Genomic DNA, 115,343 nt, shown 5'->3' with positions numbered 1-115,343 from the left:
TTTAAACACACCGTCCATAGTTTCTAAACGAGTCCAGTCGATCTCAGAAATGTGAAGCAAACCATCTTTACCGGGCATGATCTCCACAAATGCACCAAACGGCATGATAGATTTCACTTTACCCTGATAAGTAGCACCGATTTCCGGCTTAGCAGCAATTGCATTGATACGGCCAACAGCAGCATCAATTGCAGCTTTATTATCAGCAAAGATCTCAACGATACCTTTGTTACCAACCTCTTCGATAGAGATAGATGCACCGGTTTCGCGTTGCATTTCCTGAATAATTTTACCGCCTGGTCCTATAACAGCACCAATGAATTCTTTATCAATGCTCAATGAAACGATACGTGGAGCATGGTCTTTGTAATCTTCACGAGGTGCAGAAATTGTTTTCTTCATCTCATTCAGGATATGCAAACGAGCCTCTTTAGCCTGATTTAAAGCGTTAGTTAACACTTCCCACTTCAAACCATTGATTTTCAGGTCCATCTGACAAGCAACTATACCTTTTTCAGTACCAGTTACTTTAAAGTCCATATCACCTAAATGATCCTCGTCACCAAGGATATCAGAAAGGATTGCATATTTACCAGTTTTCTCATCAGTGATCAATCCCATCGCAATACCCGATACCGGAGCTTTGATTTTGATACCAGCATCCATAAGCGCCAGTGTACCAGCACAAACAGTAGCCATTGATGAAGAACCGTTAGATTCCAGGATATCAGAAACGATACGGATCGTATATGGATTTTCTTCCAATCCTGGCAATACTTTCTTCAAAGAACGCATTGCTAAATTACCATGACCAATCTCACGACGGCCTGCACCTCTGTTAGGGCGAACCTCACCAGTAGAGAAACCAGGGAAATTGTAGTGCAATAAGAATTTATTGTATCCATTGATGAAAGCACCATCAATCATTTGCTCATCATCTTTAGAACCTAAAGTAACAGTAGTCAATGATTGGGTCTCACCACGTGTAAATACCGCCGAACCGTGAGCAGCAGGCAAATAACCTACTTCACTCCAGATTGGACGTACTGTACGTACATCACGACCATCTAAGCGAATTCCTTCATCCAAAACAAGGTTACGGATCGCATCGTATTGTACATCATGGAAATATTTTTTAGAAAGGAAGCCGGTTACATCATCGATATCTTCGCCCAAAGTAGCGATGAAATCCATTAAGATGGCACCAAAAGCATCACCACGCTCACCTTTGCTTGTATTGCTTTTTGCAATTGCATATACTTTATCGTAAGTAGCCGCATAAACCTGCTCTTTCAATTCAGGATTACTATCCTCATGAGAATAAGTACGTTTTACAGTTTTACCTACCAATTCAGCAAGCTCTTTCTGAGCCTGAACCTGAACCACGATTGCTTTGTGAGCAAATTCGATTGCTTCCACCATTTCGGTCTCAGAAATCTCATCACATTCACCTTCAACCATCACGATATCATTTTCAGTACCTGCTACTAAAAACTCCATATCAGCGCGTTCAAGATCGCTTACATAAGGATTGATTACAAATTTACCGTCAATTCTGGCAACACGTACTTCAGAAATAGGTCCGTTAAAAGGAATATCTGAAACCGCGATAGCAGCCGAAGCAGCTAAACCAGCTAAACAGTCAGGCATTATATTTTTATCAGAAGAGATCAAAGAGATCATCACCTGAGTATCAGAGTGATAATCTTCAGGGAACATCGGACGTAAAGCCCTGTCTACCAAACGTGAAATTAAAACTTCATAATCTGATAATCTTGCTTCACGGCGTAAGAACCCACCAGGGATACGGCCAGCGGCAGCATATTTCTCCTGATAATCTACCGATAAAGGTAAGAAATCAACACCAGCCTTAGCACCTACCGTAGAAACTACAGTTGCCAAAAGCATGGTATCACCCATTTTAACTACTACAGAACCATCAGCTTGTTTAGCCAATTTCCCTGTTTCAATTTCGATTGTTCTTCCATCGCCCAAGTCGAACGATTTTTTTATTACATTCATTTAAAAGTTGTTGTGGTGTGTTTTCCTCTTTTACACACCGGATTTATATATTGTGTATTTACTTTTCAAACTTAAACAAAACCCTTCAGATTTTATCTGTGAAATTAAAAAGCCATTCCCTAAAGAATGGCTTTCCTTGATATTATTACGATTATTTGCTGTCTTTAGCTCCGATAGGTTTGATAATGTCCCTTAGACCTAAATTTTTGATGATAGCACGATAACGCTCGATATCTTTTTTGTATAGGTAAGCCAAAATACCGCGGCGTTTACCTACTAATTTTTGTAGTGACAACTGAGTAGAGAAATCTTTACGATTTTTCTTCAAATGCTCTGTTAAGTGTGCAATGCGGTATGTGAATAACGCTACCTGACCTTCTGCAGAACCCGTGTTTGTTTCTACTTCGCCGTGTTTTTGAAAGATTTCGGCTTTCTTTTCTTTACTTAAATACATTCTTGAATGATACTAAAGTGTGTATAATTAATTAATTGGATGCAAAGATAGTGTAAGTTTCCTATTTTTGCAATACTTATGGAAAACACAGCGTACAGCATATTTGAAAGCGAATTAAAAATAAGACCTGATGACATAGACATGTTCAATCATGTCCACAACAGCAAATATTTCGACTACGTTCTTGCTGCACGTTACGACCAGATGGCAGAATTCTACAAAATGCCAATGGAGTCTTTTCTAAGCAGCGGTTTTGGCTGGGTGGTACGCACTGCGATGGTAGAATTTAAACGTCCGCTCGTACTTGGTGATGTCATTATTGTCAGAACCGGAATACTTACCATCAATGAAAAAGGATGCCGGGTCCAATTTGAGATCAAGAATAAACGTTCCGGAAAAGTAGCCTCAGATGGCTGGTTTGACTATGTCATGATTGACATCAGCACCGGAAAAGGCTGCAAAGTAAACGATGACATGATCATAGCTTACAGCATTTAGAAATACTATTTCTTTTTTCAGAAAAAGATTTATATTTGCCTACTAACCCAACCGCATTACGATGAAAGTATTTGCAGTCCGTTTGAGGTTCTAACAACCGAGGGCTCCACCTTCCCGCAAAAATTATGATGCAGCATTCTTTGCTGTACAACGGTTTATACTTTACTTTTTCATTTACTTATGTCAGAACAGAATACAGCTTCAATGGGTAAGCTATCTAGAATATTTGCACTTATAAAACAATCGCTTAAAGGCGAAGAACTCGATTTCACACAAGGAAGCATACGTAGGGCAGTGATATTACTGGCCATCCCGATGATGCTCGAAATGGCTATGGAATCCGTTTTTGCACTGGTAGATCTCTATTTCGTAGGGCATCTCCACAACAGCAGTCACGCCATCCAAACTGTAGGGTTAACCGAATCGGTACTCACCATTATTTATTCTCTTGCAATAGGAATGAGTATGGCCGCGACAGCCGTCGTTGCCAGGAGAATTGGAGAAAAAGACCCTATAGCCGCATCCAAAGCAGGCATGCAGGCTATTGTTGTGGCTGTCATTTTTAATATGGTCATCAGTATTGCTGGTTTTATTTACGCCAAAGAGATTCTATTGCTAATGGGTGCCTCTGCAGAAACAGCAGAACATGGCACAACTTTCATGCAGATCATGATGGGCGGAAGTACCATTATTGTACTTTTATTCCTGATCAATGGAATCTTCAGGGGTGCAGGTAATGCAGCCATAGCCATGAAAAGCTTATGGATAGCCAATATAGCCAACATCATTTTATGTCCGGTACTGATCAACGGCCTTGGCCCTATACCGGCATTTGGACTAACAGGCGCTGCAATGGCAACTTCAATAGGTCGCGGATTGGGCGTTTGTTACCAGGTTTATCATTTGATCAGCGGAAAGAGCCTGCTAAAAGTCAAACTGGCTTACTTCAGCCCACATTGGGAACAGATCAAGGCCTTGTTAAAAATTGCAACACCCGGAATTTTCCAGTTTGTGATCGCATCATGCAGCTGGATCTTCCTGGCCAAGCTTGTTGCCACTACAGGTGGCGATCACGGATCAGCAGGATACCAGACAGCGCTGAGACTGATGATGTTCTTTATGTTACCGGCCTGGGGAATGAGCAATGCCGCAGCTACGCTTGTGGGACAAAACCTCGGTGCAAAACACCTGGAAAGAGCCGAGCAATCGGTCATGAAGACCATTAAATACGTAGCGATTTATATGGCAACAGTAATGGCCATTACTTTCCTCTTATCCCGGTACTTCATTGCATTCTTCAGTAATGATCCGCTGATACAGGAAGTAGCTACCAAAGCGCTGCACATCATGAGCATAGGATATATATTATATGGTATAGGAATGGTACTCATGAGCACATTTAATGGTGCCGGAGATACATGGACACCCACCTGGGTCAATTTCTTTGGCTTCTGGTTGTTCCAGATTCCCCTGGCCTACTTACTGGCTAAATTCCTCGATATGGGACCAACCGGCGTATTCATTGCCATTCCTGTTGCCGAAACTGCAATTGCAGCGGCCAGTTACCTCCTCTTTAAACGGGGTAAATGGAAGACCATAAAAGTCTGATCATAAAAAGGAGCCTGACCAGGCTCCTTTTTTATATGTTCTCATCAGGCCGCTTTCTTTTCTGAAAGCTCAGGCACAAATCTCAATCCGGGCGTCAGCCAGTGTAACAGAAAAACGCGTGAATAACGGTAGTTTAGCGGAGCAAACAAAAATACACCGACTAATATAATCGCAACATAGATCCAAAGGTTTTCATAAGTAAGCGCAACGCCTAAAACATAAGCTGCAACACTGATACTAATCATTTCAGCCACATTCATAGCATAACTGATAAACATCGCTACATAGAAAAAACCCGGCTCTCTTTCAAACCGAAGATGGCAATAAGAACAGTATTCATTAGTGACCTGCCCTTTAAATGAAAACATCTTGCCTGAAAAAATAGGGCCTTTTCTGCATCTTGGACATTTACATTCAACTACAGCTTGTAATTTTGATGGAGTATTCATAAACATTCTATTGTTATAAAATCCCCTCTTGGATTTTATAACACAAAATTACGAAGGATCATTTTCAAATTTTATGATCCAGATCATACTTATAATTTAATGATCTTACCCCTATGTAGTTTGAATTCATTTTGATCAGAAAGCTTTTTTACCACACGGATGACAGTTTCCACCCTCAATCCACTCATATCGGCCAACTGCTGCCTTGTCACTTTCAGTTCCTGCCCGCTTTCCACTTCCTTCAAAAGGTATGTGATCAATGTCCTTACCCTGTGCTCAGCTTGTTCATTGGCCAGCTCTTCAAGCATCATCGCTTTATAAAACAGCCTGTTGCTTAAAGTTTTGATCAGTTTCATACTGAAGTCGCTGCGATCTTCCAAAAGCTTAAAGAAATCAGTCTTTCCTACCGGGATAATTTCCGAATCCTGAGTAGCAATGGTATAAGCGAGGTAAGGTTTATCCAGCAACAACGCCGGTTCTCCAAAATACTCATTGGTTTTAAAAATGCCCTGAATAAATTCTTTGCCTTCATTATTTACTGTCACCATTTTTACCTTACCGCTTTTTATAAAATAAACTGCCCTCGGATGTGCGTCAGGTTCGTAAATAACCTCCCCTTTTTTATAAGTGACCACTTTAAAATGATTGTCCAGTAAATATTTGATCGTCATAAGTTCAGCCGCACTTTTAAATTCATGTAATAATAACGCAAACCGGCATGATTTTCAAATCATATTTCATCAGCAAAGTAAAAAAACACCAAACAAACAGACGAAAAATACCTGTATACGGGTATTTCTTTTGATTGTGGGTTTTATATAACTTTGACGCAATTAAACGATAACTCAAAGTAAATTATGACAAAAAATTCTACTAAAACTTTTTTAATCTTAAGTCTGATGGCCATTTTAGGCTCAGCCAGTATTTCACAAGCTCAGGAAAAATCTGCAGACGGAATTGAAAACAGAAACCTTGTTAAATGGAACGTAGGTGCTTTATTATTGAAGAACTTTTCATTTCAGTATGAACGTGCGATCAGCAAAAAGATTTCCGTTGCCGGTGGCATCAGGTTTGCACCTAAATCAGGCGCACCTTTTAAATCCAAATTAGAAGACCTGATCGACGACCCTGAAACATGGGAAAGCATCAAAGATTTCAAGACTGGCAACTTTGCTTTCACTCCGGAAGTTAGGTTTTACCTTGGCAAACAGGTATTTCAAGGATTTTACGTAGCTCCTTTTGTGAGGTATTCTACTTATTCAGCAGAGGTTCCTTTTGGTTACGACACAGACAACGGTAGAGAAACCATTGAAATGAGTGGCGATGTTACTGCCCTTACCGCAGGTTTGTTATTTGGCGCACAATGGAAGCTGAGCAAACAAATTCATCTTGACTGGTGGATCTTAGGCCCTAACTACGGTACTTCTTCTGGTAACATTCTTGGCAAAAAAAGCTTAAACGATAATGAGCAGAGAGATTTACTTGACGCCCTGGAAGACCTTGATGACCTTCCATTGGTAAAAACAAAATATACTGTAGACGGCAATGGCGCAAAAGTAGATTTTGATGGCCCATGGGCTGGTGTAAGAGCTGGCTTAAGCGTTGGTTTCAGGTTCTAAACCTTTATGCTTTAAACATAAAAAAGGAGCATTGCAAAATCGCAATGCTCCTTTTTTATATCACAAACCAGTACACCTACCCTATCGTTTCTCTGATAAGCTTCGTATAAAAGTCATTTAGTTTCATGTCCATTGCTGCTACCTGCTGTGGAATAAAGCTGGTCGCCGTTTGTCCCGGAATTGTATTGATCTCAATAAAGTAGAAATCACCTTCATCCCCACTCAGGATAAAATCGATCCGCACCACACCACGACAGTTTAGTTTCACATAAACCGCTTCTGCTATTTTAGCCACTTTTTCACGCGTTTCCGCCCGTATAGGAGCAGGTGTAGTTTCTGTAGCTACCCCTGGAGTATACTTGGCTTCAAAATCAAAAAACTCCTTGGCAGTTTCCACTTCAGTGATCGGCAATACTGTTACTTTTCCATCCAGTTTCACCACTCCCACCGTAAACTCTCTTCCAGATATAAATTCTTCAATCAGGATCTGACTATCTTCATTAAAAGCCTTGTCTATCGCAGCCTGAAGGTCATCAGCATGGTTCACTTTACTCATTCCGATGCTGCTTCCTCCATTGTTGGGCTTTACAAAGTAAGGTACCTTAAGGTCCTTCTTTAGCTGATCAGTACTGTATGGAATGCTATTGAATATTTGCGCAGACTTGGCCACATGAAGATTTGCTATATCCTGCACTATTGCTTTCGTATACCCCTTATTCATGGTAATTGCGGATGTAAGGGCATCGCAGGTCGTGTATGGCAAGTTCAGCATATCAAAATACCCCTGCAATTTACCATCCTCACCAGGCGAACCATGAATGGCTATAAATACACCATCAAACTTTATTTTTTTCCCATTGAGGGTCAAAGAAAAATCATTCCTGTCCACTTCTATTTTCACAGAATCCGCTGGCTCATAAAACCAGCCCTGCTGTGTAAGCATGATCTTATACACATCAAATTTATCTGGGTCTAAGTTCTGAGCTATTGTTGCCGCACTTTTAACCGACACTACCCATTCTCCAGTGGTTCCTCCAGTTAGTAATGCTATTGTTTTTTTCATCTTTTTCTTCTTTTAATTTCTAATATAAAGCGTTTCACTACCCTCTCCTGTAACCTCTGCTCAGCATACATAAACACCCGTCATGCCGGCGAAGGCCGGTATCCCGCAGTAGAAAAGCTAACTTGGCGGCACTACACGCTGAAATAAGTTTGCTTCGCAGCTTCTCGGAGGTCAGAATGACGATCGCCAGAGCAAAACAATCATTCGAGACACCAGTACCTAAGTACGTTCAAAAATATAAATTACTTAGTTCAGATGTTATTTTAATTCTGATAAAATATATTTTTAATCTAAATTTGGGCGATATACCTAGAGAACAGAAAAAAGCAATGGGCAAATTCATATCATATCTAAAAACAAAATCTTTCAGAAACAATTTATTAGCCGCTGCGATCACTGTTGCTGTACTCTTGTTTATTGCATTCTTTAGCCTGAGGTATTATACCAAACATGGCCAGGGACTAAATGTACCGGCCCTAAAAGGGATGTCATTCACACAGGCAGTGAGCAAGCTGGAAGATCTGGGTTTAAGGTACGAGGTAGATTCTGTTTATATAATGGATTCTCCTCCGGGAACAGTGATCGACCAGGATCCTAATGCTAATACCTTTGTAAAAGACAACAGGACCATCTACCTGACCGTAAGTATGAATACCGCTCCGGATGTGAAATTCCCTGATGTCGAGTTGAAATCACTGAGACAGGCGCAGGCGATCATAGAAAGTTTTGGCTTAAAGCTTGGCGATACCACTTACAAACCTGACATCAGCAGAGATGTGGTATTGATGGCTTCATTTGGTGGCCAGCCTATAAAATCAGGTCAACTAGTCCGTAAAGGATCCAGGATAGACTTCCTGCTTGGAGATGGCAAGGGCAATGAAGAAGTGGACATCCCATCATTAATTGGGCTGACCAAAGACGAGGCTTTGTTTGCTTTAAGAAACGGCGCCATGCTGAATCTGGGCACAGTCACTTACGAAGGCACCATTACCGATACTGCAAATGCCGTTGTTGTAAAACAGGACCCTTTCGTCACAGACTCAGTAACCAAAGTAAAACAGGGAACACCGGTTAACATTACTTTATCTAACAAAAAATAATCTACACAATCATTCCAGATAAAATTATCATGATCCCAAACGAAGAAAAGAAAGGCTTAAAACCAGTTACAAAAGCAATACTGGCCATACTACTTGTTGTGTTGGTTATAGGTGGCTATTATGGTTTAAAATTTTATAAGGTTTATTTTGCGCCCAATATCACTGGTAATGAAAAATATCTTTACGTGAGAACAGGTTATACACTTGATGATGTATTTAAGGAACTTAAACATAAGGATATCCTGACCGACGTTGGATCTTTCAGCCAGGCCGCCGCCAAGATGGAACTGGCAAGGTCATTAAAACCCGGTCGTTACAAAGTATCCAAAGGAATGAACAACCGCAGTCTGATCAATATGTTGAAAGCGGGTAATCAGGATCCTGTGAAACTAAAATTCCAAAACATCAGAAAGAAAGAAAATTTTGCAGGTTATCTGTCCAGAAACCTCGAACCGGATTCCCTGGCTTTTATTAGTCTGCTGGATTCTGCATCACTGATTGAAAAATATGGGTTCAACAAAGACAACATCTATACTTTGTTCATTCCCAATACTTACGAAATGTACTGGAATATTACTCCTGCTGAGTTCTTCGACAAAATGCATGCTGAGTACGATAAGTTCTGGAATGCAGAACGCAAACAAAAGGCTGCTGCACTAAACCTTAGTCCTGTTCAGGTTGCTATCCTGGCTTCTATTGTCGATTCTGAAGCACTATACGATAAGGAAATGCCCATTATAGCCGGTCTGTACCTGAACCGCCTCAATAAAGGAATCTTGTTACAGGCAGATCCTACGGTGATTTATGCAAATGATGATTTCACGGTAAAACGTGTAACCAATGCCCTACTACAGGTTCAGTCGAGGTATAATACCTATAAATACGCTGGTCTTCCTCCGGGACCGATCATGATGCCTAGCATCAATGCCATTGATGCCGTACTAAACAGAGACCAGAACAATTACATTTATATGTGTGCCAAGGAGGATTTCTCCGGCTATCACAATTTTGCGGTTACAGTGCAGGAGCATGAAAAAAATGCAAAGAAATACAGGGACGCACTGAACAAACGTAACATCTATAAATAAACATGTATACACACAGCTGCAAAATAAGGGTTAGGTACGGCGAAACGGATCAAATGGGTTATGTATATTACGGCAACTATGCGGAATATTATGAAGTAGGCCGTGTAGAGATGCTGAGAAGTTTAGGCATGGATTATGTTGGTATGGAAAACAGCGGAGTAATGATGCCTGTTTTGGAGCTAAACTGTAAATACATCAAACCGGCATTATACGACCAGGAACTGACCATTAAAACAACCATAGAAAACCTGCCGGGTGTACGGATTCATTTCAAATACGAAGTGTTTAATCCGGCTGAAGAGCTGATCAATATTGGTTCCACTACATTGGTATTTGTAGACATGGAAAAGAACAAGCCTTGCCAGCCTCCGCAAAACTTTATGGACAGACTAAAAGTACATTTTAACTAAATGGGATAATGGAGTGGGTACATAGACAGCTTTTGAGGATCAGGCTTTATTCGATGTTTATTGACTGGACAAAAGTTTGTGTTTTACCAGGCTTTAGTCCCCTGCCAATATATACCGTCGCTTCATTCTTTTTTAAGGAAATAGGCAAAGATTCTCTGGTAAATAAAGCTTCGTCACTTGCCTATAACTTCATGCTGGCTATATTCCCTGCCATCATCTTCCTATTCACACTGATCCCATTTATACCAAAACGGATCGGGTTTCAGGATCAGCTGATGAAGCTGATCATACTGATATTGCCTGCAGATGCTTATCAAGCTTTTAGTGATACTTTGGAGGAGATTGTAAATAAACAAAACAGAGGATTACTATCATTTGGTTTTATATTATCTCTGTTTTTTGCAACCAATGGAATCCACAGCCTCATGATGGCCTTTAATAAATCTTCACTTATCATTGAGACCCGCAGCTGGTTTAAGCAAAGAATGATTGCCATATTGCTCACACTGATCATTGCATTATCGGTTATTGTATGTATTACAGCAATGTTTGTGGGTGAACTGGCCATCAACTATCTGGATACTGAACTGGACGTAGGCAGTGATAGCCTGACTAAGTTTGCCATCGATCTCACAAGGTGGTCATTGTTAGGTATCCTCTATTTTGTAACCATTTCCATACTCTACAAATATGGCCCTGCACACGCCAAAAAGTGGCGCTTTTTAAGCGCAGGTTCCTGGCTGGCTACCATCCTGGCCTTTTTTACAATCTGGGGCTTTTCGTTTTACATCAACAACTTCAGTGCTTACAATAAAGTATACGGATCCATCGGTACTTTGATCGTTATCATGATCTGGCTGTATCTTAATTCCTTGATTTTATTGGTAGGTTTTGAGCTAAATGCGAGTGTAGACCTGTCAAAACGTAGTGTAAAGATTATCAAACCCAACTTCAATATGTTTAAAAAAACGGCTCCAGCAGAGGATAAACTAGAGAAAAGATAAATTTTTCTTACTCAGTTTTAAGCCGTTATGAAGTTTTCATTAAATTATCTAAATCTAAATTTGCAGAATCATGCCGTATTCGTACTTTTGTCGCGGAGAGCTGGCAGAGTGGTCGAATGCGGCAGTCTTGAAAACTGTTGACTGTCATAGGTCCGGGGGTTCGAATCCCTCGCTCTCCGCTAAGTATAATACTCTAAAAATCACGTCATTCGTGGCGCGACCATTAGAGGGAGACATAAAAAGTTGATTTGGAACGCATAAAAAGCTAAGTTCGAATCTCGCCGTCTCCGCTGAATAACATTACAAGTGCCTGAAAAGCCTGCAAATTCAACATTTGCAGGCTTTTTTCTTTTGGATCAAACCACTTGAAACTACCAAAATTTACAAATTAGCCTATAAAAAAATCACGTCATTCGTGGCACCGCCATTTATGAAAAAAAAGACGTGATTTTTTCAGGTTAATCCGTTGATTTACAACCTGTTCATTCCATATTACATCTTGATAATCAAGAGCAGCATTTCGAATTTCAAACTTTAAAAATTCGTTATGATGGAGAAGAGTATTGGAGTGTTGTTTTTCCTGAAACAACCCAAAAATCAAAAGAAAGATAGCCTTCGTATGGTATATCTCAGAATTACTGTGAATGGAGATTCCAAAGAACTGTCTACAAAAAGACAATGGGACCCCAACAGGTGGAACCAGAAAGCGGGAAGAGCATCGACAAACCGGGAAGACGCCCGAACGTTAAACGTTCACTTAGACGCACTAACAACTCAGATACACCTTGCAGAGACCTATCTATTAAACAGGTCGAAGGAAATAACAGCCGAGGCGCTTAAGAATTATTTGCTAGGTCTATCCGAAGAAAAGAAAATGATTATGGAGATTTTTAAATCCCATAATGATCAAATGAGGACACTGATAGGCATTGATTATGCACCTGGAACTATGCAGCGCTTTCAAACTTCATTTGATCATACAAGAAATTTCATAAAATCATTTTATTGCAAAGATGATATTCCGCTTTCTGAATTAAACTTTGAATTTATCACGGAATATTTTTATTGGCTGAAGACGGTAAGGAAGTGCAATCAAAATACGGCGCTTAAATACCTGGGGAATTTCAAAAAAATTGTCATTGAATGCCTTTTAAAAGGATGGTTACAGCGAGATCCCTTTATTGGCTTTAAGCAAAAAAAGAAAGAAGTACACCGATCGCCATTAACGCTTGATGAATTAACCCGACTGACAAAGAAAAATTTTGAAACAGAAAGGTTGTCGATTGTCAAAGACGTTTTTCTTTTTTCATGTTATACCGGTTTGGCCTATGCAGATGTCAAGAAACTTCGTTACTCGGATTTATTTGCTGCTGATGACGGTGAGATGTGGATTGGCACTTTTAGGCAGAAAACAAAATCTTCGGTTCGGGTTCCCTTGCTTCCGGAAGCACTGGAGATAATTGAAAAGCACAAAACTCACCCTATTTGTTTAAATGGAGGATTTGTCCTACCAGTGTTTTCTAATCAAAAAGTGAATGAGTATTTGAAAGAAATTGCTGCTGTTTGTGGAATAAGATCAGTCGAGGTACTTGATTTTCACAGAGCCCGGTACACATTTGCAACCACTATTACTCTTAGTAATGGTGTTCCAATAGAGACTGTATCAAGAATGCTCGGTCATAGTAACATTCGTCAAACGCAGCACTATGCAAAGATCCTGGACACGAAAGTTAGTCAGGATATGCGGCTGCTCAAATCCAAACGCGCCCAGAATCAAGAAATGTAAAACAAAAAAGGAGGAGCAACAGACTCCTCCTTTTTTGTTAACTATTGTGCTAAAATCAATCTTACAAAACTGCGTACCCCAGGATGATATGAAGGACGATATTCAATATAACCGAAGACTTCAAGGTCCTTCAAATATTTGTGATAGGTTACTATACTTTTTATTCTTGAATGCGCCATTACCCTCCTCCGGGATATATATATAGCATGACTAAGATTTCTATCTGCGAGTTGAACAAATGCGAAGACCATTGCAATATGCCAAACCGTTATCCGGGAATCAACACACAATATCTTCAAATATTCTTTCAACAAGTAAGCATCTATATTCATGAGCCCCTCCCTTTGTTAAAGAGCGCATCAATGTCCTCCTGACAATAAAACCATGAACCTTTGATCTTTTTTCCTTTCAGAATGCCTGCTACTCTATAGTTCTGCAGAGTGCTGGCGCAAATTTCCAGCCTCGCCTTAACCACATGGCCTTTAACCCATTTTTTTTGTTCTGTAATCTCCTCCTTGATTTGGCTTGTTAATAATTGCTTGATGTCGTTAAGCAGTTGCATCCTAAACATCCTTAAATCGTCTTTCGTCACACATTCCATACGCACTTTGTTTTTTAGCAGGACAAATAGAACCTGCTTTTTTTTCTATGATTATAAGATGGACTATATCTCAGGTATCCCTGCTCATGAAGGTCTTTGATGCAGCGATGGTAGGTTGCCAGCCCTAAAATTTTTGATGCCTCCATTACCTCATAACTTCTCAACAACACAGGATTAGAATCCGTGTCAGCTGCCATCTGGACAAGTGCGCAAAACACACTGATGTGACTGGCACCGATTCTTGGGTCGCTTAGGATTTTCTGAAAGAAATCTTTAAGCAGGCTAAGCTGCTCTATGCTTTTTTCCATGGCTTCTGTTTCTTCTGCTATTCCTGTTTTCTGGTTTGCTCTGATCTTCTTTTACCGATCGAGTATTTTCATTCAGCTTTTTTGACGATTGTTGAGTTGTGTCTGGGGCAGATTCGATTTTTTGAAGTGCTCCCGATGAAATTTTAATCAAATCATCAATACTTACCTTCCCTCCCTGCGGGGTGACGATAGTGATTTCATTGGACTGTGGGTTAGCCCTAAGTGAATAATGAGTATCATTACCCCCATACCCTACAACAATTTGCATACGCTCACCTAGCATTAACCCTTCTTTTACCCGCATTTTTTCTTCATCGTTTATTGGAAGCCTGTCAATTAGCCTGGTCATTTGCTGGTCATACTCCTTACCAAATTCCTTTACTCTATAGCTGCCGTTATGATTACGGTCGTTCAGATCGAACTGAATCCAGTTGAAGTCCGAATCGTCCTTACGGATGGCGCGTCCATCTAAAAGATTAAAAGCCTGATGGGAAGACAGCAACTCGTCCTTTCCAATTAAAAAATTGTGTTTCTTTTCATCTTCAGGTCTTCGTTCATTGATCAGTTTTGCTTTAATATTAGAAAGCTGGACCAGATCATCTGTACTTCGGGAAAACGACAACTGATACTCCATTCTTTGCGTTGGAGAGACGTAGTGTGCTATCGGTACGTCGAAATTGGTAAGTCCCTTTGCCACTTTTTCCATTAATGTAGGAATCGCCTGTCCAAAGCCTGCATCTTTAAGCTGACGAGTGATTTCATTTACATTGCTGGTATTTTGACTATTTTCCTTCTTATTCGCCTTCCTCTTTACGTAGGCCATAATGAGGTTTCTGATCGTCCTTAGGAGGCCATTTGGATATACCTGCTTAGTTAGTTTCTGCCGCTCTAATTCCAAAATTTTGAAGGTGAGGCGTTCCTCTTCGTTTAAGCCTTTGGCAAATTTTGTCCGTACAGTTTCCATATGACTAAGCTTATCCAATAAGAAGGGCCGCTGGTCTTCCAGGCCCTTAGGGAAGAGCTTTTTTAAACGCTCTTCCCTTTGTTTCCACATACGCCAATAATCTGCTACTTTATTGTTTTCTTCCATCACCGACCGGTTAGCTTATTGCTTCACACCCTTTTTCCTGCTTCTTCTTTTTCCTGTAACATCATCGTTCCCCGCGCTGGCAGATTGTTGTTGGTTACGCTTTGCTCCCTGTTCAATCTTTTTTTCGGATTCTTTATTGTCAGCTACGGGGGATTGATTCGTATTAGAGACATCACTGGTTTTGACCGATACAGATTTATCTTTCGTTAAATCCTGCCCGCCAGCTTCGGTCTTAACCTCCAGGCTGGCTTTTTCGATGTAGGCTTTCCAGTCATTCGGCCTGACATTATACTTACTGAATACAGAATAGGATTCTGCTTTCAGGTTAGTGCCTATAAACATTTCCACTTCAACGCCATTATCGGCGACCATTTGCACAGATTGCCTGTTCCCCTTGTGAATAGAGTCTACTATTTTGTCAAGTACCCCATCTTTATCGATGTCTTTGATCGGAAGACTTGCAATCTGGTCTTTGATGTCAAAGTACGGTTCCTTTTCAACCAGATAATTGCCATGCTTATCGGTTTTTTTAAAGTCGAGGTGAGTCCATGCTTTATAATGTTCGCCATCTTTAGTCAGGTAATCCTTTAACACTGGCCGGCCTTTAAGAAGGTTGTATGCTTCTTTCATAGTGATAGTACTGTTAATCCATTCCTTGGGCTCCATCCCATCCTTTTGAGAGATTACTTTTTCCGGGCGCCTCACGTAGAATAATTGTTTTACCGGATCAGCTCCCTCACGCTCCACAGACACTGAATAGGTATTAAAAAAATAGTTTCCTTTATCAGATAGTGCAAAATTTCTGACCACATTGGCCGTATCCGAGCCGTAATCTATTTTAAGCGGATATTCAAACCGTTCTTTTCCCTGGGCCATCAGCTCCCGGAGCTTTGCCGGATCTTCTTCTCCAAACCCTGTATTGAACAATTGTTTGTCCAGATACGCTGCATTTTTCTCATTCACATCTTCCATAACTCACATGCTTTATTTGTTTCTAATTTATTGTTGTTGACTAATCTACTTTTACGGCGTTCATAATGGTTGCATTCCCGATCTGGATGGTCATATTCCGGCCACCACCGTCTTCCATCATTTCAATTTCCAGGCGTTTTTTATCAGGTATGGTAAATTTGGAAACGGCAATCACCACTGTCTTTTCAGAATTTTCACTGATCCGCTTTACGTCACCATGGACATACAAGGGAGTGACTTCAATCTCCTGGGAAGCTGTTCTCTTGCTCCGCTTGGTATCCCTGAGATATAGCTTTAGTGATTTTACATCGTAACTGATAACGGAGCGGTTTTGTAAGTACAATTGCAGGTAGAACACATCGCCATTGATATAAAGCCCTTTTAAGTCCAGGAACACTTCATTATTGTCGCCCCTTTTATTTTTTATGACCCGCTGGTTATTGATTACTTTCTCTGCATTTTTTTTGATCCTGTCAGTTGTGGCATCTTCGGAGAATACCGCTACAGCATTTGCCCTGATCTGCGGGTTTTCCGCCTTGATATTGAGTTTTAATGGACTTAGCGTATAATTGAGCAGGTAGGAGAAAAAACTGCCGTCCACCGTAACAACCGTTAAGTTGGTTTCATCGAAACTACGTTTGGCAGCTTTAATCTGCAGTAAATTTTCAACACCCAATGCCTTTTGCGCAATTACATCTGAGCTACCTATGTCTGCACTTTTAATAGCATAGGGAAAGATCAGGTTAGTAGTTTTATTGTGGGTAATAGTCAACCTGGATGGCTGTACATCCGTTTCCTTCTGCTCCTGGGCAAAAGCATTTAAATTCAATATCATGGCAAGCATTCCAATCCATACAGCACATTTTCTTTTCATCTCTGGAATTTTATTTGGTTCAATTATTCACTTTATTATTTTTGGTTGTCATCTCTCAGGAGGACAATATGCCCGGAGTTCACTGTGACGCTTATGAGCTTTACTTTTTTACTTAGAAAGCTTTTGGCAGCTTGTATGCCAACACTGGCAGCCTGCATGCCGATAGAAGGGTCAAGCGTGCTTAGACCTACGCTTTGCAGTCCCTGATCTGCTGAAGTTTTGGCAACATCACGGCTGATAGCTCCGGGAATATAAATACCCTCGATGCCATTTACATCACACACCGTTAATTCGACCGGGTAAACCGATTTGCGATAGGTAACCTTGCCTATATGAACTTCCAAACGTTCACCACTTAGTGTGGCCGTTCCATAGATGAATTCTCCATTGGGTATCATTACGCCATTAATAAAAATGGAATTCACTAGCTGCAGCTTGATCAAAGCGCCGGAAACAACCGTCTGTTTCCCGAACACAATAGCCATTATCGTATTCTGACTGTCTCCGGAAGACATAGAACCTGAGCCGATCGAGTGAAAGCCGTTTATCGGCGCAGCTGATCTATCTTGTTTTTTTCTTTTAGAGTCCTGCTCCGTTTCTAACAATGTAATAGGTGCATCGCTTTGGTTGGTGGTCACCGCAAACACCTGTCCTTTCTTTAAAGCAGATTGCTGCTTTAATTGGTCACGTACCCGTTGTGGGTTCTGAATATCCAGTATTTTATCCAACATGCCGTTGAGCTGGTTCATCTCCTGGTCTGGTTCGGCCGGACGATTCATCATTTGCATCATTTGCTCCAACCGTGCGACTTCAGAATTTTCTGGGCTATGCGCAGGTCCACGACCAGTAGGCACATTTGAAGCTGTGGAGGTTTTTTGTTCCTGGTTGATGGTACGGTTAAGCTGGTCCAGCCTTTCATAAACCTTTCTTTCGTTGAATGCCGTAGCGTTGAATTGAGCACCCTCGGTTGGCAAGATATCTTCACTTTTATAACCAAGAGAAGACAAGGATGTGCTGTCGTTACCCCCCACAGTCTGTTGATAAGGGTCATTATCCATCTCCCCTTTAATCTTTGCGGAATCAGTTTCCGCCTGATCATAATAGCTCAGCTTGTCCGCCGGGTCTTCCTTCAGCCTGGCATCGGGAAGCGTAGTGTTTAAACCTATGCTCATATTCGATCCGGCCTCCGCTTTTTCAACCGCTCCACCACCCAATGCCCAAAATAAAAGTGTTATAAAGGGAATGATTAATGCTGGAACAACAAGTAAGAATTTAAGCTTACGATTCTTCATTTGACTTTGTTCGTTATTCATTTTTGTTCTTGTTTAAATCAGTGATTTAATTTCCATCCTTCGGCGTTTTCATATTTGTCGTATCCTTTGGTGTCCTTTCAATTAAGCCAGGTCTGACGCCAGGAAGACGCTCCAAAACTTTATTCAGATTCGCTGTATCGTTGAGGCTATCCCTGTATATTTTAAATTGTCGCAGTTCCAAAAGCTGCTGATCAGAAACATCTTTTGCTTTTCTTTCCGGAATAATCAGGCGAGGTTGATGCAACGAACCAGTGTTTAAAATCAGAGGATCACTACGAGAAAAAATGCCTGTTAAAGGCTTGATTAATATGAACAGCGTTATTCCAGTAAATAATACCAGGATTAATATTTGCGTTCTTCGGGAAAACCCTGCTGTCATTTTGTTCATGTATGCTGCCCATCTTGTTTGAATAGTTGAGATCAGGCATGCAACAGCCTTAGAAATACTGCCTTTACTGTCTGTGCCCACCTTTTTGGAATGCCCTTTATTTTTTAAAAATTTAACCATGATGCTCGTTTATCGTTGTTTATTTTTTTACGTCTATATCCCTGTTTTCAACAGTTGCCCAATCCTGGATAAGAAAGCCGTGGGGGTTATTATCACTACGGCTAACATTACGCAACGTTCCCTGCGTAACCAGTGACCTTAACACGGTGCTTGTTGACCGGGCTATTTTTTGAGTGGCATAACACCTGAACAGGTAAGGATACTCCTCGGTCTGAAGCGTAACGCTGTCAACATGTATTTGCTGGCTGATATTGCTGCTAATGATGCCAGAGTAATAACCGCTTTCTTTCAGATTATCGTAGGCTCGCTTTGCGGTTCCATCTGCCAGGTATAATGCTTCAGTAATGTTAGAAATGATCACTTTTTCATCCGGGTCAAGAGAAAAGAAGTGTTCGTGAAAAGACTTGATGTGATCTTTCGCCTCTACAACCAGATTGTCTTTACGATTGGAAGCCATCGCTTTTACTACCGCCCCGTTTAAAAGAATAAGGACTTTGTTCTCTGCTTTATCGATGCGCTTTTCACAACGGTAAATGCAAAAGCAAATGGTAATCACATTGCAGATCATAAATAACAAGCAGAAGGTTCTGTACTGCCGAAAGGCAGTGTCTATATTTTTAGTTGCTGTGAACATATCCGATCATTTAAACGTTACCGGAGAGTTTATCGCCCATATATCCACTTCCCGACTGCTTGTCCTTCCCGTAATACCCTTCACTGACCTGTCCTGGAATATGCGAGATATTACCGATTGCATCCATCGATCTTGATCCGAAAGCACCGGCACCTCCGGTTGCTATACCTCCGGCTCCCGAAGTCATACTTGTTATCTTTTGTTGCAGGCCGCCACCACCACCGGCGTTGACAATACTGTTGGCTACACTTGGAACGGTCGTGTATCCAACAATGGCTATCAACATGAAGACCATGTAAGCAATATCATTGGAGCTGAAAAAAGTATCTCCTGCAGTATTGATCTGGCTGAGATCCAGTTTGAGCATCTGCTCCTGGATCTTTCCAATGATTGCGCCGAATATATTTGCTACCGGCAACCACAAAAAAATATTGATGTATTTCGCAATCCATGCCGTCAGCGTGTGTTGAAACCCATCAAATACTGCAATGCCGAAAGCGAGCGGACCAAGTATTGCCAGGACAATGAGCTGAAAAGTGCGCAGGGTATTGATGCATAATGCCGCAGCCTGGAAGACTATTTTTAGAATCTGGCTAAGTACCTCCTTAACCGCGTTCTGTGTATTGTATTTCCATTTAGACATAGAGAACCTGATATCATTGCCTATGCTTTCTAACATGCCTTCATTCGAAGGATCTTTATTGTCATGAGTATAGCGATACCATTGATCCCGATTGCCTTCATCATTATCTCCGACATACATTTCCCAGAGTGGTGTCTTCTTCAGCGCTTCTTCCTTTTCTTTTAGGAGTGCAGTAATTGCCTTATCGGAGCCTTCTACCATCTTAGCAGTACCTGTAACAGTGGGCATCATTACCCCATTGATCAGACTGATTACGGCCGGGAACATTATGATGCAGAATCCCAAGGCAAAAGGTCTGAATAGCGGATAGAAGTCAATCGGCTCTGAACTGGCGATATGCTTCCATACCCTTGAGGCGATATACCACAACGCTGCGAATCCGGCAATACTTCTGCCGACTGTGATCAGGTCTTTACACAACGGCATCATTTCCGTATAAAGCTGATCCAATACTGTCTGCAGGCCGCCGATATCATCTGCAACACCCCTTGCGAATAAACTCTGAGGCAATACCATCCCCACTACCGCTATAAAAGCGGCTCTTTTACACTTAGCCATAAATTGATTGTTATTTTATCCCGTAACTATTTTTTACACCCTGTATATCCCTTGATTCCTTTGCTTTTTGAAGTGCGAGTATGCTGGTCTTATTATTAAAGCTTCTTAAAAAAGAAAGCTTGTCCTGCATCTGACTATATATTTGGTCAATTGCCTTGAAACGCTCGTCATCACTCATCCTTAGCTGATTGGCCGTAAGGATCGTGGTGAGGTCTTCAATATTTCTTATGCCTTCCTTCAAAAGATTGCCATATACCTGGTCGATGTAATTGATCTCATCCAATGAGAAGCGCTGTCCATTTCTCACCTTCGTGAAATGTTCTTTGGATTCTTTAACCAGGGCAATCTGCCCGGCTATAATGTCAGCCACACGCTTGTACTTCCTTACGCCCGGTGATACTTGCAAAAGAGCGTCCAGGAAAGTTTTATGCAGGCTGAAATTTCCTTCAGACAGATCTTTAACGGTTGAGTATCCCTTTGACACCACTTCGTATCCTTTTTTCAAGTCGGATAATATCTGTTTGAATTGGGCGAGTTTTTCCACGTTAAGTAGCAGCTGTGCGGCTTCATCAGTTTGAGCGTTGCCAGCCAAGGCACAGCCAAGTACCATTATGACCATTAAAAATTGCCTTATCATATCTTTAATCTTTTATGTTGTTTATTATGCGGCTAACCTGAATATCTCTTAGCTCTTGTGCTTTCTGTTGATACAAACCCAGCGTTTGGTTGCTAAAATCCGTACAAAAGGCGTAATGGTCCAGCATCTGTTTGTAGATAAGGTCTATTCGACTAATGCGTTCGTCATCCTTCATCTCCAGCTTTCCGCTTGTCAGTACATCTACCAGCTCCTCCAGGCTTTGAAGTGATGCACTTGTCACCCTGTCAAAGACCTGGGTTATGTATCGTATTTCTTCCGGATTGAACAGGTCTTGCTTAAAAAGGGCTCTCCCATTTTCTTTCGCTTGCTTAACAATCGAAAGTTGTAAAGCCATGATGTCTGCCACTCTTGTATATCCTGCCACACGTGGGCTGACCTTTTTCAAAGAGTTGAAAAAGTTGCTGTGCAGGTTCAGCTCACCATCCTTTAAATCTCCAATCAGTCCCAATCCATCTTTAGCAATTTCATAGCCCTTTTGCAGGTAACCGGTATAGACTTTAAGCGCAGCAATCTGTTGTAACAGGTATTGCTTTTGGGTTTTTTTCTGATTAAACCACTCTCCCCAGGTCTGGGCTTGGCCTGAGCTCAATGACAAAGCAAAAATCAGGGTAAGTATCACTATTCTTAATTCTTTCATGGCTGTATGTTTAATATTTATCCTTTTTAAATTTTTTAACTCATTCCAGTCCGTACCATTTTTTTATTTCTTTGATTTCGTCAGCATCCTTTGCCCGGTGCAGGCTCAGCATCATATTCTGGTTACTAAAGCGGGTCAGGTCAGTTAAATTTTCATCTACTTTATCAGCAGCCGCATTGATAATTTCCAGGCGCTTGGCGTCTCCCATCGTAGTAGCGAATGCACTGATCACAAGACTGATCTGATCAATGTTTTCTACGCTCTGCGCCAGTATTCCTGAGTAGACGCCGGCCATGTAATCCAGTTCTTTCGCAGTAAACCGTTCATCTTTTTTAAGCAGGGCCCATACATGTTTGTATTCCTCCATCAACTGCGCCTGCTTCTGGATGATCTCCCTGATGCGCTGGTAGGAAGTGATCATAGATTTCACCTTAGCCAGTTCCTGGTAGTAATCCTGGTAAAGATTCTTCTGCTTTTCAACCCATCCGGTTATCTCGGTCAGCTTGAGTTTTGACATGGTATTTTCAAGTGTCTTCTGCGCATTCTGCATCCAGATCACCTTATTTTGTTGGCGCTGTATCTGAAGATCGATGGCCTTAATGACTTTCTTGACCCCGGCCTTGATCACGTCCAGAATGATTATTTGTGCCTCAGCCCGCCCGGCGGGCGCTATAATCAACAGTACCACGCAAGCCAATAAGGCCATTGATTTTTTTGTTCTCTTTCTCATATCCATTCTCCTTTTCAATTTTTGTTTTGTTTATCAGAGATAAGTGCAGTAATCCCTGCCTCTATGCTTCCCTCCTTTTCAGCCCATTCCATAACCTCCACCCGTTCCTTACCTTCGGTAGTAAAGGCGAAGTATTCCTCTTTGCATAGCTCGTTCCTATAGACCATCTGTATCTGCCCTCCAACATTGAAATAGATATCCCGGTCATCCTTGTTGGCAGATAACAGGAACGTTTTTCCTTTATCGGAAAGGCCGAGGGTTTCCTGAAGTTTATCGAACTTGTGCATGAACTTGCGCATGTCCAACAGGATCTTCACATCTGCATTATTAATAATGGCATCTTTGATGATTGGTGAGGATACCAAGTCATCAAGTTCCTGGGTAATGACCATTGGAATGCCGTTAAACTTGCGGATCGTCTTGAAAGCGTATTTTAGAAATTCAGCCATTCCTGTCTTTGCGATGGCTTTCCAGGCTTCATCAATACAGAGCACTTTACGCGTTCCTTTCAGTTTGCGCATCTTAGAAAGGAAGAGCTCTACAATGATCAACGTACAGACTGGAAAAAGTATGGGATGATCCTTGACCGAATCCATTTCTATGATAATGAACTGCTGATTCAATAAGTCAAGGTTCTCCCTTGCGTTCAGTAAATAATCAAATTCACCACCACTGTAATAAGGCCGAAGGACATACAGAAAATTATTCAGGTCAAAGTCCTTTTCCTTCACATGCTGGCTTTCCAATATCTTGCGATAATCCGTTCCCAGGTAATCATAAAAAGTATCAAAACAGGGAAATAATGTTCTGTTGATCCTCAGCAGATCATAGTAACCTTGCAGTGCATTAGACAATGCAACGTATTCACTACGATTGAATGCGTCTGAATCCTGTTTCCAGAGTGCCACCAGCAGTGACTTCATACTTTCCTTTTTTTCAGTATCCAGACTTTCGCCACCAGGCAGGTAAAAGGGATTAAAGCGAATAGGGTTCTGCTCTTCGTAGGTAAAGTAGTAACCTTTCAATAACTCACACAGACCTTTATAGCTTCCACCAATATCAACTACTACGCAATGGGCTCCCTGGGCATACAGGCTGTTGAGCATATGATTTACGAGCATCGATTTTCCTGAGCCGCTGCTGCCACAGACCAGCACTCCCATATTTGAGCTCACACCTTCCATGCGCGGCCGGTCGAAAAGATCGACATATACCGGCTTGGATGACAGACGGTCGCAAAATCTTATGCCCTGGTCAGGCTGTACACTTCGGGATGATCCTTCCAGGTTAAAAAAGCAGCTGGCCTGTTCTAAAAATGTGTCAAACGTATCATTCATGGGGAAGTCAGCCCCGTTGCCCGGAATACCACCCCAAAATATCTGGGCAGCACCGGCGGTTTCTTCCTTTGCAATGGCGTCCATCTGCGCAAGGGATGAGCTGACCATATTCTTGATATCCTTTAGCCTGATTTCATTTTCATCCCACACCAGCAGGTTGAAATGAGCCTTGACAGGTAAGCGCTGCTGACTGATGGTCTCATTCAAAAAGTCGTTGACCGCATCGCGGGAAATTGAATTCTCCCTGCTATAGGCGGACAGGGATTGCAGGCGAAGTTTCTTTCGCTCCAGCTTTTTAATGGCGTCCCGCTCATCGTCAATAAAGATGTATTGGCTATATAGGTGATTGCAATTCAACAACTGACCTGCATGGCTTGCAAAACCGATACTGAACTTTGTTTTATCGGTACTGTATTTGTCATAGGTGATCCTGCTTCCGCACAGCGAAGGAAGATCAGCAACGTCGGAAAGAGTAAACAACTGACACCGCTTATTACCCACCGAAATGCGGTCTTTAAAAACAAGGTCCTTAATCATCGGAGCTTCGTTTTCACTGCTGAGATTACAGTACCTTTCAATAACGCCTGCTTTCTTCCGTACACTGGCCAGTTCACGGTCAAAGACGCGCGTGAGCTTCACCAGTCCGCAATCTTCCAATACCTTTTTAAATTGACCGCAGCAGTCAAGGAAGTTTTGCAGTAGCTCGTCATTGAGCGTCTGCGCCGGAACAATAGTTCTCCGCAGTAGTGAAGAGAACATCGAACTTCCCGGCTTGCGGCCCTCAGGTTTTTTAGTAATATAGATATAACAGGAGTGACCTAAGAACGGCCGCCCTTCAAAATGTGCCTGCGAGGCCCGGAATAAATAATTATCCTGGCTGCTTTCCGCGGCACTGTAGGTTTCTGAAAAAAACCAGTCTTGTTTCTGAAATACAGTAAATCTGGGCAATAACCGTATCGCCTTGATCCAACTCTGATGAAAGACCTCATATTCCTCATCCGATAGGGTATAAATTTCAGGTAGCTCAACTTTGTAAGCAACTGTTATATCGCCCTGCTTTGATAATATGCAGTCATGCTCGACACTTAGTATCGGTAAAATATCTTTCAACCACTTTTCCATTTCTCACAATTATTTTATCTGACACAATTATTTCTATCTGCATTTCCTAATCCACGGCTACCGTCTGATGCCTTTTTTCTTTTTCACCTGCTTTAATTCACTGCTTTCGCCAGACGCTTCCTTAAATTGCTTAACCAGGTTGTTTTTATTGATGGTGGATAGCAGACGGATCTCGTCCCAGTCTGCGACCCTGGCCTGCATTTCCATTTTTGGAGGATGTCCCCTTAATATCCGTTGCATGGGTAGATCATGCATCCTCGCATAGCCTATCGGGTCTAAGCGCACTGGTACCGGTAGCTCTATCAGTATGAGATCGTTCGGCAAAGACGTGATGCTGCTGAAATCAATTTCACCCAGCTGATGGGTAATGGGATTATAAATGGCCAGGTAAGCACTTTCATCATCTTTCATTGCCCCTATGTGATCCAGTTCTGAAAAGAGAATTCCCTGTGTACTGAAGTCGTCTTTTGGCCGAACCGACCCCATGCGCAGATCGACATAGAATGGGTGGTCAACAATACTGATGACCGGGAGCATTCCTGCATTTAGTCTTTTGTGCAGCACATCCTGATCAATGATAATCTCAAAGTCAGTCTTACCTTCCATCTCCTGGATGCTCTTCCCATACTTTTTCGACATCCCCGCAGGATCGATCATTATAAGGGTAGGTATGTTTATTTGCAGGAAAGTTTCCTGCAAGAGTCCAGGCAGATTTTTTCCAACAGGGTCGTAATTGATCGTATAATGAGTGCCTGCATCGCGCATTTCGGCAAATGCAATTATATTTTCAGGATTTGCCTTTTCCCGTATTTCATCTTTCATCACGTCGACCACAAAAACGGTCCCTTCTAAAACCACTTCCGGCAATTCGTTTTCCATCATAAATTTTAGTTTTTATCGAATTTGAAAATATCCCTTGTGTTGTTTTTCACGACATCAGGTACTTGCTTTTTTGCCACCATCTTCATCATTCCATACTCACCGTATTTCTTGCTAAGTGCATTCACTTTTATAACCAGATAGGTGCCTCCGGTAACAATAATGCCAATGCAGATAAATGCGTTTACGCCGATGATATAAAGAATGGCATATACAATCAGCAAAGCCAGTAATCCAACAGCCATGTAGGCGATGTACTGCGCCTTCAGGCCGCGGAACTCAATACTGCGATTGATCCCTTTGTTTATCTGATATACACTGTTCGCCATTGCCTATCTTTTTATTTTACGGATTTTATGTTTAGCCTCATCTTTTGGACGGCTGTACTGGCCGTGCTTCAACTGATCCTGCATCAATCGGTGTTCTGTTTTTTTGCAATCTGCGCTTACCAGTCTTGGCTGCGGATATCTCCAGATAAGGTCAAGCATATTGCGTCCCTGACTGATCGCCACTCCAACAGGGTCCATTTGCTCAAGGGCAGGCAGGGTGACCAAAAACAGGTTTTGGCCATAACGAAAATCCAGATCGCTGACCGGATATGCGTTCCCTGTTGATTTCTCATATAGAAATTGAAGTGCACCACCCGACTCAACCTCATGGAAAATCCTGAAAGGAATCGTCTTCGACTGGATGCCGTAACGGGTGGAAAGCTCTCTCTGCTCAATATCGATGCTATAAATAACCCGGTCGATTTCAATCATCGCCGGATCGCCGAGCACACGTTTCATCAAAGGCGCCTCCTGGTCCCTGAGGGCCTGAAGTTCCTTTATGGTGATTTCCTCATCCTTTAATCCATAATTTGATAGTGTAGCCTTACGATCTACATCGATCAATAGTGGCAATATAACCATGACTACTCCTTTGGCATCTTCAAAGGGAACATGTACATACTGTTCCTTCGGATCGTACCAGAATTCGTATTGACCGTTCCTGAAATACATATGCTCATACGGGATACCCCAGCCCGGATCATCCTTTAAAACAAGACGCGCCCGTTCAAAATCTATATAGAAGACATCATTCTTCAGTATCACTTCATATTTTCCATTCTCTGACTTTTCCATAATTAAATTCTTATTGCCTTTCTATGTTGTTTTATTTCATTCTCATTATCTCCTGCGGAAAGTACCGGCTCCAGTTGTGATTCAGCCCCCTCGCCATCAAACAGCCCTGTTTCGGAAAGTTTGCGTTTCTGGATATTCAGGTTAATCTCGCGATCCAGTCGCTGGGAGTCCAGCTTTAACTGTTGTAACTCTGCATCCTTTGCAAACGGCTTATCTACCATCTTTGACAGATCGGCGACCATCCCTTCCTTGTCTGCAATCCTTGTTTGGTATTGTTCTTTAAGACTGCTAACACGGTCAATGGCATTCAGGAAGTACCGGGCGGCCAGTTTGGGGTTGTCCTCATTGGGCCTGCCTTCATTGATATTATAGCGGATGCCCGAATCAGGGCGCTCGGCAAATAATTTTTTATACTGGTAGTTTCCTCTTAATTGTGCAGCACTATGAAGCGCATCGCGGCTGATGAAAAGGTCGTACCCATATAGCGAACCAATCTTCTGGTGCAATTGTCCATCGGCGGGAATCCATGTGCGGTAGATATCAAGCAGATACCGGCCTACTAATTCCGGATCTGTTGCGCTGAATCCTACCAGTTGAATAGGATTGCTTTTAGTGCCATCGGGATTATACTGTAGCACCTTGATATAGTGTGCATCGTCGTTGCTCAACTTTTCAAGGGTAGCTTTCAAGACCGTTAGATCGCCCTCATTATTAGTTAATGCCAGCCGCAGGCGGACAAGCTCCTTGATGTGGCTATGTTTGAGCGACTCCAATACGGTAATCTTTTTATCCAGCTTTGCTTTTTCCAGCAGCGAAGTGTCGCCTGACAGGATCGCGATATATTCGGCATAATTCATCCCACTGTGTTCATCCATTGCCCCTTCATCCAGCGTTCTTACCTGCAACTCATTTTTCTTCATCTGGTTGACAAAAAGCTGCTTGTTCTTATTCAGCGTTAGCTTATAGGTATCCAGGGACTGTTCAGTGCCGTAGATGTAGCATTTCACCTTATTGTTATAAAGCTCTTTGGCAAGCCAATTGCCTTGCCTTGCACCCCGTCCGTTACGCTGGTCGAACTCGGAAGGTTTCCAGGGAATGTCCAAATGGTGAAGCGCTACGATGCGCTCCTGTACATTTAACCCCGTCCCGGCTTTTTCAGTGCTGCCAATCAGGATTCTTATTTCACCATTGTTCATCCGGCGGAACAGCTCCGGTTTGTCTTGCTGTCGCCAGTCATGTATGAAGGTGATCTGTGATTCTGGAATATTAAAGTCACCGGCCAGCTTTTCCTTTAGAGCGTCATAGACATTAAACGCATCCGGCTTGGGCGTTCCCAGGTCGGAAAAAATGATCTGCGTGCCTTTATGTACCTCTGTATCGCGGTAAATATCTGCTACTATCCGGGCGCAGCTGTTGACTTTATTATCAGGGTGATCGTTGTACCTGCTGCTGATCAGACGCATGTCTATGGCCATCTTCTTGGCATAATTGGTGGCGATCAGCATCTTGGCGTCTTCCTCGTCCTTATTCAGTGGAGGTCTACCGATTAATGTAGCGTCACCCGTTCTGGCAAAGGCCATAAGCCTTTGTATGTAGTCCAGTTGCTCCGGATTCGGCTTTAGGTTTACCAGCAGTTCATCTATATCCGGCTTATCCAGCCCGATGCCTGTGGCCGTCTTATAATCTGCAATCTGGTTGTAAAAAGCGGCCAGCTCCGGCACTTTAATAAACATCCGATAACGCTCTTTGGCAATAATCTCATTGGTAACAGAGAACTCAAAATCAGTAGACTTGCGGGCGAACACCGCCGCCCATGCGTCGAAGTTCTCAATCTCTTGCCGGGCCATTTCTCTGGGCTTGAGATACTTAAACAGCAGATAGAGCTCGGTTAGGCTGTTAGAGATCGGTGTTCCAGTCAGGAAGGTAACGCAAAGGTCAGCATTGAACCTTTCCTGTAAAGTTCGCACCGCAAACAGCATGTTCAACGCCTTCTGACTACCGGCGCTATTGCCGAGTCCCGCCACTCTGGAATGGCGTGTTGTGAAGGTCAGGTTCTTGAATTTATGCGCCTCGTCTACAAACAGGTGATCGACGCCTGTCTGCTCAAAAGTTATCCCCTGATCACGCCGGTCGTCTAATTTCCGCTGAACTTCTTTCAGCTTGTTTTCCACGTTAACCTTCCGGATTTCCAGACCCTTTAACGCAGCTTTACTGTCTGCTTTATCTTCAATCATTTTCAATGTAGCAGCATCACGCTCAATATTGTCTAATTCCTGCTGAAGAATACTATATTGTATCTTGGGTGACTGTGGTATTTTTTCAAACTGGTCGTGCGTTAAGATGATGACATCCCAGTTGTTATTTTTGATTTCATGCAGGATACGTGTACGCTTTTTGGGGCTGAAGTCCTCAGGTCCCGGCGCCAGGATTCTCGCCTTCGGATAAGCCAGGCGATAGGCTTCCGCGATCTGCATGACATTGGCTTTCAACGCCAGAATCATAGGTTTGTTGATCAGTCCAAGCCTTTTCATTTCCTGGGACGCCAGGATCATGATCATCGTTTTTCCCAATCCAACTTCGTGATCGATCAGCGCACCCCGGTCCTGCATGATCCGCCATGTGGCATTTCGCTGAGAGTCATAGATATCTTTGATATTACCACTCAGCACCAGACCCGGAAATGTCAGGTGTGAGCCATCGTATTCCCGCAGGCGGTAGCAGTTAAAAGCGTCATTGTAGATATCCTCCAATACTGCTTTGTCGGCAGCCGGCAATTCCTGGAGCCAGCTTAAAAAACCAGCCCTGATCGATTCTATTTTTTCATGGGCCTGCTGGGTGGCCTCATTATCCGCTACCCGGACCTTATCCCCATCGATTGTCACCTCACGGGTAAAAAATGGAGCTGTATTTTTCAGCGCATGTTCCAGTAACGTATAGCCATACATGTTTTTACCGCTTTTGGGACGTATGGCATACTCCTGTGTTACTTTGGCATTGTTCTTATTTACACTGACATTGAACGTGTCAATGGAACGCAGATAGTATACCGAAGCAGGAGTATCAAACAACTCAGTTGCATAGCGGCTATAATACTCCTGCGGTATCCAGCGTTCACCCAGGTTGAAATCAAGAATTTCAAAAGGTATCCTTTCAGGTTGAATGTGAAGCAAGCCTGCATGGCTGCGCCTGATCTGTGCATTGTCCGGATCATTCTCCAGTAAGGTTGCGACCTGCTTTAGTTTCAATACTACATTGCCGCTAAGAAATGCGTCCACAGTTTCCCATTCATCTTTTATTGGATTCAGGTAAATCTTTTCTCCGAGCAGTTCAATGATTTCAGATTCATCTTTTTTGAGCAGGGTAGCGATATAAGGCAATTCGATCCTGCCTTTCATGTTCAGGCAATAAGCCAGCGCTTCTAAAGGCTCGTCACTTACAAAAGCAAACTCAGGTTTGCTGAGGTTGATATGAAAGATGTCAGATTTAACATAGCTTTCCCCGGCTCTTTTTTCCAGCGAGGCCAGCATAATGCGTCCCCAGGATTGGTCCGCCATCAACCGCCTTATATTCTCTTTCGAATTAAGCTGACCATAACCGTCCACCAGTCGTTCATACGCTTCATTCAGCCTAAGGCGAAGCACGGTCTGATCTCCGGCATCCGGTGAGCCGGATTCCAGCCTGTAAAGTTCCTGGTACTGATCCCGCACATTGACATAAAGCTGATAGAATTGAGCATTGGCAGTGTCTGCTAAGGGGACAAATTCTGCTTTATTTAGTTTTAGATTTACGGCGGTTAATAGTCCTGCTTTTTCATCATGGATCACCAATGTGCCGTCGTTATAAAACGGCTTTATGGCTATAAATGCTTTCTGTAACGGAAGACCGAGGTTAAAGTGCTGCTCAAAAGTCTGGTCGCCTGTATAAATGAATTGATGATCGTAGCTATTTAATAGAGCAGATATTCTTTTGAGCTCCTGGCTCAATGCCAGGCCATTTAGCCAGCGGGCAGGGGCGTGTAACTCCGATACATTTGAAAATAGCCGGTACTGATAGAAGTTGTTCTTTTTTGCTTTGGCAGCGATGAGCACCAGGCAATCATGCTCAGTAGGTGTCAGCGCCTTAATTGTTGAAATGATCTTTGCCGTCTGGGCATGCACTATCTGCCGGTCAATGTCACCCATATAAGCGGAGGCATTGTTAGCTGTGTCCACAGCTACGGTATCAAACAATCCCAGCTGCACCGGTATGTCAGTCTCTTTCGCCAGGGGAACGGGCAGGAAATGGAGCTTGCGCCCCGGCTTTTCAACTATTTCCTGTGATTTGAGGGTAGGAAACACCTTTGCATCAAACCGCTTGTAAAAATCTACACTCAGGCGCTCCTGCAGTTGTTGTGCGAATTGTTTCGGTGTTCCTTTAAAGGCAACCTGCTCGGTAGGGGCGCCGTATTGATCACGCCCCGCTGAAGCAGTCCCGATATAGTGCTGCTTTGAATCGTGTTGTGAAAGTGCCTTATTGACGCTGTAAGTGCCAAATTCGTTCTCCTGTTGTACCGTTTCCAGCAGTTGTCTTTCAAAAGTGCTTAATTCTTTGCCGGTTCTTTTTTGTACGATGAGCAGGTGACTCGGCGCCAGTGTCCCCCCGGTATCCTGCATCAGGTTATCCGGCATGACTGCCAGGCTGATGTAATCGGCAAAGCTGAACAGGTATCTGCGGGCCTCGATATTAGATGGGCTGTTTAGAAATCCATCCGTGGTAAGGAAAGCCATCACTCCGCCTTCGGCAAGCTTATCCAGCGATTTGGCAAAGAAATAGTTATGTATCCTGCCGGTCAGCTCTGAGCTAAAGCCAGGATCATAGACGGTAAAGTTGCCAAAAGGCATGTTGCCGGCAACAAGGTCATATTTGCCATTTTCGATATCACTGGTCTGCTCGAAAGCTGTAATCTGTACATCAATCAGGTGTTGCTGCTGGCTTGCGATTGCCTTTAATACCATGCCGGACAGGATGTCCTTTTCCACTGCTGTTATGAGGGTGGCAGAAGGGAAGTGCCGGGCGGCTTCGGTAACGAAGATACCTGCACCAGCGCTGGGCTCATAGATGGCTGCGGGCTCGATGCCATTTTCCTTAAGAATCGCATATAAGGTATCGGGAATGACCTGGGGTGTATAAAAGGCAGATAGTACGCTATTTTTTATCGAGCGTTTAACCACCCTGTATTCTTCGGGCGAAACATTATCGGCGAGCAATGCATACAACTGCGTAAAACCATCGTGCAGTTCCAGGTCAGTTGCTGTGGCCCCATTTTGCTTCCAGTCGCTATATGAACCTTCCTCAAACAAAGTAGCTTTGATGCCTCCGAACCCGGAATATAGCTTCAGCGCGTCCAGCTCGTCTTCACCAAGCAACTCGCCGGGCTTTACGCGGAAAGCAATCCTGAGTGCGGCAATATTTTGCGCAAGTTTATGTTTAGCATTGTAAGCCATCTCTTCACCTTTTCTGTCAGCACTGTTCTTAAATGTCTAATTCAGGTAATCATGCACTTTGCCGATGATCGCATACTTCAAAAACCGGTTGTCTTCGTTTTCTTCATTAAACTCAAAGGATTCAAAAACCTCTTTACAGTGAGCTGTAAGGTTGATACATTCATAGGTAAGTACGCCGGCCTCACTGAAGCGTTCGTATTCTGATGAAAACTCCGTTTCCAGCACTTCTTTAATGTAATTGAAGCGGGACGGACGAAGCTCGGCAGTCATCTCATTCAGCGCCAGCTCTTCGATGATGTAAAGCGGTTTGCCTTCGGTTAATAATTGGCTTACCAGTGACATAACTGAATGCAGCTTGTCCTCCAGATAAGTAGTTATCCCGTAATCAGTCCTTAATGTTTCGGTCAGATCAGGGTTATTGACCGTAATAAAGGCGAGCAGTTTTTCTTTGAGCACGCTATGCATAGCTTCATCATTTTCCATTATCCAATCCTCCTTCCTTTTTTTTGAACTTTTCTTTTTCGTTGCTCAACGCCTAATGTGATCAGCTTCAGAATAGGCGACTGATCGCCATAATAATCCGCCCGATGCCCCTGACGCAAAGCCAGGCCGATAGGGTCCAGCTTGCTGAGGGGGGGAACCATTACCAGTCGCACATGTTCAGGCACATATACACCCTGGCTGGTATCACCCAGGTAAAAACTCTTAGATCGGGTATCATAATAAAAATGATGAAACCCATATTCCTCTCTGGTTGCCCCCAATCCAAGCCTGTTGGCCTGGTTGCCTACTTCCCGCAATTCGTGGTGCCTGATATCTACATAGAAGCTTGTCCCTTCTATCTCGCACAGCGGCAGTTCACGGGGCTGTTCTGCTTTGTCATGCCCCTCAAACGGATAACCCATAAACTCCTTCATCAGACGTTGAAAAAGGATTTAATGACCGTTGCAACTACCACCAGGAATACACAGCTGCCAAACCAGGCAGCGGCCACCTTTGATGTATCCTGGTCCCCGCCACTCCATTTTTGATACACTTTCACGGCCCCGATCAGACCTAAGATCGCACCTACCGCATACATCAGCTTGGTGCCGGAATCAAAATAGCCTCGCACCATCGTATTGGCTGATTCTATTCCTGCCTTTCCATCCTGAGCTTTTGCGTAGACCACACAAACGGCCAGCATTAATGTGGCCCCCACTTTTTTTAGATTCACTCTCACTTTTTCCATTCTTCACATATTTAAAAATATTTCGTTCCTCATTTTCCGGTAGTTCCCCCGTCCATATCGGACGGGGGCCGGAACGGCCGATGGGCGCCTCTGCTCACGTCCTCACCTTTTCACCTTACCCACCAGACCTTTTCTTTTTTCATTGTCCCTTCCGGGGTCATCCCTCAATCAAGAGGGATGACTGGAAGGGCACCGGCAACCTCACAACCCCAACAAACCAAAACCAATCTCACCGGTGCCGGTGTATTACTAGCGGGGCAACGTTCTCCACGCCGCATTCAATTCATCTTCCCGGAACGTCACCCCGCAATTATCTTTAGCCATATCTATAAGGGTTGCATTCAGGACATCCTGGTAAGCGGCCAGGCGCAACCCGCCATGGCTGATCAGTCTTTCTTTCAGTTGCACAAGCAACTCTTCTTTGCTGATCCCTTTTGCCGCTTCCAGTATGCACTCCTTCAGTTCCTCAACTGCTGCCTCGTAGTCCGCAAACGCATCGTCCTCTTCAGCATCGTTATCCGGATCGTCTAAAGGTTTTCCAGTCCATTTCTTTATGGCCAGTTTCTTTACCTTATCTTTATAGAACACGCCTCCCAGGATCAGGTAATAGGCTCCGGTCAATACCGCTAACGCCCCCAGGTAATCGCTCCATGAAATTTTGCTCAGCATCGTTTTCCTCTCTTTTCACGGTGAACCATTTCCCCGCCGTTGACAATACAAATGTGGGGCTGGCAGAAAGCGATTTTTGTGTAGTTGGTATTTCTGAATAAAGATTTTCCGTAAGAATTTTTGCACCAATTGGAGACTGCTGAAAATAACCGGATGCTATTTTTCAGTAGGTTTTAGATTGAATTAAATGGATACATTCTTTGAAAAGCGGTGTTACCGGACTGTATTCTGAATAGGATAGAATACGCAAATTCAGAATGGTTAAGGAGAAAATATATAATTGAAATAAGGATGGCAATGTTTAATGTTCTGATAGTTCGAGCCAAACTAAAAAATGTAGCAAAAAAAGAGGCTGTCTCAAAAGTCATTCTTTTGAAGATATAGCAGAATAAAATAAATAATGCTCATTCGAATCAAAACGAATGAGCATTATCTTTTACTGAAATAAGATCAATTTTTTGACTTTTGAGACAGCCTCGTGAGTATTGGAGGAACTGGCCACCAGGGATCATTCAACGTCCATCCCAATGGTCGATGTATTTTTTTAAAGAGACGGGAAGGGAGTCCAGATATTCTGTAGGCGAAATCATTTTCCTGAGTCGTATGTTCTGATTAAATACAGTAGGCCAATTGCCCAGATCAATGCTAAACATGTACTCCAAAACGGCAATGATCTGTTTAATGGTAGCCTGTCCATTATTCAGGCTGGCTTTGCAAAACAAACCGTAGCCCAATTCGATAAGCGCTGACTTTGGATCTGTCCATTTAAGCAAACTCAGCTCGACTGGTTCTCCAATCACATTGTCTATGCTTATAAAGGCATGGTTTAGATATTTCAGCAACCGTTCATATGCCTTAAAGCGGGCCAGCTTACAACTGATCGGGGTACAAAAGCGGTCATCGATCTCTAAGGCATCTTCATCAATAAAGGCCGGTGGCATCTTGCGCAGAAAATATTCCTTGTCATTGTTTATTTTCCGTGTCTGGTAGTAGTTAAACACGTCTTTATTCCTTTCATGGAATTTATCGATACCATTCAATTCCTTGGTATAGAATTCACGGAGATTTGCCTTATTGCCAAATGGTTTGTTGCTCTCTATATTGTAGATCTCATGATGATAAATCAGCTCACTCTGAAAGACCGGCTTTATGTCTTTAAAAAAACGGACTTCTTCTTCTTCATCTTTAAAGGCATAGTCAATAATAAATTCTTTTAGTTTTTTCAAAATTCCCTGGACGCTGTAGTAGGATTGTTCTGCTTTGATCAATACGTTGTCTGCGTCCGCGCTCACTTTTTTGAGAGAGCCGTTCATCTCCTCCTGTAGTGTTAAAATAAATTGTTCCATTTCCATCTTCGTTTTCATGTTCAAAATTGAGTTCGGGCAATAGCTGGCCAGCGCTGCCTGATGGCAAATGTGGCAAGCAAAAAGTGGATTTACGCAGCCTAGAACTGGATATTACTCTGAAGTAGAGTAAATACTACTTTAAGTAAATGACCGATTGATGAAGTGTGGGTTCACCTACTAGACATGCAAATGAAGCATCCCAGTATTTGTTGAATTTCTGAGTTTAAATAGCACACTATTAAGGTCGTATCAGCATTTGCAATACAAAAGTAGGACTTGTGGATAGAGTACGCCTGGGCAAAATGCGGCGTTTTTTCGACGTTAGTATCTTTTTATGATATCAAAGTTGACTAGGAATGGTGTCTCTTGTTGCGTATCCGACTCAGTGTTTTTCTGGTAATTCCCAGATAACTGGCGAGTGCCGTGTTGGGCAGGAATTGTAGGAGGTGAGGATATAGCATTTCTAAGTTGGAGATTTTTCCCTCAGTAGAATATTGCTGCCATTTGGTTCTTTTTACGATAAGTTGTAATTGCAGTTCAGTAAAACGGTACGCCATTTTGAAAAAATCCTGGTGACTTTCCAGCAAATAGTCAAATTGGTCCTGTTTTAACGCCACAAAGGTGCTTTCCTGCAAAGCCACCAACTTTTCATCACTTGCCTGACGGTCATACCAGCTATCCACAGCGACAACTGGATCACCCGCCCCCATAAACCATACGATCTTTTCTTCTGCTTCCATGATGAAGTTGGAGCTAACCAAACCATGGGTACAGAAAAGCATGTAATTACAGGTTTCACCATATTCCAAGATCACTTCCTTGGCGCGGTAGCGTATGACGACGCTGTGTTCTAAAATATATTGCTTAGTCTCATTGGTTAAAGAATATACCTTATCAAAACCTGCAAAGAGCTGCTGGTAATTCTTTTCAATAATTTCTTCTGAAAGCTTGCGCCTCTTGTTTGGAAGTCTCATTTATAGCCCATTTTATCATTGAAGAATACGGGTTATAGAAAATGATAAAATGAAATTACGAAATAGAACTTATTTCCACCGCTTCCCTAGCGACAACCCGGCATACAAAGCAATGCTCCAGGGATAAGCTTTCTGATCGGCCATGATCTCCATTGACTTTGTTTGAAAGGAAACGTTACAGCCTAATGTAACTGTTTTGATAAAGCTTTTGTTCCTGATAGGTTCTATCGCAACAGCGGCATCAACATAAGCACCTGGAATGTATTTCATCTCCCCCAGCCCCTGCTTCCATTTAGCGGCGCCGAGGATTCTGGTTGCATTTAAGAATTGGTCGTGATTGGCTTCTGAGTATTTTTCTTCCTGCACATAAGCATGCTCATCCGGGTTGAAGTCTATATAGATCAGCTTCAGGTAATAAGGTTTCAGCATGGCCAGACTAAACCCTGCCTGGCATCGCAGACTCACAGATAAGTTGCCTTCCAGCACACCCGGCAGCACCAGGTATTCACGACCATAGCCCAGCTGTACCTGATAGGCATTATTGATCTTGCCGAAAATAAAAGGTGTGGCATTACCAAGCTCCGGATAGCCTTTGTTCTGCCTTACCTGTTTGATCTGCTTCTCATGCTTGATCTCTGAAAAAGACAATTGATAAAAACGATTCTGGGTCTTACTGATCCGTTGTTGATAATAGAGCAGGCCGGTATAGCCGGTACTGTTCAGCCGGACACCCAGCGCTATACCTCGTTTATAGTTGGAATCGAGCCCCCAGGTTTGGAGATGGTTCTTAAACTTTTTAATCTTCGTTGCTGTATTGTTTACCGTCTTCCGGCCTTTTGCAGCTACTTTATTGGCACCGTTCCAGACGTTATTGTTTTGTGCTTTGCAACAGAAAACAGTGCCTAAGGACAGCAGTAAGATCAGTGTATATCGGATGAATAACGGCATCAGTTGAGGGGTTTAAGGAGCGAAAGATACCATACCGGCTTGCCACCAGCACCCGGCCAGCCCATATCGAAGCGCAATGGATAGCCGGCCAGTGTGGTCCGTGCGCTCAGCCCGTAAGCAGCCTGCCAGCCTTTTTCCTTTGTGCTGTATAAGGCGTGTCCACCAGCTTTTGCTACATCGGTAAACAGACCGGGTTGCAGATTATTGATGGCAGATAAAGGCGTTTCGATGGGTATCAATGTCTGGAATAAGGGGAAGTAAACATCCAGGTTCAGGAGCGCATAGCTGCTGCCATAGATACTGTTCTGAAAATAGCCCCTTAGCGGGGTCACCAGCGTCTGGAAGGCATAAGGAGCCGCCTGCGGAAAATGTACATTGCTGTCTACCCTCGGTGTGATATTGTTGTCCACCCCGCCCAGGTTATACAATACCCGGTGATCGCCACCGCTGTAGCCTGCCTGCAGTTGTGCTACCAGTGTGATATAGCGGTATACTGGCAAGTGATAAGCGGCTTTCATGCTCAGCCCTGCCAATGCTTTCTGCTGTTGGGTAAAGCCTTTAAATCCATCAATAGCTAATTTACCGCTAAACCCTTTATATAACAGCGGTAAAGAAGGCTGCAAACGGTCATATTGATACGACAGGGTAAAAAGCCCCCATAGACTCTTAAAGGCCGGGAAATAAAGGCTGTATTTTTCGGTGGCAGGGAAGATGGTTTTATCCTGCCGGGCAGCCAGTTGTAAGCGTACTGCTGAAAAATGGGAAAGCGGGTATTCCAGGGATAGCTCATAGTAATTTGTCTTTGCCCTGGCTACGTTGGGATATAACCTGCCGTTTTCATCTACCCAGTTGCGCTGCGGATCGGGCTTCAGGTCTTCTGATTTCCGGTAATAGGCCAGCCCCCAATCCAGCAACTTAGCTGTGTTGCGGTACTTTACAAAAAAGTCGGAACCATCAGAACCGGCAGGCAGTCGAAATGCAATATTGATATGATGGTTTTCAAACAGATCGGAAAATCCACCTTGTGCCATTCCACCTATCTGCGGGAAGCGGAAGGAGCCCTGGTAAGCCTCGTAGGGCTGGTACCTGTTTATAAAGTAATCGTTATTGACTTTGGCAGTAAAGTAGGCGCTGTACAACTGCAGGACATAGGGTGATGCTTTCTTGGGATCATAGCGCAGGGCATTGTGGATACTATCCTGACGTTTTGCAGACTGCTCTTTGGCATTGGCTGTGTTGAAGACGCCATCGAGAAAGGAGGGTTCTGTATTAGCTACAGCTTTAAGGATGGAATCTTCTTTCGCTCTGATTGCTGCAGCTTGCTGATAATCCAGCAGCCAAGGTGAGGGTTGATTTGCTGTCGAATCCAGCATCCAGCTGTCAAGATCCTGACGGGTAATAAACAGCCTATCTCTGATACACCGACTGATCAGCACGTCTTTACCATCGACAGTAAACTGTGCCGGTTGAAACAAGGGGCCAACTATAGGCTGGTCATACAGATCTGCAAATTGTCGTCTTCCGTTCTGTGTTGTTGTCGCAATGATACGTCCCTCTGAAAACACCTGCGGAAACTGCCAGCGGACATCATTGCTTTCTTGGTCAACGGTCACGAATGACACTTGCTTTTCTTTCAGACTGAAGATACCCTGCCAGCATATACTATCCTCTTTTTTATTGGTTAGCGGCCGGTTAGACACAAAATAGATTACCTTATACTTTTCATTGATGGCAGGTGCTGCATCATCAAACTGGTCGTTGGTTAATAGAGTATATTTTTCTTTAAACGGGTTATAGCTTACAATGTCCGATTGTCCTTTATTCCAGGCTGCCAGCAGGAAGTTGTTATTATCCTGCATTATCACGCTGCTGGTGCCGTCTAATCCCTTCATTGGGTATTTATCCCGTAAGTTCCCGCTTATGCCATAGCGCCTGACAGTGATATGACCTTTGTCGGGCTGCGTCACCAATAACTCATCACCGGCTTTCGACCAACTGACGAGCGGATAATCATCGCCAGCATGATCATTGATCCAGGGAGGAAGTTGATAGCTGCTGATCTTATAGTGGCGCTTGCCTGGCACATCATAGACATACACCGTCCGTTGGTGCCAGGTTGCCAATACATATGCAACAGCTGTTTGCTTTGGGCTGATAAGCGTATGCAATACCCGGCCCTTTTTGTGCGCCAGGGACAGCCAGGCATTTGATGAAGTATCGGTTGATACCGGCAGTAGCCGCTGCCGGTAGAATTGCAGGCATTCATCCAGCAGATGTGGCATCTCTTCTTTGGTTACCAGCCGTAATACACGCGGCAACGGTTTTCGTTTCCGGAGCTGGAGAAACAGTTGGGTAGGTGCTTGCCGGAAATATTTTATAGTTAGAAAGTAGCAGAAAGCCTGTCCTGCCAGCGCAGGATTATTGGCTATGACGGCATCCCAATGTTGTAAGGACGTATCTCGTAACAATGCCAATACTTCATCTTCCCGTTCTACTGGCCACTGATGCGCGAAGTAACAGATCATCCCTTCCTTCATCCAATATGGCACCAGGCCTTTAGTGCTGCCGGTTAGCTGCGTTTCAAGGCCTTCGTTTAAGGTGCTTTCCCAGGTGGCTCTTGCCAGCCCTTCGTATAATTGGTGCTTCAGGCCTTCTCTATTGCCCTGATATGCCAGTAGCAGACGATTGCCTTTCGTGATGAAGGTGGGCAGGGTTTTATCTCCTGGTTCAAAGCTGCCTATATTGGATTCGTAGACTTGGTCGGGGGATGGATAAATAATAATATTGGGTACGGATGAAATGCTGCTGCCCATTCTACGACGCAACAGTTCTGTTGCATCTGGCGCTTCTGCGGATATCTGGGCGCAAAGACTATCATAACCTTCCGGGAAATAAATATGAAAGGCAGACGTATGGAATGCCTGCCAATGATGGCTATTTGCTGAATACTGAAACCTGTTATACGACTGTACTTCCTGCGCGGATACTGGGAGTACAGTCGTATATATTATAAGGACGAGGATTGATGCTGACTTCCGAAAAATAGACATTCCTCTGAATTTTAAGGATTGGGATTGACTAATAATATGGGAATATAGTATCAGTTTAGAATTGTTCCGGCCCCCATTAAAGGCCCTCAATATAATCACCAAGAAGTTTAGGGAGATCCTCCCATTGATCATCATAATAAATGTCGTCAAGATCATTCAGTTCCTCTTCCCTGCCAGCTACATCAATTTGCTTGGCAAGAAGCTTTTCTCTGAAAATATCCATAGGTTCGTCGACCCAATTAAATATATGATAAGCCTTTTCTAATAACTCCGCAGTTTTTGTTGCCTTTATCAGCGATAAGGTGTCAATGGTCTCTATTGCAAACTGACCATAACCATTCGAGAAGTATTGGTGGTGCCCACCATTAAATACCTGGTTGTGATAAATCACAACCAGGTATACTGTTTTTGATTTTTCAGGCAGTCCTACAACATAGTTGTACCATCTATCGCTTATTTCAGAAAGCCATTCCGATTTAATTCCCTTACCAACTTCCAAATAGATTGCCTCTATATTTTCTAATGTGTTCATAGATTATTATATAAATGCTGCTGGCTACATTATTTTATTCACTTGTATTAGCTCCATTAGGGGATTTTAGCTAATGATTCCAGGTCTATAACTAGAAAAATGATAGCAATAAATTTAATGTTGCATACAGGAAATATAATCCATTGTTTCAATTAAAAATCTCCTGATTCCCAATTCGACCAATGGCTATTTGGTGGTTGGGTTGGATTATATAGGTCCTTATCTCCCGTAACGAGAACTTTTGCAATTAGCTGGTAAAGTTCTTGTGCGCTTGGCAATAGGTTTTTTTCTATTCCAGTATAATGAAACTTATCAATGGTTAATATTTCCGGTAAATCTTTGGGAAGATGCGCTCTGATTTCATTTTTAGTAGCAAAAAGAATATTCGGATTCGTCTCATTTATATACCTGATCAAGTCACCGTAACTAATCAACATTCTTGGGTTATCAACTTCGCTAATATGAATACCTAATTCTTTGTACTTTGTTACGTCATGAATAATTTCGATGTTTTGACCATGTACATTAACGGTGTGAGCCTTTGCACTTATAAGGTCGAGTTGTTCCATTTCATCACCCTCTTTATTTCTTATTCGTTTGTTTTCTTCCCGGCTTATTAAATCCAGTGTTACTAAGTTGGAGATATATGTATGGTCTCCGCTTTTGCTAATATCATAATCTATACAATTGCCCAAATAAGTGAGCGTAATGCCGCAATAATCTGCGTTATAGAAATATCCATTAGTCTCAAACACGATCGCCCATCTTTTTTTATCACTATACAAGTGGATTTTACTTCCTGCCACGATACAAGTTGGCGCTTCTAGGTCAAAGAAGAAATTATAGATAATATCGCTGTAATTCATACTGGGAAAATCATTATCTGGTTTCCGCAAAAATGAATTATCAAGTTTTTTTAAAATTTCAGATTCGGTAAGTTTTATCATATTCGGGCACTAATTTGAGCTAGTTTGAGAAGTCAAGATGATTTAAGATGCATAGATAACCAACGAGAAATATAATCTCCTGTTTCAATCAATATTCACCCGATTCCCAATTAGACCAATGATTATTGGGTGATAGAGTAGGCTTATACATACCTTTATCTTTAGTAACAAGAACTTTTGCGATTAATTGATAAAGTTCCTGTACGCTTGGAAGTAAGTTTTTCTCTATTCCACTAAAATGAAACTTATCAAGGGTTAATATTTGTGGTAAATCCTTTGGTAATAGGGTAGCTATTTCAGAAGGGGTGGCGCTTATCAAGGAAGGGTTTGTTTCATTTATGAATCTTGTAAATTCACTATATCCAATCAAATTTCTTGGATTATCCCAATCTCTTAACTGGATTTTCAACGACGTATACTTACTTCTATCCTTTTCAAAAGGAATGACATAGCCATGAACCGTTACTTCATTAACATCTTCGTTTATTAAGTCAACTTGTTCAATTTCACTTCCAATTTTGTTTCGAATTCTTTGATACTCTTCCGGAGTTACTAATTCGAATGTTGCGACATTTGAGATATAGGTATGCTCTGGATATTTTTCGACTTTATAATTTATACAATTACCAACATATACTAAGTCGCTCTCTACCCTTGATCCAGATGGGTTGTATCCATTCGTTTCAAAAACGATCGCCCAACGTTTAGCATCTGCAAATAAGTGAATCTTACTACCTGCAATTTCGCAAACAGGATTTTCAAGATCAAAAAAGAAATTATACTTGGTTGCACCTGGGATATCTGAGACTGGAAAATCATAATCAGGTTTCCTAAGAAACGTATTATCCAATTTATCGAGAATGTCTTTTTCAGTAAAAGTCATGTTTCTTTATTGTTAGGACTTGGCTCTAAATATGAGCCAAGTCCTGTGATGTAGTGTCAGGCTGGGAAAATGATAGCAATAAATCTATTACTGCCTATTTAGATTCTTTCGCAATTCACGGTAAAAAGACTTCCAATTATCCTTGCCTGAAGGATTTCTCATAACGCTAAATAAATCTCCCATCAAATCTCTCTTATGGTCGTCAACTTTTAAATAAGGGTACAAACAAGCATTATAGGTTTCATATTGTTGTTTCATTTCAATGGAACAATTATAATCTTTAACCAATGTCCACATCATTAATATTGAGAAACTCAATACTAACCTTTGTCTTTCCACCATCGATATTTTGTAATTACCAACAGCTTCATACACTTCGCTATGTATTTGCTCAAACCATTCTAAATTAAAAGTATCAGGAACTTTGACCTTACTATACATTTCAATTTCAGCTTTGAAATGGCCTATATTGTTGACCATTTTAAGAAGATACGGGTATTCTAGTTCAAGATAAGTTTTGGCACTGTCAGGAATTGGAAAATAATCAGCCTCTTTCATCTTGTTAAAAGATTCTAAATTATCATATACAAAACAAGGATGATTATCTTTTAGATGGGCTGACCCCGCAGGCATTAAAACTAACTCGCCATTTGAAAGTTCATAAACAATACCCATATGACTCTTTATTCCCAAATTACTAAAGTCTTGTACCTCTTTCCCATGTTTAGCTAAGTAGTCATCGGCTTCAAGTTGTGTAATTATCCTATAATCTTCTTTCATTTAAAATTCATGTATTAAAAAATGGAAATGCATAAATAAATATCACATTTCAATGAAATAAACAAAGAGGAGTATACTGGCACTTTCTTTTATCAATACCCAGCAAGGCTAATGATTCATAAAATTTAATGAAATATTTATTGATTTAGTCACATTTCTTCAATTTTAAAGTACACCCTGCATATCCTATCAATAAATTCTTTCCATCAAACATCCATTCATCTCTTGAAGGATACCAAATTTTTGTTTTAGTATTCTGTATTTTATAATCTACTTGTACATGATAAATGATTGAAGAACGCATTTCCATTCTACTTTGAGTTTCATTAAAGGTATCCCACAAGCCACTATCCACATCCACCTTTTCAATAGTGAATTTCGGGTTAGCGAATGGCTCTTCAAAATAGCTAATACCGTTATTGGATATGCAAATTTTGCTGGTTTTGATATTTTTCAATTCTTTTTTTGTCAATGAATAGATTTTACCTTCTTTATATAATACTACTCGCCAACAACCAGCAATCATTTTTTGAAATGTATTATGATCAAATTTTTTTGTTGTCTTTTGCTGGGCAAATAAATTGAATGATAAAAAACAAAAAGCTGATGTTAGAATATAATTTTTCATTATTTTATTTTAAAAGTCTCGGGTGTAATTGCTATTAAACCATATCTGAAGCTCATCCGTACGTCGGTTTATAAGACCTTGTAATACTCGACCATTACTTTGACTAATTGACAACCAATTTGTATTAATGTCATCTACCATTCCTTTGTTAATGGATCTTACTAATGTACTTGCTTTTCTCAATAACCCAAGATTATAAGTCAGTATTGTTAGAGCATCAAATTGATTCTGGGTCAACTTCACTCTTACCTGGGCAATTACCTGCTTCTGATATTGCTTCATTTCTTGCCTTAACAGCTGGTCTGCTCTGGCTTCTGTTATGCCGTTTTTCTTATAATCGGCAACCTGGTCTTTAGGTACTACATAACCATACCCAATAGTTCTTGTACCCATACCGTCACCAGCGTCATACAATTCCCCTCTAAAAGATTCCCAAGCTTTTAAGAAATCATATCCCTGTTCAGATAATGTCATACCATAATTAGGATCGTATAATATTTCTTTTAAGTCATCAGGACTATAATCAATAGGCGGAGAATTACCAGCTTTTCGATCATATTGATTGGTTGAATATTTGCCATCATCCATCGTAATTTCGTAGGTAGCAGAAGCATCGCTTTCTCCTTGCGTTGATTCTTTGGGGCTATTCGCATTACCACCTTCCTGTGCTAATTTAAGCATGGCCATAAAGCCCGCAAACGCTTGCGGATCAAGGCCAGTACCGGTCTCTGACCATGTACCATCATGAAACGGATTGTGAATATCTGAGGACCCAAATTCGGCTGCAGCCACAACGTCATCTGCCCTGTTTGAGACCATTCCTGTAGGGTCAATCATATTAGCCGGGTCATTACCCATACCCGTATAACCGCTCGGAAATTGATTGGCCGGGTCTATTCCCCAAAAACGGCCTATCTGCGGATCATATTGCCGCGCATGGAAATCATACAGCTCCAGTCCGGCCTCCTTTTGCAGCTCCTTGCCCTGATGCAGGTATTTATTCACCAGCGGAGTATTAGAACCATTGCTTACCACCAGTCCATGCGGGTAATAATGCTGCTCTTCTAACAACTTACCACGGCTATAGGTCACCAAAAAATCATCCATGAACACATTCACACTGTTGGTCTCATTGCTCATGTAGATCAGCAGGTAGCCGTTCTTGTCGATCACAATATCATTGGGCGTACCTATATCGGCCCAGGCACCAATGCTGGCCGCTCCTACCTGCAGCGCACCGCTCCCTTCCTTACGCAGGTTCATATCCTCGTCCAGGAATACATAGTTGAGATACGCACGCGGCTGATTGGGATCAGTCACCTCTTCCTTCATACTATTGAATCCACTGCTTAGCTGGCTGCCGCTAAACATATTGTTCAGTAGCTGCAGGCCACCATTCTCCGTACCTAAGCCGGTAATACCACCACTCAGGGCATCGAACAGTGAGCTCATCATTGCACTGCTGCTGGTTGTTTCGCCATTGGGGTTAAACTGGTTGTCTTCGTAGTAGGCACTAACCTGTGCCTTAAACTTATCGCCCGCCATTACCTTCAATAATAGTGAGGTGCCTACCCGCTTGGCCGGGTTAGAAGCTACCAGCTCCGCAGCCGTCTCATCATTGGGGCCGGGAAGCGGCTTGGGCGCTGTGGTGGGCATCTCAAATAGCATATGCTCCACCGCCGAGCTCGACAGCTCATGGGTGGCCAAATAATCGCGGATACTGGCGTTCTCATGGTTCACCACGCTTCTTACATTGCCCAGGTGGTCTTTGATAAAGTAATCGTACTGGTAGTCGGGCAGGCCGTTTTTCCAGCGGGCACGGCCTTCGCTGTGCAACACGTACTGCAAATTTTGATTGCTATATACAAAAGGCCCCCAATAGTTGAGCACCTCTATAGGTCCGCTCGCCTGGGTGATCGTCTTCTGGATCAGCGTACCTGACGCATCGTAGATATTGTTCACACTGCCGTTGCCGGAGGTAGCCACATCCAGCGGCAGGTCCAGCTCATTATAGTTGATGCTGGTTATGGCCTTGTTCAGATCGGCAGTCAGGTTGCCATTGGCATCGTAGGTATAGTCGGTAGTGCCGGCATTGCGGTTTGTAAAGTCATTGAGCGCATTATTAGCCATTGCATCCTCTACACGGTCCAGCGTATTACTGTAGGGTTTGTACACATAGGTCAGCTTATCCATGTCGATGATCTGTGTCGTGCCGCCTACAACCACACCCTTCTGGTCCATACTCAGCATATTGCCATTGGCATCGTAGGTGATATTGCCGACCGAGTAGTCGTGATCGTACTTGTTCCAGGAGCCGCCCAGCGAGCCCACGATCTCGTTAAAGTCGGCGCCCGTCATCCGGCCGGCCTTATCGTAGGCATAGCCATAGGCACGGGGTTCGGCAGCCGAGCCCGCACCGCGCCACCGCATACCGGAAATAGCATTGTCATAACGTGGCAGGTCGAAGCCGTAATCATAAGACAGGGCACAGCCGAAGGTGGCATCGGGGTAAGCCGGATTGTCTATATAGTCCGCATTGATGCCCGTCAGCTGGCCGCGGATGTTGTAGGTATAAACCTGCTTCTCTACCCCGTTGCCGATGGATTTTGTTTTTACCCGGCCAAAGTCATCATAGAGATAATTAGCTAGGACCACTTCGGGCTTATTGTCGAGCTTCAGCTTCTGTGAGAGCAGCCGACCATCTACATAATTATTGCGTAGCACGATCGTGGTATTGGGTTTGGAAGTCCCAGGGAAACCCTGGTGGTCCAGGATCGATGTGGCAATACTGCCGTCGAAGTTGTACTGCGTGGTGGAGATATCCCAATTGGCAGCATTCCAGGGATTAAGCGTGTGTACCTGTATCGGCCTGCTTTTCTGGTCGTAGAAGTAGATATTGCTGATCCACTCATTCATTGTACCATTACCAATAACCCTTGTCTTGCTGGCGGTCAGCAACCCATTCACATAATTGAAAGGAACGGGGGTTGTACTGTAAATAGAGGTGCCATAGCTGCTGCTGTAATTGGCAGAAAACGACCTGGTGTAAGGGAACGTGGCATCAAAAGCATAACTGTCGTAATAGTTATAGCTGTTGATCTCCACATTGGTCAGTGAAGCAGGGTAAGCACCCCTGAACCCATTAGAAAGATAATCTTCAAGAGAGCCAGGCACCGGAGTAGAGCCGGGTCCTATCAGTGATTCCCATTGCGCAAGATCATAGCTGGTATTCACAAAGCCAGAAAACACCACACGATCCCGACTATCATACACCTGGAACGCCCATTTGCCCTGGCTGGCTAATAGCGGCGTTTGGGATAAGGCTGCTTTGTGATGCTTGTTATAGACCATAAATTCAAAGCCCTCCTTACCGGGAATCCGGCGCGATGTTACCTGCCCAAACCTGTTATAGGTATAGCCATAGCAGAGCTTATCATAAATCTGTATGCTGCTGCCAGCACCCGGAGAAGGCCATCCCGCAGCAGCCAGTGCTTCATAGGCCTTAGGGGTAATGACCCAAATGATACGGCCAAGATCGTCGTACACATAACACGTGGTCAGTATCTCGCTATTGCCATCCATGCCTGCTTCTGTTTGGGAACAGACCGTATTACCGTTCTTATTTTTGTACTCCCAGCTTGCTGCTCCATGCTGGCCTTCAACCTTTAAAGCCTTTAGGTCGCCTGGGGCGTAATAGCCATTATTCTTAGGGTACAGCTCTGTCCAGTAGCTTGCCGTCCCGAATTTAATAATGCCGCTGCCATTGACCGAAACAGACTGTACCTTGCCACGGTCGCTGCCCGTTCTGGCCATTCCGGGTTCATAGGTTGCTATCGAGGTCTGGCTACCTGAAAAAATAACCTTAGTACGGGCATAGGCATTATCACCTTCATCCGGAAAATTGGCATCATAGTATGCTTTCTGGTCGGTAAAAGGGGTGTACTGGAAACCGATGCCGCCCGTATTCGCAGGGTAGGACAGGTAAGACGGCTTATCCAATAAGCTACGGTTATCATATACAGTCACCAGGTCCTTTGTCCTCCTCAGATTGGTTTGCAAAGGCTGGCCTAATCCGTTGGCATAAGTAGTACTCATGGTATACCATGCCGGATTGCCGGGTATGGCTGGGCTGGTAATGGGGATCACCGGAGACCAGGTGCGCGTATAATTGAATTTACCATTAACCGGGTTGAAGCCGGCAGGCAGCGGGATGCCGGCGCTGCTACCTGTCGGGCTGACTACTCCTGTCGGTGTGTTGGTAATTGTTCCCTGTGCCGCTGCTAATCCTACAAACCCGCAGAAAGCCAGCACTGACGTTATCATTTTTTTCATTTTTTAGCTTTTTTTGAGTGAGGATCAATAGTTATCGTTGCCAGCAACCACCGTTCTGTTTACTTTAAGAATATTCCGGTTGATGTCGCGGGTTATGGTTTGCCTGCCCATTGCATCATATTCCATATATTGGATGTTACACCTCGCATCGCAGACACTATTGGCACCGAACAGTGGTTCATAGGTGGTCGTAGTCATATCCGCATCAAACGGATGGAGCCGCAGCTCATCGATGTGGATGGAACCACCGGAAGGACGCGAAATAGCCAGCTGCTGGCCGCTGCCAATAATTTCCGCTGTATAAAGCTTCCAGCTACCGATTACCAGTTGCTCGTTTAGCTGCAGATTGCTGGTGCCGCTGATGTCAGGTGGTGCGGTCGCCCAAAAGGTCAGTTGAAACTTAGCACCACTGGCAAGCGGATATTTGGAAATGATATCGTTCTGGTTGCCCAGGTCATAGTAATAATGTCCAGTCATCGGCTGGCCGCTACTGCTTGGAGATACATAGACGATACTTGATGGATTAAAGTCCCAGTTGCCTTTGTTGTCGTCTGCGGTTCCGAATGGTTCATAACCTCCCTCAAAGCTGGTATAGGCGATCTGCTCAAAAGTGGCGTTGTTTGCTGTAGCAATATTTTGTCCAACACGTGTATCCCATATATAAGCTACCGATTTTTCATCTTCTTCATCTTCTGCCTGGGTAGTATTCCCTTTCCCATCCCAGGCTACATATTTTGCAGACCTGATCTGGTAGTCCTGGGCATTGTTGTTACTGTTGTTATAAAGCGAATTGTAGCAAAAACGCTTATTGCCGCCATATTTATAATTGTTAACCTGGTTTGGGTTCTCATTCCATATCTCTTCTGTTCTATCTACGAGGTAAGTGCTATTGTTTACCGTCCTTTCCAATTCTGTGAACAAAGGCAGCCAGATACCCTTTGGATTAAGCGGGTGAGGTGAATTATAAGTGTATTTAAACTTTTTGGTATTCAGGTTGCCATTGTCATCCAGCCAACTTACTGTCTGTAATTCAAAATGGTCGTTGTAGGTGTAATCCTGAGCTTTGACAAACGCGCCGTTATCGGTGGTGCTGGTTTCCGTTTTCTTTTTGACAAGAAATGGAAAACAGAAAAAGTTATTGTAGCGTACCTGTTCCGGCGCCCGGTACTCATTATCATATGAGCGGTAAACGGTTCCATTCAACACCGGATTAAAATCATCCCTGTATTCATAAGCAACCTGGCTCTTTATATTGCCCATCGGGTCGTAATCGGTCATATCCAGTGGCTTGCCCATCCGGTAGGTAAAAAAGTAGTCTATCGGATAGAAGTTGTAGATACTATCTGTTTCCATTTTCAGGTTCGACTGATTGGTATTGCTTTCCAGGATCAGGTTGGTGAAATGCATTTTCGTGCTGCCCATAAAAGTACCGGCAGCATTAAAGTTTTTCACTTCGCAGTAACTATACCCATGATTAGAACCGTTAATAAACTGCATCGGTATCACACAGCTGTTGTAATAGGTTCTTCCTTTTGTTCCTTTGCTCACGCCCCAGGGCACCCAGCTCAGGCCGCCACGGAAGAAGCGCTGGCCACCTGAAAAGACGTATTGTGTTTTTACCGTATTGTCTTCCGAATAACCGTCGCTGACAACTACCATATCGATACAAAGGCCGTCATTGGCATCTGAAAACTCGTAGTCCGGGTGTGGCTTCGTCGACGGGGTAAGGCAACCCTTATAGCCTGCTGCCGGGTTGCTGAGTACATGCTCTTTATAGGTAAACTGGACAGCGCCACCAGTGCCGTTCTTCATCTGTTCCAGTATGCCTGATCTGGCATAGCTGAATGCCGAACTTTTATCCGTTCCATAGGTTGCATTGAAGACGGTATTGGTATGGAGCGGCACAGTTAATCCTGCCAATGAGGAATGTGAAGAAACGGGCATTTTACCGTTATAATAGCCATAATAATCTTTGCTGGGGCTAAATCGTTGCGGCAACGGATTGTTGTTGTATTCAAAAGAGAAGTAAGGCTCGACAGTCAGGTTGTCGTTGCCGATAATGTCAATGCCTTTCAGCTTTAACCGCCAGCCATGCTTTGCCTGTTTGATCTTCTCTGCATCGTCCGGACCTGCATAATAGTTTAAACGGCCCTGGGATGATGTATAGGGAACTTCCGTTGCCGTATAGGTTTTCCAGGGGCTGTGATAAAACGCGTAGTTAAACCGGTAGGTCTTTTGGTTCTTTACATTATTATCGTACTTACTCGATATGACCAGCTTATCCAATGGCCGTAGAGGTTCCATCGGCCATTGATCTTCTTTATAAAAGAAGTCGAGCACCACCCCATTGGGGTATTCTATTCGCTCAATAAAGGTCGTTTGCCCTTTAAAGTTCACATCCTTATTTTCATTCACCGTGATACCTGCCGCTACGCCCCATTCAGGCACCGCTTCATTTACTTCCGTCACGCTCTCTTCATGGCTTTCTATATAATCAACATCCAGTGCAGCGTAAGTATATTTTACGTGCTGGTTGTCTTTTGTAATTACTTCTGAAAGGTTCCAGCTGGTGGCAGGATAATAGGTACAGGCGGCATTAACTACTTTTGTGTTATAGTTTCCCCTGGTAAAGATGAACACATTGCCTTTCTCATCCCTGATCTGGAACCCCAGGATATTTTTTGTAGGCGATTTATCGATGAGGTGCCATAATTCATGGATTGGACCGACACGCTGACCGGCAGGACTGGTAAATTCACAGTTATCGAAGAATGGCCGGATCGACAAGCCGGAAACGGGGTTTGTTTTGCACTCGACCCCATTATATTCATTGATCTTCATTTCAAACGAAACAGAGCGGCCTGCGAAACTGGCATGGAACAGATCCTGCTGCTTTTCTTTGACATCTCCCGCTACTGCATCATTTCCTACGCGGCCTCTCTCGTCAAACCAGCAGCCGGTATAAACAGGTGTAGGGCGATTCGGGAAATTGACGTTTGGTGGGTTCGTAATGGTCACTTCATCTTCCAGTTCTTTGATTTCCCTTTGTATCGAGCCGCCTAAATTTAAAGACCACCCCATGCCGATATTGCTTTCGCGCTCATCGACTTTCAGGCCATGCGTATCATAGCTGATGGAAACACCGAGGTTAAGGCCATTTATTGAATAGCTATGAAGCGGGATATTAATGCTGGCCGTACCATCATACTGGTTCACATTGAATAAGCCGTTCAGGCCGGGGCTACCGTGTCCTGCCGATGGGCGTTCCGTAGATGCGCCTACACCCGTAGCGCCGCCCGGCTCATTTTGTGCCTGGACATTTGCTGCTAGTAAAAGGGCGGGCAGCAACAGCCTTAATAGTTTTTTCATGGGGTATTTTGTTGAGTGATGATAAACTGAAGTGCTAATCGTTCTGATCTGCAGGTTAATAATATATAGCAGCAAAGGAATATCTGATACCTGCAACCTATCTGCATCTATTGTATAATTATGTGGCGTTTACAAATCTTAGAATAACAGGTGATCGAAGCCCTTTATCGCGCCACCACACATCATATAACACCTGTATCGTTCCATACCATCTGCTGTTTATTTTGTAGGATTTTGTTATCCCTAATAAAAGCGCTTCGCTCCAGTTCTGGTTATTATGTGGCGAGGGTTGTAGCATTGGTGTGCTTGTTTCTTTCGTGCCGCTGAATGCTGCCTGCCGGTAGGTTCGTTCGTACCCTGCATAGGCACCAATCCCATACTGCCATTTCCAGTCAAGGAATGTCCTGAATCCTATCCCTTCAAACGTAAACCTGATCGAGGACCAGTTTTGGCCCAGCCCTATATCTCCTGCTATACCTATGCCAGCACTTAGCTTCGGTGTCTGCCTATAAGCCAGGCCTGCAGATAGCGTGAGGATGGCCGGACGTGGGGTGCCATCGGCTGTAGTGGCTGCCCTGGCCGTATTGAAGCTATATTGCTTTTCTACCCGGTGCCAGAAAGGTAAGCCGCGCATCGGGTTCACTTTAAACGATGGCTTGCCGGTATTCTTAAGGGCACTGAGGCTTTGCTTTGTTTCTTTTACCTGGCCATGCAGGGTCTGCGCTTTGTCCTGCCACTGGCTCACCTCTTTACCAACATTGCCCTGAACAGCCTGTAGGCTGTTGCCAAATTTCTGCTGCAGTGCATTGTTCATCATTCTCTTCGTCATGAAGCCCATTTTTTCTAAATCATCCGCACTGGTGGCACTGTTCATGCTATTGCCCGGCTGGCTATTCAATGCTTTGTCAAGGCTTATATCAAATCCTTTTGTCCCCTGCAGGTACTCCAGTGCTTTCTCTTCAAGCGCTGACGGGTCTTCGGCTATCTTTTTCCATTCGTTCATCTTTGCCTTAGCATAGAATAACTCTTTCTGAATACCGGTAATATTGCCTTTACCACCTGCTATACTTTGCAGGTTGAGCGCATGCTTGCTGGTGAGATCGGTGATATACTGATCGTAGGCCAAGCGGTTTTGCAGGTTGCTCAGCTCCTGGCTGTAGCCTTCCAGCCCGGTAGTGACACCGGCATTGTTTAAAGTACTTAAACCACTGTTTACAGTACTCCCTGCCTGTCCTGCTTTGCGCTGCAGGAAATTGTAAACGCCTTTAAGAGAATCGACAGCTTTCTGTCCGCCTTTTAAGGTCTTTGCAGTGATTGTGGCACTGTCGGGGTGGCGGGCCAGCTTCGAGATCGAATCGTAGGTAAGCGGATCATTCTTAAAACGTGCATACGCTACAGAGTCGGTCCGTTTCAACCGATGTGCCAGCCGCTGTTCTTTACGCTTTAATTTGTTGAGTAAATTCTTTTGGGTCCGTTCCAGTCGTTTACTGTACTTATCCAGTGCATGGATATTGATGTCCATGTAGCGACGCCCCTGGATATACAAGTGTTCGTTTTCTTGTGCTTTGGCCGATAAGCTAAAGCACAGGACACCAGAAAACCAGATCAATATGAGTTTGAGCCTCATAGTTAGAGCATGAAAAGATAATTGTGATTGTTTGCAACACTATGCTGGATACAGGCCCAAGGGAAATAGTGGAGCGCAGAACAAAGGTATCTTCACTAATGACATCTCAAAATGAAGGAAGACATCCTGGCGGTTAAATACCTTTGTATTTTACAACAGGTCATTCCAATACATAATCAAATGAATTTATTTCATATATTTATTATGTATTTAGTTTATTTTCTAATTGTTTCAAGATTGAAAATTATAAAGCATTTATTTCGCAACTAGATAAGAAATTACTTAATAAATGGCCCTCTGCAGGAGTGGAACAGTTAGGCACAATTGCTTCATATATGGCAAAGGAAATCTACAGAATATTATGGCAATATATTCTTATAAAACAATGTAGCTAAGTTCATTTCTACCTCAGTGATTGTATTTTACTAAACAAATATATCGGAGAGAAAAAATACAGGAAAAACTCTGCTGAAAAAATCAGGTCTTTTCCTAAAAAATACAGGAAAAACACCCTTGCCTATATCAATATTTTATGCGATAAACCGAACCATTTTAATGTAGGATTCTCTTAATTTGACTCCCAGATGGGATCGCGTTTATTTCTATTGTATTTTCGGGTTAAGAATCAATTATCAATCATGATCCCTACAATTCACCACGGTCGTAATTTAAAGCGATTAAGGAAACTTTTGGATATTACCCAGGAGGTTGTTGCTGGCAAACTTGACATTGTACAGCAGGAATATTCAAAAATCGAACAACAACAAGAAATTGATAATGTTCTTTTAGAACGGATTGGAGCCATCTTGCGTATTCATCCCGATCTTATCAAAAACCTTGAAGAACAATTGATTCAGAATGTGCATCAATATGAAGGTAATAAGGGTGTAGGGTTTGACTGCCGCAAGGTTGATGTAGAGATGTATGAACGACTGCTTGAAGAGAAAACCCATAATGCAAAACTTCAAGAACAATTAATCAAACAAAAGGATGAATACATTGAGCTATTGAAACAGATGGCAAAAAAAGATGATTAAGGCAATATTTAGAGGCAATGTATTAACTATTAAACCTTTCCTGTCAATAATGTATAATACAATTTTTCCATTTTCTAATTTTTCCTAGTATTGCGCAGGCTTTACGCTTTCAGCCCTACCGGCTGTATGCGTTACTATAACTGCTAAACTTACTTAAGTGAAAAATGAATTTGCCCTATTTGAAAGTATGATTGCGGAAATGCAGGATCTTTCAAACCCTTACCAATTTGACCTCACATTGCTGAGCAGCCAGGTAGAAGCTGAGCAGGAACGGGTGTTGAACCACTTTAGAAATTATGAGTCGAGCAGTAATGAGGAAGGAATCTTTTGGGAGATCATTAGTTTTCATTACCACCACCTACACCACGTTCAGGAAAAGGGCTTGGCTTTGCAATCAGCTCCTAAAGCTATTCTCATGGATTCCCTACAGTTCATTAGGCTGCAGCTTGGCATTTATTTCCACCAGATCGCACACAAGCTTTCGGAACCGCTAAACCAGAATTTTAAGTTTATCCTCAATCCAATTGCAATGATTGAGCTATTGACGCTGACTAAAACCTCGGCGGCGTTCCGGCACATTTCCACACATCACCTTATTGAAGCTTTGCTCAATGGCCGGTGTATTGAAATTTTAATGAACGGAAGTTTTTCAAATGAGCATTATGCGAAGATGGGGATTTTTAATGAGGGCCAGAGTTAGAGGACTTTACTAACGCTTTATCTTTTCAATGAATTCACGCCTGTATAATCTGCCAATGGGCAGTTTCTTACCATTCTTCATCAAGGCATGATTACCGTCGATCGAAGCTACTTTATTCAGATTGATTAAAAAGGATTTATGGATGCGCATGAATCCTTTATCAGCATATTCTTTAGCCAATTCTTTCATTCTGTTGCTGCAGACTTTGACCCTACCACTGCTCAACGCTACCTTTATAAAATAGTCCAGACCTTCAAAATATTCTATGTCTGCTTTTTCGAATAATACAAGCCTGCCATCCACTTTCAATGAAACCTTAATGAGCTGATCTTGCAGTTCAGCGATTCGTTGCAGCTCTATTCTACTGACGGCTTTTTTGATGGCTTTTTTGAATCGTTCCAGTGTTGCATTCTTCATCAAAAAGTCGTCAGCATCATAGTCAAATGCCGGCAGCGCATAGTTCTCGTATCCTGTGATGAAGATGATATGAGCAATAGTGCCGATCTCTAATGCGACATCAAAGCCGGACAGTTCGGGCATCTGAATGTCCAGCAGGATAATGTCGGCCGTCAGTTCCTTGGTAAGTAGTTTTTGAATCGCCACAATTGGATTGGTTTCATATCCAATGAGCCTCAGATTTTCTGTTTGCTCAATGTGCTTAGCAAAGACTTTTATCGGGGCCAATTGGTCGTCAATAATCAGGATATCATATTTCTTCTCTTCCATAACGCACAATTAAATTCAGTTCATAAAAATTATCCTTTACTCCGTGCTCTAGTGTGTATGCACCGGGGAACCGGTTTTCCAGCTTGGCAATGGTGTTCTTCATCCCTATTCCTTCAGGACTTTTGATCTTAGTTTTCTTTATTGGATTTGTTGATTGGTACTGGAGTTGCCAGCCATCAAATGTGATGGTAATAAGGGTGGGGGTTTCTTTACTCCTGAAATTGCCATGCTTAAAAATATTCTCTACAAAGTTTACTAAAAGCATCGGTGGAATGGTCACACGTTCTGCGGCTGAGTCAATATTCAAAATGCACTTTACGCTGATCTCATCATTGTAAAGCAGCCTGTGAAAGTTGAGATAACTTTCAACCTGATCGACCTCATCACTCAGCGGTACATTCCTGATCTTACCAATATCCATCGCAGAATAGCGATATATACTTGCCAGTTCAAGTATAGCTTTTGAGGCATCTGATGAGAGTGGTTCAACAATGGAATTGATAAAGGTGAATCCATTGGAAAGTAGATGAGGACTGACTTGCGTGTGGTTGTATGCAAACTCCAATTCCTTTTGCTTAGCAATGGCTTGCTGTGCTTGTCTTTCACTATCATGTCCCCTTCTGTAGAAATCAACGACAAGAGCATAAGTCAGGACAAATCCTCCGCGGATATAGGCAACAAAAATGAAAGGTCTGCTGAATTCATATTCTACATTGTGCAGATCGAGATGCAAAGCTAGTAGCTGTCCCAACAAATGAAATCCAACATATGCAAAACTCAAAAAGATATTTACTACTATAAAAAGAAAGTAACGCCCAACACTCGTCAATTTAAATAATGAAAGTGTAAACAGAGCAACTAAAAAAAATAAAATGTCAAAAAAGTAGACAATACTTAAGCCTTGAAATGCTTTGATATCAAGCATATTTTTAAGTATTACTATACTTCCAAATTGTTCGTGGCTAATAAATAAAACGATTGCCAATAGAGCATAAGTAGGAACTAAACTTTGTTTTGCTTCTTTCATAATCACATGTATCAGTTGTCAAACCAGTTTTTAGGAACTAAAAAATGTCGTTCACCGCTATTTTTTGTCGTTCACGGGTTAAATTTTTCAAAGGGTTTTGGGATATATATCTTTAGTTCATTAAAGGATTAATTATAAACCAAATCAAAAATTATCATGAACAATTCAATTAAAAGGTTAACCAGTACCAGTAAAACCTTATTCAGATTTAAGAACAAGGCCGCTGAATTAAGTTTTGACACTACGCTTTCAACATTAGCAACTACGACTACAGTTCCAACTGCCAGTTATACTTGTACACCAACAAGTTCAAACTGTCCAACAGGGAGGTAAATTTTAACGGAAGTATGCTATGAATTGTGTTGGATTTAAAGTGGGGCTTATTTTTAAAGAGCAAGAAATAACAAATTATTACTGCTATGACAACAAAAAACATTCAATTATCAAGTTCAAGAAAGGTTCTGTTTAAGGCACCATCAGCCTTTGTGGGTTATGATACAACTCTGACTTACACGACTACAACTACTACCATTCCAACCTTGAGTCATACCTGCACACCTACGAGCTCGACGTGTCAAACAGGTAGAAGGTAGGATTTCGTAATTCTGTGTGCTGTAAACAGCTTTCCTTAAATGATGTTATTTGAGAGTGCTGTTGGAGTTTTAGGTTAGGGTTTACAGCATACTACTTACAGATAATCATCAAAGTACATCAAACTTTCAACTTTTATGGCCTGTACGGGTCGATTAACATATCATATTTTCTATAGCATAATTATTACAAAGTTTAATAAATAGAATTGCATTATTAACCTTCAAAAGTTGCACAATGCGCGCTCAGAAAATTTTTACCGAACTCACCATATTTCTACTCATATTATTGTGGGTTTATGCTGCAGTAAGCAAGCTACTGGATTACAATGCATTCACCATCCAATTAGGCCAATCACCGTTGCTCACGTCCTTTGCCAGTACCTTGGCTATATTAGTGCCCGTAATTGAACTTATCATCGCAGTATTGTTACTCAGAAAGCGTACAGCGGTCGCCGGCTTATACTGTTCCTTGTTTTTACTTGTTCTTTTTACCTGCTATCTGTTTGCCATCCTAAACTTTAGCACATCAGTTCCTTGCTCTTGCGGAGGCATTATTGGGCGTTTTTCCTGGTATACTCACATTCTTTTCAATTTGTTCTTTATTGCTATCAATTTTGTAGAAATACTTATGCAGCAAAAACGTCCGGCCCCTACTGACCTTACGAAAAACCTAAGGATATCCTCCGGATCTACTTAGCATCGACTTGCTACTCATTCTAAATATCACATTACCCATACCGATTTAAGGAAACTTTCGCCAGAACAACCCTGCATTCTGGTGGAACAGGATCGACATGTGCAGGCATTTCTTCACCGCTGATAGACTTCAACCTCAAAGGAAGTCAGCACCCTATTTCAATCATTCTTAAAAACTGTAAAACAGAAACATCATGAAACATCTCAAATTATCTCTTGCCGCCGTTGCCTTTTTACTTGCCACCGGAACCGCTTTCGTAAGCCACGGCATTACCGCTGGCTGGTATGAGCCAAGCTATCCTCAGGATCAAACGGCTAGCCCGGCTCCTCCGTCACAATGTACAGGCAACAAAGCGCTTTGCTCCACGCAGTATGATGCCAATGTGAATGTGTTGGCCACGCGCCGCTTCCAATAGCAATTGGAAGACTTAAGCTACTGCTGAATCTTAAGCTACTGGTGCCAGTAGGTGCCAGTAGCTTTTATCAAAACCTACATCCATGAAACAAAAAACTATTTTATTGGTGACTATTTTGCCGATTTTAATAATTGTTGGCTTGTGGTCGTTGTCTGAAATGAAAGCCAGTAGAGACAATGGATTTCAGCGGAAAAAATCATACTTGTTACTTGCGCCCAGCCATATCCTTCAATGTTCCCAGCCTATCAAAGAGGTGGCAGCTATAACAAATTCATTTGCCTACATTACTACCTTATCACCTGGTCAAATAATCGTTACCGATCACAACGGAATAGAAAAACAGGTGATGAGATTAAACGTAGATAGCATAGACTTCCAGGAGACCGCCATTGATTTCCCGGATGCCTATATTATTGGAGGTAACAAGCTCACTGTTTATAAGTGCAACCTTGAAACCCAGACTTCGCAAAAACTACATCCTCCCGGACCAATGTTAACCAGGATTGCAAGTCTTGGCAATGGAAAGTTTGTGTTTAGGCAATTTAAAAACGGCATCAGAGACCAGGTTTTTACAAGATATAATGTCAGGTCCAATTCATTTCATAGTAGTAAGCTGTTGCCCCAAAGTTTCAATGATGGTGGCGTCATAACAGATGGTATGCTGCATTATGATTCCGTAACAAACAGGATTTTATATGTATACTTTCGCCGGGGTGTTTTTGAATGCCTCGATACAGCATTAAATTTGCTTTCGAGCTACAAAACGATTGACACCTTTTCAACTTTTCAGAACACCTCAGCAAGGATAAAACAGAGATATTCTTTTTTGTCCTTTACCTCACATGACCCTGCTAAATTTATCAACTATTCCTCTTGTTGCGCGGATGGTTTGTTATACGTGTTCTCAATGGCCAGGGCAGACAATGAAAAACCAGAGTATTTAAGTAAGAATATGCCAATTGATGTCTATGCGATTAAGAATGGAAAATATCTGGGCAGTTTTTATCTGCCAATGATAGCGCATGAAAAAATCCAATCCCTGAAAGTTTTAGGGAATCTGCTCATCGCTGTTTACTATACTCAGGTTGGTTATTATAAAATTCCCTCTTTTTCGTAATTCAGGAGACCTTACGGGCAATCACCATAACATCCATTTCCTTTTCGCCTTTGATAAAGTCCAGGCCATACCTTTTAAAGCATTTACGGATCTCCTCTATAGCTGGAAACTTTATCGGATATTCATTCTTGATAAATTCAACATCCATTAGCAGGGATTTTCCCAAACCTGTTTCATCCAATATTGGCGCTACATTTTCAAAGCCCGCTAAAAAACTTATCACAGATGGTAATGGAACATTTCTAGCTTCACCTTTAAATAGAAATGATTTCTGAATCTCTTTCAAGCGGTTTGATTTATCCTCCCCAGTCACCCTTACTATACGCCAGCACTCGATTTTCCTCTTTTCTATCGTAACTGTGATCTTATCCTGGGCTCTGTTAAGATCAGCCATCATGGCTTCATAAAAACGCTCTGCGGGGAGCGCTTTGGGCAAGCTCAGCTCGTAACAAAACCCATTAGTAGTTATCCATGCCCGACCTGCAAGCCGCCCATCGGGCTCAGTCAATTCTGCTGTGTCGATATCTTTGTAAACGGTCGTGCGCCGGTTATAAAATGGACTTGCTCCTTTGGTGAACGCTAACCGATAAAGCTGTTCCAATGAAGCATTAGTAGCAGTATACCGGTACATGTTTCCTTCTGGATCGAAACTACGTTTATCTTCTCCAGAAAGTCTATCATTAAAAGGCGCCAGTATGGACCGTGACAGGAAATTCTCACCATTGCCTCCGTTACCCTGTACAAATAATGGCTTGCTGATGTCAAAATTCATATCATCGTTTTTCACCGGCAGAATAAGGTCTTTTATCAATGCTTTTTTTATCGTTTCAGCAGAGACTTCCTCCCCTTGTGAAATAGCGATGACAACGCCCTTAGAGTCGATCCAAACTTCATGTGGTAATCCTCTGTGTGGAAACCATTTACGAAACGTACTGTCACCTACATACAACGGCAGCCTGTTTGCCTTTAAATTTGAATTACGACCTATAGCCTCTACAACTTCCGCCTTGCTTTGATAAGTTACCGGAAGGATAACCAGCTCATCTTTAAATTGATCCTGCAGCTTATTTAATTCTGGAAGCGCTCGTACACATGGTACGCACCAGGTCGCAAACAAATCCAGGATAAGTAGTTTTCCCTTTCTCATTTCTGAAAGACTTGTACTGCCGGTTTTATGGTTTAGAAGACCTGAAAGCATTAAGTCAGGAATAGTGTCACCGACGGTAAAGCTTCTTACGGGTTTCTGAACTTTGGAAGACTCTTTATTTTGTGCCGCAGCTGTTAAAAAGAACGACAACATGAATAGAACGGATATAATTCTTAGTGATTTCATTGTGTTTTTAAGGTTAGGTTTAATTGCCGGAGTAGCCAGGATTCTGAATAAGTTTCTGATTCGCGTTAATCTGGTCTAGCGGTATTGGCCACAGGTCGGCAGTTGGTTTCCAGGTTGGCTTTAATGCACCGACAACTTCATTCAGCTTCCCGGTTCTTTTAAGATCAAGCCACCTGTGACCGAACTCTACGAAGAGTTCCGCTTTTCGCTCTTGCGCTACTGCATCAATACATTGGGAAGAGGTGAGGGTTTTAGATAGATCATTCAGACCTGCCCTTTTTCGTATGATATTCAGATTATCTATAGCGTCACTAATATGATTAAGATTGGCGTTTGCCTCAGCACGTATCAGGTATAGTTCGGCGGCTCTTAAAACAATCAAATATTCGTTCAGAGGGCTTCCTGAAGTTATTTTATATTTATGGACATACCTGTATGTTATTCCCAATTCGACAGAGGTCCCTATCCACTCAACAACGCGCTGGTCATTTACTTCAAAGCCTTTTACAAAATCTTCTCTCAGAGGGTACGATGGACTCTGGGTATCGTCATAGGGTATCAGAGAAGGAGCCACAAATGTATTGCGGTAACCGTCCACCGGCATGAGCTGCCAAATGGTTTCTGCACTGTTTTTTAAAAACACATCGTTTAACGATGGTAATGGGCTATAAACGCCTGATTCAATCACCTTGGTCGCTTCAACAGCAGCATTCATCCAATCTTTCTGGTATAAATAAACACGGCCAAGTAATGCTGTGGCAGCCCACTTATTGGGGCGTACCCGTTCATTGGTAGCATAATCGACAGGCAATAAAATTTGAGCTTCTTTCAGATCAGCAATGATCTGTGAATATATTTCAGCCTTGGGCGTACGCGCTGTTTCAGCGTTGGTAATATATTCTGTTTTAGTAATCAGAGGGACATCTCCAAATAAGTTTACCAGGTAGAAATAAGTAAAGGCCCTGACAAATTTTGCTTCTCCCAGTAGCCTGTTTTTAGTTCCTTCCGTAACCCTATTGGCACTATTTAAGCCTTCTATACAAGCATTGGCAGCATAGATATAATTATATCCCCATGACCAGCTAGCACTGATTTCTTGGTTATCTGACAGTATATTATTTGTGTAAAATTGCACCATCGCAGGGTCATAGGTCCACGGGAAGTATAATTCATCAGAACCCAACGAGGTGAAAATGGTCGAGTTGTAGCTGTGCAGCCTGTTTGTTTGCATCATATTGCTATAGATGCCAATGATCGCTGCTGTGGCACTTTTGTCATCGGTGAATACAGATTTCCCGATCAATTGATCTTTGGGAGGAGGGATATCTAAAAATTTTTTGCAACCAAGCAGGCCGGCAGAAATCAACATTACAACGAATACTGTTTTCAAAAAGTCCAGGTTATATTTTTGGAAAAAAAAATAGTGATTTTTCATGTCTATCTTATTAGTAAGTAAATCGTACACCAGCAGTTAGCACTCTTAATTGTGGTAGATAGTCAGCGCTGAATGCGCTGCTTTCCGGATCATTTCCTTGGAACTTTGTAAGTGTAAACAGGTTTTGCCCCTGGACAAAAAAGGTAAGTGTTTCTGCTTTTATCCGGTCGGTCCAAAACTTAGGAAGAGCGTATGATAGCGATGCATTTTTCAAACGAATAAAAGAGGCATCTGAAAGCTTACCATCAGATAGATACGCGAGATAATAGTATGCTAAACCGGCATCGCCACTGCCGAGAGGTTGCGTACTGTACCGCTGTATGTTGGAATTATCCCCTTGGTTTTTCCACCTGTTTAAAACAACGTCCGGTTGATTAATCATTGAGCCGGGTGTACCTGAAAGATTTGAGCTGAAATAGTTATTCCCCTTTTGCTTTACAAACTGGAAAAACAAGTCGAGCTGTATTCCCTTATAGGAGAAGGTATTTTGTAAACCACCGTAAAATTTGGGCGTCACATTCACCATGCTGCTGAGATCTGCAGGATAGGATGTTCCTTTAAATTGATAGATACCTGTTTGCGTATCCACGCCTGTCAATTCAAAAAGTCTGCGGATATCCAAAGGTTGACCAACTACGTATATACTGGAATAGCTGGAATTTTCGATACCCGGAAAACTTATCAACTTGTTTTTTGAAACAGTGACATGGAGGGAAGTTGACCAGCTAAAGCTCTGCTGCTTGATGGTAACGGCTGTAATGGAAATTTCATAACCGGAATTCTGTACTACAGCTGGAAAGTTTCGTAACAAACTTCTGAAACCAGTTTGACTGGGAACCGTATAATTCACCAGCTGGTTACTGCTTTTATTCCTAAAGTAACTGGTATTAATCAACAACCGATCCTTGAAAAACCCCAGTTCGATTGCGGTTTCCAGCTTATGATTGATTTCCCAGGCATAATTAGGATTACTCAAAATAGTTGGCTGTAAACCTGATGTTCCCTGATAAGGATTGTATGTGGGAGACCAGGTGTCTAAAAACTTATAGTCTCCAATCTTATCGTTTCCGGTAATCCCATAGCTACCCCTTAACTTACCATAACTTAAAAAGGTCAGCTGTTGCTTGAATACATCTTCTTCTGAAAATATCCAGGCAGCTCCTACAGCACCAAAATTTGCAAACTGATTACCACTTCCGAATCGTGAAGAGCCGTCACGCCGGCCGGTTAGATTAACAATATATTTATTGGCAAAATTGTAATTGATCCTGCCAAAAATTGCCTGGTAACGGTACTGGCTAAAATTTACTGTCGATGTCAGGCTTGCGGCGGCGGCTGGGGAGCCAATCAATGCATCACTGGAAAAGTCATTCGCATTAATTGTCGTTCCATCAACTTTATCCTCCTGCCAGCTCCCGCCGATAAGCGTACTGACTGTATTACGCCCAATACTGAATTTGTATTCAGCCTGCGGTTCTATGATCCAGGTCCGGACGATATTATTTCCAAACTGGGACGAACTTACCGGACTGCCAGCCGGATCAAACGATACTTTAGGTTTCAACAAAGTTTGCCTTAAAATCGTGCTGGTATAGCCAAAATTTGCCTTAATCTCCAAGCCTTTTAAAATTCGGTAACCGGTCAGAAGATTACTTACGAGGTTATCAGTATTTGCAGTATACGGCTGCATCGTGTATCCCAAAGGATTTGCGAATTGAACACCCCCTTCGCTCCAGTTTAATTTCCCCTTATCATCATAAGGCAAGGGGGCATTAGGAACCGTATTTATGGCGCTGGTCAGATCTGTTCCGATTAGGTTATTCTTATCATTACTAAAGCTGGCAGTCAGCCTTGCATAAAATCTGTCATCTTTTGATTGATGATTGAGATTTAAATGCACGTTGGCCCTATTGTCAGCAAGGTCACCGGGCATTACGGTAGTCTCCCTGTGATAATTGGCACCAATCAAAAACTGTGTGCCATTACTTCCTCCTGACAGGCTTGCCTGTGCATTGGTTGAATGGGCTGTTCCCCCAACTAACAATTTCTTCCAGTCCGTATACCTGGTCGTATCCCAGACCAAAAGATCTGGCGCATTTTCAACTGTTGGCTCGATACCATCATTTTTAAATGCCTCCCTTCTCATCGAAAGATATTCCTGTGTATTCAGGTATCGCATGGATCGGGTTAACTTCCCGACTCCTGTATAAACGTTCCCGGTCAATTTTGTTTTACCCTCTTTTCCTTTCTTGGTAGTGATCAGAATGACACCGTTTGCACCGCGGGAACCGTAAATAGCTGTTGCATCCGCATCCTTTAATACATCGATACTTTCGATGTCTTCCGGGTTGATATTATTGAACGGACTTTGACCGGTAATTCCGTCATTTCCTCCAACGAAATTATTAAGTGTATTCCCATTGAATGGAACGCCGTCTATTAAAAACAAGGGCTCGCTACTGTTCTCTATAGAAGTACGGCCTCTGATTTGAATTTTAAAGCTGCTTCCCGGTAACCCTGAATTCTGAGAAACAACCAAGCCTGGAATCCGGCCAGCCAGGGTAGCAAGGGGATTAGCTACTGGCTGTTTTTCTATTTCCTTAGCGGTAATCCGGCCTACGGCGCTTGTACTTAGTCGCTGTGTTGTCGTTCCATAGGCAATCACTTGAACTTCATCGAGCTTCGACAGGCTTCTTTGCAGGGTTATGGTCACCTGGTCCTGTGCGGTAACCTCTGCATCCTCAAACCCAATATAAGAAACAAGTATTGTTGCTCCCGGTTGAACATCATTAAACTTGAATCTGCCCAACTCATCAGTGGTAGCTTCACTTTGAGTGCCTTTTATTCTAATTGTTGCGCCGGGCAGCGGCTGCCCGTTTTCATCGGTGACCTTTCCATTGATTGGTTTTCGCTGTTTGGGACTTACTGGTTTGCTCTCCAGGGAGATCGGCTTTAAATGCACTGTTATTGTCTTTCCCAGGACTTCATAAACTAATGGTTGACCTTTGAGACATGCATCCAATGCATCAGTCAATTGTGCTTTTTGAATCTTGATTGATACTTTACCTGCCTTTTCCAAATGAGAATTGTTATACCAAAGCTTATAACCACTCTGCCTGGAAATTTCTTCCAGCACTTCTTTTAATGGCACATTTTTACGCTCCAGGGTGATCTGCTGAGCGCTTGCTGACCCTGAAACTTTCAGGACGGCAAAGCTGATAAATAGCAAAATGAAACTTAGCTTCATAACAATGCGCTTAATGGTTGAATAGCCGGGTCTGATCCACTGGGATCGCCGCAGGATTCTGCTACCGCAGCCAGGGCTGCAGTACATAATTTTTTTCATACTTTTGGTTGGGTTTAGTTGATCGTGTTTACTGCATAGTCTGTTAGCCCATTTGGCCGGTGGTGTGTGAAGACACTACCGGCTTTTTATTTTGGTGGCCAAAATTCTTTCTCTCTTTTTCTCAGGTCATATGCTTTCTGCTTAGTGGAACAATGATGGATTCTTAGTCGGGATTTATTATGAGTATTTTTTGGGTTCCTTGCTTTTCAATGCGGAATTTTATGGCGCTCAGCTCGAACATCTTTAGTACGGTGGAAAGATTCTCTTTACGCTCGATACTTCCTGTAAACTGGTCTTTTGGAATTGGACCATTATACCTGATCTCCAGGTTATACCATCTTCCCACTTGGCGCATGATCACAGGTATTTGGGCATCTTTAAATTCAAATAATCCATTTCTCCAGGCCATTGCTGCTTGCAGGTTGGCAGGGGCTACAGCTAAATGCTGGTTATGGGAGATTAAAGATTGCTGGCCAGGTTTCAGTATAGCATAGTTTCCACTGGTATTAACCTTTACTGATCCTTCCATCAGGGTAGTTACCTGAGCAGGTTCATCTGCGTAGGTATTAATGTTGAAATGGGTGCCCAGCACTTCAACCCGCTGCCCCTGAGATTCGACGATAAATGGTTTGTTTTTATTTTTGGCAACCTCAAAATATCCCTCACCTTTGAGGAATACCTTTCTTTGTGTTCCGTTAAAGGCTACAGGGAATTGCAAGGTGGTACCGGCATTCAGCCAGACTTTAGTCCCATCCCTTAAAATCAGCTGGTACTGTCCGCCAAGTGGCGTCTCTATTGTATTTACAGCGTTTATGCTTTCTTTATTTATAGCCTGGTATTCAATAAGACTATCGCCAGTCTTGACAACACCTTTCCCAGCTGTGGCAAGTAATCCGTTTGCCGCTTTGCCCAGGTCAATCCTTTCACCATTGGCAAGAGTAAGGATTGCTTTATTAGATCCTGCACCTACATCGCTTACCACTTTACTTTGCTCAAACGAAGGCAGGATGAAGATTTGTTTTCTGAGTAACAATGCGAAGGAAGCCACAAACACCGCTATAACTGCCGCAGGCAGCCAATAGACGGATAACTTAGACCTGCGCTTTAATCCTTTCTTAACCTCCGCTAAGGCGACCTCAGATTCTTCTGTATTCCACTTTGAAATACCGGCAGTTCGCTTTTGCTTATCGGTAAGCTCATCAAAGAGTGTTAGATTTTCCGGAGCCTGGCTTTTCCATTGCTCCAGTTCAGCAATTTCCGCAGTTGATAGGGTGCCATTGCTATAACCAGCGATCAAATAAATGATGCGTTGAGCTTGCTCGATATTACGGGGATGAAGATTCATTGACAGGGCTTTTACCTGCAATACGTTGCGAACCCCTAAAAGTAACCTATAATGATTTTGGTTATTTTTGCTTTACTAAGAAAAGGCTGCATAGTCATTCCCTTCAGCATCTTCTAACGTCTTAACGTCAAATTCTAAAATGCCTGAAATATGGATTTCCAGCTGTTGACAAGTCTGTAATGCCGCTCTTAAAAGATTTATAGCCTGTAATTGTTGTTCAGAAAACTTTCGATCAGACATGGTATATCATTAATAGCTTGAAATTAAAGGAAATTAACGATAGTGGGTATGAATAAATTTATATCATTACCTGGCTTTTAAAAACAACATGAGCAATAGTAACGCATCCCCCGATAACGAGCTTCGAAGTACTTTCAGACCCCGGAATTTATAGTTTTTGACTACCTGGTTGCTAATGTTCATTTGTGCAGCTATCTCATCATTGCTTAGCCCATCAATATAGCTCAGCGTAAGTACCCGGCCCCATTGAGGCGGCAGGCCGTTGATGGCGCGGTACACCTCGGCCAGCACTTCGGACCGGATCATTTCCTGCAGGTATGCTTCCGTTTCGCGTAAGGACTCCAGTGATGCGGCCTGCTCGGCGGTCGTACTATTTTTTAGCTTTTTTAAATGATCGAGGCAACCATTATGTAGCGAGCGGTATAAAAAGGATTGCAGGTGTTCCCGGCTTTCAAAGGTGACCTGCTTGTTCCATAGCCTGATAAACAAATTAGAAACTACGTCGTCGGCATCTGAAGTGCCGGCAAACTTAGCAGCTACAGCCTTCATAGGTTGATGGTATAAACGAAAAATCTGGTCAAAATCTTTCTCCCTACCCATGTTTACAGGAAAATTAATTTGTCCGGTCGAATTGATAAAAGTCATCTGGTTCTGTTCATTCCTCATGCCATACTTGTGTATAGCACTGTCCCTTTTACTATTGACTAATTTAAATAAAATTATATACAATGTCAATAGTCAGGATACAAAAAAGGCCGGTAATGGCCGGCCCTTTCTACAGCAAGAAAACGCTATGGTACAAATAGCTGTACGGAAAATGTACCGCTGGCGGCTATCCCGGTCAAGCTATTGTATTCCAGCAGCACCGTACTATCTGTCCGGCATATCTTACTTGAAAAATCATTCGGATCAATTCGTACCGGCCTGATCAGGGATATCGGTAATCGGTAAGACAATGCTATTGAAAACTGACCTCCAGTATCATTGATCCAGTCGTTACTGATGTTGTTCAAATAACCGACCTGATCAGTATCCAAAATAAACTGATTCTGCAGCCAGCCTCTGAAATTTGCTTTTGCTGCATCAGCCTGTAATTGTAATGCCGGATCACTCAAATCATAAAGTTCTGCAATCTTCAAGGATACTCCTTCTTCGGTAAATGGTTGTTGTGCCATAGTAATAGGGATTATAGTGAACCAGCTAAAATAACATTCGCACATATTCCTTCTCTGGAATGGCTTAATTGTAACTAACATGTTACGTCTTGTATGGCCTATCATAAATCTGAATACCGAAATTTCTCGCTTGGTTATTAACGAGCTATTGCGTGTGTATGGAGCAAACGAACCCTTCCGAACCTATTAGGTACAAAGATCTTTATGTCAGAATTTCCGCTTCAGTAATTGCAGCACATATCATTGTCATTTTTGGTGAGCCGGATTCAACCTTTGAGATACTTTTAAAAAGCTACTATTACCCGGCTTTCGGGATCAGCTTCGTCATTGCGTTTCTACTGATCTCCTATGTGCATTGGGTTACGAGCTTTCTGGATAAACGTAAGGACTGGGAACATCATTTGTTTTCAAGAGCGCTACTCCAAGTATTATTGGGCTTTATTGCACCTGCATTCCTGGCCTTTTTCCAGGCTTGGTATTACCTGAAGCTGCGTGGCATCAACATCCTAAAGACCACTTACGTCAGTCACGATTTCCAGTATATCTTATTGATGCTGGTTATCCTGAACGCCTACTACATCGGCTTCTATTTTTTCCTGCGATGGAAGCAGGCAGAACGAAGAGCGGCCTTATTGAAAGCAAGCCTCATCAAAAGCCCTGTTGATCCCAAGGAGCAGTTTTTAGTAAGCGGCGGCACTAAAAACGTGCTCATAGATTACGATGCCATTTGCTTTTTTTACCGGCAGGACGAAAGTAATCTGCTCCGAACCTTTCAGGACGAAACCTATTACATCTCCCGGCCCCTTGATGATGTCCAGCAAGATCTTGACCGACGTTTTTTCAGGGTGAACCGTCAAATGATCATTAACCGGAAGGCGCTTAAAAACTATAAAGCAATTGAATTTGGAAAAATTCAAATCGAGCTGGAACCGGCACCTGCTGAGCCGGCGATAGTCAGCCAGCGAAGAGCAAAGAGTTTTAAAGAATGGATGAAAAGTGTATCGTAAACGCATTTTATAAATCTTTGGCCGCACTAAGAGCTGCATTCCTTCGCAGTTCTTTATTTAAAAAGTAATAAAGGACCATTTCATGTGTTCGTTGATTGGCCGTAAACAACCTGTTAACATGCATATGAAAAAGGTCTCCTAGTAATGCTCCTCTTTTTGTAGCTGCACAATCTTTTAAGACAAGTATAAAACTCTCGGAAAATTTGGAAAATGCTTCGCTGTGCTGCCTTTTAAGCATGAGTTCCTGCTGCTTACAATAGGCCTGATATTTTTGATTGAGCATTTTAAAGTCGGCAGGAACAACCTGATGTTCCCTGTTGAATGCCTCAGAGAAAGAATCGATCAACTGAGTGATTTCGAAATCCGAAAATATACCTGCCGCTGCGATGGCCATAACCAGATCAATACACCGCTTATACTTATAACCGGGATCGGACTCATCTTCCAATAACGCTAACACATACCTGCTATCAGTATGGAAATGCTCCTCTACCTGTTCCATGAGCTCAGCACCATAACGGGCTATTTCTCTTTTATATATTCTAAGCTTCACATCAGCAACAATTCCGGTTGCAATTTCTGGGTTCAGCATTGAGGTAAAAGATGCTGTCAGGACATATCCCCTGGTTATATCTTTCAGCAGAAAACGGACGCGAAGGTGATGACCATTTTCTGAATACCTGATGAAGAACCAGGAAGCAAGGTCTGCTGAATGCTTGTTCACAAAGGAGGTGACATAGGTCTGCAGGATCATGTTTGCCCTTTGGGGATGACAGTAGATTTCAAAATATAGCCATTCCGAACCGGGAGCATAGTAGGGCAGAACTTTCTTTTGAGCGTCGTGATCTGCTTCTATGGGAGGAGGTAAGGAACTGTAAATTTTTTCCGTATGGAAAATGCTCATCAGAAACTGTACAATAAAAGGCCTTCCTGCTTCATCCCGTACAACAGGCTCATCGGGGATCAATACCTCTTCTATGTCTGCCGTCTTTTGTTTTTGCATGTACAGCAGAAATACTGCAATGTCTTCATCGGAGCTGGTATCAAAACACAGTGTCATGTCACTGAATCCGGTCTTAAAGTACCTTCCCACGCCCAACGCTTTCAGGCATGCCCGGCATTGTGCGATGCCGATGCTTTTTTTATTTTCATCGATCAGCTCATCCTGCTTAACCTGCCAGATAGCCGGACTGACAACGATGTTTTTGTATTGCACTCTGGGGTAGGCCTTCTGTCCGGGGAATAACGTTTTTAAAAAGAAATACGGATGTGCGTGGATCTCCTGGTACTGCAAGTCACATAAGAGCCTGAACAAAGAAAGGTCGGACTTGGTATGGTTGTAGGCAGATGCCAATCGCGGAACCAATCTTTGATTCATGGATTTTGATCGCAATACTACCTGGTCATTTCTAACAGAGATCAGTATATCCCTAAGTGAAAGCGGGGCTGTTGAAGTATCATAATTCAGAATAGCTAATTGCAGATCATAAATGGAGCTGCGCCGGTTGATGTTATCTATTTTATTTCCTACCAGGTAGCCAATATCAAAAAATAGCACACCTGGATTGGCCTTCGTTTCTACGGCGGCGTTGTCCCTGGCAAGCTGGTTTATATTTTCATTGTTGAGTGTAAAACGCCCGATTAATGAGTTGGCCGTGCATCCTCCAAGATGATCCAGCCAGACCTGCCCATCAGCCAGGCTGAACAGGGTGCTAAAAGTATTAGGTAAGGATGGAGCAGTTCCGGTTGTTTCCATTTTTAACTGCTCCAGGTCCAATATATTTGACATCCCATTCTGCCGGCTGGTCAGACAACCTCGCATGGCGGTGCTCAGTTTTTCTTTGCTGGTATCGCTATCTTTTAACTTTCGCTGTTCAAATTGCATAATAAAATCATCGCCATCTGCTGCCTGTTCAAGACCTCCATAGCCACATCCCAGCTCAGGATCTAAAGCCTCCATGATTGGTATTTCAAGCCCTTCAAACTTTTTTAAAAACTGGGCTCTAAAATGGCTGAGCGCTTCGATATCTGACACCGGAACAATGCGCTGCAGTAGGGTAATCAGGTCAGCAAGATGCCGGAATGCCTTTTTATCGATGCTCCCATCTTTATAGGCGCGACGGGTAAGCTGATATACTGGTCCATCAAGCGCATGCGCTTTCACACGCTGGAAATAATCTTCTCCTATAATATTGGGCGCATTAGAGATAAACAGCATTTGGAGCTGTATCATTTCTTCAATCAGTTGAAAATAGCCTTCCTGATCATTCAACTCTTTATTCAAATTATTCATTAAATTTTTAAACAGAATTGGTGTTTTACAGTGGCTTAAAATCTCGACAACCAGATCATCTTTTATGTTTTCATGAATCTCATACCCGTCTTCAGCGTAAATGATATATCTCATGGCGTCAGTAGTGAAGTAATAAGTACTATTTGCAAATAGCCAAATATCAAGCCTCATACGATCGTTGGAATGCCCGGCAATTTTATCTTTTAAAGTCCAGTCAGCGAAAGTATCTACCTGTTGCGTATTGCTTACAGTAATGGCCTTGGGTTCTGCCAGATCAAAGCTACCAACCCCGGCAAATGTCCCATAAGGGGTACAGCGGTACCTGGCGCGGTTGAAATACTTCCAAACAGTGAGATAAACATTGGGTGGAAGATCCGCTAAAGCTTCAGCTGGCGTATCCTTTATAACATCATAAAAAACGTCTGATGAGAACCGGATCGCTTCTTTTAATTCTTCCCAACAGTCCTTCAAATTTGACTGGTACGAGAACTTTGGAATTCTATAGATGATCCGGGGTTGCAGGGTTATCTTCATAAATCTCAATACGATTAGAAATTTCAGAAAGTAACCTGTTGCACATAAATTCTTCGGGGCTGATTTAACGGGAATTTAAAAGCCAATAAATAAACTCCGGGGGTAAAGGCTTTGCTGATTGTATACCCCATACAATCAGCAGAAAGAAAATGATAAAAAAATGATCTAGTTTTAATAACCCTCTAAAGAAACATTTATGTCTAGCCGAATTGTCGCATTCGCCTTTCTTCTGCTTTTGAAGAGCGCTCTTTCTGCATTTGCACAGCAGCGAACCGCTATTGACTATTACAGACTGATCAATAAGGCGGAGCTTGCAATATGTGACAGCGATATTGATCGTTCCTATAAGTTGTATACCGAAGCCTTCAAAATCAATAAAAATAAACCTTTCAGTAGAGACTTGCTGAATGCGTTTCACTGCGCTATGGACACCCGGCATTATCCTGCTGCAGAACGTTATTTAGCCAGGCTGTTAGCCCGCGGAATCAATGAAGAGACGCTGGCTAATTTGAAAAAAAGCTACACCGGGTTGGATTTGGAAAGGATTAACAGCTTTATCACTAAGTACCCCAATCAAACAACCAAAAAGAATGTTATGGCCGACAGCATTGACCGGCTGACGGAGATCGATCAAAGTGTACGGCATTATTTCCAGTCTCACAGAACAGACGGAAGATATATGAATGACTCTGTTCGACAGGTTGACAGAAATAATGCGGCAACACTATTCAGAATGTTTGTTCAATATGGGCTTCCTGATGAAGACGAAATTGGCACATTCGACAACAATCCCGGATCATTGCCACGATATTGGGTAATCATAGCCCATAACCGGTATGATGTAGACGTAGAAAACCCAACTGATTTTGATACGATGCTATACAAAGGCATCTTTAGCTTTGCTGTGAATGCCAATTACCTTATTGATGTATTGAATACTGAAGACGACAATGGTTTTTTTCCTGATCATAAATTCCGCTATAAATCAACCGTCATAACCATGCCATTAACCGTCGAATTTGGTGCCTACGGATTTGGCAAGGAGCGGGAGGTATGGCCCAAATACCTGCACCCCGATGTGGAAAAAAGAATCAATAAAGATCGCAGTTCATTCGGGCTGGGAACGCTGGACGACCAGAGAAGAAAATTTTTATTCAGTGAGGCGCACTTATCTGACAAATATGAAAAGTACAGCATTAAGGCCTTGCCCGTCAGATTTAGAGAAGCGCAGACAGACGAGGAGCGCGACGAGATGAAGAAAGGATACCTGAAGTACAAACCGGCCTTACCTCGATGAACACTTACTACATTTCACAACTATCTCATTGTACCTATATCCACAGTCTCCAGCAATGTATTATGTTCAGCACCCATCTTGTCAAATAGATTCAATCAATACGATACCTGAATCGGATCACGCTGTAGGAGAAGTAACTTCTTATTTCCAATGTCTTCGTCTGTACCGGTTGTCATGTTATGACAACTTCAAAGGCAATGGGCGATGAGGAACAATAAAACTAATTGTCCACTCATCGTTTTAGTTTTTTTATTGCAGAGTCCCTACCAATAGGTAATTATCCCACCGGCCGTTGCCCACGAAACATCGCCAGCAGCCTCGATACTGAATTCGCTGTCAAAAATCCATCCGATTGTTACGGCCAAAGCATCCATTGTTACAGCCGCCTGTACCGCCAAAATCTCTTTGAGCCACTTGGGCATCTCATCCTGAAAATTATGCTTCAATCGATCACGACGTTCATACCAGTACGTTGATGAATATCTGGCCACAGATGTTGTCATAAGTAATCCCTGCTTTTCCTGATCACTTAATTTATCACTCAGGATTTTTGTCTCTAAGTTCTTCACAGTTTGCAAAAAGCCAGGTACATTTTCTATGTGCTGCATCGCGATTAGAAGCGTCTTTAAATGTTCACGGTACCTTGATGAATGCGCTTTCAGGTTGATGACATTATCGAAATTGCATTTTAAGCCGGTTTTCAGAACATCTACTATCTTATTGTAGTTTTGGGCAATGTCCCTATCACCTTTCCTGGTATAACCTACAATAAAGGAATGAACTGCACCCCAGTCATTCTTTCCTGTTTTGGCGACAAAATCTTCAGCTGCATCTAATATCTGGTTATGCTGCTGCCCTGCATAATCAAACATGTTTTCGGGGTTGGCGACATGGTAACGTTCATACATCTTTGCCTGATCGGATGTTGACAGGATATTTCCTGAAATCTTGGATGGATTTTTTCCGCTTTTCACCTCTTCTGCCTCCTGGCCTTTCTGGCAACTGCTCATGGACAATACTGCCAGGCAGCCTGCCAGCGTCAATATTTTTACTTTTTTCATTGTTAAAGGATTTATAGTTTATAAAATGCCGGATTCTTTATTACCAATTGTCTCTTATTCCATCGTTGACAAACGATGAAAATGCTGAAGCATCCTCCGAAGCCGTTCTGCTGAATGTGATCATGCCCAACGTTGCCGACATCATATCACACGTCACCGCTGCCTGCCAGCGCACTATTGCATTGAGCCACCTGGGCATCTGATCATTATGTAATGGAACCTTTGGCCTCCTTTCATACCAATAAGCACCGGAGTAGCGGGCCACTGAGGCTACAGAGAGCAGCGCTTCCTTATCTTGATCCTTTAAATCACTATTACTGATCTCCTCTTCCAACCCTTTCACTGCCGGGATAAATCCGTTCCAGTCAGCAGGCTTTTCCACTCCTGCTACGATCTGCCTGAGTCTTCTTACGTATTTGTCACAAACAGGCGTGCAGCCGGGATAATTAAAAATAGTGGTATAATCGTCCTGTTCTGCCTTTGCCATGATGGGCTCCATAAATGCAAGGCTTTCCGTGAGATCGATACCCTGCTGTTTACAATAGTGGATAATGAAAGCTTTCTTTGCCGCCCTGCTTCCATCCCTGGTAACTTCCATATGCTTATCCAGTGCGTCCAGAATTTCATTGTGCCGCCGTCCACTGTCATCATACGGATTGCTGTTGTTTGCAACATTTGTCCAGGACTGTAGCTGTAAACTATTATCCCTGTTTGCTATCAGCGCAGCCTCTTTTTTTTCATCCGCCCGCTTCATCACTGCTGGTTCATTAACTTTCTGACAGCCATAGGCCACGGCCAGCAGTATTACCGCCAGCATCAACATTTTTACTTTTTTCATTTTTAAAGGATTTATAGTGTTTATTATTGAATTTTATCTGAAACTGTATTTGACAGCGACTTCAAACTGCCCGTTACTGTAGCTTTTCAGGTCACGGGTGGTATTGGTGTATTGAGCGAGGATGGATAACTTTTTCTCATGAATGTTACCAATCCCGAAAGTGATGCTGCCCGTGCTGTGGTAGACGACACTACCCATCAGCTTGCCATTTTGAAATCCCACATTGACGCCAGCATCCCAGATATCAGCTTCATGCTGTACGCCCCGGTAGACGAGCATCGGACTAACCACCGTTTCTACAGCAGTGTAGATACGGTAATGGTAACTTGCTCCTGCCATATACAGATAGCGGTCTGCTATTTCCCTGAACTCCCGATTTAAAAAACGTTTCAGGTTTGGCAAGGAGCCCTGCACGGTCAATACGCTGTTGCGGAAAGCTATCCCAAAGTCGCCGTCGAGGTAGCTCCCTCGTTTATTGAAATCATACAAGCTTTCATCTTCCAGGTCGCCCTTCACCCGGTCAAAGTCTATCCGGTCGTTTAAAAAGCCGCCGGTAAGCCCCAGATCCAGAAAGCTTTCCTCATAATCCAGCGGTAGATGATAGGCATAGGCAATCTTTACAACGGTGCGGCCTATCACGCCAGCGCGCTCTTTGTAACATAATAGTCCTGCGCCCACCTTTCCTTCTCCTGATCCGTATGCTAAGGTTAATGACTGAATCAAAGGTCCTCCGTCAAAGTCGGTCAGCTGGGCCGATATTGCCCCGCTTACTGCCCAGCCTTTATCAACGCCGGCCAGCGCCGGGTTGCCCAGATAAGGGTTAAAGAAATACTGGCTTCCCTGTGGGTTTAGCTGCGCTCTGCCCGACATGGCCAGCAGCACCGCAAATACTATCATTGTGAATGTTTTCATTTTCTTGTGTACTTAAAATTGATCGTGAATGATGCTGATAAATCCCTTTACATTTCCGGCGAGCTTACCCAGCTCCAGGATAAAATAATAGGTGTCCTCATTCAGCATACGTCCGTTAACTTCTCCTCCCCAGTTGTTCTGATAGTTCCTGGTTTTAAACAGCGCCCTGCCCGCACGGTCATAGATAGTGAGGATGTGTTCCGGGAACTGGTCAAGGCAGCGGAACAACAGGTAATCATTGCGGCCATCACCATTTGGCGTGATCACGTTATTGATCTGTTCAGGCTGATCACAATTACCGCCAGTTGGTGTTTCGGGTTCAGACTTTAACGGCGTCAGGGGTTGCAAAAAACCTTGTGTATATTGATACATCGGTTGAGCGAAGGTTTGGACCAGCACCATTTCCCCGAAGTTAAAATCGAAGTATTCCGCGCCTATCATTGCATAGTTTCCGGCAGCATTGATTATGCTGGGCGGTTCAGGCAAAGCCGTGTGCTGCGCTTTACTTTTTTCAATCTGAAAGGCTACCTGTAACACGGTCAACAGGGATGCCACTAACAATAATCTGTTCATAACCCTGCTGCTTAAAGCTGACCTATTACTACCCAATCCGTTCCATCGCTTTGTACGGTGTAGCCGCGTGATCCCGGCGTACCGCTCAACGTAATCATCGTCACTTTCAGGCCCGCTATACGGAAATTGCCGTTAAGCTGCGCATCCATCAACTGGTCATTGATCAGGTGATAAATTCTCCCAATGTTATTCGGTGCAGCAGGGGGGAGATTAAGATTCCCTTTCACCAGGATCGTGAAATCCCTGTCCGCTACTACGCCGCCGCTCATGGTTCTGATCGGACTGCTCACCGAGCCAAAGACCTGTAGCGTGCTGTTTGGCGCCACTGTATGCTGACCGATACCGGTATCACCTGTTTTGAGAATGGTCAATACGTTGCTACGCTGGGTGGGATGATTAGGATCTCCATTGCCAACTTGCATGATCGTTTCATCCCCGGTTGTCATCGCATTATTGGTTCCGGCTAAGAATTGGTAATTGCCTGAAGCCACCAGGTTACCACCCATTGTAGTAGACATGTAGCCGGTGATTTTATTAGTACTTCCAAAAGATGTACTGTAGTTACCGATGACCTCAGATAATGTACCAAACACCGTGCTTCGGCTTCCGCTGGCAATATTGTTTGTACCGAATGCCGTAGAATGTGTCCCCGAGACTGTATTCTCCTGTCCGAATACGGTGGCATTCAACGCGGTTGCTTTGTTGTTTTGACCAAATGCCGATGCATTGGTACCGCTCGCAGTGGTAAGGTTTCCCGAGGCTAAAGAGCCGGCACCTACCGGCGCGTCTACCTGCGGCTGACCGAAGCGAACAGCGCCCCGGACATCCAGCGGAGCGATTGTGGCTTTTGTATAAATACCCACGCTTCCCATCTGGTAAATATTTTGGGTATTACCGCTTGCTCCCTTTTGGGTCTGCTGGTCATACCAGGGCTCAGAAGAGGAAGCACTTGACCTGTCCTGCCACTCAACCGTGCCGCTTGAATCGGTGCCTAATATTTTATCCTTACCGCCGCTTTTGATCTTTGATTCCGTGACCGCTTCATTTGCCAGTTTTACCGTGGAAACTGCCCCTGCTTTTATGGCAACGGATACCTCCTTTAATACGGCACCGTCACCCCCGGTAATATCAAGTTCCGCCGATGTGATCTTCTTTGCGGAGCTGACCGCTTCATCATTTAATGTGCTGGCAATCCATTTTGTTCCGTTAAACATCAGCACCTGATTTTCTTTGACGCCTATAGTCTGAAGCGGCTTACCCTGCAAACCGTTTACCAGTGGATCAGGATAATTGCCAGTAAGGTCTCCACCTGCCGGACCGTTAGCCAGTCCGGCCGGTCCCTGGGCGCCGGTTGCGCCTTTAGGCCCCTTCAGGCTGTTGAGGTATTCGATCAGCGTACCGGTATTACCCTGTTCAAGCCAAAGTTCATACGCGGATTTACCCGTGCTGCCAATATCTCCCTTATCACCTTTTTCACCCGGTTGTGAGCTTCCATCTTTACCTTTCAAGCTATTGAGATAGTCAATTATCGTCCCGGTATTGCCTTGCTCCAGCCAGAGTTCATAAGCAGATTTTCCTTTATCCCCCTTTTCTCCTTTTTCACCCGATTCGGCATTTCCTGCATAAAGCGCGTATGGCACACTGAGCAACTGTGCTGTACCTGCAGGTGCGTAATTGATGCCGCCCTGTGGATCGATCTCGACCTTAATGAATTTGGGTCCCTTTCCCCAGCTAACCGAGGCAACCGACCCTGTAATGCTACCGGCACCGCTGCTGCCGATCTGGACACTGTACAGACCAAAAGCGTTGGTCATGACACGGCGGCTTTCCCTGTATTGAGCGGCGCCGTTTTCGCTGCCATCCAATATGCTGATGCGTAAACTGATCTGCCTGCCGGCGATGGGCTGGCCGCTGCTGCTGCGGGCTGCGCCCTGATAATTGAATTGTGCTGGCGCCTGGGCTATGGCAAGCTGACTAAAAAGAGCCAGCACCAGAATAATGAGTAAATGCTTTTTCATTGTTTTGAGTTTATAGGTTAATAACTCTTGCAAAGCTTCCGCTATCAGTCCAAAAGACTTATGTATTTCCTATTCGTGAATAAAGATTTTTGAATGATAAGGCTATATACTCATTAAGATTCCGGTCTGATACCCTTTGCCTATAAATCACTTTTAGCCCGTAACTGGGAGTAGTAGATTGACCTGTACAATTAGTTCGCGGGCCCGATCATATTTGTATGCTGCAAGATTGATGATTATTTCTGCTGATCCCTCAGCTAATTCGGCCGCGAGATCCATTTGGTATTATCCTGATAGCCTCTACTGTTTCACCAGGCAGCCTGCTAAGAGTTTTGTGTGTGTTGACCTTATACTTTTTTGAAAACGCAAAACGGCAAAAGCGCAGCTAAGGTAGTGTCCCGCCGGGGTCTACGAACCTTTAATGGCTCGCTATGGCGCTCACCAGCCTTCGGCACTAACGGTTCTTCGTCCCCTTACCGTGCCACTTAAACCTTGCTTTCTTTTTAACCGTTTCCGCGCCTTCCAAAAAAGCTTTTAGGCCAAAAGAACATGGGGAAAAAGAAAAAAATAAACAACAGAAGTTTTTCACCAAAAAAAAACAGTTATGGAAATCACAGTAAGGTTAACCAAAGACGCAGAAGTAAGAAGCGCAGGAAACCGTCAGGTTGTAGGACTAAGCGGAGTCATCAACAAAACATTTAAAACCAAAGCAGGCGAAGTTAAGAAAACGGCCACCTTTTTTGATTGTTCGTATTGGCGCAGCATCAACGTAGCGCAGTACCTCACCAAAGGAACAGTCGTGCAGTTATCCGGTGACATTGGCGTAAATGCCTACAATACCAAAACAGGCGAAGCCCGCGCCAGCATCACTTTTCACATCAACGAAATACTGAACTGGCATTATACCGGCAGCACAGGTAAATCTGCACCTATACCGGTAAACCAGTTTGTTGCCGCTGGCATTCAGGATGAACCCGACGACCTGCCATTCTAAACCAATTTCTCAGTAATCAATTCAATCGCAATTCACAAAAATCACAAACAATACAAATTCAAACAACATGGCACATAACTTAAATTTCAACGAGCAAACAGGTAAGGCATCTTTCTTTTCCGTACAGCAAAAGGCATGGCATGGCTTAGGGCAGATCATACAGGAATACCCAACCAGCGCCGAAGCCATCCAGCACGCCGGGCTGGATTATGAAGTGGTAAAGAATCCGATTTACACCAGCATGCCCACAACCCGCGCTACTGAATCCGGCATTCAAACCCTGAGCAGTGAAATCATTGTACCCGACAAATATGCCACCATCCGCACCGATAACAATGCGGTATTGGGATTGGTGGGCAAAGATTATGAGATCGTGCAGAACCGGGACGCCTTTACATTCTTTGATGAAATCGTAGCCAGCGCGAACGTACAATATGAAACCGCCGGGGCACTCGGCAAAGGGGAGCGCATTTTTATTACTGCCAAGCTGCCCGGTGTGATCCGTGTAGGTGAGGACGATGTTACCGAACAATACCTCTTTTTAACCACCAGCCATGACGGTTCCGGCTGCATTACCATCGCCTATACCCCTATCCGCATCGTATGTCAGAACACCCTTAGCGCAGCACTGAACTGCAAGACCAACACCATCAAAATCCGGCATACGGCAAATGCTAAAGAAAACTTTGAGAATGCGCGGAAAGTTTTGGGCCTGAGCAGTCGCCTTTCTGAAGAACTGGAAGGAACGTTTAACAGGTGGGCAAATATTAAGATCACCGACAGGCAGGTACGCCAGTTGATAGAGATTGCAATGGCACCTAATAAGGAAACCCTGAAAAACCTGAAAGACGGGAACAAAGACGAATTGTCCAGCATGTACACCAATGCATGTGACAATGTATTTAGCTATGCCATGCTGAACGAATCACAGCAGCTTGAAACCACCAAAGGCACACTTTTCGGCGCCTACAATGCAGTTACCGGTTACTATCAAAACGTAAAGCGTTATGGCAGCGCAGAAGAAAAACTGGATTCCCTGCTTTTCAATGGCACCGCGCAAAAGCGCACCCAAACTGCCTTCGACCTGTGTACCGCCTTTGGCCAGTATGGTGCGGAAGCCCTACAACTCAACTAACCCCATTCAGCAGCCGTCCACGTGGCGGCTGCAATTACCCACCTTTTAAAGAATCGTAAACATGAACAAGCAACAGCAATATAGCAAAGAAGAATTACTCATTTCATGGGAAAGGATCGGAAAGAAAAACAGATGGATTGCAGCAGCAACTGAACCTGAATTTTCCGCTGCTCAACTTACAGAATGTCACAGTGTAGAGGAATTGGAATATAATCTAAGCTTAGGCAATTGGAATTTAGGGAAAGGCTTTTACTTCCAAAACCTCTGCTTAATTAATCAGATTGACGGCGGGGATGAATGGCTGACTATTCGTGATCGAATCCCTTTTGAGAGCATGACCGTTTGGAGGTTGATAGACGATGGGGATTTTATTATCGTCATTGAAGCAATGCTCGAAGCAACCGATGAACGTCTTATGTCTTTAAACTATTAAAAACGGTAAGATGAACGATTTAAAAACCTACCGGTTAACACTTGCCCATGACAACGGCAAAATCCGCATACTAATAACCTCCCGTTGTATCAGTGAAGCAATACGGCAGGTAACAGCCGCAGAATCATGCAGCGAATCTGCAATTGTAAAAATTGAAACCCTGAAAACTAATCGAAAACCATAAAGCAAAAAAACAATGAGACCAATATATCTTTTATTACCACCCGAAAAAGCATCCTTATTGCACCTGCTCTTTCCTGAAGAAATGCCCGCCCTGATCAACTATATAGAGGGCATGGCCATCACCTTACAGGAGCAGCAAGATACTCAGCGCAAGAAATGGGACAAAGAATATATGCCCTTTGACCAATGGATGAAGACAATGGACACCATTCGTTATAAGATCAAAACGCGCAGGGATAAGCTACAGCAGCAGCACCGGCTATTTGCCAGGTTACTATTTAGCGGGCAGAACGCACTGTTTTCAACACACTGCATTTTGATCTACCTCAGCACCACAAAGCACCCCAATCATAAGTTTATGCTGGCTTTGGAAATGCTGTTTAAACCCCTGTAAGATGAAAAAGATCGTCGATAACAAAGGGCAAACCCTCACAGTCACCAACCTGAAAGCAGCCATTGAGCAGGCTAAAACCTTTGCAGGATATGACCGCTACAACGGATCGCCCATCCTGCCTCCTTTTGTTTTGGAACGCCAAGCTTACTGGCAGGACATACTGGAAAAATTGCAAGTCCTGCAAGCAGGTAAAAAGTGAAAAAGCTACCCTTATGAACATCAAACCATTTTCACCGGAGCGCCTGCACCATATCCGCAGGCTTCGCAAAGCGAGAAGGTATTTCAAACAAACACCACTATTCGCTTTCGGGCGAATGGTGGAGGAATACCCGGATTATTCGTTTGAACAGTTTACTGATGATCTCAGGCGCAGAACGAAACCCAAGAAACGGAAAGGCCGTAGCCCGCTTACCCGTTATGGTAGATTCCGCCGGATTGAAAAGCTGCTGTCTGAGTTCAGGTTGACCGGAGATCACGATGCTATCAGGAAAGCGATACGCCTGCGAAAACATCTTGTACACCCATACAGAGTGCAATTCAGGATCGGTAAAGACAGGTACGAACACTGTTTTTCTGCACTCATTCCAATTGAACAGATAGAAGAATTGGTATCCTCACTTAGCAGCGTGACCAGCATGGAGCAAGCACAGCAGCATATCGATAAATTGAACAAGTACAAAACCTATTAATCATGAAACAGATCACCGTAGATATATTTTCATTTAGCGAACTGCAACCCGATGTTAAAAAAAGGGTGTTAGAAAAACACCGCTATGTTGAAGTAGACGATACCAACTGGTATAGGTTTGAATTGATGGCATTTACTGAACTATGCAGCCTATTAGGCATCCTTACAAGTCCTGAGCAGATTTTCTTTAGCGGGTTTTACCACCAAGGGGCGGGCAGTACTTTTCGATGTACTATTAACGTACTTGAAATGGTAAAAGCCGTTTCGCAAAAGGTATGGGAAAAAGAAGATTTTCGAAAAATCCATTTTACTGCTTGCCCTTGTCAACCCCGCATCCTACAGCAGATAGAAAAAGGCAATATTGATTGCAGATTCTTTACCTGTATTCCCAACCGGGGATATTACATAGACCTGCACGAAGACCATCGTTTTCACCTTTTATCAAACGGCAGCAATATCGAAAGAGAACTGCTAATCCTATTCGACTGGATTAAACGCAACATTAATGAATTGAATACACATCTGTATCAATCATTGCAAAGCATCTATGAGGGTTTGACCTCCGATGAAGCAGTTGCCGATTTCTTAGAAGCCAACGAATGGGCTTTTACTTGCGATGGGCGATTAGCTAACCACCTTGTATAAAACTTAAACATTAAGATCATGAGCATAATTAGTGAGAAAACAGAACCCAAAGCAATTGTCATTTTAGCAAGGATGGTAAAGCAGTTTGAAAAGCTGAACTATCTGGAAATGACAAAGCAGGATAACGCGGAAATATGGATAGCAAGAAAGGTCTTGCAAGGAATCATTACAGCCAATGGCTATAAAGTAAATCATGACCGCACCATTCCGCGCTCAATTATTAAACTTAAAAAATAAGGTCATGAACATTTTAAACACAAACGGAAATACCCCGCTCCTTCTGTTGTTGGTGGCGATTGCTATTCTTTACATAAGAGGCCGCAACCGCTTTAAAAGACGCGGGCTTGGTGGCCTGCCACATTTCAGCAACTTTGGAAGCAACATTATAATCACCTGCTTTGAATGGATTCTTAAATGGGCTGCTTACCTGACCATTGTTGGAGTAATCATCTATTACCTCATTCAAAAATAATACTCATTTAAAAAGCCAAATCATGAAAACAAATTTTTTCTCCATACTCGCGGCATTGAATGTTACAGGCACATGGAGTATTACTATACTGAAAGTCGCTCCGGACAATCTTGTTGTTTCTATCATGCTGCAAAATGAAAGCTGCACCGATGATGCCCGCAAGTATTTTATCCCGCTCACCCTTGATGCCACGGTATCAGAACTGGACGACACCTTTTTTTCCACCATCAGCGACCCTTTGGAAGTGACCTCCAGCATCATGACCAATATGGAACATTTCATTGCCCAGCAGGAAGCAGCCCTTGCCGCATCCAAAATGGAACAGCAAAAGAACACGAAAGCAGAAAAGGAACTGACTGAAAAACAGAAGAAGTATAAAAAGCAATTGGAAACAGTCGAAGCCTTGAAAAAAGAAGGCAAATACAGGGAAGCCTACGTCAAAGTGCCCGACCCGCAGGAATACCCGGAACATGCCGAAACACTGCGCAGCCTGCGCGAGGATTTATGCAAGCAATTTGAGCCTTCATTATTTAATCAACCCGTTCAAAATGTAAAGTCATGTTAGTTAAAAAACTTAAACGCCTTTTTCTTTTGGAAGAGCAGAACGGTAAGCCCATTAAGCTGGCAGACCCTTCCGAAAAACTTTCCGTACAGGCTGTGCAGAATTTCTACAGCAACACCTATCCGATACTCACTACCGCCAAAATTGAAGGGCCCCAGATTGTAGATGACCACATTCAATACAAATTCATTTCTGTGATCGGAACAAAAGGGTAATGCATGAAAAGGAAAACAAGAATTATTAAACAGCTCAAAGAAAGATCATGGTACAAATGCAGCAAGATAGGCCAGTATGTAGAAAACCTCAACCAGCGCAAGGATGCAGCAGAAGTATTACAGGAAAAACTGCAAAGCGTGCCGTCAGCACATTTGCCGCTGATTTTTTAAAAGACCATTTCCCGCCACTCAGCGAGGAAACAGAAATACTCTGTAAGCAGCAACAAGTAGAATCTGTATTCTTTTCACAAATCCGGTATTTCGCAGACCGCTATAATTTCATCATTCCAAAAGTGGACATGGTTGTATATCCCTATAACATCTACCTTGTCATGCAAGAGGCTAATCAGTTTCTTTCCAGCAAAAAAATTGAAGATCGCTTATACCTGATTGAATCGAGCGAAGGAAACATATGTTTACTGACCGCCAGTACTTTTAATACCAGCGGTACTGTTTATTATTTCCCTCTAAAATCCTTGTGGACATTAAGCCTGTCAAAAAAACATAAACAGGAATATCGCCTGCTGCTATCTGTATTTGCCTACTGCTATCAGGTACTAAAAATGCCTTACTATAACGGTTGTCATCATGTAGGCTATTATTATGAAGCTATGGAGGAAGGTTTGGAATGTAATGAAGAGGGACTGGACAAAGAGTACCAAAAAGAATGCTTAGCGGAAATTAGGCTGGCATATCAGGCTGGCCGCGAACTGGAAACCCACATTCTAAAGCCTTGTCAATTAAAAGGCTGGCAGCGGCGTTTAGATCGGTTTAATATTTATACACCTTTTGGCCGGGCCTTATATCAGCTTGCCCTTAATTTCTATGACCTGTATCAGCATTTTCCTGAAAAGTCATTTCATGAAAACATCTACTGCGGCCTGATAGAGCCGGACGCAGAAAACAGGCTCTACCCCGATCAGTACATTTCATTTGTGTGGTCGAACGACGGCCAATTGGCAGAAGACCTGTATAATTATTTCAACTGTGATGCCGATGAAGCCCAGGTGGTCGAAGAGCCGTTAAAGATTACTCTATATGATAAGGCGCAGGGAACGCAGCTCAGTGATCTGAGGTTTGAAACACGGCTGTTTGAGCTATTTGGCGAACTGGCTGATATGCTGCAAATGATAGAAGATAGTGAACATTTAAAAACGATAGAAGATGAACGCAATGACTAATTTAATGCCGGAGATTGAGCAGCTATTTGTGCCGGTACAATCCTTAGTGATTTACCGTCAACTGGCTGACAGGAATAATATTTATGTAGAAGTCTTTGATATTGGCAAAGATGGATGCCCGTTAAATCCACATCCCCTGACCACTGAGGAAAGCATAGCCTTTGCACGAAGTCTAGCCGATTCAAAGGAACTCAATAGTAGTTTTCTACGGTGCGAAGGACTGCTACCCGAAAATGTCCTTTATCTTGATACTTCCATGACCGGAACGGCTGTCTGGTTCACGCCAGCTTTCAAAACAAACCTGTTTTTTAAAGCCGGGCTAACCATTCCAAATGGAGAAGCTTTTATTCCCCCATTATTGTGGAGAGCCAGTAGAAATAGATTGCACCTGTATGCATTGCCGGATAACAATCGGCCAACTGAAAAAACAAAACTCTTACGCGCACCTTTTTTCAATACGGGAGAATCCGGCAGTGTGTGCATGGGTACAGTAAACGTAAAGTTTGACGAGCATTGCACGCTGCAAAAGTTTATCACGCAGTGGCAGCACTTTTTCTTCAATAGTTATTTCAGCCACCTCAGCGGCTCAAATCCAGTTTCCTGCAACATTGTGCAGCTATGGCAACAGCAGGTTGCCACCGGCCAGCCGTTTCCTATGGAAGTACTTATCTCCAGCAATCAAAAATTAAATGACCTGATCTTATGAAAACGCCCGTTCATTTTGCCGCGCCATATCTGATGGCACCCACCAATCCCATAACTGTAAACCTGATCGGTGCCGGCGGCACCGGCAGCCATATGATCTCTGCCCTTGCCCGCATCAATAGTACACTAAAGATATACGATCATCCCGGACTACAGGTGAACCTATGGGATGATGATGAGGTGACCCTTGCCAACCAAGACCGCCAGTATTTTGCCAAGTCCGAAATCGGACTGAATAAAGCCGTTGCCCGGATCGCCCACACCAACCGTCATGCCGGCACCAACTGGAAAGCGATTACTGAAAAATTTACACGGCCTAATGTGTATGGACAGCAGCATTGCGCCAATATTTACATTTCCTGTATCGATAAAGTAAAACCACGTTTTGAGATTTCCGATATGCTGCAAGAGTTAAGCAAAGAGGAAATTGCCGAACCGATTAGACCCTATTACTGGATGGATTTTGGAAATGCGCAGGTCACAGGACAGGCTTTATTAGCAACCGTAGGTAACATACCCCAGCCTAAATCTAAAATTTATCTTACCCGGCCATTCTTGCCATCTGTGGTAGATCAGTTCCGGCATCTTTTACTGGCTCAGCCCGAAGACGACCAGCCTAGCTGCTCCCAGCGCGAGGCACTGGAAAAGCAAGACCTGTTTATCAATTCTGCTTTGGTGCAAAATGGCGGCTCATTGTTATTGCAATTGCTGCGCAATGGCATGATCGAAAAGCGGGGATTCTTTGTGAACATTGAAGACCTGTGTTGTCAGCCCATCAGATTGACATAATAAGGGCCGGAAAAATTTCCGGCCCGCCTGATCTGCCACCCCTCAATTCTTCGGGACGGCAGGGCGGGAGGAAGCGGCGTATCCGGTCACTGAACCGGTGTTTATGATAATTGATGCTTTAAGGTTCATTAACCGGTACAGAAGTGTTGTTGTCGTTGCCATAAGATCGCTTATACGGCATCGGCAGAAGCCGTATGTAGTCTTTTGTTAGTGAATAGAAATTTGCCACCTGTATGCCGGATAAAAAGCAAAAAAAGAGATTCCGGAGAATCTCTTTTTCGTTGTTTTGCTGTTGGTATTACTTCAATCTGAACTTGGAGATTTTTTCATTTAGTGTTTCCAGGTTTCCTTTGCCCAGGAAATCATCTGCAATAGCCTTGAGCTCCTCCAATGTGTCTTTTGACAGGACACTCATCACGCTTCCTTCTTGTTTTCCATCCCCTGTTAATGCTTGATGAATTAGCTGCGCTAATAACAGGATGTTTTTGCGTTTGACCTTGGTATTTAAAGTTACCATGTCCTCCATTCCCGGCACCGCCAACAGGATATCATAGACGTCCTCCATTTCTCTTTTCTGTTCCATACTTCTACTATGATTTAATTTAAAATTTTAACCAGTTCAGCCCGAATTATCCTGGGCAGGTTTTTCCCATCATTAGCAACCTCAATTCGATAGACCGATTGAACAGGACAGGTTTTAAAATCCAGTTCGCACCCCGGAGGGCTGTACAAAATACCTCTGCGTCTGCGGTAGACCTGCAGGCTAAATTTTAGCCCATCCTCAATACATTGGAAATAACAATTGATTGCAAAAGCGTTCTTTGCCCACATCTTGAAATCAAGAATCACATCCAGGTTTCCCGTTGGCACTGTTCCCGGTCTCCAGATATATACGCCTCTTTCGTAGCCCAGGTCTTCTGCCTGAATCCATGTCATCACATTACTATCCATTCCTACACATTTTTATCGCGCTAAAATAAAAAAGTCTTTGCTACCCGTCCTCAGCCCTTCAAAAATTGAAGGGCTGACCTTAAAAATTATCACCCTTTCTACATTAGCAATGTGAAACAGAAAAGTGAGCGTGGATATGAAAACAGAACGGTTTACAATACAGCAAGCTAAGGAGATGGACTTAGTTGAATTCCTGGCCTCATTAGGGATGGCGCCGGCTAAAATAACCAGGGACGACTACTGGTACATTTGTCCCTTTCATGGGGAAAGAACAGCATCTTTTAAGATCAGCAGGAAACTTAACCGGTGGTTTCATTTCGGAATAGGTGTGGGCGGCGACCTGATAGATTTCGGCATCCGTTACTATGAATGCACGATTTCTCAATTTTTAAACTTGCTGGCCGCAGGACCTGTACCGATCGCAAGGCATATCCCACCAACTGACACCGGAACAGTAAAAGAAATTACTGTTTTGAACAGTCGTCCGCTTTCTTCGTCCGCTTTACTCAATTATCTAAGGAAAAGGAAGATCCTAATCTCAGTGGCAAAACGGCACTGCGTAGAAATTGATTACTCCCTATACGAGCGAACCTACTTTGCCATTGGCTTTGCCAACCGCTCAGGAGGATATGAGATCCGCAATGCCTACTCAAAGCTTAGCGCCAGTCCCAAAGACATAACTTCCATTCTTAGCGGAAATTCTGTGGCCATATTGATTGAGGGTTTTATGGACTTCCTCTCGCTGGTAACCGCAGCAAACCTGGAGGCAGATTATTTCATTTTAAACTCGACGGCCTTTCTCACCAGGACGCTGCCCCTTCTGCAATCCTACACGACGAAATTACTATTTCTGGATAACGACCCTACGGGTGATCGTTGTACCACTCAGGCCATCGCTTCCGGACCAGGGTTTCAGGACTGCCGCTATTTATACAGCCAGTTCCATGACCCCAATGACTGGCTGATTGCCCAGCCCTACGGTAAGGCGACACTTCCAAAGATTTTATAACAAACTATAGCATGCTGAATTTTTATAGCTGACAGTACAGTGCTGAGCAAGCTTGCACCCTGCGAGATGAACCGTTGTATCACAACGGATGTTTTACCCCTTGATGCTCGGAACTCGCGGGGTTTGAATTGATGAATTTAGGTTAATGAGAAAACGAAAAGGTGATGAAAAGAGAAACCGAAAACAGGTCCCAATGGCTTCATGTCAGGATCACAAAAGCAGAAGAAACGATTATAAAAAAGGCTTTTGGTAAGACGACGGAGAAGAAAATAAGTGACTATATCCGCAAGATTATTTTAGGCAAACCGATGATCGGAGCCGTCCGGAATCAGACCCTTCAGGACATTCTTTCCGAGCTACTGGCCCTGAGAAAAGACCTCAACGGCATTGCCAATAATTACAACCAGGTGGTAAAGAAGCTCCACACAATGCCGAAAGAAAAGAGCCTTGATCAGTGGATACTCGGCTTCCGTTTACAGGAAAAGAACCTGGTTAAATCTATTGAGACGATCCGGGATTATATCAGTAAAACAGCTGCGGAATGGTTGCGCGGATAAAACCCGGCAGGTCCATCCGGAAGAGTTTCTTTTATAATGAAACGAAAGTAGAAGAAGGCCAGGCCAAGTGGTTGCATGCAGAAAATTATCCGGTTTCAGGTGAAGATCTGACCCAGGATCTGCGGCTGAGAATGTTGGAGAAGCTGGCTGCACTAAAGCCAAATGTAGCGGTAAATAGCGTACACATCAGTTTGAATTTTGATCCTTCCGAGGTGATCTCCGAAGAGCAATACGTCCGGATTGCAAGGGAATATATGGAACGTTTAGGCTTCGGCAACCAGCCTTACCTGATCTATCAGCACTACGATGCCGCTCACCCGCATGTGCATGTGCTGACAACCAATATTGAATCAGAAAATAGCCGGATTGATCTACATCACCTGGGCATTCACATGTCCGAACCGGCCAGGATCGCCGTTGAAAAGATGTTCGGCCTTGTGGAGGCGGAAGGCAAAAACAGCATTGATTATAAGCTAAAACCTATTTCTGCCGAGCAGATCGTTTATGGCAAACGGGAAACTAAAAAAGCGCTTTCAGTTGTCCTGGAAGCGTTACACAAACGCTATAAGTACACTTCCCTGGCAGAATTCAATGCCCTGCTTAAGCTTTATAACGTCCGGGCAGACAGGGGAGCTGTAGACTCACGCATCTATAATAATCAGGGTCTGCTGTATAGGGTATTGGACGCCGAAGGAAAGCCTGTCGGCGTACCGATAAAAGCCAGTGGCTTTCATTTTCAGCCCACGCTAAAGAACCTGGAAACACATTTTCAGGCAAGCGACCGTGCCAGAAAACCATTCCGCGACAGCGTAAAGAGCAAGATAGATTTTTACCTGCTGCAGGCCAGGAATCCAACATTAGCTGGCCTGGTCAGCTCACTTGAAAAGTCGGGTATTGCAGTCGTTTTGAGGCAAAATGAGCAAGGTCAGACTTACGGCATCACCTATATCGATCATAAAACGCAGTGTGTTTTTAATGGCAGTGATCTGGGAAAAGAGTACAGTGCCAGAAACATTATTGAAAAGACGACCGGCCTATCAGCCCGCCCTGTGTCCTATAAGATCAGTAATACCCATCCGGATCGCAGATACGCACCTATAGCACCTTTTAAGGCGGTCCCGCCACCAGATTTTGCGCAGCACTTATGGCCAAAAGACCTGATTGAACAACTGCTTTCCCCGGAGGCAGATACCAGTTACATGCCCTATGAGCTGGCAGGCAGAAAGAGAAAGAAGAAAAAAAGAAAAGGGAATTCGAACACTTAAAAATTAAACGAAAATGAGTACAGGAGAGAACGAACAAGCGCTGAGGAAGATACTCGACATGACAAGGTTAATGGCAATCGCCATATTAATCTTACACTTTTATTATTACTGCTATGGGCTATTTAATCACTTTCATTTGACCACAGCGCTAACCAATAAACTGCTCGGAAATATTGCTGCGACAGGCATCTTCAAGAGCTTCTATATCTCAAAACTGATTGCCCTGGGGATGCTTACTGTATCCCTGATGGGCGCAAAAGGGAAAAAAGACGAAAAACTAAGCTACAAATCCGCATTGGCTTTCCTGCTGCCGGGGCTGCTCACCTATTTTATCAGTGGGCTTATTCTATTAGCAGAGGCGTCATCGATTACAAAAGCATGGCTGTACATCACTGTCACCAGTGCAGGGTTTCTGCTCATTGTGAACGGTGGGGTTTTACTATCGCGTATCATTAAAGACAGGCTCAAAGGGGACATTTTCAACAAAGACAATGAGACATTCCCACAGGAAGAGCGGCTGCTTCAAAATGAGTATTCAGTCAACCTTCCAGCAAAATATCACCTAAAAGGGAAGGTTCGCAAGTCATGGATCAATGTTATTAATCCTTTTCGAGGCTTGTTAGTATGTGGTAGTCCGGGGGCCGGCAAGAGTTATTTCGTCATTCGCCATGTCATCACCCAGCACATCGAAAAGGGGTTTTCAATGTTCGTTTATGACTTCAAGTTTGATGATTTATCTGTCATCGCATACAATGCCTGGCTAAAAAATAAACACAAATATAAGGTCCCCTCTAAGTTCTATGTCATCAATTTTGATGACCTCAACAGAAGTCACAGGTGTAATCCACTGGACCCATCCGGCATGTTTGATATCACCGACGCCTCAGAATCTGCCAGAACGATCTTACTTGGATTAAACAAAACGTGGATAACCAAACAGGGCGATTTTTTCGTGGATTCTCCAATTAATTTTCTGTCTGCTATCATTTGGTATCTGAGGAAATACCGGAACGGGGCTTATTGTACACTGCCTCACGTTATCGAACTGATGATGGTTGACTACAGTCAATTATTCACCATCATGAGAAGGAATAAAGAACTTGAGCCACTCCTAAACCCTTTTTATTCTGCTTTCCTCAATGATGCAATGGAGCAGCTAGAGGGACAAATAGCGTCCGCTAAAATAGCAATGGCCAGGCTGGCCTCACCATCATTATATTATGTGCTTTCCGGCTCAGACTTTACCCTTGACATCAATAATCCAGAGTCGCCAAAGATTCTGTGTGCCGGTAATAATCCACAAAAAATACAGATCTACGGTGCGGTTCTATCGCTTTATGTCAATCGTCTGATTAAGCTGGTCAATAAGAAAGATAAACTCAAAAGCAGTCTGGTCTTCGATGAATTTCCTACGATATACCTGAATAATGTAGATGGTTTAATCGCAACTGCCCGCAGTAATAAAGTGGCGACCACGCTTGGCCTGCAGGACATGAGCCAGCTCAGGAAAGATTATGGCAAGGAGCAGGCCGACGTAATTATGAATATTGTTGGTAACGTGGTGTCTGGACAGGTCACCGGTGATACTGCAAAACAACTCTCAGAAAGGTTTGGAAAGATCATGCAGGACCGCGAAAGCTTGTCCATTAACCGAACCGACACCTCTGTCAGTAAGTCCAAACAACTGGAATCAGCTGTCCCTCCATCTACTATAGCTGGTCTCAGCTCCGGGGAATTTGTCGGCATGGTAGCCGATGATCCTGACAATAAAATAGCACTTAAAACATTTCATGCCGAGATTCAGAATGATCATGCAGGGTTAAAGAAAGAGATGGATAATTATAAGCCTATGCCTCTAATCAGGGACATAGACAATAGCATGGTGCAGGCCAATTACAATCAGATTAAACAAGACATTCAGGACATTGTTCAGTCGGAGATGGAGCAGATCATGAGGACTCCGGAATTGAAACACTTAATTATTAGAAAATAGAAGAATAGTTTTAACAAGCATTGAGCCATCTCATTATTAGAAAAAAGGTAGTTTTCTGTGAGTTCCCATGTTGGTTTTACCAGCTTGACTCTTAAATATTGGTAACATTACCCTCTTGTGCCTCTTTGCTAACCTTAATTGCTTCAATTACCCTGTTTTCCATTTCATGCGTTTTTTGAATGGATCGAGAAGTGTTTTTGTATATCACAGCAGCCTCCAGCTTAGGTTTTTTACCACCGGAACTGTTAGTAAACCATTTGGCATAAGTAACGATTGCTGTCGTAAAGAGCGACTGTATCAGAATCTTATTATCTGTTTGTACATTTAGTTTATATTCTTCAAAGTCTATTTTCTCCTCAGTTTTATAACCATTGGTGCTCATTTTAATGAACAGAAACTTTTCTTCTAAACCCTTAATGGTTGGAATTGGTTATAATCCCTATGAGGTGGAGAATAAATACATCTCCCTTAATTTAAAGATTTGTTGAGGAGCAGGTGATTTATTTTACCAAAATTCTGACCTGCCTGATGGAGTAGAAAATCAGCAGAAATAGATATCATTAGATTGCTGTCGGGCTTACACAAAATAAATACGTTTCAGTGTAAGGCTCAGAGCAAGAAGAAAGAAGCCGTCTCAGAAGTCAATTTTGAGACGGTTTTGGTTTTAGGGTTAAAATAAGATTGTTATTGGATCAGATAATCCATCCTGGATTATCAAGAGCTATAGAAAGTTTAATTTGGGCAGTAAAGCGTCGTTGGCTATTATCAAGTAATGTGCCGGTTTATGGCGTAAGGCAACTTGTAAACGTCCGGCAATGACGACAGATTACATACGTGGCATGATTTCCTTGAAATGTTTTCTGATGAAGATGCAATTGAGGAAACCTATCCACTCTGCCGGCAATGTGTTTTTCGATAATATTGTTAGCACCTGATTTGAATGACACAATCCAGCTAAAGGCATAACAATCCGAAACAAAAATCTTGTAAATAAACTTGGTTATGTTTAAATTTACCTAACTAATGAAATGTTGGTCTTTAATTTATTGATGATGTATATGAATTAGCAGATAGTCTTGCATTATTTGTTATTCGGTTACTTATACTTGCAAATATAAAATCACGTCATTCGTGGCGCATTTGATATATGGAGGTCAAGGTGTTAAAATACAACAACTTATGTCTTGTGTTCGAATCCCTCGCTCTCCGCTCAAAAAAACTAAAGCCTGAAATTTAAGATTTCAGGCTTTTTTGTTTCCAGACGTCCTACATCTTTAGCTCAGTTTTCTTCATTACCCACCTTAAAACCAATTTGCTCCTTTGGGCCGTCTACTTTATTCATAAACCTGATTGCTCTTGTTTCAACACCATAAAGTTCAAATCCCTATCCATCCCTCCTCAAAAAAAGTTAGTTTTGCGTGCCCAACAAAGGTTTTAAAATCTGCACTAGCTTTCGCTTTATTATTAGTCAATTCTATAAAACAAACTGAAGGATTCATTAGACCTTTACGCCACAATAAAAACCGGAATCTTTTTGACTTAATATTTCCATTTGACACTTTAATTTCGTCAAAGCCACTAACCATTAAACTATCCGTTCGAATAAAAAGTAAGGCAGGACTATTTTTGTATTGATCAACATGCAATGGCTTTTTACTGGTGTTGAGTTCACCGGAAATAATCCCGGGGTAAAAAATACCAGTTTCAAAGATTAATTGCATTTTTCCAGTAGAATCATCCACTTCAACTAAATCCCTATCAAACAAAATGGAATCTCCATACTTAGATATAACGCCTTTGAATTTTGGATAATGTTGTCTTATATAATGTTCTTTAAATAACTTCTCACTCCAAATTATTTCCAGCTCACCTTGCGTGTCAGCCTCACTTTCAAGCTTTATTTTTTCATCTTGCAATTTTACGGTCTTATCCTTTTTCTGAGCATTTACTTTTAGAGAAAAAGCAACAATTACGATAAAAACTAGAATTTTGGCCACACTTGTGCTGAAGATATTATTAGTTTCACCCATCTTAATAATTTCACTAAATCGTTGATTCATTATAACGCAATGCCAAGTATTTAGGATACAATTTAGTTAAATTGGAGCATCTAGCAATCATCATTTGTATATTTAGTCCGTTATAGTATGATAAAGTGTAAAAACCAAGATGACGGACAAATCTAGACACCACTTAATGCCAACACCGTTATGATCACCCTTATCAAAAGAAAAGATATACTCGAACAATACAAGATCGCTACTTCGTTATTAGTTTCATTTCAAAAAGATACATTCGATGACAATCCAGAATATTTTGAGGAAAACGACGACCGAAACTGGTATTATGAGACAAATGATGCAGTCCATATAGATTTCCCAAAACCAAAAATGCTTCATAGTGTTATTGCATTTAATCATAGCGATCTCTCAACGTACACTAAAGCGCTTTCGGAAAAATTGAATTTGCTACTGACCCGACTTCATATTGAAAATGTCGTTATGATTGGTTCTCATAAGCAAAGTTTATGTGGTGTACCTGACCATACATATAAGCCATATCGAAATGCCATTAGTAGTTTTTTAGTGATAACAAATGATATTCAGTATGAAGAGGCGATAGTATTAGAACTGGCTGACTTACCTAAGTTGTTAGACATAGCATTTTGGTTTAATCGATGCGGTGGCAAAACGCCTGAGTACATTTATTTCTGCGACACCAACGAAAAACTATGTTTCAGTATTTGCCGGTACGGCAATATTCATATCTGCGAATACCACAATGAAGTTGTAACCGACGAACTTCTTGAAGGTTTGGATATGCATTTTGATGATGGTCGTTGCCAAGATCAATTCAGATGACGCTATATATTAATACCCTATAACCCATGCGACTCTTCAAATATCTCTTTCTAATCCTATTATATTTCTCATGTAAACAACACGCTCAAAAAACAGTTGTCCCAGCCGGAAACAAAACACCAGCTCCTGTTAGAGATAACATATTAAAAACCGCTGAAGCATCTATAAACGGAGATCACTACTTGATCCAATATACCAGTACCTATAACATGTATATTCTAAAGAACAACCGCGATACCATATTTAAGGAAACAGATGCAGCTGCTGATTTTGAATTCAAGGATTTTGATATGGATGGTTATAAAGACATCCGATTATATTACATGACTAATGTTCCGGGTATAGAGGGATTTCTTCTTTACGAACCCAAGTCTAAAACATTTAAAAATGTACTCAACTTCCAGGACTTTCCTTCCCCCGTCAAGATTGGAGGAACCCAGTACTATTACTCCTACCATAGAAGTGGTTGTGCAGATATGAATTGGACCAGTGATTTGTTCTATATCGAAAATTACCAGTGTAAAAAAATAGGCACCATTAACGGCTATGAGTGTGAAAACTCGGGAATCAAGGACGGAATATATATAGCTAAAGCCTCGGGAACAAAACAAACTGTTATCAGAGAACTACCGATCAGTACCATAAAAAGATATAAAGAATACAAATGGGGCTTTATCGCTGATTACTGGCAAAATAACTATAAGCTTTTTGTAACGGCATTTTAATAAATTTAACGCAGATATTCGTGTCAGGAAAAAGAAAGCTTATGGAGACAATTTCAAACATGGATCAGCATCTAAATGCTTTTAAATAACGCTTCAATACTTTTAAACTTCTTACCTTTTCCAGCTTTCAATTCTTCCATAGCAGCTATTGTGGCTGTATTTGGGATTTTAGGTTCTTTTTTAAAAGGAATGTCTAACGCCTTCAAAAAAGCCTTAATAGCAGCCAGCTGCTCTTTGGTTTTTGGTTGTACAATCAGCGTTTCCATAGAACAAAAATAACAAATATTCTGCCAATAAGACAATGCTCCAATATGCTGATGGACACCGGCTTTTGATACCAGTTTTTTTACCGCCATAATCACTAATGCTCATACGGCAAATATAACAACAATTCAATAATTAACCAATAATTAATTATTTATAACAAACAGCAATATTCTAAAGAAAATTCCAATATTATATAGAGCCAACCAATTTCTGTAAAATAAAACCTCAGCCCTGCGTAAAGTAAATTTTGATATATTGTAAATCTTTCAGGATTAGATTATGAAGAATACAATTATATTAGAAGTCAAAGATGTTTTTGTAACCGATTTCAGCATTAATTTGCCAGCTCCGCCGCTAATGGAAAGCATGGAGGGTGGAATCAGAATACTGTTCAATGACATTACCGAGATGAAAAAATATCAGGAAGCACTATTGTTGCTGCAGGACCAGCAGGATGAAAACATCCAGCAAAAACAAGCGATTGCAAAATTACAATCAGTCTTTAATCATACCCTACTAGACAACCAAATTGTACTAGATTCAATTAAAGCATTTGCCGGGGCATTATTTTCCTTTATTTTTAACGCTGAAGCGCACATGCAGGATAAGATCATAATTTTTGAAGCGATGGTACAGGACATTAGAGAATCGACGAACAGTTGGGAGTTAGAAAAATCTCTTAGGAGCTCTACCCATGAACTTGGAATACTTCCCTTTGATCACACATTAACCTTCTATAATTTTGCTCACAATCAAATAGATTATAATTTTGGAAAAATTAAAGATCGCTTAATCAAAGAACTAACAATTTTAAAATTAGGTCTAAACTAACATAGAAGATTCGTCCTGCCGTAGTCACCTACATATTTACAGCTATCCTTATTATCGCCTAAACTACTTTCCTTCAAATATTACCTACACTATCTCCAGCACCAGAAGGAGAATACCGGTGCATACCACCAATTATTATTATCATCGTGCCATTGCCTCCCATTAGTCTAATTGCACAAGCGATATTCAATATTAACGTGACGACATCCAAAAGATAGCCGTTTACCATGAACAACAGCGCGTAGTAAAGCTTGTAAATGATCTGCTAGTATTCAACATTGACTGGCACAGCAATATGCATCATTGATTATATTTCCCTTATTTTTGATATAATTCGCTTTTAAACCGCTTAGCCAAAAATCCAGTGGCGCGATCAATGTCGATATCCTTTATCAACACACCGCTTTTTCCATAATCCTGATAGGCTATGCATTTACCCTCCGGATCAATTATCGATGTTGCCGATTCCATGTACTCCGATGCATAGTTCACACTCGCAAAGTAGATTGTATTTTCAATGGATCGCATCATCATCGCTTTTTCATAGTAGGGATTATCCATACTACCCCATTCGGCAGATATTTTTCCGTTTTCTCTATTTTCAGTATAATGGGGATGAAAAACAATTGAAGCGCCATTTTTTGCTGCCCAACGTACAGATTCAGGATATCTAAATCCCTCATGACAAATACTAATGCCAAACTTTACGCCATTCACTTCGAATAAATGTCGCTGCGTACCCGATACCCACATATTGTCCTCTGAAGGGTCGAGCTGGTTTTTGGTCTGATGTCCAAGAATCTCTCCCTTGGAAGATATAACAAAAGCAGTATTTACAAGCCCGGCTGAACTGTGCCAGTCCATTGGCACTATGATAGCAATATTATAACTCTTTGCAACCTCTGCCGCACGATCCAAAGCACCGGATAATGATTCGGCACCACGATCCTGATCGGAATATCCCATACCTGGATAGCCTGGTAAATAAGATTCAGGGAAACAAATAATCTCGGCTTTGCTTTCAGATGCCAATTTCACAAGTTCTTCAAATACAACTAATCCACTGTCAAGTGATTGCGGAACGGGCGGCGATGCCAGGGCTATTCTCATAATTCTAATTTAGCTTTTACTCATTATAACACTTCTTAAAAAAGCAAAAGAAGTTGATCTAATAAGTACTCTTCGATAACATTTAGTAGTGGCCTTTTAAAGATGTAATATCCAGAATCATAATTTCGTTCAATTCATTAACCCTGTAAACCAGCCGATGTTCCTGGTGATTCGACGAGACCATCTTCCCGAGAGATCATGTTTTAATTGTTCTAGTTTACCAATCTCTCGTAAGGATTCTTCCGAATGGCATAAATTAATTCCTGAATTTTCTTTTGTATAGGTTTATTGCCAGATTTTTCCCAATACTTTAGGTCTTCTAAAGCCTCTGGTGAATAAATTATTTCCACAAGTCTTCGGTCGCTATTTTAACGCCTTTACCTTTTTTTATGTCTTCTTCACCTTGCAGAATCTTTTTCACAAACTCAGGATCATAAGGACTTTTTTCATCGACCTTGAAATCAATCTTCAACGCTTTCAAACAAGCCTTAACAGCTGCCATCTGCTCTTTGGTTTTTGGTTGTACAATCAGCGTTTCCATAGTGCAAACTTAGTCAACATTGTTAAAGAAAACAATGTTCCAGTATGTCTTTATCCATAGCTATCACACCATCAATCCAACTACATATCCGACCAATCCTAGCGCCACCGTAAACAGTATCATACCTATCGAAGTCTTTAATCCTATCATTTTCAGACTTTCTTGCTTAGCATAACCATTATTTGCTTTAAATGAGATTGATAAGTTGTATCCTAAAGTCGAATCTAGCAAACCCAAAATTCCATTAATTATCAGCACATGAAGTATGCCTTCCTGTTTAGAAATCAAGAAACCCAATCCTATATAAAGTAGTACAGAAATTACACCCAAATACGAATACTTAAAATCAAGCTTCCGCGATCCAACGGCACCAATTGTGCTGATAAATATAATCACAGCAAGACCAAGCAAAAAATAAATCAAACCATCCAATAGCATCATAAACCACCTGTATCAAATCTCAATTATTAATTCCTACTCATCCAATAAACCCCCATCTGTCCCCTATTAACCATGGTACCGTTTAATAGCTGGTTTTTCGGAGCATGTGAAACTGAACAGTCCACTGCTTTTACAAATTTTGTTAACGCTTCAAGTTTGTTCTCAGAAAACTCCAATATCGTGTAGTCCCAACTTGCATAATAAGACAACATCCATTTTAATTCTGTGTCAATTTTATCCTCAGCCAGATATTCATTTAAGATCGAATAGGAATCAAAAACAGTTGAACGGTCTAAATCTCCAATACCAGTATAGCAGCTGGGTTCAACCATAGAATACCAATTTAAAAATATCAATCGCTTCAAAACTTCAAGTTTTGTTTCATTGTCGTCTGAATTCAAAAACAAATCAAGATAGCTCCTGTGGACACCTCTATATACATGAAATACAGCACTTTCAACGAGCTGTTGAGTCCTACCTTCCATTGTTCCGTCTAACAAACTAGCATGATTATAAAGTTCCAATTCTTGATCCGATAAGTTGTTAATAGGGTTTTTCATCATTAACCTCTGGTCATTTCTTTTTAGCGATTCCTAATCTAGTCAACGTAAACTATCTCTTCTCAACTATCAATTCAACTGAGCCATTGTTTTCCTGGCAACTTTGGAAAAAGAAAAAAAAACATTAAAATAAGCAGATTTTGATAGCGTCTCATAATTAAAATGGTTATGCAACTTACAAAATTTTCTGATCGTCAGAAACTCCTGATATAAATCACTTATAACCTGTACTCTATCCCTTCACTCCTTTTCTTTCAGCCACTCTTTAGCCTTGTTGATCAATAATGTTTCAATGTTATATTTTGTAGCTTCCGGCACATAGTCTTGGTATGTCTCTCCATAATCTAAATCACTCCATGCCCAGTAAAATAAATAAAAATCAAAGACAACATTGTCATCAAGAGTTGTTTGAGCTATTTTGTAAAGTTTGTTTAAATTGTATCTTACGGAAATAGCCTTTGATATCTGTTCTATAAAGTACTTACAATATCCAAGTATTGCCTCATGTCTTTCCGGAATTAACATACCTAGCTCCCTTAATGCATCAAGAAGGTACTTTTCAGTTTCAAAAAAGTTTGTAGGTTTAGATATGCCTGCCAAAATTAGTATTGAAGGAGTTTCATGCCCCAGAGCTAGCATTTCAATAGCCCAATCAACTATTTGGTCACTATTAAAGTCCTGAAGTTCTCTGTAAGCCAATATTCGGCTTGTTAAATCACTGGTCGCCATTGTACTTTTGTGGAGTTGTTATTGTTCTAATTTAAACCTATTATTTCATACCCCCACCCGATCAATTTCCGGCCTGGTTGATACAGACATGCAAATCAAAACGAAGTTTAAGCCTATGATGTTAGCAGTTGAATCAATTTCGCACTCCAACTTGCCAGCCGTCCAACTGACAGTCATATTTATATCCGATATCCCACATTTCCTCATTCCACTTATTTATCTCATCAATTGTCATCCCAATTGCACTTGTAATCCCATTTATTTCCCAAAAGTCTTTGGTTTCACTTACTTCAACATTTTGGTAGTCTGTGTACAAAGAGGATAAAGCTGCCTTTAAACTGTTTGCTTTATCTTCTGTGTCAGTGATAAATACAAAATCAATGGGCAATTTATCACTTGTTGTTACGCCATCATTATGAATTCTTCCAAGGACATCTGCGTTAACATCAAGTCTAATTTCATTATCATATATGTCTTTAGTAAAAAAGGTATTGTTAATATTTTGCATGCTAGTTTTATTATCGAGTTTATTTCAATATAACAAATTCATTTGATTTTTCTATGGACTCTATTTTCTACCTGGAATTAAACAGCACAATACGCCAACTCACAGGTAAATATATAAATAGATATACGTGATCCAGGGGGAAGAAACGACGTCGCCAGGAATGGCTTGCACAGATTTTACGGAATATTTATCGATTATTTTGTAGATTCAGGTATGCGGAACTCTTACATTAAAGCCATACTGGATAACAGTCCAGAGAGCATCCTCCTTATTGGAAAGAAGCACGAAATTCTCGCCTATAATCGTACCATACAGAATGTTTTGAAGCAATTCCATGGACAGGAAATCAAAGTTGGCGATTTGTATTATCCGAATTTCGTCCTGGAATCCGATCATCAACTATACCTGGACACTTACAATAAAGCGATAAATGGTGAGTCTGTTACCGTTCAGGCTCTTGCGGAAAGTGAAAATACTTCAATCTGGTTCGAATACCGGATGACTCCGGTATATGATGAGGAAGGTATCCTTCTTGGGGTAACATTAAGCGCTCAAGATATTACAATCAGAAAGAAGTACGAGATTGGATTGAAGGAAAGTGAAGATCGGTTCAGAAAGATATCCAACCTTGCTCCTATCGGAATCTTGATTACAAACGACAAACTTAAAATCACCTATTTCAATAAGTGGGCGCGTAATACATTTGAATATGGACTAGGGAAACTGACCAATCTTTCACTTTCTGACCTGATCCATGACATCAAGTTCAGCAAAAGCGACGGCATTACCGTACACCCAATGGGATTTCAAATAAAAACGCCATTGTTTTACCAGGAAAAGTTTGATGGCACAACTAAAAATCACCGAAAAATTAAAGTTTTGCTAAGTTCTAGTAGTTTCCATACCAGGGATAAGTTGCACTATATCTTCATCATCCAGGATATTACCGATGCAGTGATGAAAGATGATAAGATTTCGCAGCAAAATGCCAAGTTAAGGGACATTGCCTGGCATCAATCTCACATCATAAGAGCTCCACTGGCAAATATTATGGGAATCGTTTCCCTATTTGAAGATGAAAGCTTCTTTGCTGATCAATTGGAGCGAGATACAATGAATCGCGCAATCATTCAAAGCGCCAAAGATCTGGATAAAGTGATATGTGATATCATTAAGACTGCAGAATAGACATCCTTTAAAACGACTCATAAAGGCTGTACTTAATTTATCCGGCTTATCAAATCTCCAATAAGATTTGCTCCTTTGGGCCGTCTACCTTATCCATAAACCTTATCCATAAACCTTATTCAGATAACTAAACAGCACTTCTATTTTCTGGTCTTGCTTCATTAGCCTTTTTTCAACTTGCTCTACCAACACCCAAACATCTTTATGTAACAACACCATTTCTCTAAGCAATACAAACATTTCGATATTACGAATACTCATCTTTATAGCACTTTTACTTTTAAGCACATTTGAAAGCATTAACACACCATGTTCAGTAAAAACTCTGGGAAATGCCCCTCCTAGTATCTGTTTTGATGGTATCACATTTTGTGATACTATATCTTCAACCTCTTCTGGCGTCAATTGAAACATAAATTTTTCTGGAAAGCGATCCAAATTACGTTTCGCAGCTTGATTAAATGCTCTTGTTTCAACACCATAAAGTTCTGCTAAGTCACGATCCAACATCACTTTCTCACTTCTTATCTGAAAAATCTTACTTAAAACGGCCTCATCCGGAATCCCCACAATTTTTTCTGTCATAATTGCTTAGTTAGTTTCCCCAAAGATAACCAAACACCTTAATATTAACCAACAAGAAATGTTTTGCACTAAATATCAATATACTGAAATAAAAATCAATATTCTGTTTTTACCTTCATAATCATCCTTTCAAAATTTCCTCATGCCAGTCATACAAGCCTCCCTTTTCAAATACACCACCTTTAAGAAAGCGATGTATAAATTCTGCCAATGATCTGGTTAGCGTTATTGTAGTACCTGAACGAGTTAGATTGGTGATTTGATAATCATTTGGGTTTTGAGGAGATATATCTAACTCCCAAATATCTGAATAAATCATATACTCTGCTATATACAAACTATTATTAAATCGCTTCTTATTTTCAATAATCTCCTCGATCATAATCATATTAAAAATATCTTCATCTGTTTCAAAACCATTACAGAATTTGTAAAACGTGCGGAAGTCTTCAGGCAAAACTTTGTTATAAATTACTTCTAATTCTTTTAACTCAGCTTCGGAGGCACCACTATGAAGTTTTAAAGCACCAGTTTTTGCAAGTTCTTTAAGTTCTTCTATTACAGATTGAATCCACATCATTTTCCAGATAGCTGTTTAAAAATCATAAACTGTCACTGATATATTTCTTCCAGTTAAGGTAGATTGAATTATAGGTTCTATTTTATCCCACGTTCCACCTGCTAATCCACATCCAATTCTAGGCATATGCACTGTCATATTATTTTCCAGCGCATATTCTCCAACCTTATCCAGCCCCGATAAAATTGCTTCATAACGAATTGGCGCATTCCCTTGCTCATCTTTATTGATTTTATGTTGTCCGATTAAGTTCGCAACCCAAAGCTCAGCTTCAACCTGTACAAATTGGACTTGACCCAGAACGAAGTTGTCTTTTGTCTTAAACCAATCTCTATAACTCCGCTCTGGCTCTTTCCAACGTTTTGAAATTGCCATCACAAAGCCTTTTCCCCAACCGCCAATGTCATTGCAAACATGTACTATAATTTTATTGCCTTTGTTTTCAGGCTTTGTTGCATCTCCATTTTTGTAATCTATATTCATTATGTCAATTAATTTCGTCTTTCAATATCTGACTCAAATAATTCTGGAAGTTTTCATACCCATTTTCAGAAGGATTATCCAAATCAACCATCCCCCCCATACCGGTATCAAAAATTTGCCAGCCATGTTTCTTCGCCAGCACAATCAGTTCAAAAAGCGCATGCTCACCATACAAATTCAATATCTTGTGGCTCGCTTCTTCATCATCAATAAAGTAATCGATACCATACCCCTCACCTATAATTGATCTATGGTTGTCGTCTTTTTTGATGTTTCCAAAATGGTTTTCCAATAATGAACAGAAATCTGTCGGCTCAAGCTGAGATTCATCCAACTCTTCTATAGACTCGATTTTCTGCCTGGAATTAAATAGCACAATATCCCAACTCATAGGTAAATATATATAAATCATTTAACTGATAATAACTCCACTCTCTTGGCTTAGGAGAATAAAGGCGCAATCGGTTTTCATCCCAATGCACTTCACTCGCACTTCTCCAAATCATGGTAAACTGTTCGTTCTCTGGAATGATATAGAGCCGCTCCTTGCTGTCAATACCTATTTCAGTTATGCTATCTGATTTCATCAGATTTTTTATCTCGTTGCATATCAATCTTTCTGCTTTATGATTCGGTATAAGTTACAAAATCATAAATAAATCTTGGCTCATTGATATGGTTTTCCAGGATCATAGCTATAACCTTTATCGGGCACCTGTTTTCCACAGGCAGTGACTTTGCAATTCTTAAGCTTCCTCAATTCCTCAATGTCGTTAAGGCGGTTCAATTCGAACGCTAGTACTTCTTTTAGATGTAAAAGATGATTGCACTTAGGAAAAGTTGTAATCTTGGACAAGTAATACAGCTCCAGTTTTTCTAATAAAGGTAAGTCAGTAATAAAATTAATATCTTCGATTTTTGAATTCGTTTTGATCCAGAGATTTTTAAGCGTTTTCAGATTACTTAAAAAATCAAAACTGGCGACCCGGCCACCATAATTGCCCAAAGTCTCAATCGCAAGACCTTCTAAAAAATCAAATCCTGTCAGTTTCATTGAAAAAAACCAGACTTTGGTAAGCTTTTTCAATACTGGAACTGTAATTAGAAAATCTTTGTAATCACCCTCCATGTTCAGGCTAGTCAGAGTATCCTTAAAGTCAGCCAAAAATTTCACACTTATTTTTGGTTTGGGATTGGCAAAGCCTATGCCTAGATGGGTAAGTTTTTTCAATTCATAAAGCGGCTGTACGGATTGGAATGTATCGCTGTCCCAATCGAACTTCTCCAACTCCGGTAACAATTTTAGCATACCGATATCTTGCCACCTTCCACTATAACCATATACCCTTAGGGTAATATCCTTTCTATTTTTAAAAACAATATCATTCAGAATGTTGAGCGTTGCTGGCGTTGGTTTTACATCATGAAACTGAATTGTTTCCAGTGCTGGCATACTGGCGAGTTCAATCGCCATTTTTTCAGTAATTGGTGTAATACTATGATAGCGGCTTGGTGATATTAATCCTTTCATATATCTGAATGTAGAAATAATTTCTATCATTTATTCTACCAGCTATCTAATGTTAGCCTGCCAGATTATCAAAATAATAATCCTTGAAAAGTTCTTTGTAAATTGGCAAAACCAATACGCTAAATAGATAATGGTAAATAAACCCCAAATAGATCGCTCAGCTATTGATATAGAACAGCTTGAATATGATAAACATGTGAATTTTTATTATTCCAATCTGATCAATTCAATCATTCTTTTCGCATTAACATTGGATGAATTGGACAAATTGGCTGCACCTACGTTTAATCCAATGTCCGAACTGGAAACGGAAATAGATTACGCTTTTACGCCGGTTTGTTTTGAAACAATTTTTCGCAATAAGCTAGTTGATGAATGTTTTAAAGCCGAATTAATGGCGTTTAAAAAAAGTGCAGATGACATTCCACCAGAGATTTGGGATTGGGACCATATTGACACCCACCCTACCTGGGTGCAAATAAGGCAAAAAGCTAATGAATTGCTGGAAAAATTAGGAATTGAGAGCAGGACTTATAACGATGACTATACAATTGTATATATCGGCGATTCCGGGTCAAGCATATAGCTAGAAGATGAGCAATCCAAACCCATACTTTATTTCCTTTGTCCTGGTGTCAAGACTTCAATTCTTTCATTCGCTTTTATGGCAATCTGACCAGTATGCTTATTAAATGCTATGGAGGGAAAATAATCTGCTTTATTTATTATTGCTGATTGCTGTTTACCACTATTGACTTCCTTATTTCGTTCAATTATTTCACCGGAGCTAATATCAATGATTTTTGGAAAATCAAATAAATCCCATGCACGACATGCGTCAATAGCAAGTAAATTACCAAAGTTTTCTTTTATCGGTACTGGCTTTGACAGTTTATTAGTTTTAAAATCCCATAAACAAATGTGTCTTGGTGGCAAATGTCCAATATTATCGTGACCTAAAACTTCATCAGACGAGCCTATTACAACCGTGTTGTCATCAACGAAACTAGCCGTACAGATTTCTGCACTTACATTGGGACAAAATTGTGGCTCATCAAGCAATTGGGGATTATCAATACACTTGTTAAGATCAAAAATCATAACGACATCTAAGGGATGCCACACCCAGCCTTTACTCATCAGGTATCTGCCATCTGGGCTAATTTCTAATCTCGAGTGGAATCTATCGCTGGGTTCCCTATTTTTTATGTTCGTAATAAGCTCTCCGGTTTCAACATCTTCAAAGTCCAATTGATCATAAGAAAGAGGACAATGAATCAGATAAGTTTTGCTTTGAATTGTAGCGAAAGCAGCGGGATATTCATAGACTTCGGAACAATAATACGAGCGATTAATCTCTCTTAGAAGCTCACCATTTTTAAGAAGAAGACCTTTCGTTCCAAGTTTTTGATAGATGAAAACATACTCTCCATTATCTGAGCTAATCGCGCTATCTGCAAATCCATAACGACATCCGATACTTTCTTCTGTCCCATCCATTGAATATGCCGTGCCTGATGCCCAATCAAGAATTTTATCATCTTTCCAGCATATGGTTTTTATGTGGTTTGCGGTTATTGTAATGCGTTCCATATTTTAGATATGAGTTTGATAAACAAATTCTCTCATTGCAACCTCCTTCTTATCGAAAAATAAACCGCAGCCAGTAATCCCGTAACACCACCAATGTAGCTGAAATTGTGCATAGAGCCAACGGCAACAAAGTTTTTAACATCTAGAAGGTTTTTAGGCAGGTACCAGGCGGAGGTAAAGTAAATAGGATCATTAGCGAAATTATAGTACCCATAACCTAGGCCAATCAAACCCGTCAGAAAAGCAACCGCGATGGTCAAAGCAAAAGCTTGCAGCGTAACAGTGAACATCTCTTTCCACTGACGGTGAATTAAGCCAACCAAACCCAAAATGATCCCTATTGGAATTCCCATCCACCACGTCGCCATTGTGCCTACCATTGCAACTGCCAGCCTTGGGTTAGGCAATATTGCTTCATCTTTGTTTCCAGTCAACTCAATTGAATAAATTTAAATTTCGTGTAATATTCAGGACTGATCGTATAAGTCAACTGATCATGTGTTATACCATATAAAGCGGCCAATAAAGGCGCAACGATCACAATTAGGAGCAAAACCAGTAGTTTTTTCAATTTTCGTTCAGATTTCTATTTTATCATTTTAAAAAGCAGTTCGGTTTTACCACCAAATATATCATTTGTATATTTAGTTCACCATACCGATTAAAATGAACACGCACTCTAACCCGCCCGTTACGTCTATAATTTCCTTTCTAATCCTATTCATATTATCTAGCTGTAACGCCGACAAAAAAATTAATGCCCTACAGGCAAATCCAGTTGCCGCAAAATCCAGTGATGTATTCAAACCCTACGCAGGAACAGGCAAGCTAATAGCTATAAACTTTAATGATTCAAATTATGCTGATGTCAGTTACTATGCGATTGACACCACTACGCAAGATGGCTGGTCTATAAAATATTTAATAAAAGACGACAGCACCAGATACAGTGATCTTTATATTGAATGGAGTAAGAATAAAAGCAAAGGTCTTTACCATTTTCCGGATGTACTAACCTTCAGAAGATATTTTATTCCATTCTTCGAAGGAGAAAATAAAAAACATCTCTTTTTTACGCATGCTTGTGCCACTCACTGTAGCGCCGTACTCACACTATCAAAAGAAAAATTTCCTAAATACAGAGAATTTATTTCGATAGCTAATTTCAATATCCCAAACGGCCAGATAGTTTATACTACCTATAAGGACTATGATAGCCAATTCGTAGCGGCGATTGCAGATTTAAATAAAGGTGTAGAAAGACCCGCAGTATTTAAAAATAGTCCTTTATTTCTTGAACCGATGGAAAACATAGATAGTATATCGTTCAGCAGCAATCAGGTAAAATTATTTGCTACGTTAATTGATCGGAATGATACAACCAGAAAGAAAACAGTAAAGGAAATCCAGGTAGTGAAGTTCTAAGTAAAACCAAGGTTTGAGTCTATTACATTAGACATTTAAATCATTTTTGTTATTTTCAACGTTGCAATAAAAAAATGAGTGATAAACCACCTTTCGAAGCAGCCCACAATTGCATTTGCGCTTATGCAGACATGCCTATCCTTGAATTTTACAAAATAACAAAACTGAAGTCTATTGAAGTACCAGACATCAAAGCCACCCATGAAAATCCTAACCTTCATCAGAAACCTAATCAATGGCAACGAGAAATTTGCCAACCCCTATCTTGAATTCAATTTCAAACTCAAACAACAAATAGAGACATTATCTCAGGAGAAGCTTTTAGCCTTTGGCCTGGATATCTGCAAGCGACTTTTACCAGAGTATATCAAATTTTACGACAGACATCAATGGGGAGATCCCGATGCTTTATCAGAAGCCATTAACTATTGCAAATCTCATAAAATAGATGAGATGCAAAAAAGTAAACTTCAGGAATACCATAACCGGGTTGATGCAGTTACTCCTGACACTGAAGATTTCGGGGATTATGATGGAAGCTACGCGTTAAATGCAGGTTGTTCTGTTATTACGCTTTTGGATTTCTTAATTAACGGCGATAAGGCATCGATTCTAGACATTAGCACATACATGACCGATACAGTAGATTTCAAGCTGTGCGAAGCTTACCCTGATTTAACAGACAAAGAAATTGATGAACATCCCGATATGATTAATGAACGGAAGTATCAGTTTGAATTGCTCCTCTTTTTAATTCGTTCGTAAAGGCTAATTATTACCCAATCAAGTTCGCTTTGATCACACGAATACTCTTTAATGTGCCCATAGACTTCATATTCCGAGATGTTAAACCCTTCCTCAATATCATTGTAATAAATGACTTCAGTTCCAAAAATTGCAACAACCCAAAAACCACCACCTTCAGCCCCATATTCTTGCTCTTGCCATTTTTGAGGCTTTATTTTTATTAAGTTCCAAAAGTTCAGCAACTCATCTTCAAGTTTTGACTCTCCACGTAAAATCCACGCTTTTAATTCAGCTAATGACATTGGTGTCCACATATTAAAACCTTTCACTTGCTATTTTCCTTTAAACTTAAAACACTTGGATTTAAGACTTTTTCCAGATCATCTATTTTAAGCAAGTTAGGGTCAACTTCTCCAAATTCCAACCATAATTAAATTCGCTCATTATGCTTTCAATATTTTATCTGCTACAAGTATACAGTCTTCCATTTTTCCTTCAAGTCCCATATTTTCAGTTTCCAACTTAAAAAGTCGTCTAGCAATTTCCTGTCGTTCTGCCTTTGTTTTCACAAGTTCGAAAATTTCCGCGATATAGCGCTGATATTCATCTCTCGGCGCAATATCATTTACTCCTAATGGATCCCAATCAAACCAAAGTACGTGAACAATTTTTGTATAGTAAAGAATCTTTGGCCGCCATCAAATTAACGTTGAATTTGATGGATTGCTACAATTTCATCTTCAATACTTATGAAGTCGCCATCTTGAGCCAATGTTTTTAGTTTTGTTAAAAAAGCAACTTCATCTATTTCATTGTTATTAGGTTTTAAATATTCACTTTGACTAATTCGCGTGACCGTTCTAGATAGTTTTTTATCAAGGTAGAAATTCAACAGTGATTTGTTCTTGGTTCTAATTGCAGCGTATATTAATAATTCATACTTGTTGTCAAGGGAAAAGTTTTTAGGTTCCATGTCTTTTCGCTTATCAATTATTTTATTGAAAGAGTTATACTTCTCGAAATAGCTTTCAACTTCTGTGTTAATTCTTGCCGCTAAAAAGACAGCCAATTCATTCCATTCTTGGGTTAAAGGATAAGAAGTTCTACGGTGATTGTTCATTATCTCGCCTAAGGGCACAATATTAACCATTGTGAACTTATGCTGTTTGTAAAAGTCAATCGGTTTTATTGAAGTACTCACATTCAAAGTATAGCCTCCAGTATTCCTTTCAATGAAGATTGCTTGCTCAAGTTGACCGACTTGTCGTGAAATTTTAATTACAGAACTTGTTTGGTTAATAATATAACCCTCTAAAAGCGACAAAAGAGTTAGACCGAAATTTTTGAATATTTTGTTAATGTCTTTCTTATCTAGCTGCCGATATATAGTTAGTTTTTCCCACATAAATTTTGTAGAACAAGTGCGATTCCTTTAAAGTCTTTAATTTTGTTAATCGAATATAGGAAATATATTATGGTCGCATATATATCTGAGTGTCTTATTAAGTAGAGCCGAAGGGGTTCAAACCCTTGTCCGGTCGATGTTTAAGTTCTGAAAAAAAGCCATATATAGAAAAAATAATGTCGCCAGTACGGAGGTAATAATGGAAACCCAGAATAAACCGTAGATTCTTATTTGACCTATCCGATAAAGCCAAATACTAGCTAAGACAATTAGGAGACTTCCAATGGAAAGTGTGAGAGACAAATAATTTATAACCATTCATGAATATAATTAGAAAGCGGGATTGACCTATAAAAAATTATAAAATTTTAACAATGCTCAGTAAACCACCGAGAACGATTACTATCAATATAACTAAAAAATAGACAGAAGGGTTGAATAAGCTATATAGCGTTGGTTTTTCTTCCACCGATTTACCAGCTTTGGCTCGTTTAGTCGTAAAGAGCTTTCTTTTCATTGAGGGCTGTTGTAGATTAGTTGGTGAGCGCATTTTACAATATATTATTTTTTTGCTATTTCTTCAAAGTATGCCTGATATGATATGTTTGATAGATCAGTCATTCTAAATACTGTATTTTTGTTTTCTGTTGTTGAAAACAAAAAATTCTTTTTCATAATAACTGTATTAACTATTATATGTGAATAGTGGTCTATATTTTTCACATAGTTTTTAATGCTTTTGGCCAACTCTTTTGTAAACAGCAGTTCATTGGTATATTTTTTTGAGTTGGTTACTTCTACGTGCAGTTGATCAGTCCCTTCAGTTTTTAATCCCCAAATTTTGACTTTTTCAAATTTGAACTGGTTATCTAAATTTTGGAAGACTTGCTCTTGAGGGATATTGAAGATAATTTCTTCTATTTTGTAAGGGCTTTTAGGCTTACAACTTGCAATGAACAGGATCAATACTACTAAAATTTTTGAAATGTGTTTGGTTAGGAGCATTTTCTGAGTATGTTATGGTTATTTAAATTTATCATTTTATTTTTAAATCTCATAAGATCCAAGTGAACCACTACGATTATAAACACTATCAGTTTAAGATTGAAATAGAATATAAGGATGGCTCTTATACTCCCCATTATTAATTAATTATTTTCTTGTTTTTGTAAGCTTTCAAAATATTTTCTCCCCCACTTGCCATAATCTTCTGGAGTATCAAATACATTCGTATCCTTAGAAAATTTAAATAAATCACTGGATACAAAATCATTAGTTATAGAAACCAAACTTAAAGACAATGCATTTTTAAGATCATATGATTGCACAAGAACATCTTGTATACCAGTTTCATAAGGCATTTTGTAAAATGTTCCTTCAGGAATATTTGTGACATAACAGAAGTGTATCTCCTTGGTGGCCTTATTTGTAACCTTTACATTTTGACATCTATACTTACCGATGGTTTTATACTCATTCTGATAATCGAGAATGTAATTAGAATTGGTGTCAAAAACATATTCAGGTTTCAAATCCTTCTGCTTTACAGCAACTTTTCCATTCTCTTGCTCCCAGATTAACCATAGCTCGCCTGTAGTCCGATTAATTAAACTTACAGTTGGATACCTCTTAAGCGTCATTGTCATTTTAATTGTGTCTGAAATGGCATCTTGCTCTATCTTTTTTTCATTTTTTAGCAAAGCTGTATCACCCAGATAGGTCATACTCAGAAGCGCATAATCTTTACTCATAATGCATTTTAAAGAATACAAAGGTTTAAAAGACGGGCTTATCGTATTATAAACAAAGGTTGTTGTTTTTACTTTTTCCTGAGATTGAGCGCAGAAAGAAAATAGAAATAGGTTAAAGTAAATGATAGTCCTTACAAATTTGTTCATTTTAAATAGAGGTTAATGTGATATTAAAGATCGAAGTACCGCCGATACCATCATCTACTAAAGTATATAAAAGAAATCTACACTACAACAACCTCCCCTACATAAACACCCCTGGTTATCCAGCCATTTGAGAGCCTTTGCCACTTATTTTATCATGCGTATGCACGCCTCGCCACTGATAGTCTTAGATAAAAAGATAGTCATTGCTGATCTTCATGAGCTCCAGGAGTGGCCCTACCTCTTTCATTTATAATCAATATCAATCATTGGAGATGAATATACTACTTCGTACGCCCCTAAGCTATTTTGCTGGGCTAAAGCTATTAATAGGTGCAAATTTAATTTATACTTTCCAGGAGCCAATTTTATGGTAGGTTTAAGAAATTTATCTTGTACATCCTGGGGTGTCTCAACTTGTTTTACATCCTGTAGTATCAAATTGACTTTGCAATTACCACGAGCAGGAATTTCAATATATTCCTGATTTTTGAAATCGCTAGTTTCTTTTCTCCCGTTGATAGAAATCTGATCTACAACTACTGATTCTGATTGAAATTTCCGTTTACGATCCTGAGGACGTCTGTTGATTTTATTTTCTTTTAAAGCTTCATTGGGTACAGAAATATCAAGCCCTTGTTCATTATATAAAGACACAGATAATTGGTTCACGATGTTTTTAATGGAGATAGCATTGCCTGAATTATTTTTTACAATCAGTGTAAAATGAATACCATTACCTAATACCGACCGTTTGGTATTGACAGCACCACTAACTGTTATCAATTTTTTGTCAGCATCAAAAGGCTCATTTAACAATTTAAATTTTATCTCAGTGCCAGTCTTTTCAATGATTTCCAAACCATTAGCCGATCTTTCCAGCCACAGGTTAAGGAGCGAACGACTTCCACTCCCAGAGAAAAATGACTCAGCAGTTTTCAGCGTATATTCTTTATGGAAACGCGGGTCAGGCGCTACATATGCATCGGTGCCCACTTTTTTAACAATTCCTTCACTATAATAGGAAAAAACCAAATGCCCCTGATCCACGTAGCCGAACATGTGGGGATGTCCTCCCGATCCTGCATTTTTGGAGTTTATGGTATAAATACTCTGACTTACTGCAATTGGTGTCTTGCCCAATTTTATGATCTGGTTATAGCTCTCCACTGAAGGTCCGAGTGCGGGAATAAAGTTGCTCTTAAATCCGCTTTTGTTCTCATAAAAATCAAGATAGCCAAACAGGCGGTTGTTCCTCAAGGCTAGGTATTGATGTCCTACCTGTGCAAGGTTATAATATTTTGCGATATTCTCTCCATTTTTGGAGGTTTCGGCAATAGTATCCAGGTAATTTTGAAACCTGCTGTCCACTCATTTCGCTTCAAAGTGTGCAATAAATAATCTGCAAACTATCCACTCGGCTGATTTTAAGCGCATTAGATGAATTTCTGTTGGGATCTAAACTCTTGGGTGGTAACTCTGATTTTAAGGGCGTAGTGAAGCGCTAATGGTCAGAATTTTTGATTGAGAAAGGTTTTGTGTAGAGCGAGTGAGATGAGG

Annotated in this window: 118 protein-coding genes and 1 tRNA gene (1 of these 119 running past the window's edge); 42 read left to right on the top strand and 77 right to left on the bottom strand. The window is 41.8% G+C overall.

Translation table 11 applies throughout. The annotated features are described in order from the left end of the window. Positions 1 to 2,022 carry the 5' portion of a polyribonucleotide nucleotidyltransferase gene (gene pnp, locus R2Q78_RS00595; RefSeq protein WP_316787894.1) on the bottom strand. Its footprint begins 129 nt before the window's first position, so the window shows 2,022 of its 2,151 coding nt (coding positions 1–2,022); it begins with the start codon at positions 2,020 to 2,022; its stop codon lies beyond the left edge, outside the window. Positions 2,023 to 2,173: 151 nt separating this feature from the next. Continuing rightward, the gene (gene rpsO / locus R2Q78_RS00590; RefSeq protein ID WP_316787891.1) at positions 2,174 to 2,476 is read right to left on the bottom strand and encodes a 30S ribosomal protein S15; all 303 of its coding nucleotides are present in this window, start codon (positions 2,474 to 2,476) and stop codon (positions 2,174 to 2,176) included. A 78-nt stretch (positions 2,477 to 2,554) separates the two neighbouring features. On the opposite strand from rpsO, the gene R2Q78_RS00585 reads away from it, so the two are divergent. Both R2Q78_RS00585 and R2Q78_RS00580 read left to right on the top strand, forming a co-directional pair. Next, positions 2,555 to 2,974, top strand: coding sequence for an acyl-CoA thioesterase (locus R2Q78_RS00585; RefSeq protein ID WP_316787889.1), 420 nt, complete (start codon positions 2,555 to 2,557; stop codon positions 2,972 to 2,974). A 180-nt stretch (positions 2,975 to 3,154) separates the two neighbouring features. Next, positions 3,155 to 4,582, top strand: coding sequence for an MATE family efflux transporter (locus tag R2Q78_RS00580; RefSeq protein WP_316787887.1), 1,428 nt, complete (start codon positions 3,155 to 3,157; stop codon positions 4,580 to 4,582). A 44-nt stretch (positions 4,583 to 4,626) separates the two neighbouring features. On the opposite strand, the gene R2Q78_RS00575 is transcribed toward R2Q78_RS00580, so the two are convergent. Together R2Q78_RS00575 and R2Q78_RS00570 are read right to left on the bottom strand one after the other, a co-directional pair. Continuing rightward, positions 4,627 to 5,031, bottom strand: a complete 405-nt coding sequence (locus tag R2Q78_RS00575) for a DUF983 domain-containing protein (RefSeq protein WP_316787885.1) — start codon at positions 5,029 to 5,031, stop codon at positions 4,627 to 4,629. Positions 5,032 to 5,120: 89 nt separating this feature from the next. Continuing rightward, positions 5,121 to 5,702, bottom strand: a complete 582-nt coding sequence (locus R2Q78_RS00570; protein WP_316787884.1) for a Crp/Fnr family transcriptional regulator — start codon at positions 5,700 to 5,702, stop codon at positions 5,121 to 5,123. A 186-nt stretch (positions 5,703 to 5,888) separates the two neighbouring features. Between R2Q78_RS00570 and R2Q78_RS00565 the strand changes: the two genes are divergently transcribed. After that, positions 5,889 to 6,650: a DUF3575 domain-containing protein gene (locus R2Q78_RS00565; RefSeq protein WP_316787882.1), complete on the top strand. Its 762-nt coding sequence runs from the start codon at positions 5,889 to 5,891 to the stop codon at positions 6,648 to 6,650. Positions 6,651 to 6,726: 76 nt separating this feature from the next. Here the strand turns inward: R2Q78_RS00565 and R2Q78_RS00560 are convergent, their stop codons facing one another. Continuing rightward, on the bottom strand, positions 6,727 to 7,713 hold the full coding sequence (locus R2Q78_RS00560) for a D-alanine--D-alanine ligase (RefSeq protein WP_316787880.1): 987 nt from the start codon (positions 7,711 to 7,713) through the stop codon (positions 6,727 to 6,729). 329 nt (positions 7,714 to 8,042) lie between these two features. Between R2Q78_RS00560 and R2Q78_RS00555 the strand changes: the two genes are divergently transcribed. The 6 genes from R2Q78_RS00555 to R2Q78_RS00530 all read left to right on the top strand — a co-directional run bounded on the left by R2Q78_RS00555 (position 8,043) and on the right by R2Q78_RS00530 (position 13,101). Continuing rightward, positions 8,043 to 8,813, top strand: a complete 771-nt coding sequence (locus R2Q78_RS00555; RefSeq protein ID WP_316787878.1) for a PASTA domain-containing protein — start codon at positions 8,043 to 8,045, stop codon at positions 8,811 to 8,813. A gap of 29 nt (positions 8,814 to 8,842) precedes the next feature. Then, on the top strand, positions 8,843 to 9,901 hold the full coding sequence (gene mltG, locus R2Q78_RS00550; RefSeq protein ID WP_316787876.1) for an endolytic transglycosylase MltG: 1,059 nt from the start codon (positions 8,843 to 8,845) through the stop codon (positions 9,899 to 9,901). Between the two features lie 2 nt (positions 9,902 to 9,903). Further along, positions 9,904 to 10,311, top strand: a complete 408-nt coding sequence (locus tag R2Q78_RS00545) for a thioesterase family protein (RefSeq protein WP_316787874.1) — start codon at positions 9,904 to 9,906, stop codon at positions 10,309 to 10,311. An 8-nt stretch (positions 10,312 to 10,319) separates the two neighbouring features. After that, entirely contained in the window at positions 10,320 to 11,315 is a 996-nt protein-coding gene (locus R2Q78_RS00540) for a YihY/virulence factor BrkB family protein (protein WP_316787872.1), read from the top strand. Positions 11,316 to 11,409: 94 nt separating this feature from the next. Then, positions 11,410 to 11,494 (top strand) — tRNA-Ser (locus R2Q78_RS00535). A gap of 368 nt (positions 11,495 to 11,862) precedes the next feature. Further along, a complete protein-coding gene (locus tag R2Q78_RS00530; RefSeq protein ID WP_316787871.1) occupies positions 11,863 to 13,101 on the top strand; it encodes a site-specific integrase in 1,239 nt (412 codons plus the stop codon). A gap of 328 nt (positions 13,102 to 13,429) precedes the next feature. Here the strand turns inward: R2Q78_RS00530 and R2Q78_RS00525 are convergent, their stop codons facing one another. The 33 genes from R2Q78_RS00525 to R2Q78_RS00365 form a co-directional block, all read right to left on the bottom strand. Next, positions 13,430 to 13,702, bottom strand: a complete 273-nt coding sequence (locus R2Q78_RS00525) for a DNA-binding protein (RefSeq protein ID WP_316787869.1) — start codon at positions 13,700 to 13,702, stop codon at positions 13,430 to 13,432. 14 nt (positions 13,703 to 13,716) lie between these two features. After that, positions 13,717 to 14,010, bottom strand: coding sequence for a hypothetical protein (locus tag R2Q78_RS00520; RefSeq protein WP_316787868.1), 294 nt, complete (start codon positions 14,008 to 14,010; stop codon positions 13,717 to 13,719). Further along, entirely contained in the window at positions 13,985 to 15,100 is a 1,116-nt protein-coding gene (locus tag R2Q78_RS00515; protein ID WP_316787866.1) for a hypothetical protein, read from the bottom strand. The genes R2Q78_RS00520 and R2Q78_RS00515 overlap by 26 nt, the downstream gene beginning before the upstream one ends. A 15-nt stretch (positions 15,101 to 15,115) precedes the next feature. Continuing rightward, positions 15,116 to 16,072 carry a hypothetical protein gene (locus tag R2Q78_RS00510; protein WP_316787864.1) on the bottom strand — a complete coding sequence of 319 codons (957 nt, stop codon included), beginning with the start codon at positions 16,070 to 16,072 and terminating at the stop codon, positions 15,116 to 15,118. A gap of 40 nt (positions 16,073 to 16,112) precedes the next feature. Then, positions 16,113 to 16,946, bottom strand: a complete 834-nt coding sequence (gene traN, locus R2Q78_RS00505; protein ID WP_316787862.1) for a conjugative transposon protein TraN — start codon at positions 16,944 to 16,946, stop codon at positions 16,113 to 16,115. A 35-nt stretch (positions 16,947 to 16,981) separates the two neighbouring features. After that, positions 16,982 to 18,259, bottom strand: a complete 1,278-nt coding sequence (traM, locus tag R2Q78_RS00500) for a conjugative transposon protein TraM (protein ID WP_316787860.1) — start codon at positions 18,257 to 18,259, stop codon at positions 16,982 to 16,984. Between the two features lie 25 nt (positions 18,260 to 18,284). Continuing rightward, complete coding sequence (locus tag R2Q78_RS00495; protein WP_316787858.1) at positions 18,285 to 18,767, bottom strand: hypothetical protein; 483 nt, start codon at positions 18,765 to 18,767, stop codon at positions 18,285 to 18,287. Between the two features lie 19 nt (positions 18,768 to 18,786). Next, entirely contained in the window at positions 18,787 to 19,401 is a 615-nt protein-coding gene (traK, locus tag R2Q78_RS00490; protein ID WP_316787856.1) for a conjugative transposon protein TraK, read from the bottom strand. 10 nt (positions 19,402 to 19,411) lie between these two features. Further along, positions 19,412 to 20,602: a conjugative transposon protein TraJ gene (gene traJ, locus R2Q78_RS00485; protein WP_316787854.1), complete on the bottom strand. Its 1,191-nt coding sequence runs from the start codon at positions 20,600 to 20,602 to the stop codon at positions 19,412 to 19,414. A gap of 10 nt (positions 20,603 to 20,612) precedes the next feature. Beyond that, positions 20,613 to 21,239: a TerB family tellurite resistance protein gene (locus R2Q78_RS00480; protein ID WP_316787852.1), complete on the bottom strand. Its 627-nt coding sequence runs from the start codon at positions 21,237 to 21,239 to the stop codon at positions 20,613 to 20,615. Positions 21,240 to 21,243: 4 nt separating this feature from the next. After that, entirely contained in the window at positions 21,244 to 21,897 is a 654-nt protein-coding gene (locus R2Q78_RS00475; RefSeq protein WP_316787850.1) for a hypothetical protein, read from the bottom strand. A 40-nt stretch (positions 21,898 to 21,937) separates the two neighbouring features. Beyond that, complete coding sequence (locus tag R2Q78_RS00470; RefSeq protein ID WP_316787848.1) at positions 21,938 to 22,627, bottom strand: conjugal transfer protein TraI; 690 nt, start codon at positions 22,625 to 22,627, stop codon at positions 21,938 to 21,940. A 14-nt stretch (positions 22,628 to 22,641) separates the two neighbouring features. Continuing rightward, positions 22,642 to 25,086, bottom strand: a complete 2,445-nt coding sequence (locus R2Q78_RS00465; protein WP_316787846.1) for a TraG family conjugative transposon ATPase — start codon at positions 25,084 to 25,086, stop codon at positions 22,642 to 22,644. A gap of 57 nt (positions 25,087 to 25,143) precedes the next feature. After that, complete coding sequence (locus R2Q78_RS00460; protein WP_316787844.1) at positions 25,144 to 25,968, bottom strand: hypothetical protein; 825 nt, start codon at positions 25,966 to 25,968, stop codon at positions 25,144 to 25,146. A gap of 5 nt (positions 25,969 to 25,973) precedes the next feature. Continuing rightward, positions 25,974 to 26,294, bottom strand: a complete 321-nt coding sequence (locus R2Q78_RS00455) for a DUF4133 domain-containing protein (RefSeq protein ID WP_316787842.1) — start codon at positions 26,292 to 26,294, stop codon at positions 25,974 to 25,976. A gap of 3 nt (positions 26,295 to 26,297) precedes the next feature. Then, positions 26,298 to 27,089 carry a hypothetical protein gene (locus tag R2Q78_RS00450; RefSeq protein WP_316787840.1) on the bottom strand — a complete coding sequence of 264 codons (792 nt, stop codon included), beginning with the start codon at positions 27,087 to 27,089 and terminating at the stop codon, positions 26,298 to 26,300. Between the two features lie 2 nt (positions 27,090 to 27,091). After that, positions 27,092 to 32,572: a helicase-related protein gene (locus R2Q78_RS00445; RefSeq protein ID WP_316787838.1), complete on the bottom strand. Its 5,481-nt coding sequence runs from the start codon at positions 32,570 to 32,572 to the stop codon at positions 27,092 to 27,094. Positions 32,573 to 32,608: 36 nt separating this feature from the next. Continuing rightward, positions 32,609 to 33,037: a DUF1896 family protein gene (locus R2Q78_RS00440; protein WP_316787836.1), complete on the bottom strand. Its 429-nt coding sequence runs from the start codon at positions 33,035 to 33,037 to the stop codon at positions 32,609 to 32,611. 17 nt (positions 33,038 to 33,054) lie between these two features. After that, positions 33,055 to 33,489 carry a hypothetical protein gene (locus tag R2Q78_RS00435; protein ID WP_316787835.1) on the bottom strand — a complete coding sequence of 145 codons (435 nt, stop codon included), beginning with the start codon at positions 33,487 to 33,489 and terminating at the stop codon, positions 33,055 to 33,057. Further along, entirely contained in the window at positions 33,489 to 33,758 is a 270-nt protein-coding gene (locus tag R2Q78_RS00430) for a DUF4134 domain-containing protein (protein ID WP_316789981.1), read from the bottom strand. The genes R2Q78_RS00435 and R2Q78_RS00430 overlap by 1 nt, the downstream gene beginning before the upstream one ends. A 294-nt stretch (positions 33,759 to 34,052) precedes the next feature. After that, positions 34,053 to 34,472, bottom strand: a complete 420-nt coding sequence (locus R2Q78_RS00425) for a hypothetical protein (protein WP_316787833.1) — start codon at positions 34,470 to 34,472, stop codon at positions 34,053 to 34,055. A 512-nt stretch (positions 34,473 to 34,984) separates the two neighbouring features. Continuing rightward, positions 34,985 to 35,836 (bottom strand): RteC domain-containing protein, encoded by an 852-nt coding sequence (locus R2Q78_RS00420; protein ID WP_316787831.1) that lies wholly within the window; start codon positions 35,834 to 35,836, stop codon positions 34,985 to 34,987. Positions 35,837 to 36,168: 332 nt separating this feature from the next. Then, positions 36,169 to 36,792: a Crp/Fnr family transcriptional regulator gene (locus R2Q78_RS00415; protein ID WP_316787829.1), complete on the bottom strand. Its 624-nt coding sequence runs from the start codon at positions 36,790 to 36,792 to the stop codon at positions 36,169 to 36,171. Between the two features lie 69 nt (positions 36,793 to 36,861). Continuing rightward, the gene (locus R2Q78_RS00410; RefSeq protein WP_316787827.1) at positions 36,862 to 37,740 is read right to left on the bottom strand and encodes a hypothetical protein; all 879 of its coding nucleotides are present in this window, start codon (positions 37,738 to 37,740) and stop codon (positions 36,862 to 36,864) included. Next, a complete protein-coding gene (locus tag R2Q78_RS00405) occupies positions 37,740 to 40,790 on the bottom strand; it encodes a hypothetical protein (protein WP_316787825.1) in 3,051 nt (1,016 codons plus the stop codon). The genes R2Q78_RS00410 and R2Q78_RS00405 overlap by 1 nt, the downstream gene beginning before the upstream one ends. 76 nt (positions 40,791 to 40,866) lie before the next feature. Beyond that, a complete protein-coding gene (locus tag R2Q78_RS00400) occupies positions 40,867 to 41,322 on the bottom strand; it encodes a DUF4375 domain-containing protein (protein ID WP_316787823.1) in 456 nt (151 codons plus the stop codon). Positions 41,323 to 41,474: 152 nt separating this feature from the next. Further along, positions 41,475 to 42,269 carry a DUF7003 family protein gene (locus R2Q78_RS00395; protein WP_316787822.1) on the bottom strand — a complete coding sequence of 265 codons (795 nt, stop codon included), beginning with the start codon at positions 42,267 to 42,269 and terminating at the stop codon, positions 41,475 to 41,477. Between the two features lie 88 nt (positions 42,270 to 42,357). After that, positions 42,358 to 43,152, bottom strand: coding sequence for a DUF7003 family protein (locus tag R2Q78_RS00390; RefSeq protein ID WP_316787820.1), 795 nt, complete (start codon positions 43,150 to 43,152; stop codon positions 42,358 to 42,360). Positions 43,153 to 43,239: 87 nt separating this feature from the next. Then, positions 43,240 to 43,932 carry a hypothetical protein gene (locus R2Q78_RS00385; protein WP_316787818.1) on the bottom strand — a complete coding sequence of 231 codons (693 nt, stop codon included), beginning with the start codon at positions 43,930 to 43,932 and terminating at the stop codon, positions 43,240 to 43,242. Positions 43,933 to 44,077: 145 nt separating this feature from the next. Further along, positions 44,078 to 44,560 (bottom strand): hypothetical protein, encoded by a 483-nt coding sequence (locus tag R2Q78_RS00380; RefSeq protein ID WP_316787816.1) that lies wholly within the window; start codon positions 44,558 to 44,560, stop codon positions 44,078 to 44,080. A 9-nt stretch (positions 44,561 to 44,569) separates the two neighbouring features. Next, positions 44,570 to 48,892 carry a glycoside hydrolase family protein gene (locus R2Q78_RS00375; protein WP_316787815.1) on the bottom strand — a complete coding sequence of 1,441 codons (4,323 nt, stop codon included), beginning with the start codon at positions 48,890 to 48,892 and terminating at the stop codon, positions 44,570 to 44,572. A gap of 24 nt (positions 48,893 to 48,916) precedes the next feature. After that, entirely contained in the window at positions 48,917 to 52,261 is a 3,345-nt protein-coding gene (locus tag R2Q78_RS00370; RefSeq protein WP_316787813.1) for a hypothetical protein, read from the bottom strand. A gap of 118 nt (positions 52,262 to 52,379) precedes the next feature. Further along, positions 52,380 to 53,888, bottom strand: a complete 1,509-nt coding sequence (locus tag R2Q78_RS00365; protein ID WP_316787811.1) for a hypothetical protein — start codon at positions 53,886 to 53,888, stop codon at positions 52,380 to 52,382. Positions 53,889 to 54,526: 638 nt separating this feature from the next. Here R2Q78_RS00365 and R2Q78_RS00360 point away from each other — a divergent pair. Further along, entirely contained in the window at positions 54,527 to 54,925 is a 399-nt protein-coding gene (locus R2Q78_RS00360; RefSeq protein ID WP_316787809.1) for a helix-turn-helix transcriptional regulator, read from the top strand. A gap of 157 nt (positions 54,926 to 55,082) precedes the next feature. Beyond that, a complete protein-coding gene (locus R2Q78_RS00355; RefSeq protein WP_316787807.1) occupies positions 55,083 to 55,625 on the top strand; it encodes a hypothetical protein in 543 nt (180 codons plus the stop codon). A 9-nt stretch (positions 55,626 to 55,634) separates the two neighbouring features. Here R2Q78_RS00355 and R2Q78_RS00350 read toward each other — a convergent pair whose 3' ends face one another. Together R2Q78_RS00350 and R2Q78_RS00345 are read right to left on the bottom strand one after the other, a co-directional pair. After that, positions 55,635 to 56,351, bottom strand: coding sequence for a LytTR family DNA-binding domain-containing protein (locus tag R2Q78_RS00350; RefSeq protein WP_316787805.1), 717 nt, complete (start codon positions 56,349 to 56,351; stop codon positions 55,635 to 55,637). Then, positions 56,332 to 57,378 (bottom strand): sensor histidine kinase, encoded by a 1,047-nt coding sequence (locus R2Q78_RS00345; RefSeq protein WP_316787803.1) that lies wholly within the window; start codon positions 57,376 to 57,378, stop codon positions 56,332 to 56,334. The genes R2Q78_RS00350 and R2Q78_RS00345 overlap by 20 nt, the downstream gene beginning before the upstream one ends. 156 nt (positions 57,379 to 57,534) lie before the next feature. On the opposite strand from R2Q78_RS00345, the gene R2Q78_RS00340 reads away from it, so the two are divergent. From R2Q78_RS00340 to R2Q78_RS00325, 4 genes are all read left to right on the top strand, one after another. Then, positions 57,535 to 57,711 carry a hypothetical protein gene (locus tag R2Q78_RS00340; RefSeq protein ID WP_316787801.1) on the top strand — a complete coding sequence of 59 codons (177 nt, stop codon included), beginning with the start codon at positions 57,535 to 57,537 and terminating at the stop codon, positions 57,709 to 57,711. Between the two features lie 495 nt (positions 57,712 to 58,206). Continuing rightward, the gene (locus R2Q78_RS00335) at positions 58,207 to 58,668 is read left to right on the top strand and encodes a MauE/DoxX family redox-associated membrane protein (protein WP_316787799.1); all 462 of its coding nucleotides are present in this window, start codon (positions 58,207 to 58,209) and stop codon (positions 58,666 to 58,668) included. A gap of 193 nt (positions 58,669 to 58,861) precedes the next feature. Then, positions 58,862 to 59,083 (top strand): DUF6520 family protein, encoded by a 222-nt coding sequence (locus R2Q78_RS00330; protein WP_316787797.1) that lies wholly within the window; start codon positions 58,862 to 58,864, stop codon positions 59,081 to 59,083. A gap of 82 nt (positions 59,084 to 59,165) precedes the next feature. Then, complete coding sequence (locus tag R2Q78_RS00325; protein ID WP_316787794.1) at positions 59,166 to 60,200, top strand: hypothetical protein; 1,035 nt, start codon at positions 59,166 to 59,168, stop codon at positions 60,198 to 60,200. A 1-nt stretch (position 60,201) separates the two neighbouring features. Here the strand turns inward: R2Q78_RS00325 and R2Q78_RS00320 are convergent, their stop codons facing one another. The 7 genes from R2Q78_RS00320 to R2Q78_RS00290 all read right to left on the bottom strand — a co-directional run bounded on the left by R2Q78_RS00320 (position 60,202) and on the right by R2Q78_RS00290 (position 69,074). Next, a complete protein-coding gene (locus R2Q78_RS00320) occupies positions 60,202 to 61,533 on the bottom strand; it encodes a TlpA family protein disulfide reductase (protein ID WP_316787792.1) in 1,332 nt (443 codons plus the stop codon). Between the two features lie 19 nt (positions 61,534 to 61,552). Continuing rightward, a complete protein-coding gene (locus R2Q78_RS00315) occupies positions 61,553 to 62,923 on the bottom strand; it encodes a RagB/SusD family nutrient uptake outer membrane protein (protein WP_316787790.1) in 1,371 nt (456 codons plus the stop codon). Between the two features lie 55 nt (positions 62,924 to 62,978). After that, positions 62,979 to 66,215: a SusC/RagA family TonB-linked outer membrane protein gene (locus R2Q78_RS00310; protein WP_316787789.1), complete on the bottom strand. Its 3,237-nt coding sequence runs from the start codon at positions 66,213 to 66,215 to the stop codon at positions 62,979 to 62,981. Between the two features lie 262 nt (positions 66,216 to 66,477). Beyond that, on the bottom strand, positions 66,478 to 67,659 hold the full coding sequence (locus R2Q78_RS00305) for a FecR family protein (protein WP_316787787.1): 1,182 nt from the start codon (positions 67,657 to 67,659) through the stop codon (positions 66,478 to 66,480). 75 nt (positions 67,660 to 67,734) lie between these two features. After that, positions 67,735 to 67,899 (bottom strand): hypothetical protein, encoded by a 165-nt coding sequence (locus R2Q78_RS00300; protein ID WP_316787785.1) that lies wholly within the window; start codon positions 67,897 to 67,899, stop codon positions 67,735 to 67,737. Between the two features lie 66 nt (positions 67,900 to 67,965). Next, positions 67,966 to 68,565: an RNA polymerase sigma factor gene (locus tag R2Q78_RS00295; protein WP_316787783.1), complete on the bottom strand. Its 600-nt coding sequence runs from the start codon at positions 68,563 to 68,565 to the stop codon at positions 67,966 to 67,968. A 125-nt stretch (positions 68,566 to 68,690) separates the two neighbouring features. Beyond that, entirely contained in the window at positions 68,691 to 69,074 is a 384-nt protein-coding gene (locus R2Q78_RS00290; protein ID WP_316787781.1) for a hypothetical protein, read from the bottom strand. Between the two features lie 158 nt (positions 69,075 to 69,232). On the opposite strand from R2Q78_RS00290, the gene R2Q78_RS00285 reads away from it, so the two are divergent. Then, positions 69,233 to 70,081, top strand: a complete 849-nt coding sequence (locus tag R2Q78_RS00285) for a LytTR family DNA-binding domain-containing protein (protein WP_316787779.1) — start codon at positions 69,233 to 69,235, stop codon at positions 70,079 to 70,081. 7 nt (positions 70,082 to 70,088) lie between these two features. Here the strand turns inward: R2Q78_RS00285 and R2Q78_RS00280 are convergent, their stop codons facing one another. Next, complete coding sequence (locus R2Q78_RS00280) at positions 70,089 to 72,908, bottom strand: thiopeptide-type bacteriocin biosynthesis protein (RefSeq protein ID WP_316787777.1); 2,820 nt, start codon at positions 72,906 to 72,908, stop codon at positions 70,089 to 70,091. A 196-nt stretch (positions 72,909 to 73,104) separates the two neighbouring features. Here R2Q78_RS00280 and R2Q78_RS00275 point away from each other — a divergent pair, with 196 nt between their 5' ends. Further along, positions 73,105 to 74,205, top strand: coding sequence for a hypothetical protein (locus R2Q78_RS00275; RefSeq protein WP_316787775.1), 1,101 nt, complete (start codon positions 73,105 to 73,107; stop codon positions 74,203 to 74,205). A 263-nt stretch (positions 74,206 to 74,468) separates the two neighbouring features. On the opposite strand, the gene R2Q78_RS00270 is transcribed toward R2Q78_RS00275, so the two are convergent. From R2Q78_RS00270 to R2Q78_RS00250, 5 genes are read right to left on the bottom strand one after another with little or no spacing between them, the layout of a single operon-like run. Beyond that, entirely contained in the window at positions 74,469 to 75,266 is a 798-nt protein-coding gene (locus tag R2Q78_RS00270) for a hypothetical protein (RefSeq protein WP_316787773.1), read from the bottom strand. A gap of 40 nt (positions 75,267 to 75,306) precedes the next feature. Further along, positions 75,307 to 76,104, bottom strand: a complete 798-nt coding sequence (locus R2Q78_RS00265) for a hypothetical protein (RefSeq protein WP_316787771.1) — start codon at positions 76,102 to 76,104, stop codon at positions 75,307 to 75,309. Between the two features lie 33 nt (positions 76,105 to 76,137). Next, positions 76,138 to 77,016: a PorP/SprF family type IX secretion system membrane protein gene (locus R2Q78_RS00260; RefSeq protein WP_316787769.1), complete on the bottom strand. Its 879-nt coding sequence runs from the start codon at positions 77,014 to 77,016 to the stop codon at positions 76,138 to 76,140. Positions 77,017 to 77,028: 12 nt separating this feature from the next. Next, a complete protein-coding gene (locus R2Q78_RS00255; protein WP_316787767.1) occupies positions 77,029 to 77,589 on the bottom strand; it encodes a gliding motility-associated C-terminal domain-containing protein in 561 nt (186 codons plus the stop codon). 11 nt (positions 77,590 to 77,600) lie between these two features. Continuing rightward, positions 77,601 to 79,607: a hypothetical protein gene (locus tag R2Q78_RS00250; protein WP_316787765.1), complete on the bottom strand. Its 2,007-nt coding sequence runs from the start codon at positions 79,605 to 79,607 to the stop codon at positions 77,601 to 77,603. A 604-nt stretch (positions 79,608 to 80,211) separates the two neighbouring features. Between R2Q78_RS00250 and R2Q78_RS00245 the strand changes: the two genes are divergently transcribed. The 14 genes from R2Q78_RS00245 to R2Q78_RS00180 all read left to right on the top strand — a co-directional run bounded on the left by R2Q78_RS00245 (position 80,212) and on the right by R2Q78_RS00180 (position 88,003). Continuing rightward, positions 80,212 to 80,601 carry a single-stranded DNA-binding protein gene (locus tag R2Q78_RS00245; RefSeq protein WP_316787762.1) on the top strand — a complete coding sequence of 130 codons (390 nt, stop codon included), beginning with the start codon at positions 80,212 to 80,214 and terminating at the stop codon, positions 80,599 to 80,601. A 67-nt stretch (positions 80,602 to 80,668) separates the two neighbouring features. Further along, positions 80,669 to 81,736, top strand: a complete 1,068-nt coding sequence (locus R2Q78_RS00240) for a DUF932 domain-containing protein (RefSeq protein WP_316787760.1) — start codon at positions 80,669 to 80,671, stop codon at positions 81,734 to 81,736. Between the two features lie 61 nt (positions 81,737 to 81,797). Next, the gene (locus tag R2Q78_RS00235; protein ID WP_316787758.1) at positions 81,798 to 82,169 is read left to right on the top strand and encodes a hypothetical protein; all 372 of its coding nucleotides are present in this window, start codon (positions 81,798 to 81,800) and stop codon (positions 82,167 to 82,169) included. A 196-nt stretch (positions 82,170 to 82,365) separates the two neighbouring features. Further along, positions 82,366 to 82,746, top strand: coding sequence for a hypothetical protein (locus R2Q78_RS00230; RefSeq protein ID WP_316787756.1), 381 nt, complete (start codon positions 82,366 to 82,368; stop codon positions 82,744 to 82,746). Between the two features lies 1 nt (position 82,747). After that, entirely contained in the window at positions 82,748 to 82,945 is a 198-nt protein-coding gene (locus R2Q78_RS00225; protein ID WP_316787754.1) for a hypothetical protein, read from the top strand. A 13-nt stretch (positions 82,946 to 82,958) separates the two neighbouring features. Beyond that, a complete protein-coding gene (locus tag R2Q78_RS00220; protein ID WP_316787752.1) occupies positions 82,959 to 83,435 on the top strand; it encodes a hypothetical protein in 477 nt (158 codons plus the stop codon). A gap of 2 nt (positions 83,436 to 83,437) precedes the next feature. After that, the gene (locus tag R2Q78_RS00215) at positions 83,438 to 84,079 is read left to right on the top strand and encodes a hypothetical protein (protein ID WP_316787751.1); all 642 of its coding nucleotides are present in this window, start codon (positions 83,438 to 83,440) and stop codon (positions 84,077 to 84,079) included. A gap of 18 nt (positions 84,080 to 84,097) precedes the next feature. Then, positions 84,098 to 84,316, top strand: coding sequence for a hypothetical protein (locus tag R2Q78_RS00210; RefSeq protein WP_316787749.1), 219 nt, complete (start codon positions 84,098 to 84,100; stop codon positions 84,314 to 84,316). Between the two features lie 4 nt (positions 84,317 to 84,320). Continuing rightward, a complete protein-coding gene (locus tag R2Q78_RS00205; protein WP_316787747.1) occupies positions 84,321 to 84,551 on the top strand; it encodes a hypothetical protein in 231 nt (76 codons plus the stop codon). A gap of 22 nt (positions 84,552 to 84,573) precedes the next feature. Beyond that, positions 84,574 to 85,116: a prtrc system protein e gene (locus tag R2Q78_RS00200; RefSeq protein ID WP_316787745.1), complete on the top strand. Its 543-nt coding sequence runs from the start codon at positions 84,574 to 84,576 to the stop codon at positions 85,114 to 85,116. Next, positions 85,110 to 85,328: a PRTRC system protein C gene (locus R2Q78_RS00195; RefSeq protein ID WP_316787743.1), complete on the top strand. Its 219-nt coding sequence runs from the start codon at positions 85,110 to 85,112 to the stop codon at positions 85,326 to 85,328. The genes R2Q78_RS00200 and R2Q78_RS00195 overlap by 7 nt, the downstream gene beginning before the upstream one ends. Before the next feature lie 56 nt (positions 85,329 to 85,384). Further along, positions 85,385 to 86,509, top strand: coding sequence for a hypothetical protein (locus R2Q78_RS00190; RefSeq protein ID WP_316787741.1), 1,125 nt, complete (start codon positions 85,385 to 85,387; stop codon positions 86,507 to 86,509). Beyond that, entirely contained in the window at positions 86,493 to 87,215 is a 723-nt protein-coding gene (locus tag R2Q78_RS00185; protein ID WP_316787740.1) for a PRTRC system protein B, read from the top strand. The genes R2Q78_RS00190 and R2Q78_RS00185 overlap by 17 nt, the downstream gene beginning before the upstream one ends. Further along, positions 87,212 to 88,003 carry a PRTRC system ThiF family protein gene (locus tag R2Q78_RS00180; protein WP_316787738.1) on the top strand — a complete coding sequence of 264 codons (792 nt, stop codon included), beginning with the start codon at positions 87,212 to 87,214 and terminating at the stop codon, positions 88,001 to 88,003. Before R2Q78_RS00185 ends, R2Q78_RS00180 begins: the two co-directional genes overlap by 4 nt. Positions 88,004 to 88,301: 298 nt before the next feature. On the opposite strand, the gene R2Q78_RS00175 is transcribed toward R2Q78_RS00180, so the two are convergent. Then, a complete protein-coding gene (locus R2Q78_RS00175) occupies positions 88,302 to 88,586 on the bottom strand; it encodes a hypothetical protein (protein ID WP_316787736.1) in 285 nt (94 codons plus the stop codon). Between the two features lie 14 nt (positions 88,587 to 88,600). Then, positions 88,601 to 88,954 (bottom strand): hypothetical protein, encoded by a 354-nt coding sequence (locus tag R2Q78_RS00170; RefSeq protein WP_316787733.1) that lies wholly within the window; start codon positions 88,952 to 88,954, stop codon positions 88,601 to 88,603. A gap of 136 nt (positions 88,955 to 89,090) precedes the next feature. Between R2Q78_RS00170 and R2Q78_RS00165 the strand changes: the two genes are divergently transcribed. The 4 genes from R2Q78_RS00165 to mobC all read left to right on the top strand — a co-directional run bounded on the left by R2Q78_RS00165 (position 89,091) and on the right by mobC (position 93,778). Further along, positions 89,091 to 89,963: a toprim domain-containing protein gene (locus R2Q78_RS00165; RefSeq protein WP_316787731.1), complete on the top strand. Its 873-nt coding sequence runs from the start codon at positions 89,091 to 89,093 to the stop codon at positions 89,961 to 89,963. Between the two features lie 164 nt (positions 89,964 to 90,127). Beyond that, positions 90,128 to 90,520, top strand: coding sequence for a plasmid mobilization protein (locus R2Q78_RS00160; protein ID WP_316787729.1), 393 nt, complete (start codon positions 90,128 to 90,130; stop codon positions 90,518 to 90,520). Next, the gene (locus R2Q78_RS00155) at positions 90,505 to 91,785 is read left to right on the top strand and encodes a relaxase/mobilization nuclease domain-containing protein (RefSeq protein WP_316787728.1); all 1,281 of its coding nucleotides are present in this window, start codon (positions 90,505 to 90,507) and stop codon (positions 91,783 to 91,785) included. The genes R2Q78_RS00160 and R2Q78_RS00155 overlap by 16 nt, the downstream gene beginning before the upstream one ends. A 13-nt stretch (positions 91,786 to 91,798) precedes the next feature. After that, complete coding sequence (gene mobC, locus R2Q78_RS00150; protein ID WP_316787727.1) at positions 91,799 to 93,778, top strand: conjugal transfer protein MobC; 1,980 nt, start codon at positions 91,799 to 91,801, stop codon at positions 93,776 to 93,778. Between the two features lie 91 nt (positions 93,779 to 93,869). Here mobC and R2Q78_RS00145 read toward each other — a convergent pair whose 3' ends face one another. Next, a complete protein-coding gene (locus R2Q78_RS00145; protein WP_316787725.1) occupies positions 93,870 to 94,160 on the bottom strand; it encodes a hypothetical protein in 291 nt (96 codons plus the stop codon). Positions 94,161 to 95,154: 994 nt separating this feature from the next. Then, on the bottom strand, positions 95,155 to 95,808 hold the full coding sequence (locus R2Q78_RS00140) for a hypothetical protein (protein ID WP_316787723.1): 654 nt from the start codon (positions 95,806 to 95,808) through the stop codon (positions 95,155 to 95,157). A 180-nt stretch (positions 95,809 to 95,988) separates the two neighbouring features. Here R2Q78_RS00140 and R2Q78_RS00135 point away from each other — a divergent pair, with 180 nt between their 5' ends. Together R2Q78_RS00135 and R2Q78_RS00130 are read left to right on the top strand one after the other, a co-directional pair. After that, positions 95,989 to 96,639, top strand: coding sequence for a hypothetical protein (locus R2Q78_RS00135; RefSeq protein ID WP_316787720.1), 651 nt, complete (start codon positions 95,989 to 95,991; stop codon positions 96,637 to 96,639). 26 nt (positions 96,640 to 96,665) lie between these two features. After that, on the top strand, positions 96,666 to 97,364 hold the full coding sequence (locus R2Q78_RS00130) for a hypothetical protein (RefSeq protein ID WP_316787718.1): 699 nt from the start codon (positions 96,666 to 96,668) through the stop codon (positions 97,362 to 97,364). Between the two features lie 71 nt (positions 97,365 to 97,435). Here R2Q78_RS00130 and R2Q78_RS00125 read toward each other — a convergent pair whose 3' ends face one another. Next, complete coding sequence (locus R2Q78_RS00125) at positions 97,436 to 97,720, bottom strand: DUF2683 family protein (protein ID WP_316787716.1); 285 nt, start codon at positions 97,718 to 97,720, stop codon at positions 97,436 to 97,438. 190 nt (positions 97,721 to 97,910) lie between these two features. Here R2Q78_RS00125 and R2Q78_RS00120 point away from each other — a divergent pair, with 190 nt between their 5' ends. Next, complete coding sequence (locus R2Q78_RS00120; protein WP_316787714.1) at positions 97,911 to 98,462, top strand: hypothetical protein; 552 nt, start codon at positions 97,911 to 97,913, stop codon at positions 98,460 to 98,462. A 318-nt stretch (positions 98,463 to 98,780) separates the two neighbouring features. Here the strand turns inward: R2Q78_RS00120 and R2Q78_RS00115 are convergent, their stop codons facing one another. From R2Q78_RS00115 to R2Q78_RS00090, 6 genes are all read right to left on the bottom strand, one after another. Then, positions 98,781 to 99,572 (bottom strand): carbon-nitrogen hydrolase family protein, encoded by a 792-nt coding sequence (locus R2Q78_RS00115; protein WP_316787712.1) that lies wholly within the window; start codon positions 99,570 to 99,572, stop codon positions 98,781 to 98,783. A gap of 340 nt (positions 99,573 to 99,912) precedes the next feature. Then, a complete protein-coding gene (locus tag R2Q78_RS00110) occupies positions 99,913 to 100,113 on the bottom strand; it encodes a DUF2683 family protein (protein ID WP_316787710.1) in 201 nt (66 codons plus the stop codon). 63 nt (positions 100,114 to 100,176) lie between these two features. Next, complete coding sequence (locus R2Q78_RS00105) at positions 100,177 to 100,554, bottom strand: hypothetical protein (RefSeq protein WP_316787709.1); 378 nt, start codon at positions 100,552 to 100,554, stop codon at positions 100,177 to 100,179. A gap of 26 nt (positions 100,555 to 100,580) precedes the next feature. Then, positions 100,581 to 101,117 (bottom strand): hypothetical protein, encoded by a 537-nt coding sequence (locus R2Q78_RS00100; RefSeq protein WP_316787708.1) that lies wholly within the window; start codon positions 101,115 to 101,117, stop codon positions 100,581 to 100,583. A gap of 237 nt (positions 101,118 to 101,354) precedes the next feature. Then, positions 101,355 to 101,813, bottom strand: a complete 459-nt coding sequence (locus tag R2Q78_RS00095; RefSeq protein WP_316787706.1) for a hypothetical protein — start codon at positions 101,811 to 101,813, stop codon at positions 101,355 to 101,357. 163 nt (positions 101,814 to 101,976) lie between these two features. Next, positions 101,977 to 102,351 (bottom strand): ribonuclease E inhibitor RraB, encoded by a 375-nt coding sequence (locus R2Q78_RS00090; RefSeq protein WP_316787704.1) that lies wholly within the window; start codon positions 102,349 to 102,351, stop codon positions 101,977 to 101,979. A gap of 213 nt (positions 102,352 to 102,564) precedes the next feature. Here R2Q78_RS00090 and R2Q78_RS00085 point away from each other — a divergent pair, with 213 nt between their 5' ends. Then, entirely contained in the window at positions 102,565 to 103,539 is a 975-nt protein-coding gene (locus R2Q78_RS00085; protein ID WP_316787702.1) for a PAS domain S-box protein, read from the top strand. 102 nt (positions 103,540 to 103,641) lie between these two features. Here R2Q78_RS00085 and R2Q78_RS00080 read toward each other — a convergent pair whose 3' ends face one another. The 6 genes from R2Q78_RS00080 to R2Q78_RS00055 form a co-directional block, all read right to left on the bottom strand. Next, positions 103,642 to 104,124: an ORF6N domain-containing protein gene (locus tag R2Q78_RS00080; RefSeq protein WP_316787700.1), complete on the bottom strand. Its 483-nt coding sequence runs from the start codon at positions 104,122 to 104,124 to the stop codon at positions 103,642 to 103,644. A gap of 121 nt (positions 104,125 to 104,245) precedes the next feature. Continuing rightward, the gene (locus R2Q78_RS00075) at positions 104,246 to 104,704 is read right to left on the bottom strand and encodes an SMI1/KNR4 family protein (RefSeq protein WP_316787698.1); all 459 of its coding nucleotides are present in this window, start codon (positions 104,702 to 104,704) and stop codon (positions 104,246 to 104,248) included. 15 nt (positions 104,705 to 104,719) lie between these two features. Then, entirely contained in the window at positions 104,720 to 105,187 is a 468-nt protein-coding gene (locus R2Q78_RS00070; RefSeq protein ID WP_316787696.1) for a macro domain-containing protein, read from the bottom strand. A 4-nt stretch (positions 105,188 to 105,191) separates the two neighbouring features. Beyond that, complete coding sequence (locus tag R2Q78_RS00065) at positions 105,192 to 105,578, bottom strand: hypothetical protein (protein ID WP_316787694.1); 387 nt, start codon at positions 105,576 to 105,578, stop codon at positions 105,192 to 105,194. Then, a complete protein-coding gene (locus tag R2Q78_RS00060) occupies positions 105,553 to 105,774 on the bottom strand; it encodes a hypothetical protein (RefSeq protein ID WP_316787692.1) in 222 nt (73 codons plus the stop codon). The genes R2Q78_RS00065 and R2Q78_RS00060 overlap by 26 nt, the downstream gene beginning before the upstream one ends. A gap of 80 nt (positions 105,775 to 105,854) precedes the next feature. After that, positions 105,855 to 106,718 carry a hypothetical protein gene (locus R2Q78_RS00055; protein WP_316787690.1) on the bottom strand — a complete coding sequence of 288 codons (864 nt, stop codon included), beginning with the start codon at positions 106,716 to 106,718 and terminating at the stop codon, positions 105,855 to 105,857. 130 nt (positions 106,719 to 106,848) lie between these two features. Between R2Q78_RS00055 and R2Q78_RS00050 the strand changes: the two genes are divergently transcribed. Beyond that, on the top strand, positions 106,849 to 107,304 hold the full coding sequence (locus R2Q78_RS00050) for a hypothetical protein (protein WP_316787689.1): 456 nt from the start codon (positions 106,849 to 106,851) through the stop codon (positions 107,302 to 107,304). 29 nt (positions 107,305 to 107,333) lie between these two features. On the opposite strand, the gene R2Q78_RS00045 is transcribed toward R2Q78_RS00050, so the two are convergent. Both R2Q78_RS00045 and R2Q78_RS00040 read right to left on the bottom strand, forming a co-directional pair. Next, positions 107,334 to 108,311, bottom strand: a complete 978-nt coding sequence (locus R2Q78_RS00045; protein WP_316787688.1) for a hypothetical protein — start codon at positions 108,309 to 108,311, stop codon at positions 107,334 to 107,336. Positions 108,312 to 108,343: 32 nt separating this feature from the next. Beyond that, positions 108,344 to 108,745: a hypothetical protein gene (locus tag R2Q78_RS00040; RefSeq protein WP_316787687.1), complete on the bottom strand. Its 402-nt coding sequence runs from the start codon at positions 108,743 to 108,745 to the stop codon at positions 108,344 to 108,346. Positions 108,746 to 108,977: 232 nt separating this feature from the next. Here R2Q78_RS00040 and R2Q78_RS00035 point away from each other — a divergent pair, with 232 nt between their 5' ends. Both R2Q78_RS00035 and R2Q78_RS00030 read left to right on the top strand, forming a co-directional pair. Further along, positions 108,978 to 109,736 carry a hypothetical protein gene (locus R2Q78_RS00035; protein ID WP_316787685.1) on the top strand — a complete coding sequence of 253 codons (759 nt, stop codon included), beginning with the start codon at positions 108,978 to 108,980 and terminating at the stop codon, positions 109,734 to 109,736. A 201-nt stretch (positions 109,737 to 109,937) separates the two neighbouring features. Beyond that, entirely contained in the window at positions 109,938 to 110,501 is a 564-nt protein-coding gene (locus R2Q78_RS00030; RefSeq protein ID WP_316787682.1) for a DUF416 family protein, read from the top strand. Here R2Q78_RS00030 and R2Q78_RS00025 read toward each other — a convergent pair. The 5 genes from R2Q78_RS00025 to R2Q78_RS00005 all read right to left on the bottom strand — a co-directional run bounded on the left by R2Q78_RS00025 (position 110,465) and on the right by R2Q78_RS00005 (position 115,154). Further along, the gene (locus R2Q78_RS00025) at positions 110,465 to 110,785 is read right to left on the bottom strand and encodes a hypothetical protein (protein ID WP_316787680.1); all 321 of its coding nucleotides are present in this window, start codon (positions 110,783 to 110,785) and stop codon (positions 110,465 to 110,467) included. The two genes, R2Q78_RS00030 and R2Q78_RS00025, sit on opposite strands and share 37 nt — an antisense overlap. A 401-nt stretch (positions 110,786 to 111,186) precedes the next feature. Beyond that, the gene (locus R2Q78_RS00020) at positions 111,187 to 111,888 is read right to left on the bottom strand and encodes a hypothetical protein (protein WP_316787678.1); all 702 of its coding nucleotides are present in this window, start codon (positions 111,886 to 111,888) and stop codon (positions 111,187 to 111,189) included. Positions 111,889 to 112,449: 561 nt separating this feature from the next. Further along, entirely contained in the window at positions 112,450 to 112,893 is a 444-nt protein-coding gene (locus R2Q78_RS00015) for a hypothetical protein (protein ID WP_316787675.1), read from the bottom strand. A 143-nt stretch (positions 112,894 to 113,036) separates the two neighbouring features. After that, entirely contained in the window at positions 113,037 to 113,786 is a 750-nt protein-coding gene (locus R2Q78_RS00010; RefSeq protein WP_316787673.1) for a hypothetical protein, read from the bottom strand. 243 nt (positions 113,787 to 114,029) lie between these two features. Further along, positions 114,030 to 115,154: a hypothetical protein gene (locus R2Q78_RS00005; RefSeq protein ID WP_316787671.1), complete on the bottom strand. Its 1,125-nt coding sequence runs from the start codon at positions 115,152 to 115,154 to the stop codon at positions 114,030 to 114,032. Positions 115,155 to 115,343 lie beyond the last annotated feature (189 nt).

This window comes from Pedobacter frigoris (assembly GCF_032678645.1).
In the GTDB taxonomy this organism is placed as follows: Bacteria; Bacteroidota; Bacteroidia; order Sphingobacteriales; family Sphingobacteriaceae; genus Pedobacter; species Pedobacter frigoris_A.
Note: the sequence above shows the minus strand (reverse complement) of the source record. Positions and strands in the feature narration are given on the sequence as shown.

Coding starts and splice junctions, on each gene's coding strand:
- rpsO (WP_316787891.1), bottom strand. CDS start 2,476: ATGTATTTAAGTAAAGAAAAGAAAGCCGAAATCTTTCAAAAACACGGC.
- R2Q78_RS00585 (WP_316787889.1), top strand. CDS start 2,555: ATGGAAAACACAGCGTACAGCATATTTGAAAGCGAATTAAAAATAAGA.
- R2Q78_RS00580 (WP_316787887.1), top strand. CDS start 3,155: ATGTCAGAACAGAATACAGCTTCAATGGGTAAGCTATCTAGAATATTT.
- R2Q78_RS00575 (WP_316787885.1), bottom strand. CDS start 5,031: ATGAATACTCCATCAAAATTACAAGCTGTAGTTGAATGTAAATGTCCA.
- R2Q78_RS00570 (WP_316787884.1), bottom strand. CDS start 5,702: ATGACGATCAAATATTTACTGGACAATCATTTTAAAGTGGTCACTTAT.
- R2Q78_RS00565 (WP_316787882.1), top strand. CDS start 5,889: ATGACAAAAAATTCTACTAAAACTTTTTTAATCTTAAGTCTGATGGCC.
- R2Q78_RS00560 (WP_316787880.1), bottom strand. CDS start 7,713: ATGAAAAAAACAATAGCATTACTAACTGGAGGAACCACTGGAGAATGG.
- R2Q78_RS00555 (WP_316787878.1), top strand. CDS start 8,043: ATGGGCAAATTCATATCATATCTAAAAACAAAATCTTTCAGAAACAAT.
- mltG (WP_316787876.1), top strand. CDS start 8,843: ATGATCCCAAACGAAGAAAAGAAAGGCTTAAAACCAGTTACAAAAGCA.
- R2Q78_RS00545 (WP_316787874.1), top strand. CDS start 9,904: ATGTATACACACAGCTGCAAAATAAGGGTTAGGTACGGCGAAACGGAT.
- R2Q78_RS00540 (WP_316787872.1), top strand. CDS start 10,320: ATGGAGTGGGTACATAGACAGCTTTTGAGGATCAGGCTTTATTCGATG.
- R2Q78_RS00530 (WP_316787871.1), top strand. CDS start 11,863: ATGATGGAGAAGAGTATTGGAGTGTTGTTTTTCCTGAAACAACCCAAA.
- R2Q78_RS00525 (WP_316787869.1), bottom strand. CDS start 13,702: ATGGAATGTGTGACGAAAGACGATTTAAGGATGTTTAGGATGCAACTG.
- R2Q78_RS00520 (WP_316787868.1), bottom strand. CDS start 14,010: ATGGAAAAAAGCATAGAGCAGCTTAGCCTGCTTAAAGATTTCTTTCAG.
- R2Q78_RS00515 (WP_316787866.1), bottom strand. CDS start 15,100: ATGGAAGAAAACAATAAAGTAGCAGATTATTGGCGTATGTGGAAACAA.
- R2Q78_RS00510 (WP_316787864.1), bottom strand. CDS start 16,072: ATGGAAGATGTGAATGAGAAAAATGCAGCGTATCTGGACAAACAATTG.
- traN (WP_316787862.1), bottom strand. CDS start 16,946: ATGAAAAGAAAATGTGCTGTATGGATTGGAATGCTTGCCATGATATTG.
- traM (WP_316787860.1), bottom strand. CDS start 18,259: ATGAATAACGAACAAAGTCAAATGAAGAATCGTAAGCTTAAATTCTTA.
- R2Q78_RS00495 (WP_316787858.1), bottom strand. CDS start 18,767: ATGGTTAAATTTTTAAAAAATAAAGGGCATTCCAAAAAGGTGGGCACA.
- traK (WP_316787856.1), bottom strand. CDS start 19,401: ATGTTCACAGCAACTAAAAATATAGACACTGCCTTTCGGCAGTACAGA.
- traJ (WP_316787854.1), bottom strand. CDS start 20,602: ATGGCTAAGTGTAAAAGAGCCGCTTTTATAGCGGTAGTGGGGATGGTA.
- R2Q78_RS00480 (WP_316787852.1), bottom strand. CDS start 21,239: ATGATAAGGCAATTTTTAATGGTCATAATGGTACTTGGCTGTGCCTTG.
- R2Q78_RS00475 (WP_316787850.1), bottom strand. CDS start 21,897: ATGAAAGAATTAAGAATAGTGATACTTACCCTGATTTTTGCTTTGTCA.
- R2Q78_RS00470 (WP_316787848.1), bottom strand. CDS start 22,627: ATGAGAAAGAGAACAAAAAAATCAATGGCCTTATTGGCTTGCGTGGTA.
- R2Q78_RS00465 (WP_316787846.1), bottom strand. CDS start 25,086: ATGGAAAAGTGGTTGAAAGATATTTTACCGATACTAAGTGTCGAGCAT.
- R2Q78_RS00460 (WP_316787844.1), bottom strand. CDS start 25,968: ATGATGGAAAACGAATTGCCGGAAGTGGTTTTAGAAGGGACCGTTTTT.
- R2Q78_RS00455 (WP_316787842.1), bottom strand. CDS start 26,294: ATGGCGAACAGTGTATATCAGATAAACAAAGGGATCAATCGCAGTATT.
- R2Q78_RS00450 (WP_316787840.1), bottom strand. CDS start 27,089: ATGGAAAAGTCAGAGAATGGAAAATATGAAGTGATACTGAAGAATGAT.
- R2Q78_RS00445 (WP_316787838.1), bottom strand. CDS start 32,572: ATGGCTTACAATGCTAAACATAAACTTGCGCAAAATATTGCCGCACTC.
- R2Q78_RS00440 (WP_316787836.1), bottom strand. CDS start 33,037: ATGCATAGCGTGCTCAAAGAAAAACTGCTCGCCTTTATTACGGTCAAT.
- R2Q78_RS00435 (WP_316787835.1), bottom strand. CDS start 33,489: ATGAAGGAGTTTATGGGTTATCCGTTTGAGGGGCATGACAAAGCAGAA.
- R2Q78_RS00430 (WP_316789981.1), bottom strand. CDS start 33,758: ATGCTGGCCGTTTGTGTGGTCTACGCAAAAGCTCAGGATGGAAAGGCA.
- R2Q78_RS00425 (WP_316787833.1), bottom strand. CDS start 34,472: ATGCTGAGCAAAATTTCATGGAGCGATTACCTGGGGGCGTTAGCGGTA.
- R2Q78_RS00420 (WP_316787831.1), bottom strand. CDS start 35,836: ATGAAAACGAAGATGGAAATGGAACAATTTATTTTAACACTACAGGAG.
- R2Q78_RS00415 (WP_316787829.1), bottom strand. CDS start 36,792: ATGAGACTTCCAAACAAGAGGCGCAAGCTTTCAGAAGAAATTATTGAA.
- R2Q78_RS00410 (WP_316787827.1), bottom strand. CDS start 37,740: ATGCCGTTATTCATCCGATATACACTGATCTTACTGCTGTCCTTAGGC.
- R2Q78_RS00405 (WP_316787825.1), bottom strand. CDS start 40,790: ATGTCTATTTTTCGGAAGTCAGCATCAATCCTCGTCCTTATAATATAT.
- R2Q78_RS00400 (WP_316787823.1), bottom strand. CDS start 41,322: ATGAACACATTAGAAAATATAGAGGCAATCTATTTGGAAGTTGGTAAG.
- R2Q78_RS00395 (WP_316787822.1), bottom strand. CDS start 42,269: ATGATAAAACTTACCGAATCTGAAATTTTAAAAAAACTTGATAATTCA.
- R2Q78_RS00390 (WP_316787820.1), bottom strand. CDS start 43,152: ATGACTTTTACTGAAAAAGACATTCTCGATAAATTGGATAATACGTTT.
- R2Q78_RS00385 (WP_316787818.1), bottom strand. CDS start 43,932: ATGAAAGAAGATTATAGGATAATTACACAACTTGAAGCCGATGACTAC.
- R2Q78_RS00380 (WP_316787816.1), bottom strand. CDS start 44,560: ATGAAAAATTATATTCTAACATCAGCTTTTTGTTTTTTATCATTCAAT.
- R2Q78_RS00375 (WP_316787815.1), bottom strand. CDS start 48,892: ATGAAAAAAATGATAACGTCAGTGCTGGCTTTCTGCGGGTTTGTAGGA.
- R2Q78_RS00370 (WP_316787813.1), bottom strand. CDS start 52,261: ATGAAAAAACTATTAAGGCTGTTGCTGCCCGCCCTTTTACTAGCAGCA.
- R2Q78_RS00365 (WP_316787811.1), bottom strand. CDS start 53,888: ATGAGGCTCAAACTCATATTGATCTGGTTTTCTGGTGTCCTGTGCTTT.
- R2Q78_RS00360 (WP_316787809.1), top strand. CDS start 54,527: ATGATCCCTACAATTCACCACGGTCGTAATTTAAAGCGATTAAGGAAA.
- R2Q78_RS00350 (WP_316787805.1), bottom strand. CDS start 56,351: ATGGAAGAGAAGAAATATGATATCCTGATTATTGACGACCAATTGGCC.
- R2Q78_RS00345 (WP_316787803.1), bottom strand. CDS start 57,378: ATGAAAGAAGCAAAACAAAGTTTAGTTCCTACTTATGCTCTATTGGCA.
- R2Q78_RS00340 (WP_316787801.1), top strand. CDS start 57,535: ATGAACAATTCAATTAAAAGGTTAACCAGTACCAGTAAAACCTTATTC.
- R2Q78_RS00335 (WP_316787799.1), top strand. CDS start 58,207: ATGCGCGCTCAGAAAATTTTTACCGAACTCACCATATTTCTACTCATA.
- R2Q78_RS00330 (WP_316787797.1), top strand. CDS start 58,862: ATGAAACATCTCAAATTATCTCTTGCCGCCGTTGCCTTTTTACTTGCC.
- R2Q78_RS00325 (WP_316787794.1), top strand. CDS start 59,166: ATGAAACAAAAAACTATTTTATTGGTGACTATTTTGCCGATTTTAATA.
- R2Q78_RS00320 (WP_316787792.1), bottom strand. CDS start 61,533: ATGAAATCACTAAGAATTATATCCGTTCTATTCATGTTGTCGTTCTTT.
- R2Q78_RS00310 (WP_316787789.1), bottom strand. CDS start 66,215: ATGAAGCTAAGTTTCATTTTGCTATTTATCAGCTTTGCCGTCCTGAAA.
- R2Q78_RS00305 (WP_316787787.1), bottom strand. CDS start 67,659: ATGAATCTTCATCCCCGTAATATCGAGCAAGCTCAACGCATCATTTAT.
- R2Q78_RS00300 (WP_316787785.1), bottom strand. CDS start 67,899: ATGTCTGATCGAAAGTTTTCTGAACAACAATTACAGGCTATAAATCTT.
- R2Q78_RS00295 (WP_316787783.1), bottom strand. CDS start 68,565: ATGAGGAATGAACAGAACCAGATGACTTTTATCAATTCGACCGGACAA.
- R2Q78_RS00290 (WP_316787781.1), bottom strand. CDS start 69,074: ATGGCACAACAACCATTTACCGAAGAAGGAGTATCCTTGAAGATTGCA.
- R2Q78_RS00285 (WP_316787779.1), top strand. CDS start 69,233: ATGGAGCAAACGAACCCTTCCGAACCTATTAGGTACAAAGATCTTTAT.
- R2Q78_RS00280 (WP_316787777.1), bottom strand. CDS start 72,908: ATGAAGATAACCCTGCAACCCCGGATCATCTATAGAATTCCAAAGTTC.
- R2Q78_RS00275 (WP_316787775.1), top strand. CDS start 73,105: ATGTCTAGCCGAATTGTCGCATTCGCCTTTCTTCTGCTTTTGAAGAGC.
- R2Q78_RS00270 (WP_316787773.1), bottom strand. CDS start 75,266: ATGAAAAAAGTAAAAATATTGACGCTGGCAGGCTGCCTGGCAGTATTG.
- R2Q78_RS00265 (WP_316787771.1), bottom strand. CDS start 76,104: ATGAAAAAAGTAAAAATGTTGATGCTGGCGGTAATACTGCTGGCCGTG.
- R2Q78_RS00260 (WP_316787769.1), bottom strand. CDS start 77,016: ATGAAAACATTCACAATGATAGTATTTGCGGTGCTGCTGGCCATGTCG.
- R2Q78_RS00255 (WP_316787767.1), bottom strand. CDS start 77,589: ATGAACAGATTATTGTTAGTGGCATCCCTGTTGACCGTGTTACAGGTA.
- R2Q78_RS00250 (WP_316787765.1), bottom strand. CDS start 79,607: ATGAAAAAGCATTTACTCATTATTCTGGTGCTGGCTCTTTTTAGTCAG.
- R2Q78_RS00245 (WP_316787762.1), top strand. CDS start 80,212: ATGGAAATCACAGTAAGGTTAACCAAAGACGCAGAAGTAAGAAGCGCA.
- R2Q78_RS00240 (WP_316787760.1), top strand. CDS start 80,669: ATGGCACATAACTTAAATTTCAACGAGCAAACAGGTAAGGCATCTTTC.
- R2Q78_RS00235 (WP_316787758.1), top strand. CDS start 81,798: ATGAACAAGCAACAGCAATATAGCAAAGAAGAATTACTCATTTCATGG.
- R2Q78_RS00230 (WP_316787756.1), top strand. CDS start 82,366: ATGAGACCAATATATCTTTTATTACCACCCGAAAAAGCATCCTTATTG.
- R2Q78_RS00225 (WP_316787754.1), top strand. CDS start 82,748: ATGAAAAAGATCGTCGATAACAAAGGGCAAACCCTCACAGTCACCAAC.
- R2Q78_RS00220 (WP_316787752.1), top strand. CDS start 82,959: ATGAACATCAAACCATTTTCACCGGAGCGCCTGCACCATATCCGCAGG.
- R2Q78_RS00215 (WP_316787751.1), top strand. CDS start 83,438: ATGAAACAGATCACCGTAGATATATTTTCATTTAGCGAACTGCAACCC.
- R2Q78_RS00210 (WP_316787749.1), top strand. CDS start 84,098: ATGAGCATAATTAGTGAGAAAACAGAACCCAAAGCAATTGTCATTTTA.
- R2Q78_RS00205 (WP_316787747.1), top strand. CDS start 84,321: ATGAACATTTTAAACACAAACGGAAATACCCCGCTCCTTCTGTTGTTG.
- R2Q78_RS00200 (WP_316787745.1), top strand. CDS start 84,574: ATGAAAACAAATTTTTTCTCCATACTCGCGGCATTGAATGTTACAGGC.
- R2Q78_RS00195 (WP_316787743.1), top strand. CDS start 85,110: ATGTTAGTTAAAAAACTTAAACGCCTTTTTCTTTTGGAAGAGCAGAAC.
- R2Q78_RS00190 (WP_316787741.1), top strand. CDS start 85,385: ATGCAGCAAGATAGGCCAGTATGTAGAAAACCTCAACCAGCGCAAGGA.
- R2Q78_RS00185 (WP_316787740.1), top strand. CDS start 86,493: ATGAACGCAATGACTAATTTAATGCCGGAGATTGAGCAGCTATTTGTG.
- R2Q78_RS00180 (WP_316787738.1), top strand. CDS start 87,212: ATGAAAACGCCCGTTCATTTTGCCGCGCCATATCTGATGGCACCCACC.
- R2Q78_RS00175 (WP_316787736.1), bottom strand. CDS start 88,586: ATGGAACAGAAAAGAGAAATGGAGGACGTCTATGATATCCTGTTGGCG.
- R2Q78_RS00170 (WP_316787733.1), bottom strand. CDS start 88,954: ATGGATAGTAATGTGATGACATGGATTCAGGCAGAAGACCTGGGCTAC.
- R2Q78_RS00165 (WP_316787731.1), top strand. CDS start 89,091: ATGAAAACAGAACGGTTTACAATACAGCAAGCTAAGGAGATGGACTTA.
- R2Q78_RS00160 (WP_316787729.1), top strand. CDS start 90,128: ATGAAAAGAGAAACCGAAAACAGGTCCCAATGGCTTCATGTCAGGATC.
- R2Q78_RS00155 (WP_316787728.1), top strand. CDS start 90,505: ATGGTTGCGCGGATAAAACCCGGCAGGTCCATCCGGAAGAGTTTCTTT.
- mobC (WP_316787727.1), top strand. CDS start 91,799: ATGAGTACAGGAGAGAACGAACAAGCGCTGAGGAAGATACTCGACATG.
- R2Q78_RS00145 (WP_316787725.1), bottom strand. CDS start 94,160: ATGAGCACCAATGGTTATAAAACTGAGGAGAAAATAGACTTTGAAGAA.
- R2Q78_RS00140 (WP_316787723.1), bottom strand. CDS start 95,808: ATGGGTGAAACTAATAATATCTTCAGCACAAGTGTGGCCAAAATTCTA.
- R2Q78_RS00135 (WP_316787720.1), top strand. CDS start 95,989: ATGATCACCCTTATCAAAAGAAAAGATATACTCGAACAATACAAGATC.
- R2Q78_RS00130 (WP_316787718.1), top strand. CDS start 96,666: ATGCGACTCTTCAAATATCTCTTTCTAATCCTATTATATTTCTCATGT.
- R2Q78_RS00125 (WP_316787716.1), bottom strand. CDS start 97,720: ATGGCGGTAAAAAAACTGGTATCAAAAGCCGGTGTCCATCAGCATATT.
- R2Q78_RS00120 (WP_316787714.1), top strand. CDS start 97,911: ATGAAGAATACAATTATATTAGAAGTCAAAGATGTTTTTGTAACCGAT.
- R2Q78_RS00115 (WP_316787712.1), bottom strand. CDS start 99,572: ATGAGAATAGCCCTGGCATCGCCGCCCGTTCCGCAATCACTTGACAGT.
- R2Q78_RS00110 (WP_316787710.1), bottom strand. CDS start 100,113: ATGGAAACGCTGATTGTACAACCAAAAACCAAAGAGCAGATGGCAGCT.
- R2Q78_RS00105 (WP_316787709.1), bottom strand. CDS start 100,554: ATGATGCTATTGGATGGTTTGATTTATTTTTTGCTTGGTCTTGCTGTG.
- R2Q78_RS00100 (WP_316787708.1), bottom strand. CDS start 101,117: ATGATGAAAAACCCTATTAACAACTTATCGGATCAAGAATTGGAACTT.
- R2Q78_RS00090 (WP_316787704.1), bottom strand. CDS start 102,351: ATGCAAAATATTAACAATACCTTTTTTACTAAAGACATATATGATAAT.
- R2Q78_RS00085 (WP_316787702.1), top strand. CDS start 102,565: ATGCGGAACTCTTACATTAAAGCCATACTGGATAACAGTCCAGAGAGC.
- R2Q78_RS00080 (WP_316787700.1), bottom strand. CDS start 104,124: ATGACAGAAAAAATTGTGGGGATTCCGGATGAGGCCGTTTTAAGTAAG.
- R2Q78_RS00075 (WP_316787698.1), bottom strand. CDS start 104,704: ATGATGTGGATTCAATCTGTAATAGAAGAACTTAAAGAACTTGCAAAA.
- R2Q78_RS00070 (WP_316787696.1), bottom strand. CDS start 105,187: ATGAATATAGATTACAAAAATGGAGATGCAACAAAGCCTGAAAACAAA.
- R2Q78_RS00065 (WP_316787694.1), bottom strand. CDS start 105,578: ATGAGTTGGGATATTGTGCTATTTAATTCCAGGCAGAAAATCGAGTCT.
- R2Q78_RS00060 (WP_316787692.1), bottom strand. CDS start 105,774: ATGAAATCAGATAGCATAACTGAAATAGGTATTGACAGCAAGGAGCGG.
- R2Q78_RS00055 (WP_316787690.1), bottom strand. CDS start 106,718: ATGAAAGGATTAATATCACCAAGCCGCTATCATAGTATTACACCAATT.
- R2Q78_RS00050 (WP_316787689.1), top strand. CDS start 106,849: ATGGTAAATAAACCCCAAATAGATCGCTCAGCTATTGATATAGAACAG.
- R2Q78_RS00045 (WP_316787688.1), bottom strand. CDS start 108,311: ATGGAACGCATTACAATAACCGCAAACCACATAAAAACCATATGCTGG.
- R2Q78_RS00035 (WP_316787685.1), top strand. CDS start 108,978: ATGAACACGCACTCTAACCCGCCCGTTACGTCTATAATTTCCTTTCTA.
- R2Q78_RS00030 (WP_316787682.1), top strand. CDS start 109,938: ATGAAAATCCTAACCTTCATCAGAAACCTAATCAATGGCAACGAGAAA.
- R2Q78_RS00025 (WP_316787680.1), bottom strand. CDS start 110,785: ATGTCATTAGCTGAATTAAAAGCGTGGATTTTACGTGGAGAGTCAAAA.
- R2Q78_RS00020 (WP_316787678.1), bottom strand. CDS start 111,888: ATGTGGGAAAAACTAACTATATATCGGCAGCTAGATAAGAAAGACATT.
- R2Q78_RS00015 (WP_316787675.1), bottom strand. CDS start 112,893: ATGCTCCTAACCAAACACATTTCAAAAATTTTAGTAGTATTGATCCTG.
- R2Q78_RS00010 (WP_316787673.1), bottom strand. CDS start 113,786: ATGAACAAATTTGTAAGGACTATCATTTACTTTAACCTATTTCTATTT.